The organism is Bacillus cereus group sp. Bc010, assembly GCF_027716745.1.
Classification (GTDB): Bacteria; Bacillota; Bacilli; order Bacillales; family Bacillaceae_G; genus Bacillus_A; species Bacillus_A pacificus.
In genome coordinates this window covers 1-115,343 of record NZ_JAQFUY010000006.1, presented here as the reverse complement: position 1 = coordinate 115,343, position 115,343 = coordinate 1, and the positions used below count along the sequence as shown (strand labels likewise).

Here is a 115,343-nt window from a genome sequence, read left to right as displayed (position 1 = left end):
AGATGGTACTATTCTTCATTTGCAGTGGTTGAAATATATATTCTTCTAGTAAAAGGTTAAATGATTTTCCAGTTATATCTTCAAGTAGTAGTTCGATAATACAAAAGTTTGCATCAGAGTAGTGAAATTCACTTTCCGGTTTATAAGTTATTTCTATCGGTACGGAGCAATAGGATGTTTTACCGGCAAGGAGTTTAGACATGCTTGGTTGCCCTTGAGCTAGTGTATAATGTTCAAAGCTATTAGGAGGATCAATGATTCCAGATTGGTGACTTAATAAATTTCGCAACGTGACTTTTTTCTGTGAGGTAAATAGATTGGTAGGAATATTCCAAGATGTGAGTCTATCATTTACGTCTTCATCTAAATGCACAATTTCTTGTTCTAATAACGTTAGTACGAGCATTGTAGTGATGAATTTACTAATTGAGCAAGAATTGAATATAGAATTCGTAGTGACAGTTTTATTTGTTCCAGTTTCAAGTGTTCCGAATACAGTTGTTTCATCTAGTTTACCATCACGTATAACGGCAAGGCTTAAACCTGCAACGGAATATTGTTTCATTTTCTCGTATATATTGTTACTTTTTAAGTTCATAGTGACTCCTTTCTTAAAAAGACAGAATGTTAGTTCTATTATACAGTAGTAAATGGGGAGAAAAAGAAAAAACTTCATCTGTTATCGATGAAGTTTTTTCGTTAATTCGAAGTGAATGTTTTAAAAAATTTATCGCGGTACATGTACATAAGCCATGAAGTTGTTAGTAAGGAAATAATGATTTGTTTATTTTTAATTGGCGCATTGAAAACAAGCCAGCCAACGATATCAAATAATAAATGTAGTGCAAGTGAAAGAACTACAAATTGTAGTAACGTCTTAAAAAATCTTTTCATAAAGTGTCCCCCTAAAATAAAAGGTTTATCAACGATGTTGTATAATACTATTATACATTAAATTCTTATTGTGGTAAAATTTACATAAGCTAGTGAAATAAAACAAATGAAAGCTAATAAGGAGGGATAGTCATGGAATTTTGGATGATCATACCGATAGCGATCTTTGGGTTTATTTATATCGTTGAAAAATTAAATAAAATCGAAAAGAAAACGGATGCGTGTTTAAAGAGGATGGAAGATAGACTACAGCTAATTTCGAAAGAAATGGGAATTATAGATAGAGAACCTGAAATTAATAAAGAGTTGCGTCAACTTATGGAAGAAGGAAAAACAGTTACAGCAGTTAAGAGAGTAAGAGAGGCTTTTGGGTTTTCTTTACTAGAAGCGAAGCAATATGTTGATAAATTATAAAAAAAATCATCCGTTTGGATGGTCTTTTTTATTGGACCATGCGTGTATTTACATAAGCAGCGATTATAACGTGGCCAATTATAATGATAGGAAATGCGATTTTTACATTAGGGGTAAGGAAGACGCTATCAATTGTGGCGATAACACCAGCAGTTAAATTATAAAGACCAACTATTTTTGATAACTTCACTTTATCAAGCACGCGGCGTTCATTGAATCCTGATAAGAGCCAAGTGTATTGTTTTACTCCGATGAAATAAGCTAGTGCAAATGAAATGATTGCTAGTATGAATAATGATGGGGAAGCGAAGAGAGTCATTGAGAACACCTCCGTTAAAGGGCTATAAATCAATTATAGTATGAATGTTATAATTTAACAAAATATAAGTGTAATAGAAAATGGAGTATGTATCATGAAGGGGGATTAAGTATGAATATTGTGGAATTCCAGAGATATGTATCAAATTTCAGTGAAGAAAAAGGATTTCAAGATACAACAATTGAAAAGCGTACAATGTATGCAATGGCAGAATTAGGGGAATTAGCGGAAGTTATATTGAAGCGCGATAAAATACAAGATGCAAAAAGAGAAATCGGTTTAGAAATGTTTGATGTAATTTGGAATGTATGTGATTTAGCAAACAAGTTAGAAATTGATTTAGAGAAGGCGTTTGAGGAAAAAATGATGATAAATAAAAAACGTGAATGGTAAAAGGGAAGTTAAAAAGCGCACAAAATTTTGTGCGCTTTTTATTAATGGTATGAAAAATATGTAAGAAAAGATGGAACAAACATTTGAGATAAATTGTCTATTATAGGTAATAACTATTTCGTTTGAAAGAAAGGGTGGAGAAAATGAAAAAGAATACATTATTAAAAGTAGGGGTATGTGTTAGTTTACTAGGAACAACTCAATTTGTTAGTACAATTTCTTCTGTGAAAGCGGAACAAAAGCTAGAGCAAAAAGTAATAAAAAATGAGGCAGGAACTATTTCGATTTCTCAGTTAAACAAAAATGTATGGGTTCATACGGAGTTAGGTTATTTTAACGGAGAAGCAGTTCCTTCGAACGGTTTAGTTCTTACTACTTCAAAGGGGTTAGTACTTGTTGATTCTTCTTGGGATGACAAATTAACGAAGGAACTAATAGAAATGGTAGAAAAGAAATTTCAGAAGCGCGTAACAGATGTCATTATTACACATGCACACGCTGATCGAATTGGTGGAATGAAAACATTGAAAGAAAGAGGCATTAAAGCGCATAGTACAGTACTAACTGCGGAACTAGCAAAGAAAGGTGGATATGAAGAACCGCTTGGAGACTTACAAACCATTACGAATTTAAAGTTTGGAAATATGAAAGTAGAAACATTTTATCCAGGGAAAGGACATACAGAAGATAATATCGTCGTGTGGTTACCGCAATATAACATTTTAGCTGGAGGCTGTTTAGTTAAATCTGCGTCCTCGAAAGATTTAGGAAACGTTGCAGATGCCTATGTAAATGAATGGCCTATATCGATTGAGAATGTGCTGAAGCGATATGGAAACATCAATTCAGTAGTGCCTGGTCATGGGGGAGTAGGGGATAGAGATTTACTTCTACATACATTGGATTTGTTGAAATAAAAAAAGCGAGGAGAAACAATTTTCTCCTCGCTTTCTTCTAACTATATTTAAATGCGAAGTCCGCATACGTTACTGAGATTTTAATTCCAAGTATACAAATACCAGTACCGTCATAATTGCGATAACAACGTAAGTAGCATCAAGCATTATAAGCGTTTTTAAAGTTTCAGTCATCCTCATTCACCCCTGGTATAAAAATATAACATAATCTCTTATCAATTAAATCAGAGATTATAAAGATAACAATGTACATGAAATTTATTAAGTAGATTCTATATAAATATATCATATAAATAATGTAAACAATGTTAAGATAATGTAAATGTATTGTAAAGAAAGGGGCGGTTCACCATGTCTGTAAATCTATTCATTTATAAATGCTATGTATCTCTCGTGTGCCGGATAGAACACAGTTATAACATGTGAAAAATAAATTCATTTTGACAAATCAATCACGATGGTAGCTGTTACTACATTTTCCTCTATTACTTCTACTTGTACTTGTTCATCGTTTCTCCAATTGATATTGAAGTTGTCTGTCGTATACATTTCCTTAAGAGTGACCTCTTTATATTTTTCTAAAATGCTACCTCTTTTCCCATAATAGATTCTTACAGTTGAACTAGGACTTGGTCCTTTTGATTTTATTGTTTCTCTAAGCTCGATAATATTTATTAAATTTGGAGATTCACTTTTTTGAAAGGTAAAGGAACTGACCACTTTTTGTACCTTCTTAAAAACAGGACCATTGGATTTATTTGATACATTAAATTCCACAACTTCAGGTACGGATTCTTTTCCTCGTAGTGTTATCGTTGCTTCATAATCGTTTTTCCAATCTACGAAAACGTTTGAGGAATCGAGACGTTCTCCCTCATTTGCAATACTTATGTCAAAATGTTCCCATAAGCCGTATTTAATTCTGACGGGAGAGGAACCATGAGAAGAGTCTGAATCTATTTTCACTACTTTAATCGTATTTTTATTATTTGGAGAATGACTTTTTTTAAGTGTAATGTCTTGTAAATACAAAATGTAAGACAAACAGCCTACTACTAAAATAATTGGAATTACAATACGTAAGGCAGTAATTGGACGACCTCGTGTTCTTTTTTTCTTAGTACTTTTACTATTTTGTTCAAGGTCTTTTTCAATACTCGTTTGAACTATTACTTTTGGCGGGCGAATAAGCCAACAAACGAAAGCTATAAGTAGTAAGAAAAGAGGTATTCCTTGAATAAAGAAAAATCCTTTCCAAAAATCAAGTGCAGTACTATATGGAGAATCTGTTGCCATCCCCCCTATTAAAAGTGCCATTGGGCTTACAAGTATATTTATCCCTAAAGCGATCAATACGAATGAAAGATTTTTATTTCTAATTTTTCGTGACCCAGCCATAATAAACAGAAATACTGCAATACCGAGTATAAGAAACAGTATCCCATAATAAAACATCATATATACCATCATATTGTCCCTCCATAACTATAATTGTACCATCAGTAAGGAAAAAATTGTGAAATGTTAGATGGATACGATATTTGTATTCCTTAAAAGTGCACCTACATATGATGCAAATAAATTATGTGCGAGTATGAATATTAGGGTACAGTAAGAATATTATGTTAACAATGGGAACTGTCACAAATTCTTATATATTATTGTGATTGATATCACATCCTTTTTTCTCAATGGGTATTATCCTTAGTTTGTAAGTAATCATTGGGAGAGGGTGGGATGATAATGTTTTGTTATCAATGTGAACAAACGCCAACAGGCGGATGTAAAGTAATAGGTGTTTGCGGTAAAAATGAAACAATTGCAAGTTTGCAAGATACGATTTTGTTTGGATTAAAAGGAATTGCTGCTTATCGTACGCATGCTGCTCAGCTAGGATATACGGATGCATTTGTAGATGCTACGACGCAAGAAGCACTGTATATGACATTAACCAATTCTAACTTTAACAAACAAGAACATATTGATATGGCTATGAAAGTTGGGAAATCGGCTTTACGAGTAATGGAGTTGCTAGATGAGGCACATACGAATCATTTTGGTGTGCCAGAGCCTGTTCAAATTACACAAAACCATGTAGAAGGTAAAGCTATTGTAGTTACAGGCCATAATTTATTTGCGTTAGAAGAACTATTAAAGCAAACGGAAGGAAAAGGAATTAATATTTATACGCATTCTGAAATAGTTGATTTTAGAAAAAATATAAAAATCGAGTTGACATTCATCGCTACCTAGTCATACAATATACTTGTAATAAGCAATACTGAGTAGTGTTGTTTCTCAAAATATTTTCAGTAGACAATAGGTAATTGCGGATTTCAGAAAAAATTTGAAAATTAGTTGACATCTATTGCTACTTAGTCATACAATGTAGACGTAATAAGTGATACTGAATAGTATGAATTCAAAAAAGCTACTCAGTAAAAAATTCGCCTTAGTACTCTGTAATACTGAATATAAGTCAGACAGAATAGGGGGTAAAGGAGGATCAGAACATGGAAAATTTAACTGAAATGTTGAAAGGTTCACTGGAAGGGTGTGTGCTGGAAATCATTAGTCGCCGTGAAACGTATGGTTATGAGATTACTCGCCACCTGAATGATCTTGGGTTTACAGAAGTCGTGGAAGGAACAGTCTATACTATCCTCGTACGATTAGAGAAGAAAAAGCTTGTGAATATTGAAAAGAAACCATCAGATATGGGACCGCCTCGTAAGTTTTATTCATTAAATGAAGCTGGACGTCAGGAACTTGAATTGTTTTGGAAAAAATGGGATTTTGTATCGTCAAAAATTAACGTCTTGAAGTCAAACTAGCCTCATAATATAAAATGTTTCGGCTCATATTTGGAGAGTTTCTGGTTCTGCTTTATAAAAAAAGGAGGAAAATAAGATGTTGGAAATATTCAAAAAATTAATTGGTGATAAAAAAGAGTACAGAATGATGATGGCACGTGTTGCAGCACTGCCAGAGGACTATCAGTTTGTGTTTAAGAAAATTCAAAACTACATGTGGAATTTTTCGACCGGAAACGGGATGGATATGCTGCACATTCAGTACGAATTAATCGATTTGTTTGAAGCTGGTGCAGCGGAAGGCAGACAAGTGTTAGATATTACTGGGGAAGATGTGGCATCTTTTGCTGACGAACTAGTGGCAAACGCTAAAACGTATGTTTCTAAGTATCGTGAAGATTTGAATGAAAGTATTATGAAGAAATTGAGAAAAAAATAAATGCAACAAGTAATACCGACTGATTAGCTGGTCATAAATGTGAACTAACGCCATCGCTATTCAGTTATATTTTTAAACCGCTACTAAGTAATACAGATTATAAGTGATACTAAATAGAGGGTGCAGGTAATTTAATTTTATAAGGGGGAAAAAGTATGAGTAATGCAGCGATTTCTGTAAAAGGGTTAAAAAAAGCTTTTAGAGATAAAGAAGTCTTAAAGGGAGTGGATTTTGAGGTGCAGCGTGGAGAAATTTTTGCGCTGCTAGGCTCAAATGGAGCGGGAAAGACGACAATAGTCAACATCCTTTCGACGCTACTGAAACAAGATGGCGGTGAAGGAAGTATTTGCGGATTTGATATTAAGCGCCAACCAGATCATGTTCGTCAAAGTATTAGTTTGACAGGGCAGTTCGCAGCTTTAGACGGCATGTTAACTGGGAGAGAAAACTTGATAATGGTTGCTAAGTTACGCGGAGTTTCCAATCCTGCACAAGTCGCTGACAATTTGCTTGAGAGATTTAGCTTGACTGGTGCAGCTAATCAGAGGGCAGATCAGTATTCAGGTGGGATGAAGCGCCGGCTTGATATCGCAATGAGTTTGATCGGGGCGCCAGCAGTTATTTTTCTTGACGAACCGACGACAGGGCTTGATCCGGAAGCACGGATTGAAGTGTGGGATACTGTCAAAGAGCTTGCTGGTGGAGGAACAACCATCTTACTAACAACCCAGTATTTAGAGGAAGCAGAACAATTAGCTGACCGTATCGCTATTTTACATGGCGGAAAAATTATTACGACAGGTACTCTTACTGAACTGAAAGAGATGTTCCCGCCAGCAAAAGTGGAGTATATCGAGAAGCAGCCGACATTGGAAGAAATTTTCCTTGCGATTATCGGTAAAAAGGGGGAGATGTAAATGAAAAGCAAAACAGGGGTATTACTAGGGCGCTTAATGCGTAATATTATGCGTAGTCCGGATACAATTATTACAGTAGCGATTACACCGATTATGATGATGCTATTATTTGTCTACGTGTTTGGTGGCGCAATACAAACAGGAACGGAAAACTACGTAAATTATTTATTGCCGGGAATTTTGCTAATGGCTATCGCATCCGGTGTAGCTTACACTTCCGTGCGACTATTTACGGATGTAAAGAGTGGGCTAATGGCACGTTTCATTACGATGCCTATTAAGCGCTCATCGATATTGTGGGCTCACGTATTAACCTCTCTTGTTGCTAATGTACTTACTATCGTGGTGGTTATTCTTGTTGCACTCTTAATGGGCTTTCGTTCCAGTGCGAATATGCTAGATTGGCTTGCAGTAGCTGGGATACTAGGAATGTTTACGTTATCGCTCACATGGCTAGCTATCATTCCAGGGCTGAAAGCGAAGTCTATGGAAGGGGCGACAGCATATTCGTACCCACTCGTTTTTCTTCCATTTATTAGTTCGGCCTTCGTACCTACCGAAACGATGCCAAAAATTGTTCGTGCATTTGCTGAAAACCAGCCTGTCACTTCAATTGTGAATGCGATTCGTGCTCTATTATATGAAGGAACTGTTGGTAACGATATTTGGATTGCGCTCACTTGGTGCATAGGTATAATGATTATCTCTTACTTTTTCGCTAGTAAAGCATTTAAACGTCAGTTAGGGTAAGTATCGAGGTGACTTAATTTATCGGAATGATATATATGTTTAGAAAAGTACGGGGGGGTTCCGTGCTTTTCTTTTTATATGGTCCATTTCATTCAGCGAGAAGGCAAATTTTTTAGATATAGAGAAACACTAGTTGATTGGCAATTGGGTAAGTTAAGGAGAGCATATTTATAATGAATACTACAAAAACCACAGGGTGCTTTACTATTGTTGATAATAATGAAGGGAAAATATTACTAGTTAAACGAAATGATTATCCTATCTGGGATTTGCCTGGGGGAAGACTAGAAGAAAATGAACAGTTAGAGAAGTGTGCTATAAGAGAAACTAAAGAAGAAACAGGCTATATAATTGTTATTGAGCGTAAAATAGGAGAATATCACCAGCCTCAATACGATGATATGCAACATTTATTTTCAGGGAGATTACTAGGAGGAGAGCCAATAAATAATGGACCTGAAACTGCAAAAATTGGGTGGTTTAATCCTAGTAGATTACCTTTGTTAATGGTTCCAAATAGGCGAAAACAGATCAGTAATTTTATGAAACACAAAAATTCATTAATAAAGGAGACATTAAAGACACCAATTATAGTAAGGTTATTAAGAAAAATTATATGAGGTGGTTAGTGGATTAGCCGTTGTTTTAGTTGAGCAGTTCGATGACATAAGAGCATGTTTTGATTAAATTTTTTTCAAAATATGCTCTTTCTATTTGTCTTTTACCAGTATTATACTCATTGTATTTGAAAATATGGGCAACTGGTAACGAACTAAACTCAATATTTTGAGGTTTAACTAGTCACTGCTTATGGAGTGTATAAGCATAACCGCTCTTGTAAATCTTTTAATACTTCTTCAGGCATTTCCCTAATTGTAATATCTTTACCTAGGAAAAGCAGCCAATTTGTCATCTCTGTCACTTCATCGGAATTGTGAACATCGATAAATGTTTTTAAAATAGCTGTAGATTGGTAAGGGTTTGTATAAGATATTGAAACTTTGAAAGGGTGGTACTTTTTGAACTGTGCAATTGCTTTCGGACCAAGTTCAAATACAAGGTTAATTGCTTCGTCCTTCTTACTCAGTCTTTCTAAAATCTGTTTCTTATGTAACCTCTTTTTGGGCGTGTACGGTTCGATATTGATGAGGTCATCGACAGGAAACATCAGCTTCTTTTCTTCTTTTAAGTCAAATCCTTCAATCATCCAATAGCTTTTTTCTTTATAAAGGTGTAATAGGTAAATTGGATAAGACTTGATTTCTTCTTTGACAGTAATCAATAAATATCTATCCAAAAGAAGGATTTGAATGAGTTTTTCTAACATAGGGTGAGGAAGGTCAGAAAGCTCAAGTAGATCAGGGTTATGAGGATTAGTCCCTTCAAAAAGCAAAAGTTGATTTAAAAGAACAAGGTCATCTTGCTGGGTTTCTGAAATGAGTCCTAGTAGCTTTTCCGCTAAAGATTGCCGACTCTTTAGATAAGGGAGTTGTTGATTTCTTTTAGCCATAAAGGCAATAAAAAGAGCTTTCACTTCGTTATCAGTAAAGCGAACAACGGGTAGGATAGAATTATGCATGACAAAATATCCACCAGATCTCCCAACTTCAGCGACAAGTGGCATCCCCATAGCTTCTATTTCTCTAATGTCTCTAATAGCTGTTGATCGTGATATATTAAATTCTCGTATGATTTCTGAAATTGTAAAGTGGGAGCGGTTGTTGATATACTGCATAATTGTATTAATCCGTTCAACTTTTTTCATTTTGGTCTCCTAAACAGTATCATTTTTTGACATGGTTTAAAGGTATTATAAACGTATCAGATGAAAAGATAAATCGTTTGATTAATAAAAAAAGAGGAAGGTTTTGAATATGAAAAATTATACGATTGAAGAAAAAGATAGCTTTATTGTGCTAGGTATTGGAACTGAAATTAAAAGTGACTATACAGACTTTGTGGGAATAAATAAAGAAAAGGAAGACTTTTGGTCGGCCGTTAAAGAAGATGGAAGACTGGATACTTTAAAAGCTTTAGCTACAAATGAATACATTTTTTCTGTGAGCGAAGCAGTGAATAATAAGATGATGTATTATGCTGGCGTTATGACAGAAGCACAAATAGAAGAAGAGTCTAGAGTGATCCAGTTTCCTAAGGGAGAATACTTAGTGGTGAAAGGTGAAGACAAAACGGCTGAAGAGCTAAGCAATAAGCTGACTGGCATCGCTTTTGGTCAAGCTTTACCAGATGCAAAAGATTTTGCCTATGTTGGTGGGCCAAATACAACGGTTGAGATGGGAAGAAGAAATGGTTTAGTGTTTGGTGAAATGTGGATTCCAGTTGTTAGGAAGTAAAGGGTACGAATATGAAAAGTAGAGGCTAACAATTTTGCATTGTTGGCCTTTTTGATGTCCATATTGTTTTAATTACTTTTTTAATAATATAACTTAATAAATTTTAATATACGTTATGTATAACAGATATTTATCTTATGAAATAAGGGGGATATTATGACTGAGACAAACGAACCTTCAGGAGGCAATTTGAAAAAAGATGTGAAATTTTCTATTATAATTCCTGCACATAATGAAGAAAAGTACATTGGAAAATGTTTAGATTCCATTGTAAATGCATCAGAGGCATATAAAGAGCAAACGGAAGTTATAGTTGTTTTAAATCGTTGCACCGATAAAACAGAGGAAATAGCAAAATCTTATCATTGTATTACATTAAAAAATAATGATAAAAACTTATCTAAAATTCGAAATGCAGGGGCGAAAATAGCTAGTGGAGAAATAATCGTTACTATAGACGCTGATACCATAATGACAGAATCTATGTTGTCTAATGTAGATACATATTTAGCTTCAGGTAAATACATTGGTGGTGGGGTAAATGGGAAGTTCGAAAGAATATCTTTAGGAATATTTCTGTCCGCAATGTTAATAATAATCCCCTTACTTTTTAAATACGGAGCTATATCTGTAGGGATTTTTTGGTGCTATAAAAAAGATTTCATGGCAATTAACGGATTTAATGAAAACATGCTGATGGCAGAAGATGCAGATTTCGCGAAACGGTTAAAAGAATGGGGAAAGCGAAATAATAAGAAATTCGGTACCATTAAAAATGGAATGATAACTTCATGCAGGAGATTTGATACATATGGAGACTGGGCTTTACTTAAAAATCCAAAAGTAATCTTAGCTTATCTAAAAGGAAATGATAGAAAATATGCAGATAAGACATATTATGATAATCAAGAAAGGTAACGCTTGAGAAAAGCGATAGGAAATAGTGAGAACAGCTGATTGTCTAATATATAATGAGAGCACAACTTAATTTAATAGATATGATAATAAAACCATTGATTGGTCCTTTTTCAAATCAATGGTTTTTATTTTTGAAATAAATATGTATTTTTTATAAAAATATTTTTTGACCCCCATAAAACGATGTATTCCTCCGAATATATATAGTGGAAAAATAAGATAGAAGAAAAATGATTATGAAAGAATATTGAAGTATTAATAAAAATTACTAGATTAAGTTGAGCATCCAAAATAAAAGGATGAAATTACCAATGATATAGAGAAGAGTTATTTAAGGATTGCCGATAAAATAGAAAAAGAATAAGCAAAACGAACGGTAGAAAATAAGAAAGTACCTTAAAATATAGGATTAACTTTAGTACCGAGAGAAAACGTTGGGAAAAGTTAGACTTGAAAAATAAAACTAACAGCAAGAAGAAAAGACCAAAGAAAAGTACTACCAAAATGTGGTTAAATGGTCGCTTGTTTAGTGACCATTTTTCTATTTAAAGCAGAGGGAGGCTGAGAGATCACCAGTGTTAAGTTTAGTAATGAAGATCTTAAGAAAACCGAAAATAGAAGATATCGTATGTAACATCCAAAACAACGGAGAAGATAAGGAAGCCTTTATCGTTCAGTATCAGCCGTTTATTAGAAAATCAATTTCGTCTGTTTGCCGCCGATATATTACAGAACAGGATGATGAATATAGTATTGGATTGTTTGCGTTTAACGAAGCAATTGAACAGTATTCATATAAAAAAGGGAAATCTTTTCTAGCGTTTGCTGATCTTCTTATAAAAAGAGATGTAATTGACTATATACGCAAGGAGTCTAAGCATAACCGTGTCTTTTTAAAAGAAGATGAGCAAGAGGAAATGTTAGAAATGCAAGTATCGCTTACGGAGTATATGAAAGAGATGGACAATAGTAACCGTAAGGAGGAAATTCTTCATTTTCAAAGTGTGTTAGCTGAGTTTAAAATCACATTTTCAGAGCTTGCGAAAGAATCTCCTAAGCATCGTGACACCCGAGAGCACTTAATAGAAATTGTAAAGATGATTATAAAGGAAGAGGAAATGATGGAGGAGCTGTTCCGAAAGAAAAAGTTACCGCTTAAACGTATTGAACCGCGTGTGAGGGTAAGTCGTAAAACGTTGGAAAGACATAGAAAATACATTATTGCAATGTGTATTATTTTTGCAAACAACTATACATATATTCTTGATTACATAAGAGGAGAAAAGCATGATGAATAAAGGAATTGTGATGGATATAAAAAAGCATAGCGTAGTTGTTTTAACACCAAATGGAGAGTTTATTACGTGTAAAAGAAAAGGGGATTCTTGCATGATTGGAGAGGAAATCTCGTTTGAAGAACAAGAACAAAGAGCATCTCGTTTTTCAATCCCTTATTTCTTAAAGCCGGCATCATTACTTGCTGCTTGTTTTCTATGTGGGCTGTTATTTTTCTACAATCAACCAGAAGAAAAGGTGTTTGCTTACGTCTCAGTTGATATAAATCCAAGTTTAGAGGCGAGCGTTACGAAGGATCTTCGTGTTATAGATTTGCGGGCTTGTAATGATGACGGAAGGCGTATTTTAAAAGAAATGAAACGGTGGGAAAATAAGCATCTGCAAGATGTGATACGCACTATTATAAAGCAAAGTCAAGAGGATAAATATTTAACGAATGATAAGCAAGTTATGCTAACAGCTATTGCAAAGGACAAGTCGTTAGAACCACAGTTGGAAAAGGCTATGCTGGAATTAAAGAAAGAATATGAGTTCAAACATATTACAGTCGAATATCAAAGCAGTACGATGCAAATACGGGAGGATGCCAAGAAAGCAGGAGTTGGAACGGGTGTTTATATAAAACAAGAAAATGAGAAGAAAAAGTTGCTTACCCCACCTGCACCGCCGTCTTATCAAGAACAGCAAAAGTCATCTTCTGATGTATCATCGGACGCATCTCCTGTAAAAGAAGAAAGCAACGAGAGGGGAGAGTATATAGAACAACAGCAATCTAAGGCACAACAACCGAAGCAAATAAAAGAAAATAATAGAAATCAACAGGAGAACAACGGAAGAGAATTGCAGCAAGGAAACAACGGAAGAGGGTCCCAAGGAAATAATGGGCACCAGCAAGAGAACAACGGAAGAGGATCGCAAGGGAATAATGGGCACCAGCAAGAGAACAACGGAAGAGGGTCCCAAGGAAATAATGGGAATCAGGAAGGAAACAATGGAAGAGGGTCCCAAGGAAATAATGGGCACCAGCAAGAGAACAACGGAAGAGGATCGCAAGGGAATAATGGGAATCAGCAAGAGAACAACGGAAGAGGATCGCAAGGGAATACTGGGCACCAGCAAGAGAACAACGGAAGAGGATCGCAAGGGAATAATGGGAATCAGAAAGGAAACAATGGAAGAGGTTCCCAAGGAAATAATGGGAATCAGGAAGGAAACAATGGAAGAGGTTCCCAAGGAAATAATGGGAATCAGCAAGGAAACAACGGAAGAGGTTCCCAAGGAAATAATGGGAATCAGGAAGGAAACAATGGAAGAGGCTCGCAAGGGAATAATGGGCACCAGCAAGAGAATAATGGAAGAGATTCTCAAGGGAATAGTGGACATAAGCAAGAAAACAATGGAAGAGGATCGCAATAAGGAAAATTCCTACCACATAATATCGAGTGAAAGAAAAATGTATCCCGCTTTAATGGGCAGTAAGACCCCTACCTCAAAATTCAGCGAAAGTAAAGAAGTAAGATGGGGATCAACTGCCCATAAAAGCCCGATTGGTTCAACTAATAATCAGTGGGGGATTCTTTCCATCTGAAAAGATTTTTTATTTTTTTTAAAATGACGGACATAAAATCGTATATCCTTTCGAATTATATATATGGATATCATTAATATTTATATAAAAGGGGAGAAAAAATATGAAAGAAATGTATGAAGAAATCACTGAAGTATTGAAGGTATTAGCACATCCTGTCCGTTTATCATTAGTAAAAATAATGGTTGCAAAAGGTCCTATTAACGTAACGACAATGTATGAAATGTTACAAATGCCTCAAAGTACAATTAGTCAACATTTATCTAAACTAAAAGCTACTAAAGTCGTTACAGGTACTCGAAAAGGGTTAGAAATTTATTATGAAGTAACGGATAATCGTACAAAATCGATTTTATTAAGCTTGGCTTAAAGGGTGACTGTTTAGACTTCAAAAGAAAGAAGAAGGTACGTAAGCAATTCTGGGCTATAATTTTGAAGGCTTTGCACAAGAAAAACATTTGTAATAATATGTAATTTTATTTTGTTATAGTTAATTCTTTTTGGACGTCAACATTTTTTATAGAGATATTTTTACTAGATGAATAGTGTTATGACGATACCCTATAATAGAATCATTTAATAAAATTTGACATAGCAGATGTAATGAAGCAGTTAGTTTATTTATCATTTAACCTATTTATTTGATAATCTTTTCTCCAGTCAAGTAGTTCATTCGTATTTGTATTAATGTGATTTGACTCGTGGTACTTCCTGAATTTTTGCAATATTTATCAATATTATCTGGATATGGAATCATTTCTAAAAAAAATGAGATTAACTTTTGAGTTAATCCTCATCTTTTTTAGTTCTACAATGTTTACTGAAAGGTTGTTAGTTCATGGGAAATATTAACATGGCGTAATACTACTATTTTTTTCTAGTATTTAATTGGGTAATAAAGTTTTAAGAATATTTTCTTCCATCTTGTCGAGTTTAAGGTCTTGGATGCTGTATTCTAATGATTTGACAATAGTTTGGCGTACGATTCCATCTAATTCTTCTAATTTTTTTTGTAGTTTTTCTCGGGAAAGATCTGAGTTACCGTGAACTAGGTTGGATCGTATACCATATAAATTTTTAACCTTTTTAAATGTATCTTGACTGCCATCTAATAATTTAGCAGTATATAATGATATTTTGAATGACACTTCCCCTTTGACAGATGGATACATTGATTCTAGGGCGATAGCTAAATCAATAAATTTATCTTCTAAATTCACTTTGTTATGGGCAGATGTTAACCTCTCAAGAGCGATAGATTTTTTAGGTAATTGAATGATTTTATTGAAATAATCAGTAAATAATTGGGTATCTTTGATAACTACATGTTTACTTCTTGATTTATTATGTACCTCATTAATGTATTCAATCATTCGGATCATACCATTATCAGCAAAATAACTGAACGTAATAACAGGTGAAAAATAAATGTGATCAAGAGTACCATTATATAAAAGAATACTTTGGGATAACTTTTCAATATGTTCTCTACGTGATTCAAATTCTTCAAATTCACTTAGGATTTGTTTTTTCTCCAACAAAACCCTTGCGTTAGATTCATGAAATTCCAGTTTGTGTCTAAAGTTAAATTTAAACTGATTGTTATAAAATTCTAATGTATTGTAAAAATATTCTATATTCTCAGTATCTACAGGTTTGAGAATGAAATCTGGAAATTTAATTTCTTTATTCTGAGTATCTAGACGATGGATTAATGTAACGGTTCTGTAGATGTATTTACCTTCTAAATATAATTGGAATTCTTCAAATAATTCTTCAAATATATGGTCTATAAAACTAAGTGATTTTGCTTTTACTAAATAACCTATTATAAATTTGATAAATGGTACTTCATATTTATTTTTAAAAATGTTTTCGATAATACTAAGGTTATATATAGTTAAAGGATATATATAGTTAAAGGAACTGTTTTTTCATGATTAATGGTAATTATATTTCCATCACTATCAAGTGTCATTTTTTGTGTGCTCTCTGGGAAATCAATTTCTTTAAGGGTGTCTAATGCTTGAATAAGAATATCTTTAACTAGTTCATTCGAATACATAATGTTCCTCCAATTAATATAATTGATTAAGGCGAATTATATATTAAATGGATGGTTTTTACAATAAGTGTTATTAATTTGAAATAAGGTTGGGCTGTTTGTAAAAAAATTAATCGTTTTAAGTATGTTAAAACAAACAAGGTACCTCCCTATCAATAGTCATGTTGAATTTTGATTAAACTTTCTTTCAAACCAACAATTGTACTCGGGATATAACTTCATCCCTATCAAGTTAAGGTTTTGCAGTACCTCCTAAAAGAAATTTTTATTTTTCTACATTTAGTTATTTTTTCATAGATGTTGATAATACGAGATTCATATTCGGGTGTTTAGCATCCTACAGCGAAATGCATGAAAATCTCATCGAAACTATAAGAAAACGGCCTTTGATATATTAAATGGCGTTTATAATTATACTATGTTGGATAATTAGGTAGTTTAAAAAATTGAAACCCAATAGAATTTATTTGATATGCAAAATTTTCAGTAATCTACACTAGTTTTTAGAAAAAATTCTTCTGAAATTGCCTTTTCCTAATCTTGGTTTGATAGTGATATGGAGACTCTTTTTAATAGAACATGCTAGTAAGAGGAGTGAGGGAATATTTTATTTTTAAAAGCATATAATCCTAATATAATAACTATTAAATGATGAGGTTTTAATATGAGTATTAAAGAGAAAATTTTTAATTGGGCATTTAAAAACAAATTAGCTCGTTATAATTACAAGAATCAAAAATTAGTGGAGGATTTGAATGAAATTCGAATACAATATGAGGAATTGCAGGAACAGCATTCAGTAATTAAGCGAATGTTTAAGATTCTACAATGCGAAATAATTGGTGTAGAAACTAATAAGGATGGGGAAGAATTGTATATTTTTAAAAGAGTCACTGAGTCAAATTTTGATATATACTTAGTGGGGAATTCTTATCAATCGATCAATACTCTGCCGAGAATATTATCCACAATAAACATTGACTACGAAACAAGATCAAAAGAACTCAAAATTGATGAAATTCAAATGATACATAATAGTATTGGAAATGGCGAAATTGCAATGAACTATTTTTTAAAAGAATCAAAAAAACTTGAAATCAAATTAATAAACGGTGATTTAAGTAAACAGGACGATAAAAATTTTGCTAGATTAATACCTTATTATGAAAAATTTAAATTTAAGGTATCACTTAATTCTTCAAGAGATGAAGGGAAGATTCGAAAAGAATTGTAGAATTTAAAAGATTGTGGAGATATCAGCAGATTTTACTATATAATTCCTAACGAAGGTGTATGCTCGATATAATATCCTTTCTTTAAAAAAGCCATATGGAAAGAATTTTTTAATAGTATTTAGATGATAAAAGGATTTCGCCATATGCCCATCAACTTAAGAAATTGATTTTTCTACAAAACCAAATAATGAGATTAATTCTCATAAATGATTATAAAATAATAGAACTTTTGTTTTGATTGCCCTTTAAAATACTAGCATGATAATGATTTGTTCGTGATGAATGTTGTATATTATAAAAAGATTGCCAATTTAAAACAAAATTCGATTAAAAAGCCCGGTTTCAGGATTTTCTTTTTTATTTAACGAAACAGATTAGTTAAAGAAGGCACTTTATATGATTTGTGAAATATTTTAAAGAGGTAAATTAAATCTATGAAATAATTGTTTAAAATGGTAGTGAAAATTGAATCTGTCTAATTTATTAGAAACGCAGGTATTTCCTTTTCTTTAGAATTAATAGCCTAAAAAATGAATCAACCGTATTATGATACAATAATGAATATACATTTAATTGTTAATATAAATGGAGGAAGAGGAATTGTTAAATATAGACTTTTCTAAAATAAGAAATCATGATGGTAGTCAAGATAACGGTTTTGAAGAGCTAATATGTCAACTTGCTCATTTGTCTCCACCAGACAATGCTGATTATTTTGTAAGAAAAGATGGCGCAGGAGGAGATGCTGGTGTTGAATGCTACTGGAAATTGACCGATGGTTCTGAACACGCTTGGCAAGCAAAATATTTTTTAAGTAATCTTGAAGCAAGTCAGTGGAAACAAATTTCGGAATCAGTAGAAAGTGCATTAGTAAAACATCCAGATTTAACAAAATATTATGTATGTTTACCTCGTGATTGGAATGATAGCCGAAAAAAAGGGCGCGGTGAAAAACTCATTAATTCTAACTGGGATAAATGGGTTGAGCATGTAGAGAAATGGAGCAAGTTGGCTAAGGAAAAAGGCATGAATGTCCAATTTACTTATTGGTGTAAGCATGAAATTAGTCTAATGTTACAAACAGTTGATAATCCCCGATATGCAGGGAAAGCATTATATTGGTTTAATGAACCGGTAATAGAGCATAAACTACTTGAAAAAATCGCACAAAAATCTAGAAATTCTTTAGGTGAACGATTTACACCTCAATATCATATAGATTTACCTATAGCACAACATTTTGACGGTTTAGGACTAACCCCTGAATGGGAAAATACCTTAAAAAAACATCAAAGAGTTTCAAATGAATTAGTAACTGACTTAATTACAAACTTTTTCAAGCAGACTAATACATTTAACTCCCAAGTTTGTTGGGTTAAATTAAAAGATAAAATAATTAATTTAAATGAAAGATTCGATGTTTCATTAAGGAAAAACACTTTTTTACAAAGTCACTTGGACCTCCTTAATATAACGTACGAAGCAGAGGAATTAGCAGCTGAATGTAGCACATCACTTTATAACCAAATGGCTGGAATACAAGAAAAGCAACAAAAAGAGCAATATGAGAAACTGTATAGAATATTAGTACAACGTATTACAACACATCTTTTTACACTAAAAGAATTTTACAGAGGAATCAACGTAGAAATAGCTTCGGCTAAAGCTATTATTCTACTAGGAGAGGCTGGAATAGGAAAGTCTCATCTTTTATGTGACATTACACTTAAACGCCTTAATAAAGGTTTACCAACTTTATTCCTTCTTGGGCAACATTATCCTGGCGGAGATCCAATGGAGTTTATCAAAGAAGCTTTAGAATTAAAAGGATTCTCAAAACAGCAAGTACTTGGTGCATTAAATGCTGCTGCTGAAGCAAAAAAATCTAGAACAATTATAATTATTGATGCTATTAACGAAGGGAAAAATAGAGATGATTGGTATGATAATATTTCTTCTTTTTTAACAGAGTTATCTTACTACCCTAATATTTCAATTGCATTTAGTTGTAGATCTACATATAAGGATTACATTCTACCTGATTTAAGTGAACACAAATTAGTTAATTTATATCATTCTGGTTTTAAAGGATATGAACATCGTGCAGCTTCAAAATATCTTTCTAAACAAGGGATCTCAAAACCTAGTGCACCAATAACATCACCGGAATTTAGTAATCCATTATTTCTAAAAACTAGCTGTAAAGCATTAAAAGCGAATAATTTGACCTCTTTTCCAAAGGGGATGCATGGTCAAAGTGCTATTTTTCACTTTTATACAGATAGTATAGAAAAAATAATTATGAGAACAAAAAGGTATCTCCCAGCAGAAAATGTAGTTACCAAAGTAATTGATATATTTGTTGAATCACTCTTCCCAAAATATTTAGATGGCATGCCAATAAATTTGGCAAGACAAATAATTGATTCTCAAGATCCTAAACCACAGATTGGTGAAAGCTTAACGAACTTGCTAGTGGATGAGGGGATTTTTTCATTTGATATAATCCCTGATTTTGAAGGGACAACAAGAGGAACAGAAGTATTACGGTTTACCTATGAAAGATTCTGTGATTATTTTATCGCCGAAAATATAGTTAAAAACTTTAGAAATTCCGATGATATTATTGAAAGTTTTGCAAAAGATGGTTTTATTGGACAAATAATATACGGAGCGAACCGATATCGATTTGGTGGCATAATAGAAGCTCTAGGTATTTGTATACCTGAAAAATTCAATCGTGAATTTATTGACTTTATCCCAAAGGATTCTTCTAATTATGATTGGTTATTTGCCAAATCATTTTCTGATATACTCCTACTAAGGTCTCCTAACTCAATTACTAAAAAATCACTTGAATTACTTAAGCAACTTCCTACTTACGGTTTTAATGATGAAAGACTAGATGTACTTTTATCATTATCTACCGAACCGAACCATCCGTGGAATGCTGATTTTTTAGATGAAAAACTTATAAATATGCCATTAGCAAATAGAGATGCTTTCTGGTCAACTCATCTTGCTATAAGTGATTGGGAGGAAGGTGAAGAGCAAGGTGAATCTATTGTTAGGACATTAATTGAATGGTCACTTTCAGTAAATCTAGACAATGTTGAAAATGAAAGACTTCGCTTAACCGCGATTATATTAACATGGATGACTACTACTTCAAACCGAAAAGTACGTGATCAATCAACAAAATCATTAGCGCGGATTTTATCGCATGTACCAAATTTTACCTTGATGCTAATTAAAAAATATAATAATGTTAATGATCCATATTTAGTAGAAAGACTTTATGCAGCCATATACGGAGCTGTTTGTAATATTGAAAGCAATGAAGCAATCCAAGAAATCGCCGAATTTATTTTTCATTATATGTTTAAAGAAGGGCATCCTTATCCACATATATTAATTCGAGATTATGCTAGAGGGGTTTTAGAATTAGCTTATCATAGAGGGCTACTGAAAGATAAAATTACCCCTAACGCTTTTAGGCCTCCATATAACAGTAATTGGCCTATTGTAAATCCATCTGATAAAGAAATTGATGAATTAATTGAAGGGGATTTCTGCTCAATTAAAAGTTCCGTAGTAGGTTATTTTGGTGATTTTGGAAACTACACTATGAGCTGTGTACATAATTGGTCTCCCACTGTTTTAAGTGAAGCGGAACCAGAGACCTCATATGAAGCACATCTCAAGTTTGCTAATACTCTACCGGATTATTTAAAGGAAAAGTATATTTCACTTTTAGATAAAAAAATGGAAGATGTTCAAAAGAATAGTTTTGACCTTCATGAATTTTTAGAACAGATTAAACTTAAAAGGGAAAGCGCCAATGAAATTCTTGAAGATATGGATGATGATACTGACGATTTAGTTGAATTAGATAATTATATAGAGAAACAGCCAGAAAATGTCGATGAATGGGAAGAACTTAAAGAAGAAATAAAATCTATATTAAGTGATGAACAATGTGAACATTTTAGATGGCTGACTGAACTTGGGATTAGTGATAGACCAGCCACTTTCAGTAAGAGATGGGTCTGTAACAGAGCTTATGAATTAGGATGGAACAAAAATCTCTTTGAAACTTTCGAAAAAATGCATGCAGGTCATACTAGTAGAATGGCCCCTCGTATCGAAAGAATAGGAAAAAAATATCAATGGATTGCTTTTTATGAACTATTAGCTAAAATGTCGGATAATTTACACTGGATTGATCGTAATTATAGTGATGTCGATGATTCTCAATTCTTTGGTCCTTGGCAAATTTATAAACGAGACATTGATCCTACTGTTTGGAGACGTTCAACTGGAGATTCTGGTTGGGATAATTCTGAAATTTCTTGGTGGCAGCCTTATACTTTCCCTCTTGTGAATGATGATTTTAATGAACAGAAATCTTGGCTATGGAACAGGGAGATTATCACTACATTCACAGAACTATTAGAGAGAGCAAATCCGTTCAATAAAATAAAATGGACAGTTCTTAAGGGCTTCGCTAAATGGAGTAAAAGCCCCGAAAAAAATGAGGATATTATACCAAGACAAGATGCTTGGTTTCGAATTAATTCCTGCATTGTACACAAAAAAGATGTAGAGAATTTAAAAAAACAACTTGCAGGAAAAAATTTATGTAATCCTTATATTTTAAATCTAAATTCATCTGGGCATCAAAGTTTTCTAAGAGAATACCCATGGCATCCCTCTTATACAACATTACATGACTGGATAGATCCTAACTCTGAAGAATATTGGGATAAATTAATCAATGTTAAGCATTTGGTTCCTATAAGTCAATATGATTGGGAATCTGGGAGCGCAGATTACTCTATAGATGAGTCAATTTCATTATATCTCCCTAATAAACATATTGTAAATGAACTAGATCTTAGTTTAAAACCTTATGAACCAGGAATTTGGATAGATTCAAACGGAGACCTAGCATTCATTGATCCTAGTACTAATACCACCGGTCCTTCTTATGCCCTTATAAGAACCGACTTACTTGAGCAATGGTTAGCAAAGTCTGATCTCCAATTAGTTTGGATCATTGGAGGGGAGAAAAATCTCTTTACAAGTATGGCCAGGAGGTTTTATGGCCGACTTATTTATAGTGGCGTATATACTACTGTAAATAATAACCTTGAGGGTGAAATGTGGTTTATTGAAGAACACGGTGATGGAACAGATTAAATCCTACACTTAAAGTATACTTCCTCAATTACACACTCTATTATCTATTTTATATATTAAATTTATAAAAAACAGTCTAGATAAACCAAATAATAAAATAGGGCAGATTTATCATATTGAACCTACTCTATTCCGAAATATGTAAAAATTAATCATGAAAAATAGTAAAGTGTAATCAATTTACTATTTTTTCATGATGTGGAGAAAGTCTTTTCCACATCTAAAGAAGTATCCCAAATGAAGTGCACCCCAATTGTTAGACACAGTCTAACAATTGGAGGTGCATTTTTTATGGCTAAATTTTCTTCAAAAGAAAAAATTCAAGCGGTGAAACGATATTTAAATGGTTCAGAAAGCGGAAAAACAATTGCTAAATCTATAGGAGTTACTCCTAGCTTACTTCGTGGGTGGATTAGAAGATATGAATTTTCAGGTAAAAATGCTTTTGAAAAACGCTATACATCCTATTCTACCCAGTATAAACTAGATGTACTTAATTATATGAATGAACACGGGACATCTATCGGAGTAACAACGGGTCTTTTCAATATTCCGTCTTATGAAACACTTCGGAAATGGAAAATTGCCTATGAAACAGGAAGATTGGATGCCCTAAAATCAAAGAAAAAGGGGCGTCCAACCATGAAAGATAAAAAAATAAAGCCAGTAGTAGAAGGCTCAATAGAAGCACTACAAGCGGAAAATGAGCGTTTACGTATGGAGAATGCATATTTAAAAAAGTTGAATGCCTTAGTTCAAAACAAGGAAAAATCACGAAACAAGACAAAGCACAAGTAATCTATGAGTTAAGGCATGAATTTCCTATCAAGGAGTTACTTCAACTCGCAAACATTCCACGTAGTACATATCATTACTGGATGAAACAGTTCAATCGTCCTGATCCAAATATGGAGGTAAAAGAACTGATTCAAGCTATTTATCATGAACATGATGGGTGTTATGGGTATCGTCGTATTCGTGATGAACTGATGAATCGTGGACACAAAATAAATCACAAAAAAGTGTATCACCTTATGAAAGAATTAGGGTTAAAACGCCTTGTTCGTATGAAAAAATATCGTTCTTACAAAGGGACAGTTGGGCAAATTGCGCCCAATATTTTAAATCGCAATTTCCAAGCGAAAAAACCAAATGAGAAGTGGGTTACAGATATTACGGAGTTTAAGTTATTTGGGGAGAAGTTATACCTATCACCGATGTTGGATTTATTTAATGGTGAAATTATCACGTATACAATTGGTTCAAGACCGACCTATTCCCTTGTTTCAACAATGTTAGACCAAGCCTTTGAACACGTAACAGATCAAGACAAACTCCTCATTCATTCTGATCAAGGGTGGCACTATCAAATGAAACAATACCGTCATTCTCTTAAGCAATATGGCATAACACAAAGTATGTCTCGTAAAGGAAACTGTTATGACAATGCCGTTATTGAAAATTTTTTCGGTATCATGAAATCGGAATTTCTGTATCGAAAAGAATTTGAAAGTATAACACATTTCAAACAAGAATCAGCAAAGTATATAGACTACTATAATCATAAAAGAATTAAGGCAAAGTTAAAGGGTATGAGCCCGGTACAATACCGGGCTCATACCCTAGAGGCTGCCTAATGAACCGACCTGTCTAACTTTCGGGGGTCACTTCATATTTTTGATGACCACATTTAGTTTTTTCGAATAATATTCATTTCTTCGTCAAGAATACCGCTTTTTTACACCTTTCAATTTCATTAAGTTTTTCTTCAGTAGGATTCGTATTGTTCATGTAAAATCATTTACTATATATTTTATATTGTGTAAGATAATAAAGAATATTCAATTATTAATCAGAGGAAGAGATATAAATGAAGCTGCCGCTATTACAAATAGAGACAGAGAGACTTATGATCCGTCCGTTCAAAAATGATGATTATGAAAGTTGGTTCGATGGATTTCATAAGAGGCTACCATCGCAGTATAAATATGACGATGGCTATCAAGTTATGGCATCATCAACAAAAGAATGGTTCACGGAATGGATTAGAGGTTTTGATGAAGCAGCGCATCGAGATGAGATGTATGTATTAGGTATTTTTCGTAAAGAAGACGGAGCTAATATTGGAAAGCTAGAGCTTATAAAAATTTTACGTATGGACTATCAATGGGCGATGATGGGGTATTTCATACATAATCAATATTGGAAAAATGGATATGGCATGGAAAGTGTGAAAGCTGCGTTATCGTTATTTTTTAATTCGCCTCTGATATAATCAGTCTTATAAGAGAGGAATTTTGGTATAACAATGAAAGTAGATAATAATCTTGTAGTGTTCAGGTTGTGTGATCACCGTCATAGCTTATGGAAAATGAAGCGGAAAATGAGGTGAATGGATATGCCAAAGCAGAATAAGGCGTATAAATTTCGTCTGTATCCAACAGAAGCACAAGCACATCTCATACGAAAAACATTTGGGTGTGTACGTTTTGTGTATAACAAAATGCTGGCTGAACGAATAGAAGTATATGAAAAATATAAAGAGGACAAGGAAGAACTAAAGAAAGAAAAATTCCCTACTCCTGCAAAATATAAGATAGAGTATGAATGGTTGAAAGAAGTTGATTCATTGGCATTGGCCAACGCGCAATTAAACTTGCAAACTGCGTATAAGAATTTTTTTAGTGGTCAAAGTGATTTTCCTACATTCAAAAGTAAAAAGAGTAGAAAATCCTATACAACGAATCGAGTAAACGGAAATATTATGTTATTTCATGGTTATATCAAATTACCAAAGTTGAAAATGGTGAAACTGAAGCAACATAGAGAAATCCCGCCAAAACATATCATCAAATCGTGTACGATTTCGATGACACCTACTGGTAAATACTATGTGTCCATCTTGACTGAATATGAAAAAGAGATTGTACAAAAAGAAGTACAAACTGTAGTTGGATTAGACTTCGCAATGGCTGAATTATACGTGAGTAGCGAAGATGAGAAAGCCAATTATCCTCGCTTTTATCGTCAGATGTTAGAGAAATTAGCAAAGGCACAACGAGTATTAGCAAGACGTGTGAAAGGTTCAGAGCGCTGGAATAAACAACGCATTCGTGTAGCGAAGTTGCATGAAAAAGTCGCCAATCAACGTAAAAATTTCCTTCATCTCAAGTCTAAAGAATTAGCTACGAGTTTTGACGTTGTAGCAATCGAAGACTTACATATGAAAGGAATGTCACGAGCACTTAGATTTGGTAAGAGTGTAGCGGACAACGGTTGGAGGATGTTCACGGCATTTTTAGCATATAAGCTACAAGAACAAGGAAAACAGCTTGTAAAAATAGATAAATGGTTTCCTTCTACAAAGATGTGTAGTAATTGTGGAAATAAAAAAGAAATGCCATTATGTGAACGCACGTATGCGTGTTCGTGTGGGCTCACAATTGGCCGTGATTATAATGCAGCGATCAATATCAAAAAGGAAGCCATCCGATTATTAGTGTTGGCATAAATAGTAAGAAAATAACCTTTGGAACAAGGGAGTTAGCTCGGCTGTCCTAGGACAAATTCGTTAGCTATCAAAAGTAACGATGAACCGAGAAGCCTCCACTTCGGGGTAAGCTCGTAAGAGATACTAAGTGGTAGGTAGTTCACGGTTCCTATAGCACTTTAAAGTACGTACTTTTCAATTATATGTGACTCATTCATACTAATACGTAAAGGGTTGAATAATTTATAAAGGGGATGGAAGATGATGAAAACACTTGTAATTGTAGCACATCCTGATATTGAAAAATCAAAAATTAATAAAAGATGGATTGAAGAACTTGAGAAATATTCGGATGAAATTACGGTGCATGAATTATATAAAGCGGCACCGAATTGGGAGTTTAATGTGGAAGAGGAACAAAAGCTGTTAGTAGAACACGACCGATATATATTTCAATTTCCGCTATACTGGTACAGCTCACCACCATTATTAAAAAAATGGTTTGACGATGTATTAACATATGGATTTGCTTACGGATCAAAAGGAGATAAAGTGAAGGGGAAAGAATTTGGTGTAGCTATTTCGATAGGTGGATTAGAAAAAGACTATGAAAATAGTGGGATCACGATGGATGAGTTAACAAAACCATTTCAAGCTACATGCTTATATACAGATATGAAATTTATACCTTCGTTTTATTTATACGGTGCTGAATATAAATTAAGTGATGAAGAGATTGATAAAAGCGCACCGGAGTATGTACGATATGTGATGAATAAGGAGTATTCTAATATATAAGAGGGAATAGCCATTTACTTGTTAAGTAGATGGCTATTTTTATAAAATTTATATTCACTAAGTGTAATCTTTAGTAAATTAATAATTAATCTGGTAAAATAAAAAACCTAACATATATAAAGGGGAGTTTTACTTGAGAACGATGCAAAAATTATTACACAAAAGAGCAATGCAATCACCAAATTTGGAAGCGCTTGTAGGGGGAGGGAAAAGGTATTCGTTTCAGCAGTATAATGAACGAGTAAATCAGCTTGCACATTATTTGTTACAGAGCGGTGTACAAAGAGGAGATCGTATTGGAATACTATGCAAAAATAATCATCCATTTCCAAGCGTTATGATGGCAAGTTTAAAAATTGGGGCTGTATGTATTCCGCTAAACCATCAGCTTACTGCGTATGAATTAGAAACGATTGTAAAAGAAGCAAAATTAAAAGTGTTAGTTATTGATGAAGAGTTCCATGAAGCTTTAAAGATTGATGCTGTTAAAGAAATTCCTTATGTAATTCAAACGACAAAAGAAGGCTTTGGTTCATTTGAATTAACATTACAAGAACAGCCAAGTACAGAGCCGAACGTAGAAGTTCATGAAGATGATGATGCCATTTACTTATTTACTTCAGGAACGACTGGACAAGCAAAAGCATGTGTAATTGGACATAAAAACTTACATCATTATTTTGCAGAGATTGCAGGACAAAGAGAAATTCCGGCAGGAGAACGCTTTTTATCCGTGCATCCATTGTTCCATATGAGTGGCGTGCTTTCTATTTTAAATTGCATTTATCACGGTGTTACGATGATTTTCTTAGCTGATTCGAATCCTACTCTTATTTGGGATAAGATTGAAGAAGAGAAAATTACGACGATGCTTGCATTCCCAGCTGTTTATAGCTATATGCTTGATGAACTAAATAAAAAGGAACGTAACATTTCAACTTTTAAAGTAGCACAAAGCGGTGGAACAAAAGTGCCAGAAACACTCATCCAAAAATATATGGAAAAAGGAATATATATGGTGCAAGGCTATGGTAGTACAGAAGGTTGGGTTGTAACTTCATGGCATCCAATGATGGGAAAAGAAAAGATGTCTTCTGTAGGGAAAACCTTGAAACATGTAGAGGTGAAAATTGTTCATCCAGAAACAGGACATGAACTAACAACAAATGAAGTTGGGGAGATTCATGTAAGGAGTCCATATATGTTTAAAGGGTATTGGAATAATGAAAAGGCGACAAAGAAAGTAGTAAAAGATAATTGGTTTAACATGGGCGATGCTGGCATGATAGATGACGATGGATTCCTGCATATTATGGGAAGATATAAAGACGTTATCATACGCGGTGGTGATAACGTATATCCAGATCAAGTAGAAGATGTTATTCATGAAATACATGGTGTTTTAGAAGTTGCAGTAGTTGGGGTTCCAGATGATTTTTGGGGAGAGGTTCCAACGGCGTATATTGTAAAAGATATGCAAACATCTTTAACGGAAGAAGAAATTATACAGCATTGTAAAGAAAAACTGGCAAGTTATAAAATACCAGAAGTTGTATTTATGGACAAATTACCGAAAAATGCTTTAGGGAAAGTGTTGAAGAGGGAATTAAGAGAAGGTGTACTTGTAAAATAAAAAATGATTAGGTGATGAGGAATCCAGTTATGTATAAAGCATAACTGGATTTTTTGTTTATCAAGAACATAATAATTTACTAGATTTTGTATTTTGTGTAAGATAATAAAGAAAATTCAAATATTAATTAAGGGAAGAGATGTAAATGAAGCTTCCGCTATTACAGGTAGAGACAGAGAGACTTATGATTCGTCCGTTCCAAAATGATGATTATGAAAATTGGTTCGATGGATTTCATAAGAGGTTACCATCGCAGTATACATATGACGATGGTTATCAAGTTATGGCATCATCAACGAAAGAATGGTTCACGGAATGGATAAGAGGTTTTGATGAAGCAGCACATCGAGATGAAATGTATGTATTAGGCATTTTTCGTAAAGAAGACGGGGCTAATATTGGAAAGCTAGAACTTATAAAGATTTTACGTATGGATTATCAGTGGGCAATGATGGGCTACTCTATTCATAATCAATATTGGAAAAATGGATATGGGGCAGAAAGTGTAAAAGCTGCGTTACCGTTATTTTTTAATCGTCTTCATTTTCATAGAATTGAATTACATATACGTGTTGATAATGAGCCATCCGTTCGTCTTGCGGAAAGAGCGGGTTTTTCATTTGAATGTAAGAGAGAGGCGTTTTCATTAGAGAATGGTAAGTGGGTGGATTTTCTTATTTATTTTAAAAATAAGGAGATGAATATATGAGAGTTTTAATTACAGGTGGAAATCGTGGATTAGGGTTACAGTTAGTAAAAGTGTTTCATGAAAATGGACATATCGTTTATCCGTTAGTTAGAACTGAGGCTGCGTTAATACAATTGAAGAAAATGTTTAGTTGCAGATGTTTTCCTATATTGGCAGACTTATCACTTGATGAGAGTACGGAGCAAATTAAGAACCAGCTTGCGGAATATACAGGGTATTTGGATCTAGTTATAAATAACGCTGGCATTACTGGAAAGGAGACTGAAGTTTTACATACGAATTCAGAAGAGTTAACGGATGTATTTAATATTCATTGTTTAGGTGTAATTCGAGCTGTAAAAGGTACATATGTAGCTTTAGAGAAATCGGATCATCCGAGAATAATAAATGTGTCCTCTCGATTAGGTTCATTACATAAAATGGCGAACAAAGAGTTTTCGCAAGGTCAGTTTTCCTATTCCTATCGAATTGCTAAAGCTGCACAAAATATGTTAACGCTCTGCTTACAACAAGAGTTTGAGGATAAAGGAATTCGTGTAACTGCTATTCACCCAGGAAAATTAAAAACTGATATTGGTGCTTTTGATGCGAATATGACTCCGGCTGAAGGAGCAAAAAATATATATGATTGGGTAATCGATTCAAATGTGGATGCTTCAGGTAAGTTTATTGAGCCGGGTGTGGGGGAATTGAAGTGGTGAAGTACGACCTTACAGTTGTTCAAAGTTTATTTGGTCCTTCAAAAAAAGTATTAAATGGCTTGCCAAATGCATTAACGATTGAAGAGATAGAAGAAGATATTTTTTATAACGTACAAACTTATAAAGAGAAGATAAGTAGGTTTGAAGAAATTTGTTTTAACTGGGAGTTAAAAAGAGCGAGTATTGTATTAAACAAAAGGTTTAGTAGTTATAACTCAAGTGTGAGAATGTTACTTGATGCCGGTTTTTCTTTGTATGCCGCAAAGATAGAAGTATGTAGAGAATTGAACAATGTAGAAGAGCCTGAAAGACAATATACATATCGATCAATAGCAGAAGGAACGTTATCGGAAAAAGATTTTAAATATATTTGGGAACAATGTATGTCGGGTTCAGGGAATCAAACTTCAATTTTAACTATCGATGAGCATTTTTATTCAGTGCAAACAGAGTTAGGTAAGGGCTGGGAAAGGTCATGTATTGTTTTTTATGATAAAAATGAGCCGATTGGTATGTCTATACCCCATATAGAAACTGGAACAGAAAGTGAAGGACGATTATTTTACTTTGGGGTAATGCCTTATTATCGCGGGAAAGGAATTGCTTCTCGGTTGCACCTTCAATCGTTGCATATGTTAAAGGAAATGGGGGCTACTTATTACATCGGAAGCACGCATACATCGAATGAAAAGATGCAGAGGATATTTTGGAGAAATCATTGTTCGTTGAAAACGGAGATAGAGCTTTATTATAAAATTTTTAATGAGGGTTAGGAGAAAAGAAAATGAAGACTATAAATGTATTTCATTATGACGCATTTACGAATAAACCGAATATGGGGAATCCAGCAGGTATTGTATTAGAGGCAGATGGATTAACGGAAGGGGAGATGCAGCTTATTGCTGAAAAAGTTGGATATAATGAAACAACTTTTGTTCTTTCCTCAGAAGTAGGAGATATAAGAATGCGCTACTTTACACCTGGTTTTGAAATGGATTTATGTGGTCATGGGACAGTAGGGACGCTATATGCCTTGCGCGAAAAAGGTTTATTAGAAGAGAAAAGTAACCTTACGATTGAAACGAAGGCTGGGATTTTACCGATACAAATAGGTGTAAATGAAAATGGAGAAACCTTTATTAAAATGAGGCAGGCAGCACCTCAGTTTAAAGAATTTACAGGTTCAAAAGAAGAATTAGCTCATAGTATCGGTTTAGAAGTAAATGATTTAGATGTAAGTTTACCGATTGTATATGGAAGTACTGGTAATTGGACTGTAATTGTACCGATTAAAAATCTAGATGCGTGTGAGAGAATGAACCCTAATAATGCTGCATTTCCATCAGTATTAAAAGAAATACCTAATGCTTCTATTCACCCAATTTGTCTAGAAACTTATGATGAACAGGCACAAATGCATGGACGTCATTTCTCATCGGCTTATGCTGGAACGATAGAAGATCCAGTGACAGGAACAGCTTCAGGTGTAATGGGGGCGTATTATGCGATGTATTTGGAAAAAGATTTTGACCATGAAATGGAGTTAATTGTTGAACAAGGACAGGAAATAAATAAAGATGGTCGTGTAACGGTATATGTAACGAAAGATGTAGAAAATGAGAAGTTACAAATAGATATTGCTGGAATAGCGGTGTATGTGAAAGAATTTGAAGTTTCAATATAAAAAAGAAAGCCCGGCATACATCCGGACTTTCATTATCTGTTCAATACTTCAATATACGAAGCATCGCCAGTTGTTCTTAAAGCAGAGCGGAAATTGTTGTTTTCTAACGTTTTAGCGACTTGTTGTAACTGCTGTGCATCATCATGATGGATAAGTAAGCTGTCAGCACCGCTTTCTTCTATATGAATGTGTTCGACATTTCCAATGGCATCATGTACAGCTTTTAAAAATTCAGGTTTCATATTGTCCTCCTATAGGTATGTAACGTTTTTGTTAGTATTTCCTTATTTTTGAAATATAAAAGTAAATGTTTTTTGTTATATTAAGATTTTTAGAAGGAATTCCTTTGTGTTTGTCAAATAATAGTAAAGTTGTCTTTTAAATTGATGGAATCTTCGGTATTAAAGGGTGAGGGAATGGACATTTCAGTAATCGCTGCACAACTAGTTAAGGAGAAAGTGATTTCACATGATCTAAATAGCATAAAAGTGTTGAACGGAGGAACGACAAGTACAGTGTGTTTCAGAAAAGAAAAAGGATTTACTGTAATTCCATTATCATTTTATTAATTGAAAATAAAAAATCAGCTTAATAAAAATATAGGGATAGGGGAAATGATCATGAAAAATTATGTTTGTACAACGTGTGGTGTGCAGTATGCAGCGAGTGTAGAAGAACCGGTGAGTTGTCATATTTGTGATGAAGAAAGGCAATATGTGAATCCGAAAGGACAGTCTTGGACGACGCTAGAAAGCTTACAAACAAGTGATACATATAAAAATGAAATAATCGAAGAGGAAAACGAGCTTTATAGTATTACGACAAAACCAGGGTTTGCGATCGGTCAAACGGCATATGTAGTGAAAACAGAGTCATATCGTTTGCTGTGGGACTGCATTACTTATTTAGATGAAATGACAATTACGAAAATAAAAGAGCTTGGCGGATTAGATGCGATTGCATTGTCTCATCCTCATTATTATTCAACGCAAGTAGAATGGGCAGAGACATTTGATGTACCAATTTACATACATGAAGATGATAAAGAGTGGGTGATACGCCCGAGTAGTCGTATTATTTATTGGTCTGGTGAGTCTTTACAATTAGCGGATGGATTGGTCATTCATCGTTTAGGTGGTCATTTTAAAGGAGGATCTGTCTTACATTGGGAAGAAGGTAATGACGGAAAAGGAATTTTGTTAACAGGCGATATTATTCAAGTTGTAGCAGATGAGCGATGGGTAAGCTTTATGTACAGCTATCCAAACTTAATTCCATTACCAGCGAGAAAAGTGGAAGAAATGGTGAATCGAGTAAAGCCGTTACAATTTAATCGTTTATACAACGCTTTTCATCGTGTAGTAAAAGAAAATGCAAATGAGGCAGTGGAACGTTCTGCTGAAAGATATATGAAGGCGGTAGAAGGAAAATTATTTCATACATAAAAGGAGAGTTAGACTTTATGAATACGTTAGTATGCTTCGGTGATAGTATTACAGCTGATGAAACGTTTTTTGATGGAACGCCGAGGTTAACACCGCGTTTGCAAGAGATGTTTCCGAATTGGAAGGTGGTAAATGCGGGGGTTCCGGGTGATAATACGTTCGATGCGTTACATAGAATTGAAGAAGATGTATTATCACATAAACCAGATTTCGTAACAGTTTTTCTTGGCACGAATGATGCAGTTTCTTTTTCACAAGGATCATTACAAGTATATAAAGAAAACTTAGAGAAGATTGTGAAGCGGATTTCGTCAGATAAAGTACTGCTTATCAGTCCCGCGCCAGTTGATGAGGAAAGACAGCACAATAGAACAAATAAAGTGCTCGGTCAGTATGCAGATGTGGTAGAGAAAGTGGCGAAAGAAACGGGAAGTCACTTTCTAAATTTGTATGCTGAAATGATTCAAGAACGTGATTATAAAAGGTTTGTAGAAAATGATGAAAAAGATGGTTTGCACTTTGGGATAGAAGGCTATGAGTATGTAGCGAAGTTAATTGGTGAAAAGTTAAAAGGGATTTTATAAAAAAGCAAAGCGATATCGCTTTGCTTTTCGTTGTTTTTTAGTAGTTCAATCTAAAAATGCTTGCTGCAATGCTTTCAGTCCATCACTGTAAATACCATGAAACAGATTTATTGCCTCTTCATCACTAACCTCAACAGGAGTGAACGTACCAAACCACTCTACTAATGATGTTTTACTTTCAGCACCTTCTTTAACCCGGATTGTGGACTCATAATTAGTGACTGGGAATGGTGAATTCATGATTGAATACGTGTAGTACCGTTCCTTATCATTGAATACTTCTAAACGTTCTATAATCGTATCACCATCTGGATTAGCTAGGTGACGTACACGACCGCCTTCAGTTAATTTACTGCTAGGTATATAAGGTAACCAGTCTGGAAGGGAGTTGAATCCTCCAATTAATTGCCATACTTGTTCAGGTGAACCGAAAATTTCCATAGATGTAGTAGTGTGTGCCATATTTGTTATGCTCCTTTTTAACCTGAATTTTTTATTTAATATATAATTTATAAATCAAAACTATATACTTTTTATAACTAAACTATATAATAAATATAGAAACGAAAATTTATGAGCAAGGAAGTTGAAGAACATGACATTAACAATGGGCTTTATTGGATTTGGAAAGTCAGCTAACCGCTATCACTTACCTTATGTAAACACACGTAATAATATAAAAATAAAAACGATTTTTGTACGTCAAATAAATGAAGAATTAGTAGCTCCATATGAGGAAAAAGGTGCTAGCTTTACTACTGATTTGGATGAATTGTTGAATGATAAAGAAATCCAAGTAGTGACAGTCTGTACGCCAGCACATACGCATTATGAATTGGCGAAAAAAGTTATACTTGCGGGAAAGTCAGTTATCGTTGAAAAACCATTTTGCGATACAGTAGAACATGCGAAAGAATTGTTAGCTTTAGGACGAGAGAAAGGTGTAGTAGTTATGCCTTACCAAAACCGTCGTTTTGATGGTGATTTTTTAGCAGTGAAGCAAGTTGTGGAACAAGGATTCCTTGGTGATATTGTCGAGATTGAATCACATATTGATTATTTCCGTCCTGGTTCAATCATTCATGAAGCTCCAAAAGAAGAAGGCGCATTTTATAGTTTAGGTATTCATACGATGGACCGTATGATTGCACTGTTTGGCCGTCCAGATACGGTGACATACGATATTCGTAATAATGAAGTGGAAGGTGCGGTTGATAACTATTTTGATGTTAGTCTACATTATGGAAATAAGCTGAAAATTAAACTAAAAACGAACCATGTTGTAGCGAAGGATTATCCGCGTTTTATCGTTCATGGGACAAATGGATCGTTTATTAAATATGGTGAAGACCAGCAGGAAAATGATCTGAAAGCGGGTATTATGCCTGAGAGTGCAGGATTTGGTGAAGATTCGCCGATGTACTATGGGGTTGCTAAATATCGCAATGCAAACGGTGATTGGATTGAAAAACAAATTAAAACGCCGCTTGGTGATTACGGTCGTTTCTATGATGCAGCGTATGAAACAATTGTAAATGGTGCACCAAAGCTTGTGAAAGACGAAGAAGCAATAACGAATATTGAAATTTTAGAAAATGGATTCGCTGCGCCATCACCTTCAGTTTACAAACTGGAGGCTTTACATTTGAATGAATAGAAGAGGGAATACAGCATAAAGGAGGTATGGAAATGGCAAGCGGATCAACACAAGTAAAATACCTCGGCATTTATCAAAAAATGAAACAGAAAATTTTAGATGGCGAATATAAAATCAACGAAAAAATTCCAAGTAGTCCTATACTTGCTGAAGAATTTGGCGTTTCAGTCCTGACAATAAAAAAAGCGCTGGATCTGTTAGTGAGAGACGGATACATCATCCGTCGGCGCGGAAGTGGAACAGTCGTTCAAGATTGGCGTCAACAGGAAAAGGCACGAATGATTCAAACTTTAACAGGTACGAAAGCTGTTTATGGCAGCGAGGTAGAAAGTAAAATTATCGAGTTTACGATTGTCGGAGCTGAGGAAATCATTGCTGAAAAATTGGGCATTTCAGTAGGGGATTTCGTATATAAAATCATTCGCCTTCGTATCATTCACAGTATCCCAACGATTATGGAGCATACATGGATGCCTATTTCGGTCATTCCAGGTGTTGAAGCTTCGGTTTTAGAGGAGTCGATCTACTCATACATTCAAAATAAACTAGGTCTTAAAGTGGGAACATCCGTTGTTAGGGTCAAAGGAATTCGCCCAGATGATAGGGAAAAGCAGTTTATGAACTTAACAAATCAAGATTTTCTAATGAGAGTGGAGCAGGTGGCCTATTTAACGGATGGACGAACTTTTGAATACTCTTATGCTGATCACCTGCCAGAAACCTTTGAATTTGAAACAGTTATTACTGCAAAAAGTTATAAAGAGGTATAAAAAATAGGTTGGGGCACGTATTGCCTCAACCTATTTTTGTGTCTTCAATAACGCTATGGGGGAAATTCACATAAAAAAATGATTAATTACTCCAAGACTTAACATTTGATTAATTGAACTGTAAGGTTTAAAATTACAGTAAGCTTTTTAGAAGTGAGTTGTCATCGTCTGTAAAATGTAGTTTCAACAAATGTATAGAAGAAGCATTTTAAAAGAAATGAATAATAGAGATAAATGAAACATTGCTGAATAACTAACATTACGTGAATTTGATTCTAAACTGTAATTTTTTTTAATACATTTCAGTAACCGATATTTAAAATGTGCATTTCATAAAAAAATTAAAGGAGTGAGTGAAATATGGTGGTTTTATATACAACAGCAAGCTGTAGTTCATGCCGAAAAGCAAAAGCATGGCTGGAGGAGAATCAAATTGATTATACTGAAAAAAATATCGTATCCAACTCTATGACAGTGGATGAACTTAAATCCATTCTTCGTTTAACGGAAGAGGGAGCTACTGAAATTATTTCAACTAGATCCAAAACTTTTCAAGACTTAAATATAAATATAGATGAGCTCTCGCTAAATGAATTTTATACATTAATCATTGAGCATCCGCTAATGTTGCGTCGTCCAATTATGCTGGATGAGAAAAGATTACAGATTGGTTTTAACGAAGAAGAAATTCGCAAATTTTTACCACGTAGCGTCCGAACATTTTTAAATATTGAACTGCAAAAGTTGGCTAATTAACAAGTAATATTTTTTAAGAAAAGTTTTTTGAAAGGAGGAAGCAGAAGATGATTGAAGTATGTGTTACAGTTAATTATAACGATAGAAATTATCAAACAAATGTTATTGTAAGCAAAGATACAGTGTGGAAAAAAATTAAACAGTTGGCAGAAGAACAAGTGAAGAAACAATGGAGTCTTTAAATGTATTGTAACTTAAAAAGCTAAATGAAGTTATGGAATCTATTTCTTTATGCTAAGAGTGGGTCTTATATGTTTTAATGTTTGGCTAATCTATCTGTAATGTTTATAGCTACAGTATGTGAATATAGGAGAAATAATTTTTTTGGATCGTAGGAGGAAAATAATGAGCAGCGACTTTACCTTGGCCATACACAGTTTAACTTATTTAGCTTTACAGCCAGACCGGATGTCAACAAGTAACGCTATTTCAGAAAGTGCAGGTGTTCACCCAGTACGCATTCGCAAAGTGCTAAGTTTGTTAAAAAAACATAAGTTTATACAATCGAAAGAGGGGACTGGTGGCGGTTTTATTTTTGCTCGAGATTTAAGTGAAGTTAACCTTTGGCATATATATCAGATAACCTCTGAAGGTGCGTTGCAGCCTAAGTGTCCTGAGTCAAATAATCAGTGTATTGTAGGTTCAAACATGCGAAAAGTTCTTTTCGCTATTTTCTTAGGTGCGGAAGAACATCTAGGTGAATACTTAAAGAACTATACAATGAAAGAAGTTGTTGATCTTATCAATCAAGAACGTTAAGCGGCTTACTTGTTATATAGAGCCGTAAGTTCTTACTATTTAAATGTAATGGAAAATATTACAGTTTGATTTCGTTTTTATTCCTTGTTTATCGTTACAAAAAATATTGACAAGAAGGTGAAAAAGTATGTTGTCAAATAATAATCATGTTTTAAAAGTAGGAGATTGGGTTCGTGGAATATCAAATGAGGGCGAATTTATAGTTGGTTACATTGTATCACTTGATGAAGTGGAAGATGTAGTTACAGTTAGCATTGTGAAACGCGACGACAAGTACACAAAAAACGAAGCGATTTTACTCTTTAGTAAACATGTTAACAAACTCCCTGAATCAAAGGTAATCAATAAGGAGCAAATCCTTTATCTTATAGACCTTGCATTATTAACAGGAGACGAAGAATGGTTTATCGAGCTTTCTTCAAAATTAAACTCGATAAAAGAGCTAGTTAACGAGAGGTTTTAGAGATTATATGATTTGCTTTTAATAGGTTGAATCGTGCAATAATCAATAATATCATCTCTTTTGTTGCATTTTAATAAAAGAGGTGATTGGTTGTATGAAAATAAAAATAATTAGCATCATATGTTTTCTGAGTTTTTTATTACCCTGTATTCCCACTCAAGCAATTGTAAAAAATAAAGGCTTTGACATAGATTTAACCGGTTATGAAATTTATTCGTTTGGTGATTTTAATCAATTAGGTTATAAGATAACACCACTTACTCAACTGTTTCTAGGGATAGTCCAAACAGAAGGTGAGTGGATTGATGAACCAAGATTATATATTAAGGGAAATAAAGGTTATTTTCATCTTTGGAAAGCAGACGGTACGAATGTTCTTTATACTGTTGAAAAGAGTGGCGGTTTTTGGAAAATTATAGATGTGAAAAGGAAGGAAATTAACAGAATACCCGTACCAAAACAGTTTTTAAAAGAAGTGGTCATTAATCTCTTATTAGAGCCGATAAGTAAAGAAGTTGAAAACTATTATAAGGAACCAAAACTTTGGTATCGAGGTTCTGAAAAAATACTTGAAATAAAAACAGATAAAACAAACAATATTTTTTATGTAACTGTTCAAATTCAAACTTTTGAGGGTGCGCATAATCCGCCTTATGGAGAGGACACAATTACTTTTCGTATAAAAGGAAACGATGTAAAAACGATTCGGTATAAACATAGAGATATTCCTGAAGAAGAGTTGAAAAAAATCGAATTAAGGTGACTTTGAAATGATTTGTTTGCCCACTCCTGATAATGATAATTATGTCAATGAGCTGCCTGATATGGGCAGCTCATTTTATTTTTTCGTGTAGCGTAGGTTTTTGTAAAATGTTAGCGGTCCTCTTATTGCTATGAATTAAAAAAGTATTTTTCCTAAAAATGTATATGAATGCAATAGTGATAATATATATCCTTAAAATTTGTTTGTACATTCAAAAAGATATTTCTTTTTAACTACGTTAATCATTTATCGGAATATCTTTTTTTGATTAAAATAATTTTTTGACAGAAAAAAATATAAGTATCTTTAAAATGAGTAACTTTGATAAGTATTGTATGACTGTATTTTATTTTAATTCATTCAGTTTTAAGCGCTAGGAACAAGGGTTGTGTACGAACTGTAAAATATTATCCATATAAAATTTTGTTCACTAAATATTTCTGAAAATATAAAAATATTAATTTTATAAATATACACGTTATAATGAGGGCGTCGAGAGAAATTTTATTATCTCTGGAGAAAATATAAAAAATGCGATTATAAGTAAGAAAGGTGTGTGGTTAGAGGCGAAATGTATGTAAAGTGCTTCAGTGGCTTGTGTAATCAATACCATAAATGCTGCCGAAGCTATGAAAGTGATGTATAGAATTGAGAAAGAAATGCCTCATAAATGAAGAGAGGCCGGTTTAACTAAAATTACTTGTTACAAGTAATTTAGAGAAACCATTAAAGTAATACATTGTTATTAAAAATGTTGCAACGTATTTATGAAATCTATTCTATATTGTTCTCTTAAGCGGTCTTTATATAAGGAGCGGATAGTACGAGTAAACTTTTTTGTTAACGCTAACAATTATATTAGGACGCTATCTAGCGAATGTTTTAATTTGGATTCATTTTGATGAAGGACATACAATGTGGGGCAACTTGTAAGGAATTCATTTTCCGAAAAAGAAAAATATTCGTTAGCTATAAAGAGAGCTGCAGGAATAGATAAAAGGGGGAGTTATTATATGAACGGGAATACTGCAAAGAAAATAGAAGTTCAAGCTGAAAATACCGCACGAAAAAACGAGCAATATGCAGATCCGAAAAAGTGGCATAAGCAGGATACTACATGGGCACTCAGTCTATTTGGAACTGCAATTGGAGCAGGGGTGCTCTTTTTACCGATTAATGCAGGTTCAGGTGGATTATTATCGTTACTACTAATTACATTGCTTGCATATCCAGTTATGTATTACTCACATAGGGCACTTGCTAAAATGATATACGCTTCTAATTCTGCTGATGAGGGGATCACAGGTACAATTAGAGAGTATTTCGGAAATAAAGCGAGTATCATTTTTAACATCGTATATTTCGGTTCAATTTATACAATCGTACTAATGTATTCGGTTGCGCTTACAAACACTACAAGTAGTTTTATCGTACATCAATTGCACATGCCAGAACCTCCAAGGGCTATTTTATCACTTGTATTAGTTCTTGGTCTTATCGCTATACTGAATTTTGGTCAAGATATTACTGTAAAAGTCATGAGTATGCTAGTGTATCCTTTCATAGCTTCTCTACTATTTATCGCAATATCTTTAATTCCACAGTGGAATACGTCAATGCTTAGCTTTTCAGCTGTTTCTACTGCTTCAACAGGAACAGGATATTTTGGAACGATATTAATGATTTTACCAATCATTGTATTCTCATTTAATCATTCACCTATGATTTCATCATTTGTTGTGAAACAGAGAGCTACGTATGGAATCGAAGCTACTGATGCGAAATGTGCGCAAATACAAAAAGTTTGTTACATCATGACATTCGTTGTAGTTATGTTCTTCGTTTGGAGTAGTGCACTGAGCTTAACTCCAGAGGATTTAAAAATGGCAAAAGAGCAAAACTTATCAATCCTTTCATATCTAGCGAATGAACTTAATTCACCTGTAATTACGATTGCCGCTCCAATCATTGCTTTTGTGGCTATTACAAAATCTTTCCTTGGCCATTATATCGGAGCATTTGAAGTAATGCGTGACATGATTATTAAGTTCGGTCAATCACGTGGAAAAGTAATTGAAGAAAAAACAATTAAGACAATCGTTCTTACTTTTGTTGTATTATCATGCTGGTTTGTTGCTTACACAAATCCAAGTATTCTTGGACTTATTGATTCTTTAAGTGGTCCATTAGTTGCTGCTATCTTATGTCTATTACCGATGTATGCGATTCAAAAAGTACCAGTACTAGCTAAATACAAAGGGAAAATGAGTAACGTATTTGTTATTATTGTAGGTGTACTTACTGTTTTAGCAAGTATTAAATCATTATTCTAATTCACGATTATTAGTTCGAATGAAAAATAGAACGATTTTGGGACAGGCTTCTCCGTTTGGAGGGTCTGTCCTTTTTAATGCGTTACAGTTTTATTTTGTTGCTTTTAGGAGATAATTCCGCATAATTGTAGCTAAGGGAGATGATTTCAGGTTGAGTAAACTGAATGTTAGCACAACGGTTTCGGGAGATATAATTGTTACTCGTCTTATCGGCAAGATTAAAACAGATGATGTGTATGAATGGTTTAATGGTTTCGAGCAAGTTTGTCAGCAATTCATTTCCGAGGGACGGAAATACAAATTGTTGGTAGATAGAAAAGGCTACATACCAGATCATTTTTCTGTTCAAAAAGTATGGAAAGAGAAGTTTTTTAATGAAACGATTTTGAATCACAGTAAGGCAATTGCTTTTCTCCTTGAAGAAGGCGAGATCATGAATTATTTACAACAATCCAATACGAAAGAATCCGTAAAGTTTTTTGATGATTATAGACAAGCATTCCTTTGGTTGAATGAATATCCCATATGAAGTTTTAGCGAACCAGCTGCGTAAGCAATTGGTTTTTTTAGCTTGTAATGTTGTTGATGTCTCTATACGAAATGTTTAGTGCGTATAGCAGCATTTTAAGGGACATACATTTTGAATGCGTTAAATATAATTCTTATTAGCACCAAGAGGAAGAGAGTACTAGTAATATTGAAAGGTCATACGATAGAGTCACATAAATTGAAAAATATCCATGTGGCATAAAGTGAGTAAGGGGGATAAAGATATGAGCAATTCAAATTTGAGTGAAATAAGTAAACAAATTTTAAAAGAGGAGGAAACACTTCAATTTTCCTCTTTTACAAATGAAGATGCCTTACAACTAGGTTTATTTATCGTTGAAACAGCGAAGCAAGAGGGAAAATTGATTGCTGTTGATATAACGAAAAATGGTGTGCAATTATTTCATTTTAAGATGACGGGGACAAATGAGGAAAATACGAAATGGATTGAGCGTAAAAAACGAGTCGTTTCCCTGCATGATCGTAGCTCGTATTATATGCAGGTACAAAGTGAAATAACTGGAGTCTCCTATAATGAAAAATATCTTTTAGATACTTCGGAATACGCTGCATTTGGTGGATGCTTTCCTATCAGAATAAAAAACGTAGGGGTTATTGGAATGATAACCGTTTCAGGATTACCACCAGAAGAAGATCATGAATTGGTTATAAGAGCGGTTAAAAATCAATTGAAGCAATAATAAAAAGGCAAACACGAACATATTCTTGTTCGTGTTTGCCTTTTTATTATTCATTTTATGTGATGAAGATAATTCTAATAAATAAACAAGTACGAAAAGATAGTACGGAATGGGAAATCTTTAATTCGAGACACTTTACTTGACGATGATAATCTATGTGGTTAATATGATAGATATAAAATAACCTAATTACTTTTGATAATTAAGTTATTTTATTTAAGTGACAGTAGGTAAGTAAGATGTGATGGAAATGCTTTGAATTGCCACTATTAATATTGGGGACAATTAGAAAGCGAAAGGTATAAAAAGAATTGGAATTTGCGAATTCTTTGTTTTTTATAAAAACAGGGGCTTCTGTACAATTCATTTTTAAAATATTGACAAGGATTATACAACAAGAGGGGGACTGAAATTGGAATCAATGACCTTTGTTTTATTTGGAGCGACAGGGGACTTAGCGAAACGAAAAATTTACCCCGCACTATATAACTTATATAGAGATCAAAAGCTTCCAAAGCAAATATCCGTTATCGGGCTTGGAAGACGCCAAGTATCTCATGTAGACTTTCAAGGAAGAATAAAAGAATCAATAGAGACATTTTCCCGTCATAGAGAAGAAGGTACTCTAGAACTTGAAGGTTTTTTAGATAATTTTCGCTATTGTCCATTAGATGTGAGTAAGCCGGAAGACTATGAGAGATTATTGCAAGTCGTTCGTGAAAGGGAAGAAGAACTACATATAAAAGGGAATAGAATGTTCTATCTTTCCGTTGCTCCTGAATTTTTCGAGACCATTGCTTTAAATATTAAGGAAAGCGGACTTGATAAAACGGATGGATGGAAACGCCTAATGATTGAGAAACCGTTTGGGCACGATCTCAAATCTGCTCGTGAGCTTAATGATAAGCTTAGTCGCACGTTTGAAGAAGATGAGATATACCGTATTGATCATTATTTAGGTAAGCCGATGATTCAAAACCTTGAAGCACTAGAATTTGCAAATCCTGTTCTCCAATCAATTTGGAACAAAGAGCATATAGCGAATGTACAAATTACAGCGAGTGAAACAGTTGGGGTTGAAGAAAGAGCAGGATATTATGATCAGGCAGGAGCCATTCGAGATATGGTTCAAAATCATATGTTACAAATATTAATGATGACTGCTATGAATCTGCCGGAAAAGGTTAATGCATGTGAAATTCGAGAGGAAAAGCGAAAGGTAATGGAGACGCTTCGTAAAGTGAAAAAAGAAGACGTTCAAAACCATATCATTCGCGGACAATACGCTTCAGGAGAAATAAAAGGTGAACAAGTTGTAGCATATAAAGAGGAGCCAGGAGTAAATCCTTCTTCTAATATAGACACATTTGTTGCTGCTCGTTTATGGATCGATAATCCATTTTGGACTGACGTTCCCTTCTATATACGAACAGGCAAACGAATGAAAGAAAAGTCTACTCGTATTGTAATCGAATTTAAAAATACGCTAAAACAGCAATACCAAGATAATAATCCAAACGCAGAACCTAACTTATTAATAATTGAAATTAGCCCAGGTGAGAATGTTTCGTTACAGTTAAATAGTAAAAATCCATTGAAAAATGGAGAAATTGAACCGATGCGTATTAACTTTACTTGCGAGCAAGCAGATGTAGGAGTGCCTGAAGCGTATGAAAGACTTATTCATGATGCTGTGAGTGGAGACGCTACATTCTTTGCACATTGGAGAGAAGTTGAATTGTCATGGGAATGGGTACAACCAATTCTTGAAGCATTCGAGGAAAACTTATTACCACTTCATGAATATGAGTCTGGTTCATATGGTCCAGATGCGTCTCATGAATTATTGCAAGAAAGTGGATTTAAATGGTGGTTAGATCAAGAAACGGAAAAATAAGTACTTTCTTTCATGAAAGCATTTAGGGGGACGATTATTATGACACAAAACATAAATCAATTAGCAGTGAATACACTTCGTACGTTATCAATTGATGCTATTAATGCGGCAAATTCAGGTCATCCAGGTCTTCCGATGGGCGCAGCACCGATGGCTTATGCATTATGGGCGAATCATTTAAATCATAATCCGAATCATCCAAAATGGTTTAACCGTGATCGATTCGTTTTATCGGCTGGACATGGATCTAGCTTATTATATAGCCTACTTCATTTAGCTGGATATGACGTTTCAATTGATGACTTGAAAAGTTTTAGAAAGTTAAATAGTAAAACACCAGGACATCCTGAGTTTGGTCACACTTCTGGAGTTGAAGCGACTACAGGCCCGTTAGGACAAGGCATTGCAAATGCTGTTGGGATGGCAATGGCGGAAGCTCATTTAGCAGCGAAGTTCAATAAGGATGGTCACTCTATTATAGATCACAATACGTACGCTTTAGTGGGGGACGGTGACTTAATGGAGGGTGTCGCTTATGAAGCGATGTCAATGGCAGGGCATATGAAACTTGGTAAGTTAATTGTACTGTATGATTCAAATGAAATTTCACTTGACGGAGAATTAAACATTGCTTTCTCTGAAGATATGCAGAAAAGGGTAGAATCTGCACATTGGCAATATGTAAGAGTTGAGGATGGAAACGATGTTGATGCGATTACAAAAGCGATTCAATTAGCGAAAGACAATAAGGATCAACCTACTCTTATAGAAATTAGAACGATTATAGGTTACGGAAGTCCAAAAGTTGCTGGAACAAACAAAGCACACGGTAACCCGCTTGGAGTAGAAGAAGCGACAGCGACAAAACAAGCGTATGGTTGGCATTATGAGGAAGATTTCTTTGTACCTGAAGAAGTAACAGCTCATTTTAATGAACTGAAGCAAAAAGGTATTGAAAAAGAGAACAAGTGGAATGAGCAGTTCAACGTATATAGAGAGTCGAATCCAGCACTAGCAGATGAATTAGAAAAAGCGATTACAGGTGAGGTTTTAATCGAAGCGAAAGACATTCTATCCTTTGATACTGAAAAAACGATTTCCACTCGTGTTGCAAGTGGGGAAGCTATTAATCATTATGTGAAATCGATTCCTTCTATTTTCGGTGGAAGTGCGGATCTTTCTCATTCTACGATGACAGATATAAAAGGTGAAGCAGTGTATGCAGTAGAATCGTATGCTGGCCGAAATATATACTTCGGTGTACGTGAACATGCAATGGGCGCGGCAGCGAATGGACTGGCACTTCATGGAGGAGTAAAGCCGTTCGTAAGTACATTCTTTGTATTTAACGATTACCTTCGTCCATCGATTCGACTGGCTGCATTGCAAAAGTTACCTGTTACGTACGTATTTACACATGATTCGATTGCTGTAGGAGAAGATGGTCCAACGCATGAACCAATCGAACATTTGGCAGCTCTTCGGGCAATTCCTGGTTTAACAGTTATCCGTCCGTCAGATGCAAATGAAACAGCAAGTGCGTGGGCGTATGCTTTACAGCAAACGGAAGGTCTAGTCGTTTTAGTACTGAGCCGTCAAAATTTACCGGTGTTTCATGAAACGAAAGCGAACATAGAGAATCTTTCTAAAGGAGCTTACGTATTAACACAAACGAATGAAAATCCAGATGTAATTTTAATTGCGACAGGTTCTGAAGTATCCTTAGCTGCTAGTGCGAAAGCAAAATTAGAAGAAGATCAAGTTTCTGTTCGCATCGTTGCAATGCCGAGCTGGGAATTATTCGATCGCCAATCGAACGAATATAAAGAATCCGTTCTTCCGTCTTCTGTAACGAAACGAGTATCTCTTGAGATGGGTGTATCTCTCGGTTGGGAACGTTATGTAGGACAAGAAGGAAAAGTACTATCAATTGAAACATTTGGAGCTTCAGGAACTGGAGCTGAAGTCATGAATCTATTTGGATTTACGACAGAAAATGTTGTTCAAATTACAAAAAATGTGTTGAATTCTTAAGCTATGACTGTGAATACCTTTCTGTACGTACTAACATTTCAGTGCTGAAAGGTATTCCAGATTGTAGTGATGTGGATTTTTAATAAAAGATGATTTGAGGAGGAATTATATTATGCAAGTAGGATTAATTGGGTTAGGTAAAATGGGATTAAATTTAGGGAAAAATTTAATGGATCATAAACATGAAGTAGTAGCATTTGATTTAAATGCAAGTGCAGTGGAAGAAATGAAAGAGTACGGGGCTACAGGTACATCTAGCTTAAATGAACTTGTTCAGTCATTACAATCACCAAGAGTTCTTTGGGTTATGGTACCACACGCTGTTGTTGATTCTGTTATCGATGAGGTTACACCACTTTTATCAAAAGGAGATATTTTAATTGAAGCGGGTAATTCACATTATAAAGAGTCCATTCGCCGATATGAGCAACTAAAGAAAGATGGCATTCACTTTATGGATGCAGGAACTTCTGGCGGAATGGAAGGCGCTCGTAATGGTGCTTGTTATATGATCGGAGGAGATCAAGAAGCTTGGGATATCGTTGAACCTATCTTCCGTGATACTGCTGTAGAAAATGGATACTTATATGCTGGAAAAGCTGGTAGTGGTCACTTCTTAAAAATGGTTCACAACGGAATTGAATACGGTATGATGGCTGCTATTGGTGAAGGATTTGAGATTTTAGAGAAAAGTGAATTTGACTACGATTATGAAAAAGTATCAAGAGTGTGGAACAACGGTTCAGTCATTCGTTCTTGGTTAATGGAACTAACAGAAAATGCATTTTCTAAAGATGCAAAACTAGATGAAATTAAGGGTGTTATGCATTCTTCTGGTGAAGGAAAATGGACAGTAGAAACAGCATTAGACCTTCAAACAGCAACTCCTGTTATCGCAATGTCTCTATTAATGCGCTACCGCTCATTAGACAATGATACATTTACGGGAAAAGTAGTAGCAGCTCTGCGCAATGAATTTGGCGGACATGCAGTAGAAAAGAAATAAACATCTTAAAATTATAACTCGTTAACGTTTAAAAAATGGAGGGAACGAATCATGAAGTTTTTTATTGATACTGCAAATCTTGAGGACATAAAAAAAGCATATAAACTTGGAGTTTTAGCTGGTGTTACAACGAATCCTTCTTTAGTAGCAAAAGAGGGCATTAAGTTTGAAGACCGTATTGCAGAAATTTGTCAGGCAGTGCCTAAAGTTGAATCTGTTTCGGCAGAAGTAACGCCAGATGCTGTGACAGCTGAAGAAATGATTGCTCAAGCAGAAGAGTTGATTAAGATTAACGGTGGCGATGAAAAAGTTACAATCAAACTTCCAATGACGCTAGCAGGATTAGAAGCTTGTCGCTACCTTACTGAAAAAGGTGTGAAAACGAATGTTACCCTTATTTTCACGGTGAACCAAGCACTTTTAGCTGCTCGAGCAGGTGCAACGTACGTTTCTCCATTTTTAGGACGCTTAGATGATATTTCTGAAGATGGCGTATTATTAGTTGCTAAAATTGCTGAATTATTCGATGTTCATCAATTAGATACACAAATTATTGCCGCTTCTGTTAGACATCCAGACCATGTAACTCGTGTAGCGATGGCAGGTGCTCACATTGCAACAATTCCTTATAAAGTCATTGAACAACTTGCTATGCACCCACTAACAGATCAAGGTATTGAAAAGTTTGCTGCGGATTGGGCGAAAGCACCTAAATTATAATATATGAAGTGAGGAGACTTTCCGAAAATTTCTTTTCATGAGAGGGTAGATTCCTAGGTAACTCCATCGTTTAACTTGGATCTCGAGTTTGGAGTCTTACTATGTGAAAATAGCAAGAGAAGAAAGTGTCATTCACTTTTGAAGAAGGAAAATTTGCTTACGCGTAGCGTTTATCACAATAACATTACAATTATGAAAGAGAAATCCCCTTATCAGAGAGAGTAGGTAACATGTATCTCTGGTAAGGGAAATTCTTTTTATATAAATTATTATATTGTGAAGATGAGTTATAAATTTTTACTCAAGAAAGAACTATATAGGTTCTTTTCATTGTATAGCATTTTTGAAAGGGTTTACATAAAGGGGTGGAATTGCGTATGAATATGTACCTTTTAATGATTACATTATTATCAATTGTAATTGTTATTTTAGGGGTATCGTGGTGGAGATGGCATGCGTTTATTAGTTTGACGGTTGCAAGTTTGTTTTTAGCAATTATGTCTGGAATGCCAATGGATAAAATAGTGAGTGCTTATGAAACGGGAGTCGGAAGTGTTCTTGGGCATTTAGTAGGTATTTTAGTATTAGGTACAATATTAGGGAAAATGATGGCAGAGTCAGGTGCTGGAATGCAAGTGGCAGAGTTTTTTATTAAATCCTTTGGGATAAAAAACTTACCATGGGCGATGTTAATTGCAGGTTTTATTATTGGAATTCCGGTGTTTTTTGAAGTAGGCATTTTAATATTACTACCATTAGTAATTTCAATTCATAAAACAACGAAACAAAATATTTTATTGATAGCATTACCAGCAATTGCTGGGTTATCTGTCGTACACGGCCTTGTTCCTCCGCATCCAGGGGCAATCGTTGCAATTGGTATTTATAAAGCGAACCTTGGGAAGGTACTATTGTATTCACTCATTATTACATTTTTTGCAGCGATTATTGCAGGTCCTATATTCGCTCAATGGATTCACAAACGTGTAATTCCTGAAAATGAGCCAGAATTGATACGTGTAAATACAAAATCAACGAAATTACCAGGAATAGGAGTTTCATTTTTAGTTATATTGTTACCTGTTCTGTTAATGGTTTTAGCTGCAGCAGCTCCTTATGTTCCACTTTCTACTACTTTGATGAAGATTGTCACATTAATTGGTAGTCCTATCATTGCATTATTGATTGCATGTTTTGCAGCGTTTTATTTTCTTGGATTTCGTCAAGGTATCGATAAAAAGGCGATTAAGAAGGTAACAGAAGATAGCTTATTACCAATTGGTTCAATTGTTGCGATTATTGGTGCTGGCGGCGGATTTAAGCAAATTCTTATCGATAGTGGTGTAGGGAATGCTATTGCTCAAATGTCTGAGCATTTAGCTCTATCTCCAATTGTATTAGCATTTATGGTAGCTGGATTAATTCGAATTGCGACGGGATCAGCGACAGTCGCTTTAACAACAGCAGCGGGTATCGTTTCACCAATCGTCGAAAATGCGACAGGTGTGAATTTAGAATTGCTCGTCATTGCAACAGGTGCAGGAGCATTAATGTTTTCACACGTAAACGATGCTGGGTTCTGGATGGTAAAAGAATACTTAGGTTTAACAGTAAAAGAAACATTTAAAACATGGACGGTATTAGAAACATTACTTTCATTTATCGCTTTTGGAGGCGTTTTACTACTCGATATGTTTATTTAAAATAGGGATGTTTCTATTTAGATAAATGCAACATACAACGTTATCAATAGATAAAAGGAATGTATTTTTATGGTAGGATACGGTAGTAATTTTTTGTTAGGAGGAAGAAATGGTGAGCACAAAATATATGATTGGTGTAGACATTGGGACAACTAGTACAAAATCAGTTCTATTTTCTACTGCTGGGTCTGTTATTGCAAGTCATGGAATTGAATATCCTTTATATTCTCCTACACCTGAAATAGCAGAACAAGATCCAGAAGAAATTTTTCATGCAGTAATAAATACAATTAAAGAAACTGTACAATCGAGTAATGTACAGCCAAATGATATTCTTTGTGTTTCTTTTAGTTCGGCAATGCATAGTATCATTGCTGTAGATGAGAAGGGAAAACCGTTAACGAGATGTATCACTTGGGCAGATAATAGAAGTGCAAGCTGGGCAGAGAAAATAAAGAATGATATGAATGGTCATGAAATTTATTTACGGACTGGGACACCAATTCATCCGATGTCACCACTTTCGAAATTAGTTTGGCTACAGAATGAGCAGGCAGAGTTATTCGCAAAAAGTTATAAATTCATTTCTATTAAAGAATATGTTTTTTACAAGTTATATAAAGAATATGTAATTGATTATTCTATAGCATCAGCGACAGGAATGTTCAATTTAAAATCTTTAAAATGGGATGAAGAGGCTTTACATGTAGCGGGAATTACAGATAAAAAGCTTTCAAAGCTTGTTCCAACAACGCACAGTTTAACAGGATTAGATGAAGAGCTTGCCAAAGAGATGAATGTACTTGTTTCTACGCCTTTTGTAGTAGGAGCGAGTGATGGAGTCCTATCCAATTTAGGTGTAAATGCAATAGATCCTGGTGTTGTGGCTGTTACAATTGGTACAAGCGGTGCGATACGTGCTGTAACAAATCGTCCTGTAACAGATCCAAAAGGTAGAATTTTTTGTTATGCGTTAACTGAAGACCATTGGGTAATCGGTGGTCCAGTTAATAACGGTGGTATGATTTTCAGATGGGCTCGTGACCAATTGGGCACTTCAGAGATTGAACTTGCAAAGCGCTTAGGAAAAGATCCATATGAAGTGCTTACTGAAATAGCAGCAAAAGTGAGTCCGGGGTCCGACGGTTTATTATTTCACCCGTATTTAGCAGGAGAAAGAGCTCCTTTATGGAATGCAAATGCGCGAGGATCTTTCTTTGGACTTGGATTGCATCATAAGAAAGAACATCTTATCCGTGCCGTGTTAGAAGGAGTAATTTATAATTTATACACCGTTCTTCTTGCTTTAAAAGAGCTAATTGGTGAACCGAAAAAAATTCAAGCGACAGGTGGTTTTGCAAGATCGGAACTTTGGAGACAGATGATGGCGGATATTTTTCATCAAGACGTATATGTTCCGGAAAGTTTCGAAAGCTCTTGCTTAGGAGCTGCAATCCTTGGTTTATATAGTCTAGGTGAAATAGATACATTATGCGTAGTATCTGAAATGGTAGGTGCGAATTTCCACCATGAACCAAACATGGAAAGTGTGGAAAAGTATAAAGATTTAACACCAATTTATATTCGTCTGTCTCGTCAATTGGAAGAAGAATATGAAAGTATAGCAGCGTACCAAAAAAAGTGGGTTTAAAAGCTATTTAACAAGAAAATATGATAACGTATAAAGAGGTACTCCAATTTTTTAGGATACTCTTTCAACATAAAATATTGTAAGAAGTATGATGAACAAAAAATTTAGGGAGAGAGGGTTATGGAAATGAAGGATAACAAAGAGTTTATTGGGTATGTTGGAACTTACACGAAAGAAAAAAGTGAAGGAATATATAAGTTTGTTTTAGACACGGAAGCAAAGAAAATTAGTCATGTAACACTTGCGGCTAAGCTGGATAACCCTACATATGTAACGATTAACCGAAATAATGAATATCTCTATTCCGTTGTTAAGGAAGGAGAATCTGGTGGTGTAGCTGCTCATTCGATTGATAGTAAAACTGGAGAGCTAAAGGAGAAAAATAGACAAGTAGTAGAAGGGGCTTCTCCTTGTCATGTGAGTGTTGATAGTGGAACTCACACGGTAGTTACAGCAAATTATCATAAAGGAACGATTGAGTCTTTCGCAGTAAATGAAGAAGATGGATCTGTAAATCCTGCGGCCTCTATTATAGTGCATAAAGGTTCAGGTCTGAATAAAGAAAACCAAGAGAAACCACATGCGCATTACGCAGGATATACGCCTGATGAAAAATATGTGGTGGGTGTTGATTTAGGGATTGATAAAATACTTACGTATGAAATAAAAGATAGTGTATTAAAAGAAGTGAATAGCTTGTCTGTAAATCCAGGAAGTGGCCCGAGACATATTACATTTCATCCGAATGGAAAATATGCATATGTGATGACAGAGCTTAGTTCAGAGGTTATTGTGTTAACATATAATCCGGCAGAAGGATCCTTTACAGAAGTACAGTATATTTCTACTCTTCCTGCCGCATTTGATGAAAATAATCAAGGAAGTGCGATTCATATTTCTTCTGACGGTAGTTTTGTATATGCAGGTAATCGTGGTCATAATAGTATTGCTGTTTTCAGTGTGGATGAAAATTCAGGCAAGCTTACATTTGTTGCACATACATCTACAGAAGGAAATTGGCCAAGAGACTTTGTATTAGATCCTACTGAAAAGTTTCTTGTTGCTTCAAATGAAAAGTCGCATAATCTTGTGCTATTTTCAAGAGATGAAACGACAGGGAAGCTAACTCTTTTACAATCTGATGTTGTTGTGCCGGAGCCTGTTTGTGTGAAGTTTTTGAATGTTTAAGTTGTGTTGAAGCTAAATGCATGCTGGGATGTCGTTATTTGTCGGTAAATCGATATTCTTTGTCGAAACGTCGATATATTGAAAAAATCGTTGATATAATTTCATATACCCAGAAGACAGTAAAAAGCAAAGCGATATCGCTTTGCTTTTATTGTTTCTTTTTCGGCCTGCGTACTAACTCGCCGCCGCAGTTTGGGCAAACGTTATGTCTTTCTTCTGTACATGGTGCGCAAAATGTACATTCATATACGCAAATGTATGCTTCAGAATCTTGTTCCAATGATTGATCGCAAATTTGACAGTTTGTTTTCATTTGTAGTGCCATAGTAGGTCTCCCTTTAGTTAGAATATTTATAATTTAATTATAATTCATCGGATAGAAGTTGTCTTTTTCAATTGAAAGGAAATCGAATGATAAAGTTATGATTTGAAATGAAAGAAGCTTGTTTATTTTTAAATTGATTATTTAATAAGGTTGGAATATTATGAAATAGTCAAAAGACAACAGGGGGTATACATTTTGACTAATCATAACGATCATTTAAAAGCAAACTGCGAAAAATGCTTCGGTCTATGTTGCGTTGCATTACCGTTCGCAGCGTCAGTAGATTTTGCAGTGAATAAAGATGGCGGGAAACCATGTTCCAATTTACAATCAGATTTTAAATGTAGTATACATAAAAATCTTCGTGGAAAAGGTTATAAAGGTTGTACAGTATTTGAATGTTTTGGCGCTGGGCAGAAAATTTCTCAAGTTACATTTAACGGGGTAGATTGGCGGAAAGGTGCGAAGCATGCGAGAAAAATGTATGATGCTTTTCCAGTTATGCATCAGCTACATGAAATGCTTTGGTATTTGAATGAGGCTATTTTATTGAAGGCGACACAATCGATCCATAAAGAATTAAGTAAAGCAATTGAAGAGACGGAGCGACTTTCGAATTTACATGCGGACGAGTTAATGAAAGTAAATATCCCATTACATCGTGCAGAAGTGAATATTTTACTTTTAGAAACGAGCGAACTAGTTTGGAAGGAAATGAATACTGCGCGTAAGAAAAGAATCATTCACCGAGGCGCAGACCTTATGGGAGCAAATTTGAAAAAGAAAGATTTGCAAGGAGCGAATTTAAGAGGAGCTTACTTAATTGCGGCTAACTTAAATGGAGCAAATTTAAGAGGAGCAGATCTCATCGGGGCAGATTTGCGAGATGCAGATATTCGCGGGGCTGATTTTACTAATAGTATTTTTCTAACGCAAGTTCAAGTTAATGCGGCGAGAGGGGATAAACATACGAAATTACCGAAAATGTTGTCCCGTCCATCGCATTGGGGTGCGTAAAGAATGAGGAGTAATTAGTGTGGATATATTTCAGTATTTAGAAGAGATGCAAGAAGATGTTTTTTCGTTAGCAGTAGAGCAAATAGAAGGGAAGTATTATGATATTTGCTGCATGTTAGCGTCTAAGGGTTATGCAGAGAGAATTAAAGCAATCCATTTAGGAGCATATGAGGAAAGTATTCGACTAGCATTGTATGAAGCTATACAAATCGCTACTAGTGAAGAGGCAAAAGCAATTTATTTTGAATATGATCTTGATAATGAATGGGATAGTCAGTTTTATATTTGTGAAGAGTATTTTTCGCTGGAAGAAGAGGATGATGATTGGGCTTCTGAATGGACATATGATGTTGAAGGACCGAAGTCTATAGAATTAGCAGATGTGTATGCTGAGAATGGCTTTGATATAAATGAAAAGGCAATTGGTATAAATTTGTATTTAATTGCTAGAACGGTATGTAGTTTTATGAGTGCGTGTAGTGAAGTGCAAAGGAATATACCGATTTGTATTGGTTTTCACGACCAAGATCCAATTATACGAACAGGCAGAGATTAAGTATCTCTGCCTGTTTTTCATTTCTTTTCAAAAGTAGTAATAAAAACACTACATACAATAAGAATACCACCAATAAAAAAGTTACTATTTAATGTCTCATTTAATAAGAGCCAACCAAGCAATGATCCAACAATAGGCTGGAAGAAGAAAAATAACGAGCCGATGCTTGCATCCATTAATTCTAATCCTTTATTCCAAAGGAAAAAGGCACCTGCAGTTGAGACGATTCCTAAATAAAGTACGCCTAATACTACATATAGGTTCATATGTTCAATTGGGTTTGATTGAAATTCCCATACCATAAAAGGTGTAATAAAAAAGAGTGAAAAGAATATAGCGTACGTTGTAATCACTAAAGATGAAAATCGAGCTGAAGCAATTTTTACATAAATAGATAGTAGAGCCCACGTAATAGCTGCCCCAACTAATATGATTGTACCGATAAAATAGGAGCCAATTTCAATATCCCATCCGATTACGATAATGACACCGATTGTCGCTATGATGGTAGATAGTAATCTACGAGCGGTTAGTTTTTCTTTTAAAATGATCGCTGCAAATATAACCATAAATGCAGGTGTAGCTGATGTTACTAAAGATCCTGTATGAGCGTCGGATAGTTTTGTTCCGATAAATTGACAAGTGATCGAAATGAAATATCCGATAAATCCAATCCAAGCGAATAGGAGCCAATCTTTTTTGTGAATGGTTACTGTTTTCTTTTGTTTTTTCTCAGCTATTTTTAAAATCATATACAAAACAACAAAAGCAATGATAAAGCGTAGCCAAACGAGTGTTAGTGGAGGGATAAAGTCGAGTACATATTTGCTAACAACGTACATACCGCCCCATATACTAGCTGCTAGTGATAAACATATAGCTCCTAAAATTGTTTGTTTCATATAAAGTACCTCCGTCTATTTTTAGGGTATGATGAGTTCCCTAAGACGAGGCATAGTGCATGTGTTATATGAATGCCCGTCTTAGTTTATAGACGGCCTACTGATTGATCGTTTTCGAATGAAGTGTTGTAGTACATGTGTATTCCTCCTTCTTAAGTTATAATGACATTATAACTTAATTTTCTGATTATTGGAGGTTGTTATGAAATATATCGTTATAAAATCATATGTTAGCAATTATCCTGATCCAATTCGCTTAGAAGAGGGGGATGTAGTGAAAATGATAGAGAGTTACGATGGTCCTGAAAATTGGGAAAACTGGATGTTTTGTCACGAAGAGAAATATGACCGGAAAGGGTGGGTTCCGGAGCAAATTATAATGAAAAATACAACTGATGTAGGAATCATTACGAAACAATATACTGCCAAAGAATTAAATGTAAGTATTGGAGAAAGATTGATTGGATTAGAAGAATTGAATGGATGGGTTTGGTGTGAAAAAACAGGTGGTGAGGATGGCTGGGTACCGAAGGAAAACTTACAAAAATATTAGTAATACTATTTGGTCATTAATATAGGAAACATATTTTTAGTTTATGAGTATATTGGTTGTAGGGTGAAAAATAGATTAATAGAGAAAGAGGAGATTATTATAACTACAACCGTTATTTCTCATTTTTATAACGAAGAGTATTTATTACCGTGGTGGCTTGCTCATCATACGAAGTTATTTGATCATGGCATTTTAATTAATAAAGGTTCAACAGATCGTTCCGTTGAAATTTGTAAAAAGTTCGCGCCGCACTGGGAAGTACGAGATTCTGCAAATCCAGAATTTGATGCATTAGCGACAGATCATGAAGTAATGAGGGTGGAACAAGAAGTAAAGGGATGGAAAATGATTTTAAATACGACTGAGTTTCTTTGTGTGCAAGATAAAAATCAGTTTTGGAAATCACTAAATGAATTGGGAGGAAGGATGTATTGGCTGGAAGGGCTTATTATGGTTGATGATCCTAACTACAATTATCCGGACCTTAACTTTGGTATACCTTTAATGAAGCAGCGATTTCACGGTTATTTACCAGAAGAATGGCCGTTATGGAGAAGAGGTAGATTTATTCATAATCATGAACACGGAAGTTATACGGTTGGAAGACATTTATCTGCACATGAATCTATGATTTATCCGCCTCTTGCTTGTATATTATGGTTTGGGTTTAGCCCGTGGAACGATGAGATGAGAAAGAGGAAATTACAAATTGGTCCGACCCTTTCTGAAGCTAGTAAGGATCGGGGGATGGGTACACACCATATTATTACGCCGGAAAGATTAGAAGAATGGTATAAGGAATTAGCAAGAGGGACGAAGGATTTACGTTTTAGTGATGCGTACCGTTATGCTTTTGTATAAATGATTCCCACCATGAAATTGTTTCTTCGATTCCTGTATTTAGATCGTATGTCGGTTTCCAGTTTACTTCAGTTTTTAAACGCTCTACATGAACGCCGACAAATAAAGGTTCATCTTTAGAGAAAGGGATTGCACCCAGTTTAATTAAATGCTCTTTTCCTATCTTTGTCCCAATGATAGATGCTAATTCTTTAATTTGTACAGATTGACCAGAAGCGATATTGATTGTGCCTGTAACGTCGTGTTCTAATATCGTTACGAGAGCATGAGCGACGTCGCTCACATGGAGGAAATCTCTTGATTGTTTTCCATGTGTACATAGTGCTTCCTCATTTTTTAATAAAGAAGTGATAATGTTAGAAACGAGCCGATTCCCCTGTTCGTGAGGGCCATACATATGAAAAATACGGCCCCAACACATGCTGAGGCCTGATTGCTCAGCGTACGTTTGTAGCCAGGAGTGTAGTGCGTTTTTACATAATGAATACGGTGTTTTATAGGAAAGAAGCGGTGAATCTTCAAATAGTACGCCGTTAAACCATTCATACTCTGCGCCGGTGCCGGCAACAACGACTCGCTTTCCGCCGCATGTTGTGAAGTGTTGAATCAATGAGATGCTGGATGTAAGCCAATAGTAATTATTGATAGATACATAACACGCTGGCGGCACTGCTTCCCAAGCTAAATGAATGAGATGACTAGGCTTCATGTCGTAAATGAGTTTTTTACTTCTTCATCGCAAAGTAAGTTGACTTTATGCCAATGGCAAGAAAGATGGGAAGGCTTATTTGTATTGTAAGTGGCGTGCACTTCATAGCCCTTTTGAATAAGAGAATGTACAACATATTTACCAATCCATCCGCTACCGCCTGTTACAAGGATTTTTTTCATGGCTCAATTACCTCAACTTCTGGTATTGTTACTAAAAATTTGCCGCCCCACTCACGAATGAAAGAGCATTCTTTCATAATCTCGTCTTTTAAATTCCAAGGAAGTATAAGAATGTAATCAGGTTTTGTACGTTTTATTTCTTCTGGAGATTTTATTGGAATGCGGGTTCCTGGTAGAAGGAGATTTTGTTTATGAGGGTTTTTATCTACTGTATAAGCTAGAAATTCTTTTCCTATCCCGCAATAATTTAAAAGGGTGTTTCCTTTAGCTGGCGCACCGTAACCGATAATTTGTTTGTTTAAAGCTTTCGCTTCTATAAAAAACTGTAAAATATTTATTTTCAATTGTTCGATGCGTTTAGAAAAAAGGAGATAACAATCTAATGTATTTAGCCCGTGATCTACTTCTTTTTGGATTAATTTTGTAACACTAGAATGGATAGTTGATTCGTCACTATGATGTTTTACAAAAATACGTAAGGAACCACCGTGCGTTGCAAGTTCTTCTACATCGACAATTTGTAAATGATGGTGAGCTAAAACTTTTTGCAGGCTTATAAGTGAGAAATAGGAGAAGTGCTCATGGTATATCGTATCAAACTGTTTAAAGGATATGAGATTTAATAAGTGCGGGAATTCAATTGTTATTGTTCCGTCTTGTTTTAATAACGTTTTTAAACCTGCCACAAAATCATGTAAGTTCGGAACGTGTGCTAATACGTTATTAGCGATGATTAAATCTGCTTGCGGTAATTTTTTTGCTAAGTCGTTGCTGAAAAAATTCACTTCAGTAGGGATTCCTTTTTGGATAGCGATTTCTGCTACATTTTTTGCTGGTTCAATTCCTAACGTTTCGATATGTTCTTTTTGAAAGTATTGTAATAAGTACCCGTCGTTACTCGCGATTTCAACAACCTTTGAATGTTTCTTTAAGCGGAAGCGCTTAATCGCCATTTCTACATATTGTTTAGCATGCAGTAGCCAGCTTGATGAGTAAGAGCTAAAGTATAAATAGTCATGAAAAATATTGTGCGGAGATTCAAATTCATCTAATTGTACGAGTAAACAAGAGTGACAAACAAATGTGTGCAATGGATAAAATGGTTCCATTTTATATGAGTTTTCTGGAGAAACAAATGAGTTAGCGAGAGGAGAAACACCTAAATCTAAAAAAGTGTTGCTGAGTAATGAGTGGCAAAAACGGCATTTTTTCTGTTCCATTTTATAGCCCCCTTATAAATTTTTGAATGCATCGATTTGTTGTCGCGTGAAAGATTCGATATTTTCACCAGATGCATATTTTTTGTACCAATCAACAGTCCAAGTGATAGCCTTATCTGTTGATAACTTAGGAGTCCAGCCGAGTTTAGTTACTGCTTTTGTACTATCGAGTGTTAAAACAGGCGATTCATAAGGAGTGTTTGTAGAGGGGGAAGTGATTGTTAGTTGTTTATTCCATAATTTTATTACAGATTGAATGACATCGTGAACGGTTCTGTTAGGTTCGTTCAACGGGCCGAAATTCCATGCTTCTGCATATTCAGCGTCTGTCCAAAGTTTTTCAGCTAAAAGGATATAGCCGTGTAAAGGATCTAATACGTGTTGCCACGGGCGAATAGCATTTTTGTTTCTAATCGTTAATGTACCATCTTGTAAATATGCACGAATGACATCTGGGAATAATCGGTCTTCTGCCCAATCCCCACCGCCGATGACGTTACCTGCTCTTACTGAGGCAAGGTTCTGAGTGTTAGTGTGGAAGAATGATTTTTGATAGGATGTTGCCACTAGTTCAGCGCAAGCTTTACTAGCACTATAAGGGTCGAAACCTCCTAGTCGGTCACTTTCCACGAATGCCCGGTTACCGCTCCCGTCATTTTCATAACATTTATCACTTGTAACATTAATGATGCCACGTATACTTTCTATATGTTTTGCAGCTTCTAATACGTGAACAGTGCCTAAAACATTCGTTTTAAATGTTTCGATAGGATTTTTGTATGAAGTGGTGACGATTGGCTGGGCAGCTAAATGAAATAGTATGTTAGGGTTATGATGTTTTAGGGCGTGGAATAAAGAATCGTAATCTGTAATGTCGCCATGAATTGTTATGCACTCTTTTGCTACGTTACATTGTTCAAAAAGATTAGGAATCGATGGGGGGTGAGAAGAAAAGCCAACTACTTCTGCACCTAAAGAAGTTAAGAAAAGGGTGAGCCAAGAGCCTTTAAATCCAGTATGTCCCGTAATAAATACTTTTTTCTTATTCCAAAAAGATGAAGAAGCCATATTACCAAACCTTACACGGAGCGTTATTACTTTCCCATAGCTCGACTAATTTATTTTTATCGCGCAATGTATCCATCGGATGCCAAAAACCAGTATGTTGATATGCTGATAGTTCGTTTTTGTTTACTAACTGAACTAAAGTGTCTGTTTCAAAAACAGACTTATCTCCACTAATGTAATTGAAAACTTCAGGGTTTAAAACGAAAAATCCACCGTTAACCCATCCGCCATCCCCGAGTGGCTTCTCTTGAAAAGATGTTACAGACTGTTTATCTAATATGAGAGAACCGAATCTACCAGGAGGTTGTACGGCGGTAACAGTTGCCATTTTTCCATGTTTTTTATGAAATGCAATAAGTTCTTTTATATTTACGTTACTTAATCCATCACCATAAGTGAGGCAGAAAGGTTCGTCTCCAACAAAATTTTGAATTCTTTTCACTCGTCCTCCCGTTTCGGTATTTACACCAGTATCGATTAGTGTAACTTTCCACGGTTCTACACGATGAGAATGGCTAGTAATTGTATTATCTCTTAAATGTATCGTGAAATCTGACATGTGTAAGTTGTAGTTTAGAAAGAATTCTTTAATCGCATATCCTTTATAGCCTAAGCAAATAATAAATTCAGTAATACCGTAATGGCTATACAAACTCATAATGTGCCATAGAATAGGTTTTGTTCCAATTTCAATCATAGGTTTCGGCTTTAAATGTGTTTCCTCCCCAATCCTTGTCCCGTATCCACCAGCAAGAATAACAGCTTTCATTTTTTCCTCCTAAAATAAAAATTTATAATATATACAGTATTCATATGAAATACAAATGGTATGGTTTTTAGCTAAGTGTGTAAAAATGTGTGGAATATGATAGGGTGAGAAATATTAAGGTTTGAATTTAGGGAATAATTGTTGGTATTCAGGGTGGTTACGAAGATCTTGGGTTGTGCTACTAAGCTCTAAAAATCGAGTTTCGAGTTGCTCAGGGGACTGACCATAATGTGTTTGAAGTCCCATTCGAACGCCCTTTTTTGAAAGGGTAGGTGTAATTTGTAATTTTCTTGCCTTTGTATGTTCGTTCCAAGGGCTAAAATAAAATTTGAAAATGAATGAAGGAGAGTTATAAACGATAGGTTGGTGCCGAGAAAAATGTCTGCCTGGTAAATATGCACCATCAAGATGGTTGTGTATAAATCTCCAGGCACAGCCGGTTTCTGGTTTATAAGGAAAGAGCCCGTGATATCGTTGTTCTACTAAAGGAATGGAGTATCTTAGTTTTGAATAATTGTAATCATGCTTGTCAATCATGACAATCATTCTAATCGCATACATATTTTGGCCTAACGTATGAAGTGATGAGAAAAATTCTTCTACATTATTACAACAAAGAAATTCTGTAGTATTTAATACCATCTTCCAACCTGAAACTTCTCTTTCAATTTCCATTACTTCAATGTCAGTATTAGTGGGATCGAATTCAAGAAATCTTGAATCTCGTACTTCCCAGTGGGGAGCAAATAATTTGCAAATCTCTACGGAACGATCTGTAGAACCTCTATTAATTAAAATACCGTGATCGAATATTTTTGTGTGATGCATAAGCCATCATGGTAATAAATACTCCTCGTTATAAAAGTGAGAGATAACTGTCCTAGTGATTTTAATCTCCTCCAATTGCATAAATAATGATTGTATTTCACTATTATTATCATATGTTTTACAGTAAGAAAGGTTGAAAGGAACGGGGAATTCCATTTTCCTATTTTAGTATCAGTATATCGAAAAAACAGCAATCTAACTATATAGATAGAGTTATAGCTTGTGAATATACTACATACTTAGATGTGTGTGAAATTGTGTATAAATTATGAATAGTAAACCGTCACGTTTGACTGTACAGTTTATGTATTGTATGATGTTAGTAATATAAACAAGGGGGGAAGATCGTTGGGAAGGTGTATCGAATCGGACAGTTGGCTCTCATGGCTCACGTGTCGAAACGAACGATTGATTATTATACGAATCTAGGTATCTTAAAAGCGGAGCGATCTCAATCTAATTATCGCTATTACGACGAAACAGCAGTTGAGACATTACAATTTATTGAGAAGTGCAAAGAAATGCATATGCCGCTTTGTGAGATTAAAGAGAAAATCGAGGAGAAGAAGAAGCTGCTCGGTATCAATGAACACGTTTCGAAACAAGTGAATGAAGTGACAGACCATATTCATCGATTAGAAGCAGAGTTAACAGAGTTAAAGCCGCTTTTAGATGGATTGACTGATTCACAACGTGAAAAAATATCGAAATCTTTATCTGGTCAAACGACAGCTTTAATACAGACACTTGCTCTATTATTATAGAAAAAGTGAAATCCGACCTCTTTAATTTTTGTATCGGGCTATGTTTTCTAAGAAAGAAATAAGAAAACATTATAGTATACAGGAGGTGGACACCTTAGTTTTTTAACTAAGGGGATTCATTGGAAATATTTAATTTAGTCATGGTTGCGATTTTAATCGCATTTACTGGATTTTTCGTAGCAGCTGAGTTTGCGATTGTAAAAGTACGTTCAAGTCGTATTGATCAGCTTGTTGCAGAAGGAAAACGCGGTGCTTTAGCAGCGAAAAAAGTAACAACAAATTTAGATGAATATTTATCTGCTTGTCAATTAGGTATTACAGTTACAGCTATGGGATTAGGTTGGTTAGGTGAACCGACAATTGAAAAGTTATTACACCCGTTATTTGAGAAATGGAACTTAAATCCTTCTATTTCATCAGTATTAACATTTGGTCTTGCTTTTATGATTATGACGTATTTACACGTTGTAGTAGGAGAATTAGCTCCAAAAACGATGGCAATTCAAAAGGCTGAAAGGGTAACGTTATTATTGGCGGGTCCATTAATGATGTTCTATAAAGTGATGTATCCATTTATTTGGGTATTGAACGGTTCAGCGCGTGTTGTAACTGGCTTATTCGGTTTAAAACCAGCTTCAGAACACGAAGTAGCTCATACAGAGGAAGAATTACGCCTTATCCTTTCAGATAGCTATGAAAGTGGCGAAATTAATCAGGCTGAATACAAGTATGTAAATAACATTTTTGAATTTGATAATCGTATTGCAAAAGAGATTATGGTACCGCGAACAGAAATCATTGGTTTCTATCTGGAAGATTCAGTAGAAGAACACATGAAAGTAATCCAAAATGAGCGATACACACGTTATCCGATTTTTGGAGAAGATAAAGATGATATTATCGGTATGGTCAACGTAAAAGATTTCTTTATTCGATATATGACCGAGGATCAAAAAGATTTATCATCAATTCGCTCGTATATGCGTCCGATTATTGAAGTGATGGAAACGACTCCAATTCACGATTTATTACTTCAAATGCAGAAGAAGCGAATTCCGATGGCTGTTTTATATGATGAGTACGGAGGGACAGCTGGAATTGTAACGCTTGAAGATATCTTGGAGGAAATCGTCGGCGAAATTCGTGATGAATATGATGAGGATGAAGCACCACCAATTCAACATGTGAACGAGCAACATATCATTGTTGATGGAAAAGTGCTTATCTCAGAAGTGAAAGATTTATTTGGATTACACATTGAAGAAGATGATGTGGATACAATCGGTGGATGGATTATGATGCAAAATCATGAAATCGAAGAAGGACAACACGTTGAGGCGGAAGGTTATGAATTTAAAGTGTTAGAAAAAGACGCTTACCAAATTAAACGTGTTGAAATTCGTAAGATGGAAGAGGAACAAGAAGAAGAGAAAGCAGCAACTGTGTAGGTTGCTGCTTTTCTTCTAAAGTACAAAAAAATGAGAACTTAGGAGCGGATATTTTGATTCAAGAAGCCTTACGTGTATATCGATTACAATTGTATGTGATCTTTAGTGGTTTACTACTTATGTGGACGATTACTCCGTTTGGAAAACAAGTAACAGGGTTTGGTATCGGATTAGCTGTAAGTGCATATTGCCTTTGGTTATTAGCTCGCAGAGTAGAGAAACTCGGGAAAAGTATCGTAATGAAGGAAAAGGCTCCAGGATTAGGAGTTTTAAACCGATTTGCAGCTGCCATTTTAGGAGCTATCATCATGTATGAAATTGAACATGAAATGGAAATGTGGGCATTCGGTACAGGTATTTTAGGTGGTCACTTTTTAATGATTGCGAATTTAGCTTATGCAAATATGCAGGTAGTGAAAGAAGAAGAGAAGAAAAGGGAACATGCTTCGAAAAACATAGAGCTATGATGAGAGGGACCTAATGGGTTCCTTTTTATTTTATTGATATGATACAAATAACCAAATTAACGACAAATATAATACGCTTCTTTTTTACGTTTTTCAATAGTATGAAAAATAATAAAAAAAAATTTAAAAACCCATCGATTTCTAAAGGTTATGTATGTTATCATGACAAAAGACTTTTTGAAAGAGGTGGATACCAATGTTACAAGCGCTACTTATTTTTGTGCTTCAAATTATTTACGTTCCCATTTTAACAATCCGTACGATTTTGCTTGTAAAGAATCAAACAAGATCCGCTGCTGGCGTAGGATTGTTAGAAGGAGCTATTTACATTGTCAGTTTAGGTATTGTGTTTCAAGATTTATCAAATTGGATGAACATCGTTGCCTATGTCATTGGCTTTAGTGCGGGACTGTTATTAGGCGGTTATATAGAGAATAAATTAGCAATTGGTTATATTACGTATCAAGTTAGTTTACTAGACCGTTGTAATGAATTAGTAGATGAGTTACGCCACTCTGGATTTGGCGTTACAGTATTTGAAGGCGAAGGTATTAATTCAATACGTTATCGCTTAGATATCGTCGCAAAGCGTTCTAGAGAAAAAGAACTGTTAGAAATTATTAATGAAATTGCACCGAAAGCGTTTATGTCTTCTTATGAAATTCGTTCATTTAAAGGCGGATATTTAACGAAGGCGATGAAGAAAAGAGCGTTAATGAAGAAGAAAGATGAACATGCATCTTAAAAAAAGAGGAGTAGTGCTGCATGAAAAGCGCAGTATAAGTCCAAATGTAAAAGGGAGGAATCTATTTTGATGTAGATTCCTCTCTTTTCTATTGTTAATTGAAAAACTAAATCGTATAATTATTTTTTCTGCTCATCCTCAAATTAATAATTAGCCATATAACTTGAAAAAATACCGGTATGATAAACGCGATTAATAAAACGATAAGTGATATGGATTTAATTTCGGGTGTTTGAATAACACCAGCACCATCAACATCTCGTAGCCAAATAATAGCGGCCCATATTCCAAAAACGATAATCCAAAATATGTTACCGATCCACCAAGAAATCCATCGTTTTTTCATGTTAGTACCCCTTACATTTATCCACTGTTATTTATAATGAAACAACTTTAAAATTAGTTTTTAACCGTATATCTAACTTGTTTAAAGGTAACTATTTCTCCATCATTATGATCATCTTTCGTTTGCAAAAGTTGAACTTTAGGTTTGTAGTCTGTCCTATGAGCGTGTTCGATATCTTTAATGTTAAGCTTGTAGGATTCACCATTTTTTAGCTTTTGCTCCAACACTTTTTTATTAGCGACATAAATAAAAGTTACTTTATTTTCATCAATACCTTCAGTCTTAATTTCTAATTCATTATCTTTTGTTGTAATCGTTGGTGTTAATAATGCCATACTGCCGTTTCCGGTTTCTAAAGAATTTTCTGCAATAGCTGAACATCCGGATAATATGATTCCGGTGAATAGAAGAACAATTAATTTCTTTTTCATAACATCCCCCCGATTCTATGTAATTTTTGATTTTGGCATTGTTAGACTGCTAGTGTGGAGCGTAAATGTTTAGCTAGTACTCTTTTGATTGTACCATAATATGTAAATCAAATTTAAGGGAGATTGAAAAGTTTACTTATTGTTGAGTATCAATATTTTTCTAGTAGGTATATATCTTCTTTAGAGCGCTCTTTTTTTATATTTAAAATATGAAGTGAAATAAAACCAATAAGTCCTATTCCCCCGAAAATAAGCCATGGTGTATACATTCCGTTTAATTTGGATTTAAACCATGTACCGGTATAATTACCGATGATAAAACCAAATGCGAGTGATAATTGATAAAATCCGAAGAAAGTAGCTGTATATGATTCATTACTGTAATTTGCAATAGCGATATCAGCGTTAGGTAATACGAGTGTTTCACCAATTGTAAAGAAAATTACACAAATAAATAGCCAATATGGGTGTTGAAATAAAGGGATGAGTAAAAAGGAAATACTCATTAATAAAATACCGTATTTAATAAATGAAAGCGTGTTGTATTTGTGAAAGAGTTTTCGAAATAACACCATAAATATGACGCCTGTTATTGCATTTATCGTAATGACTAATGTAGCAAGCTGATTGCTATTACTAATGTTTTTCATATGAAGTGGAAGTGCGACAGTAAGCTGAGTAAACATAATATAGAAGAAGATCATGATAAATGAAAACAGAAGGAAAGACTTGTTTTGTAAGATAGTCTGTATTCCTAATGCAATAGACGTACTTTCAGTAGTGACTTGGAAGTGGTTTTTAAGTAAGTAAAAGATTAAAGCAAATAACAGCATAAGAGATCCTGTTAGAGAGAAAGCATAGATTGGATCGAGTAAGAGTAAGAACCCTCCTGCAATTGGTCCGATTATTGCACCGCAATTAAAGCTGAGGTTTAAATATGTAAATAAATTTTTTCGCAAATGAGCTGGCTGTGAGCCAAATATAGCGCGCACAGCAGGTTCGTAAAATGCAGTTCCGAAGCCAATAAGTGCAGAAGAAATAGAAACTGTATAGAAATCAGAGCATATTCCTAAAGCGATAAATCCGATTCCTCTTAAAAATAATCCGGCTATCATCATAATGATATAGCCTATTTTTTCAGCAATTAAACCTGAGAATAAAGGGATAACCCGTGATGTAATTATTATAACTGTCAACACTGTTCCGACTTGAAAAGTTGAAAAATGAAGAAAGCTTAATAGATAAATAGCTAAAAATGCGTATACTGCAAAATACCCAAAAGACATAAAAAATGAAGAAATAAGCATGAAACGTATCGGTATTGAGAAACTTTTCATAAAACCCCTCCTAATTATGCAACCAGTAAAATCATTTGATGGTTAACTATTTTATACTATAATTATACACAAAGTCAGAAAAAAGTAAATTTTAAGAAGAAGGTGAATGGAATTGAGCCAAAACGCACCAAACGAATTAGAGTATATTCGAGAATTTTTAAATACATGGAGAATACCAAACGATACGAGAGAAGCAATTGATTTGCTGCAAACAGAAGAGGATATAAAGCTCTTTATGAAAGAATATTTTCATGAAGAGTTTCCATTTCATACGATAGAGGAATTAAAAAGTTTTCGAGAAGATATTCGGATGACAATTGAAGGAGAAGGATCGTTGCAAAAGTGGTTAGAGAAATATCCATTTCATGTATATATAAAGGAAGATATGAAAGGTATTACGTATGAACCGATACATGAAGAAACTGTATATACAAAAGTATTAAGCATTGTTTTAATAGCAGTTCAAGAAAATTTATGGGGGAGGTTAAAAGCATGTCCAGATTGCCGCTGGGTATTTTATGACAATTCACGAAATGGAAGTAAAAGATGGTGCGGTATGTATGCTGGAGAAGAAGGAGGAAGAGCATGTGGAACAATCGCGAAAGTAAAAAATTACAGGGCGAAGAGAAAAGGGAGATCGGGTTATAATGTCTAATTTATATTATGGGGAAGAAAATTGGATGGGGGAATGTAGCATATGAAAGGTACGCAAATGTTAGCTTTAAATAAAAAGTGTTGGGATACAGTTGCACCATATTTCTTTCAAGTGGATTGTTTACCGAAATATGGTCCTTATACGGCGTCTGAAGATGAAATTCATTTGTTCGATTCAATTAAAGGTAAAAAGGTACTTGATATTGGATGTGGGAGTGGGCATTCGTTGCAATATATGGCTGAACATGGCGCTGAGGAAGTATGGGGGCTTGATCTTTCAAGTGAGCAAATTAAAACAGCGAATGAAACGTTAAAGAGTTGGGATTCAAAGTTAATATGTGGAGCAATGGAAGAAGAAGGGGATATACCGAAAGATTATTTTGATATTGTATACTCCATTTATGCATTAGGATGGACTTCGGATTTAAGAAAAACGTTGGAACTGATATATTCATATGTAAAGCCAGGAGGAAGCTTTGTTTTTAGCTGGGAGCATCCCGTATATTCAAATTTACAGTATGGTACAGAAGAAATTGTTTTCAAGTCTTCTTACCATGAGGAAACTCCTATTACGTTTGAAACATTTAAAGGAGAGGATGTACAAGCGACATTATATAAGAGAAAAATAAGTACATACATAAATGAGTTACATAGAGCCGGATTTACAATTGAGAGAATAGAAGAGCCTGAACCATCGAGCTCGTTTGATGAAGAACTAGCTGAGCCGTCTACGAAATATTATTCTTTGCATAAGGCTAGAATGGTGCCAACTACTTTTATTATTAAGGCGAGAAAGTAAAGTGTTTAATAAAAAGAAGCCTATCATTTCAAATGAATGAAATGATAGGCTTCTTTATTTTTTAAAAAATGAGGTCAGCTGTATACTTTTCTTATAAAAATGCATTTCATATAAAAGGTGTAATTATTTTGGGGAAGGGGGATTGTTGTGCGTCATCATAGAAAGTGCAAAAAATTTGGAGTGGCACTGCCTCTTCCGCTTATAGGAGCAACTGGTCCAACAGGTAATAGTGGTCCAATCGGTCCAACTGGAGGGCATGAAGGTCCTGTTGGTCCTACAGGGGTGACTGGACCGACGGGAGCAACTGGGTCCCAAGGTCCTCAAGGTATTAGGGGAATACAAGGTCCGCGAGGTACAACAGGGGCTCAAGGAATACAAGGTGCCGTTGGTGATACTGGAGAGCAAGGTGTAACTGGTCCAACTGGCCTCCAAGGTCCTCAAGGATTAATTGGAAATCAAGGTCCAACGGGTGATATTGGAGTACAAGGATTAGAAGGGATACAAGGAATTACAGGCCCAACTGGTAGTCAAGGTATACAAGGTCCTCAAGGAATACAAGGAGAAATAGGCGAGCGGGGACAAACGGGAGCACAAGGAATGCAAGGGGTAATAGGTGAAGCTGGTATTACAGGTGTAACAGGTCCACAAGGTCCTCAAGGGGCGCAAGGAATACAAGGGGAGGATGGAACTACAGGTATACAAGGAGAAGAAGGTCCACCAGGGATACAAGGAATTACCGGAGAGCAAGGACACCAAGGTGATCAAGGGATACAAGGTGTAGTAGGCCCAACTGGTTCTACTGGAATACAAGGTCCTCAAGGTATAAGTGGAATAAAGGGGATAACCGGTGTAACAGGCCCTCAAGGTCCGCAAGGTGTTCAGGGAATACAAGGAGTAAGTGGATCTACAGGTTTTCAAGGAGCAAAAGGAGTACGAGGGATAACTGGAGCAACCGGTCCAACTGGTACACAAGGTGTAGAAGGTCCTCCTGGGGGACCAACAGGAGCAACAGGTCCCATTGGTCCATCTAGTGGAGTGACTGGTCCATCAGGCCCGCCTGGTCCACCTGGGGGGCCAACTGGTCCAACGGGTGAAACTGGTGCGCGGGGTGTAACAGGGGGAACTGGTGCGATAGGAGCACAAGGAATACAAGGAATAACAGGTCCAACTGGTCCTCAAGGTGTAAGAGGCGCGCAAGGAGCTCAAGGTGTAGTTGGAGCAGTTGGATTTCAAGGAGCACAGGGGCCCCAAGGGTTACAAGGAATAACAGGAGCAACCGGTGTAGAAGGTCCACAAGGCATACAAGGTCCGCAGGGAGAAATCGGTCCAACGGGTGCAGAAGGTCCTAAAGGTGTGCAAGGAATACAAGGAATAATAGGTCAGGCAGGCATAACAGGAGCGGCAGGAGCTCAAGGTACACAAGGAATCCAAGGGGTAACCGGTCCAGCAGGAGCACAGGGCATACAAGGTGCACAAGGAATACGAGGAGAAACAGGGGCAGCTGGAGTACAAGGGACCCAAGGAGTTCAAGGGATACAAGGGACAACGGGATTGACAGGTCCGCAAGGTGCACAAGGTCCTCAAGGCGTACAAGGAATAATAGGACCGACTGGAGCTATTGGTATGCAAGGACCTCAAGGACCTCAAGGAATACAAGGTATAGTAGGCCCAACAGGTGCACAAGGCTCTCAAGGAATGCAAGGCATACAAGGAATAACCGGTCCGACAGGTGCGCAAGGAATTAGAGGTCCCCAAGGGAATCTAGGAGAAAACGGGATAACAGGTCCTCAAGGGGTGCAAGGTACACAAGGTATTGAGGGACCCGAGGGACCACAAGGAAATATTGGGGCTACGGGCGTAACTGGAGAAACAGGAGCGACAGGAGAAGTAGGGACGACAGGAGCACAAGGAATACAAGGCGTTCAAGGGATTATGGGGATACAAGGAAGTACAGGAATGACAGGACCTACCGGAGCAACAGGAGTAACTGGAATACAAGGTGTGCAAGGAATACAAGGAATACAAGGAATACAAGGCCCAACTGGAGCAAGTGGAATAACAGGGGCTAGCGGTAGTCAAGGGCCAGCCGGAGCGCAAGGTAGTCAAGGATCGATTGGGGCTGTAGGACCTACCGGAGCAACTGGTAGTCAAGGGTCTATAGGTTTTTTAGGAATTGTAGGTGCAACAGGAGCAACTGGTTTACCAAGCGGGGGCGGTTATTTCTTTTCTACTGCAACGAGTACAATTGCAGCGAATGCGTTAATACCAATTAATTCCGGATCTACAGTTTTTGGTTCTGGTGTAAGTTTAACAAATGCAACAACTGTAACGTTAAGTACGCCGGGAATCTATTTAGTAAGTTATTATTTTCAAGGTGATCCAAATGGGGGGAATGAAACGATTTCCGTGAGGCTTACTTTAAATGGAACACAAGTAGCAGGGAGTTTTATTTTTTATGTTACAGGAGGTGTTTTTATATTAGAACCAGCAGTTTCGAATACGATGGTCATTGAAGTTACTTCTTCAAATGCAACTTTGTCTTTACAAAATGGTCCATTAGCTATCGGCCATGTAACGACATTATCTGGTGTGATAACAGCTAGTTTAAATGTATTAAAAATAGTTTGATACGCTAGTTATAACGGGGGAGATGCTTGTGAAGGATCAAGATAAGTGTAGTAAGTTTCAAGCACCTATTCCTTTTCCAGCGTCAGGTATTACGGGACCGACTGGTCCAACGGGGCCGACAGGTTCTTTAGGTGGACCGACTGGCCCGCAAGGAATACAAGGCGTACAAGGACCAATTGGTCCAACAGGTCCGACAGGAATACAAGGAGTGCAAGGGGTGCAGGGAGAAATCGGTCCAACGGGGCCAACTGGTTTAACAGGACCACGGGGTGCTCAAGGGAGTCAAGGACCTATGGGGGAACAAGGTCCACAGGGAATTCAAGGTGTTCAAGGTATGCAAGGGGGAAGAGGACCGACTGGTCCAACAGGAATACAAGGGATACAGGGAATACCAGGGCCAATGGGAGAAACAGGTCCAACTGGAATACAAGGTATACAGGGCATGCAAGGTGAAGTGGGGCAGGTAGGCCCAACCGGAATACAAGGGATACAAGGAGTGCAAGGTGAAATTGGTCCGACTGGCCCAACAGGAAATACGGGTATACAAGGTGTTCAAGGGAATTTAGGGAATAGTGGTTTACAAGGTGTAACAGGTATACAAGGTATTCAGGGACCAATTGGTCCGACTGGTCCAACAGGATCTCAAGGAATTCAAGGAGAACAAGGGCCAATGGGACCAACCGGGGCAACTGGCGTCCAAGGTTTACAAGGTCCACAAGGTGAGATGGGGCTAACCGGTCCAACAGGATCTCAAGGAATTCAAGGAGTGCAAGGTGTAATAGGTCCAACAGGCCCAACAGGCTTGCAAGGGGATCCAGGTCCAACAGGCCCGACTGGTCCAACAGGAGTAACCGGTCCAACAGGATCTGCAACAGGTCCAACGGGAGCAACCGGCCCAACCGGACCGCCAGGAGGTCCGACCGGTCCAACGGGTGATCAAGGTATTCAAGGACCTCAAGGTGTAATGGGAGAAACAGGTCCAACCGGTCTACAAGGTTTACAAGGGATACAGGGACCGGTAGGAGCGACCGGCTCAACCGGCCCACAAGGCGAGCAAGGGGCGCAAGGTCCAATCGGTCCAACCGGTCCACAAGGAATTCAAGGCATACAAGGTGAGCAAGGGGTAAGGGGAGAAACAGGTCCAACTGGTTTACAGGGGCTACAAGGGATTCAAGGCATACAGGGACCAACTGGACCTCAAGGAATCCAAGGAGTACAAGGACCGAGTGGCATAACAGGCCCAACCGGTCCACAAGGAATTCAAGGCATACAGGGACCTCAAGGAAATATAGGGCCAACCGGAGCGACTGGAATCCAAGGAGTGCAAGGTGCAGAGGGTCCAACTGGTCCAACCGGGGCAACAGGCCCACAAGGAATTCAAGGCATACAAGGTCTACAAGGCCCAACCGGTCTACAGGGCATTCAAGGAATCCAAGGAATCCAAGGTCCACAAGGGATAACAGGTCAGGCGGGGGCGACAGGTCAAACGGGGGTAACGGGTCCACAAGGGATACAAGGAATTCAAGGGCCGCAAGGAGTAACCGGCCCAACGGGAGCAATGGGAGCAACAGGACCGACAGGAACCCAAGGGCTACAAGGCATAACAGGAGCGACAGGGGGAACAGGAGTAACAGGCCCAACAGGTGCCACGGGTCCAACAGGCTTAACTGGAGCAACAGGATCATCTGCTATATCGACAGGTGGTGGATATTTCTTTTCGACCTCAACAAGCACAATTGCTGCAAATGCCAACATTCCAATTAATTCAGGATCTACTGTATATGGAACAGGTGTATCATTAACGAGTGCTACGACAGTCACAGTAGCGACGCCAGGAATATATTTAGTAAGCTACTATTTTCAAGGGGATGCTAATGGGGGGAATGAGACTGTATCTGTTAGGTTGCTATTAAATGGAACACAACTAACAGGGAGTTTTATACAAAACGTAACGACATCAACGGTCGTTCTAGAACCAGCTATTTCAAATACGCTCCTCGTGAATGTAACGAGTGCTAATTCAACGTTAGTATTGCAGAATGGTCCATTAGGTGTAGGGCATGTAACGACCATAGCAGGTGCGATTACAGCAAGTTTAAATGTAGTGAGAATATTATAAGGAATATAAAAAACACAAGGGGTGTCTACAAAGACACTCCTTGTGTTTTTCTCTTTATCTTTTCGGCTGAAAAATATGTTGAAAGAAGTATTTGTGATGTAAATTATCGACAACTTTATTTGCTTGATATGTGCGTTGTTTTTCTATTCGAAGTCTTTGCTCCATCATTTTTATTGCGTGATCAGATAAACGTAACATTATACATTTCTCCTTTTCTATAAATATAGGTGACTATTTGGTATCGATCCCATATTTATTATTAAGGAGGCAAAATGTGTAACATAGGCAAAAAGCACCTTCCTCTCCCATTACGCTTACGAGGTTAGCTGTCGGACTCGGGAAGTGAGAGTTTCCCTACTTAAATAAGATTCGCCCCAAGTAGCAAAGCTACAAAAATGGTTCCCCCGCTCCAAATTTTGGACTCAGCAAAAGGTTTTATAAAGTAAAAGATAACATAAATAAAATGATGAGTCAAACTATTTGTTGTTTTCTGATTTTTTAAGTGAGGTTAACACCACTCCATCGGGTAATATGATCTCCTTTACTTCAATAAAGCCATGTTTTTTATATAAAGAAAGAGCAGGTGTATTTTCTTTCCCTGTTTGTACAATATATGTTTTGGAGGGGGAGAACATGTCAAATACATAAAGTAGTAGTTTTGTTGCAATCCCTTTATGAAAATGATCGGGAGATACTACTAAACGATGAATATCTACTGCCTCTTCATCCATTTTAAAAGAAATAAACCCAGCAAGTGTATCTTCATAAAAATAGCCGTAAAAAATTTCATCACACGATTGAATATCGGCTACAGTATCATAAAGGCGAGGGATAGCTGTACTATTTATATATTTTGCCTCAATTTCATAAGCGGGTATTTGAATGCTTAAAATAGAAGTTGCAGTTTTGTGAGAAGTTGTGATTAATTTTTGAATCATATGGTAAAACCTCCTTATATACGTTATTTTCATAGATTTGACAAGATTTTTCTTTTTTGGATATAATAATTACATAGTTACACAATAAGTTAGTAGCTAAATTGAATTACACTATAATAGAAATGGAGGACTAAAGATGGGGTGGATTATCACATTAATAGTTGGTGCTATTATAGGTGCAATTGCAGGTTCTATTACAGGTAAAGACTTTCCTGCTGGCATGTTTGGAAATATAATTGCTGGTTTATTAGGAGCCTGGTTAGGCGGTAAATTATTTGGAGATTGGGGTCCATCACTAGGTGGTATTCATATTATACCAGCTTTATTAGGATCAATTGTGCTCGTTCTTATTGTATCATTTGTAGTGAAAGCTGCAAGGAAATAAAGAGTTATATTATGATGAAAAGCCCTATATAAGGGCTTTTCATCATTCGAAGAGGTGGTTTTATTGGAGAAAGTAAGTTTAAGAAAACGAGATAAGTTGAAAAAGTTTTTTAGAGAACACAATTATTTAGCAGTATTACTTGGGTTTGCATTATTGTTCATTAACATATTATTACTAACAAAAATATCATTTGTTTTTACACCGTTTATCGTCTTTTTAAAAACAATTTTCTTCCCAGTATTATTAGCGGGCGTACTATTTTACATTTTGCATCCATTCGTTTCGCTTTTAGAAAAGAAAGGTGTTTCAAGAATTGTATCGATAGCCTCGATATACTTAATAGTAATTGGATTATTTGTGTTTTTAGTTTTAACCGTTATTCCTATTATTAAAGATCAAATTGACGCATTAATAGATAACTTACCGTATTTCGGTCATGAAATTGAACGAGCAGCACGTAGATTTGGGGAAAGTAATTTACTCGGTAAAATTCAGGAGAATTTAAATATTAATGTTGCGAATATGGTAAAAGACTATACAGTTGATTTTACGAAATCTTTATCATCAGTAACAGGAAATGTAACTGGATTTTTAAGTACTATTACAGAGGTCGTTTTAACGTTTGTAATGGTTCCGTTTATATTGTTCTATCTTTTAAAAGATGGTGAGCAATTACCGAATCACTTTTTAAAGTTTATTTCAGAACAAAGACGACCAGCAGCGATGAGAATACTAGACGATATGCATTATGCGATTAGCTCGTATATTAGAGGACAAATTATCGTTAGCTTATTTATCGGTATTATGCTATTAATTGGTTACCTTATTATCGGTATTAAATATGCGGTACTACTCGCTATTTTAGCGATGATTGTAAATATCGTTCCGTACGTAGGCCCGATCATTGCAATTACACCAGCGTTAATTATCGCATTTATTGACTCGCCAGCAATGGTTTTAAAGGTAATTATCGTAATGATGGTCGTACAATTAGCAGAAGGCAAATTTATTTCTCCGCAAGTCATGGGGAAAAAGTTAGATATTCATCCGATTACTATCATCTTTATTATTTTAACTGCAGGAAATTTATTTGGAATTATGGGGATTATTTTAGCAATTCCAGGGTATGCGATATTAAAGGTGTTAGTGACGCATGGTTATCGATTTGTTAAGTTGAATACGTGAAAAAAAGAGCTGAAACAGAGAAGATAGATTAATCTTCTCTGTTTTTTTGTATTTGTTGCATTAATAATAATAATGGTGCTAAACATCTGTCTAATACTCTGTAAGTGATCTGTCGGGCTGTTGCTTCTTCAAAGTTAAGGGAATAACAATGCTTAGAGAAGTGTGTGTGCTATTTCCAATGATCTATTTCAAGGAAGGCTTTCCATGTTTTAAAAACTAATTTGATTGGACAACTTAAAGAATAGTGTTTTTTCGGCTTGATTATGATGTAATGCTACACATATAAGGAAAACTTATCGATTATTATAATTAATAAATATTCCATTTATTATATTTAATGGTGTAAGATAATAGTGTATTCTAAAAATAAAGAGTATTGAAAATTTATAATAGGAGAGGATTTTATGATTCTTGGTTTACATCATGTTCAGATAACTATTCCAAAAGGCGCCGAACTAGAGGGGAAAAAATTTTATTGTGAAATTCTTGGTCTCACTGAGAAAGAAAAGCCCGAATCATTAAAGGGGCGTGGAGGGTTTTGGTTAAAAGTGGCAGATAGAGAAGTACATATAGGTACAGAAGATGATTTTGATCGGCTAAAAACAAAAGCCCATATTGCTTATCAAGTAGAGGATATATCGTATTGGAGAAATGTGTTGGAACAAAATGAAATTCAGATAATTGAAGGGGTACCTATACCTGGTTTTGAACGTTTTGAGTTTAGAGATCCATTTGGAAACAGAGTAGAAATGATTCAAGAAATGTAGTCGCTCCATTAGCTGATTGATATAAAGGAAAGAAATAGTACTTTAATATAAAACTGAAAATTCTATTTTTTTATTAAGGTAAAATGTGATAAACTGTAAAAAATAACGAAAAGCGATGAAAGAGAATAGTACATATTCGAAACTTTTCAGAGAGCTGATGTGTGGTGGGAATCAGCAAGGAATGAATATGGAATGGGCTCTGGAGCTTCTAACTGAAATGAGTAGGTAAAGACGGTTACTTCCCGTTATTGAAGTGTGAAGTGAGCTATAAAGATAGCTAATTAAGGTGGTACCGCGGGAGTCTCTCGTCCTTTTTTAAGGATGAGGGGCTCTTTTGTTTTGAGAAAGGAGGAGTTAGGATGAGTGACAAAATAATGTTAACAGGAATTAAGCCGACGGGTTATCCGCATTTAGGAAATTATATTGGTGCAATTAAACCTGCGTTGCAAATGTCAAAGAAGAATGAAGGAAAAGCATTGTATTTTATAGCGGATTATCATGCGTTAAATGCTGTGCATGATCCGAGTCAGTTCAGTAGTTATACGAAAGAGGTAGCAGCTACTTGGTTATCACTTGGACTTGGGGAAGATGTTATTTTTTATCGGCAAACAGAAGTACCAGAGATTCTAGAATTAGCTTGGATATTAGCTTGTCTAACTCCGAAAGGGCTTATGAACCGTGCTCATGCGTATAAAGCGAAGGTAGAGCAAAATAAAGAAGCGGGTTTGGAGGTCGATGCCGGAGTGAATATGGGGTTATATACGTATCCGATATTAATGGCAGCTGACATATTACTATTTCAAGCTACGCATGTACCTGTTGGAAAAGATCAAATTCAGCATATTGAAATCGCGCGCGATATTGCGACGTATTTTAATCATACATTCGGCACGACATTTAAACTCCCAGAGTATGTCATACAAGAAGAAGGTGCAATCTTACCTGGTCTTGATGGAAGAAAGATGAGTAAAAGTTATGGGAATGTTATCCCGTTATTTGCGGAGCAAGAAAAACTACGAAAGTTAATATTTAAAATCAAAACAGATTCTTCACTTCCAAATGAACCGAAAGAACTAGAAACGTTATTTACAATTTATAAAGAATTTGCGACAGAGGGTGAAATGCAGTCGTTACGTGAAAAATATGAGACTGGAATCGGATGGGGCGATGTGAAAAAAGAGTTATTCCGCGTTGTAGACCGTGAATTAGCTAGGCCACGTGAGAAATATACTATGTATATGAATGAACCGAATTTATTATATGAAGCGTTGGAAAAAGGTGCTGAGAAGGCACGGGCTATTGCGAAGGTAAATTTAACAGAAATTAAGAAACGGATTGGATTTGAGAGGGAGCGCTGAGCGTTCCCTCTTTTTTCTCTATAACTTATTCGTCATATCGATGAGTAAAGCAAAGAGTTCGCATATTCTTTTGAAACTTTTTAGTTGCATATGTTAAAAAGTATGCTACTATAGGGTTACTTATTAAACTTGTTTAATAAGTATAATTAAAGTCACTTATTAAAGATGTTTAATAAGCAGGGTTCATTTGATTACGAAGGAGATGATTGTATGAAAACAGAAAAAGAAAAGATGTTAGCGGGAGAAATGTATATTGCGGATGACGAAGAATTAGTAACTGATAGGGTGGAGGCAAAACGTTTAACACGCCTTTATAACGAGGCGATGGAGACAGGAGATGAGAGGCGTTTTACATTATTAAATCAGCTTTTAGGTTCTTCAGCTGATGGGAAAGCCCAAATTAATCCTGATTTTCGCTGTGATTACGGCTATAATATCCATGTTGGAAAGAGCTTTTTTGCAAATTTCAATTGTGTGATTTTGGATGTTTGTGAAGTTCGAATCGGTGATCATTGTATGTTTGCACCTGGGGTTCACATTTACACTGCTACGCATTCTTTACACCCGATAGAGCGGAACTCTGGCAAAGAATATGGGAAGCCTGTAAAGATTGGTAACAATGTTTGGGTTGGCGGGGGCGCTATTATTAACCCTGGTATTTCAATTGGAGACAACGCTGTAATTGCTTCAGGGGCAGTTGTGACAAAAGATGTACCTAATAATGTAGTAGTTGGTGGTAATCCAGCTAAAGTGATTAAAACGATAGACTTATAGAAATCGTTTTTTATGAGTGCATGAATAAACTGATGTCGTATCGTATAGACAATGTGAAAGGTGTTTCATATAAAGAAAAATAGTGCGGAAAATCGTACGAAGACATTACTTACTTCTTGAAACGCTCTTTTTCGTATTTATTTTGCCGGTTTTCTCGTTTGCTGTAAGTTGCTATCATCGGTTATACAACAGCCTTTTTAGTCGGCTAGGTATACTAGGGGAATCATTCGGAATACGTAATACCTTGTTAGCTGTTTTATTATTTGTTCTCTTATCTGGAATTGTATGAATGCATCAAGCAAAACAGAGAGTGCGTGCATCGGAAATATATCATCTTTATTGCTTTAGAAAATGATGTATGATATATTGTCAACGCAACTTATTAAAAGGGTTTAATAAGTATGTTGATTAAGGTGGTGAGCGATTTGAGTGAACAGTTTGTTACTCAAAAATCGATTAAAGAGACAATCCTTCGTGGCATTCGTAAAGTTCTTTTAGAGCGAGGTAGTGCAACGAAAGTTGAGCTTAGTAATACATTAGAAATCAGTTTTCCAACGATAAGTAAATTTATAGAAAAAATGAAACAAGACGGTGAAGTCACTTTAGCTGGTTTAGATGATTCAAGTGGTGGAAGAAGAGCGAAACGATATGAATATAATCCAGAATATATGTTAGGTTTAGCGATATTTTTAGAAAAAAATGAAACAAACTATACAATTTTCAACTGTTTAGGGGAAGTAAAAGAACAAGGAAGTACTTCAAGTATGTTAATTGATACGGGCGTAAATATATTATCTAAACATATTGAAGGTCTTATCACTACATTCCCGAAAATAAGCTCTATATCAATAGGTGTGCCTGGTTCGGTTGATAATGGTCGTATTTTTTATATTCCTGGATATGAAAAGTTCCAAAATTTTAATTTGAAAAGTCATTTGGAGGAACAGTTTTCTATACCAGTAGTAATCGAAAACGATATGAATGCCGCAGTACTCGGTTATCATAAAAATACTGGAAATAATGAAAACTCCTCTCTTGTATATTTGTATTCAGGTCAAAATGGACCAGGTGCGGGGATTATGGTAAATGGAGACGTCGTACGAGGGAGTACGTTTTTCTCAGGAGAGATATCTTTCGTACCGCAGTATGATAATAAAAATTTCTTACAAGCTTTGAGAAGTGAAGATTCGAATAATCCAGAGGAATATAATATAGATGCTATTACTCGTTTAATAGCTACATGTATAGCTATTATTAACCCTCATGCCTTTATCTTCTGTGATGATGAAGTGAATCAATTTGTTATAGATCAAATTGTAAAAAGTTGTCCGCAGTACATTCCGGCAGAACATATCCCGAAAATAACAGTGAGCAATTGGAAAGAAGATTATTTATATGGATTAAAAAGCCTTGGACTTGATCTTATGATTACGAGAACAAATAAAGAAAATTAAATGTCCTGGCAACGAAGCATCCAATTGTCAGTTGAATAACATAAAAGAAAAGGTGCCAATTATGAAAATTGAACATGTAGCAATTTGGGTGAATGATTTAGTAGGAATGCGTGATTTTTATAAACAATATTTTAATGGTGAAGAAAATAGCTTATATCATAATTCGAAAAAGCAATTTAAATCTTATTTTATAACTTTTGAAGGTGGTGCGCGTCTAGAACTTATGAAGCGGGTAGGGATAGAGGATGCATTACAAACAGAAACAATAGGATATGCGCATATTGCTTTTTCTGTAGGTAGTAAAGAAAAGGTGAACGAATTAACGAATACATTAAGAGAAGCAGGATACGCTGTGTTAAATGGCCCGCGTACTACAGGGGATGGTTACTACGAAAGTGTAGTAAGTGATCCTGAAGGAAATCAGATTGAGATAACGATCTAACATGAACAACCTCATTTCGCATTATCATGACGGGGAATGAGGCTGTTTTATTTTTATCTTTAATTGGAGTGATGAAAATCGCGAAGAATCCCCTCAATAACTGGATGAAGAGTACTAGGTAATTCATCAAGCGGAAAGAAACGTAATTCTTTTGATTCTGTTTGATCACATACAAGCTCACCGTGAAATTCTCGGCAAATATAAACAACGAGTACACCGTGTACTTGATCGCCGTTTGGGTAGATTTGAAAGAAATCTGGTCCTGAATATGTACGGAATAGTTCTGGATTTTTAATAATAAGTCCAGTTTCTTCATATACTTCTCGTTTTAAAGCGTCTTCTAACGTTTCGTTATATTCTAAGGCGCCGCCAATGATGCCCCAGCGGTTGAAGTCTGTACGGAGCTGCAATAATATTTCATTTTTCTCATTTACTATAATAGCGTGTGAACCTATTAAAATTAGTGGATGATTTCCTACTAAATTTCTCATGTCTTCGATATACCCCATAGTTGTTCTCCTTATAGCTAATAATAATTAGGAAGTTCTTTTAACATTCTTTCTGTTTTACGTGCTGTAAAGGCTAAGTTATGGTCATCTTTCGTTCTGAAAAATAATGTGCGTAAAAAGGTTTTAATGTTGGCGCATAAAATACAATATTCATTTAACGAAAGGCGTTTTCTAATTTGGGGAAGCCTTTTTATTTTTTTTTGAATAATAGAAATTAACTCATCTTGCGGGAAGTCATGATACAGCATTGCTAGTAATGGCGTAACAATTCGTTCATCTTCGTTATTATGAAAAAGGTCAGATGGAATGAAGATTTTATTTAATAAGCAATGAATTAATTCTTCATACCATTCAAAGGTCGTATAAGAATTGTGGACAATTTCAGTAAAGGCATCAGATACGTGAGCAAGACAATGAGCCCATCCTTTATTTTCAATATAGCCTCGGAAATCTGTTTCTAAGTTTGTGTATGTAATGAGTTTGGTTTTTATTTCTTCAATATCCTCCTCTGTACAAAAGTAGTGCGAATTAGCGAATTGGAGTATTAACGCAATTAACGAAACAGTGTAAGAACGTGTGAAAACCCCATCTGAATGCGGGGAGTAAATGTCACAATATAAATATTCATCACTTAAACAAGTTTGCAACAGTAATTTCAGTTGATCATCCATAAGGAATTCATGATGAATAAAATGCACAAAACATTTATATATAAGCTGGTAACGAACGTAACTATCAGTCGTTCCAATATACTGAAGCATATGGAGCGTTAATTCATTTATATCTATATGTCGCAGTTGCGTATAGTCATTTTGTTGTATAAGCTCTAACTGTTGTTGCAGCGCTGTAATATCCAATGGAGAACCTCCTCCGCACTTTAAAGATGCGATGTTTTCTAGTATTCTATATATTCAAGGACAATCCTGCTCATGCAAGGAGAACAAGTAGAAATTCAAGTATGACATAGATGAGGGAAGTATATGACGACTATAGAACAGTTAGAAAAACATTTTAAAATAAGAAGAAATGCTTCTTCTATCATGATAAAAGAAAATAATGCAGAGATTTTTACAGAAGAGCAATTAAAGGAAATCATGCAATATTGCGTTGCTGAGGCTGAAGAAGAGGGAATAGAAAACTTACATTTTGAGATTTCTTCGAAAAGCCCCAATTATAATATGTATAAAAAATGTTTTGAAACGTACTCTTTTGAATATGTTACTGAAAACATCATTGTGTTTAAGGATCTATATAAAGTAGAAGATGTAGAAAGTGAAATTGATTTTAAGTTGATTGAAGAAGTAGGAGAAGATGCTTTTTATTCTCTTTGGAGTGAGATGACGGAAGAACAAGTCACTTATGATCAATTTGGAAATATGATGCTACAAGAAATTGGTGAGCAATGGAAAGAACATTGTTTAACAGCGAGTGTAGGTGAAGAGCTGATAGGAATTGTAATCCCGCATATTGAAAAGGGGACGTTAGAAGAAGGAAAACTTATGTATTTCGCAGTCGCTCCAAATATGAGAAATAAAGGGTATGAAGCAGCATTCTTTACAGGGGCAATGTTTGTTTTAAAAGAAATAGGTGCATCTTATTATATCGGTGAGGCAAATGTACAAAATGAGTGGATGAAGGATGTTTTTGAAGAGAATGGATGTCAGCTGCTTAGTTCAACTGAGAGATATGTGAGAAAGTTTTAGGAGGATGAATGATGTATACTCTCGAACTCGTATAGCGGGAGGGGACTATATATGTTAAAGAAATCCATGTATTCATTCGTGTTATTGTATCCAAATGTATTGTTAGAAGGCTGGAATATTGAAAAAGTTTCAGAACGTTATGAAGGTGAAAAGTGGGGAACTTTTTGGTTTCAGGTTGTTACTCCAACTGGGATGTTTCGAGTAAAGGAATTTTTTCTCGATATAATGGAACCAGTATTTCCGGATAGCTGTATTTCTCAAGCAAAAGGAGATTGTTTTCAATATAAAGGGCTTGTGTATTGGAAAGGTATAAATTATAAAGGAAAAGAAAGTTACGTTACATCTATATGGAAAACACAAGTTGAAATTTCTGTTGATCATGGATATGTAAACCAAGACGAAATGGAACGATTTCTATTTGAATTACAACCAGTAAATATGGAGCTTGGGAAAACGATATTACATACACTATTTCACTTATTAAGCTTTCAAGCGAAGAGAAGTGAAATGGGTGAGATAGGAAGATGTAGAGAGTGGAATGCTCCAGATGACGTATCCTATGTAAAATTGTCAATTCATGAAAAGCTAAGTTGGAAACTCGAATCGGTCGGTTTCGGAAATGACGAAACGCAGTATGTATACTGGGACGAAGTTAATAAACTATATGCACTTTGGGTTTGTAGACATAAAAACAAAGCGTATTATCCTATTTCTTCATGGACAATGAATTATGGCCCAAAACAAATTATAAATGGATTAGAGTTTTATTCGCACCCTGATCGCGGGACAGTTGTATATGAAGATTCAGGTGATGAACAAATCGCATATGTATTTCGAGGGAATCCGTGCACAACTTATGAACAAGTAAAAGAACTTTTTGCCTCTTTGTAAGATAAAAAGAAAAATGAGAACGACAAAGTAGATATTCGTATAATACAATAGGATAAGATTCGATTATAAGAGAAAGCGTTGGTGAAAGAATGGGGCAGCAAAGACATTGGTTACAAGCAACTGTAGAAAGAAATGAAGATAATACGTTACAAATAAAGTGGGAAAATCATATAGAAGAAGTTTGCATTTATTGGAGTACTTCGCCAGATCATATTGAAGAAAATGGAGAATTACTTGCAACGGTAAATGGAGAATCATCATATACAATTGAAAACCCGAGCGAAAATGAGCGTCCATATTTTAGACTAGTAGGTAGTAATGGACAAGCAGTAACAGTAGCTGAGCGTAGATTGCCATTACAAGGCGCGTTTAACTTCCGTGATATGGGAGGATATGAAACGCTTGAAGGCCGTAAAGTAAAATGGGGCAAATTGTACCGCTCTGAAGAATTAGCAGGATTAACAGAGTGGGATATCGACTATTTACAAAAGTCTGGCTTAAAGTTAATTTGCGATTACCGTACAGACTTTGAAGTGAAGCATAAGCCAAACCCTGAGATTACAGGAGCTCGTCAAGTGTGCTTACCAGTTATGCAAGATTTAGCAAAAGACTTAAATATAAATGAGTTTTTCCAAGTTGGTGACCTTTCTATGTTAGGGAAACCAGGTGAATACCTTGTGAAAATGAATCAAGATTTCGTAAGTGGTAATGAAGCATTTGTGAGCTTCTTAAACTTAGCGCAAAACCCGGAAAACTTACCGTTAGTAAACCATTGTACAGCTGGAAAAGACCGTACTGGATTTGGATCAGCATTATTATTACTTTTACTAGGTGTACCAAAGAAAACAGTAATGGAAGATTATTTACTAAGTAACGGTTTCCGTGAAAAGTTAAACGAGAAAATGATGGCCTTTTTAGGCGCAAAACTACAAAATGATGAGAGTAGAGCGATATTGGGTGCGATGTTTGAAGCACGCACTGAGTATTTACAAGCTGCGATTGATGAATTAAAAAAGCAATACGGTTCAGTTGAAGCGTATGCTGAAAAAGCACTTGGCTTTACGAAAGAGTCGTTAGAAGAAATGAAAGAGTTATTGTTAGAGGATAAATAAGAATTTGGGAGGCTGATTGGATTAGCCTCCTTTTCTTATTGTTGTTATAATTTTGCTAATGAGGATGTTGTGCAACGAAGAGAGAATGGATGAAAAGAACTTACGAATCGGGGGATAAAATGATTCATACACGTGGAAAAGCAGAGGGGTTAAGAGAAAAGCTAGCAACAATACTAAGGCAAGATTATAAGGAATTAGCTGTTCAGGATTTAAAGGTGATTGGAACGGGAGTGCAAAATATTGTTTTTCGAGGAGATTCAGAAAAGGGATCTTTAGCTTTTCGAGTGCCATGGGAAAAAGAAGTAGAAAATATAAATGAAGATTTATTTAATAGTCGGATTTCATTGCAAAAGGAAGCAGAGCTTTCTAAGTATTGTCATTCAAAAGGTATTTCAGTGCCAAAGATACACGGATTGCATCTTTCTGCCGAACTTGATTTTTTAATTTCGGATTGTGTGTATACTGATCATATGCCAATTTCTGCGCACAAAATAGGAGAGTTAGTGAGCAAGCTTCATAGCATGCCAATTGATGATTTGCATTACGAACAAAATATTAGAGAGCCCATTAGTAAGTATATAGCAGAACGAATTGTGAAACGGATAGAAGGGTTTAATACAATTACGAACTGTGGAATGAAACTTCCAGATATAAAAACAATTGAACATATTCTTAGTACAGCGGATCATGAAAAGAGTTTACTACATATGGACATTCGACCAGCCAATTTAATCGGGTATAATGGAGAAGTTAAAGCAATAGTTGATTGGGATAACGCTTTAATTGGTCATCCATTACTGGAGCTTATGAGAATAGCTGAAACAAATGAGGTTAGTTGGGATGAATTTAAAGATGGATATAAGAATGATAGTATCTTTAACGCTACTTCTCATATCGTTAGTTTATTTTATAGGTTAGATACAGCGGTCATGCTTGCAAACTTATTTATAGCACATTTGAAAATAGAAGATAAAGGTGTATTCTATAAAGAGCGGGTTAAAGCAATCCATCACGAAATATATAAAAGTTTATAAGCTATGAGAATAAATTTTTGAAATAGAATTGAGGAGAAAGAACATCATGAAATACAAAGTTATATTATTCGACGTAGACGATACATTATTAGATTTCCCTGAAACGGAAAAACACGCATTACACAATGCGTTTGAAAAGTTTGGTATGCCTACAGGGTATAGTGATTATCTTGCAAGTTATAAAGAGATTAGTAATGGGTTATGGAGAGATTTAGAAAATAAAATGATTACGTTAAGTGAATTAGCGGTAGATCGATTTAGACAATTATTTGCCCTTCATAATATAGAAGTAGATGCGCAGCAATTTAGTGATGTATATCTTGAAAACTTAGGGAAAGAAGTACATCTTATAGAAGGTGCAGTGCAATTATGTGAGAATCTACAAGATTGCAAGCTAGGCATCATTACGAATGGATATACGAAGGTGCAACAATCTAGAATCGGAAATTCGCCTTTATGTAATTTCTTTGATCATATTATTATTTCAGAAGAGGTTGGTCATCAAAAACCAGCACGTGAGATTTTTGATTATGCATTTGAAAAGTTTGGGATTACGGATAAATCAAGTGTACTAATGGTTGGAGATTCGCTCACTTCTGATATGAAAGGCGGAGAAGATTACGGCATTGATACGTGTTGGTATAATCCGAGTTTGAAAGAGAATAAGGCAAGTGTTAAGCCAACTTATGAAGTGGAGAGCCTGCTGCAAATTTTAGAACTTGTAGAAGTGGCGGAAGAAAAGGTAGCTTCATTTTAATCGTGTCGATATTTGTTGATAAGTCGATATTCTTTGTCGAATCGTCGATATATCGAAAAAATCGTTGATATATTTTGAATTGCTCCGGTCAATTTAGGAAAGAGCTGTGTAACAACTAGAGGTGAATAAAGAATGTTAACGTTTTTATTTGAGTTAGACAAGAATATCCCGCAAAAGGATGAACCATGGTATGATGCCTATTCAAAGGGCTTTATCGAAGGGGATGTAACGATTCACGCGAGTAACAGCGTATTTTTTCAAAAGTCATGTGTGAAGGTCGCAGAGCTCGGCATTTATTTAGGACAGTGGATGGAGCAAGTGCAACATGGGCAGAATGTACATATGAATTATGAAACGCCTGACCGTGAAGAGATCATTCTTAGTTTCTCTTATGAAGAGGACAATCAGTGGAGAGTTTCTTCCAGTTGGCAACAATTTGAGCTTCAGGAGAGTATCTCTACTACAACAGTAGTGGAGAGTGTTCAACGCTATTTATATGAGTTAAATAAAGAACTGCGCGCAATAGAATATCCTGTGACGTTTGATCAGTACTTAAGAGGAGAGCAAATGATGCAGCTTTCTTACAAACGACTGTGTGATAGTAAAGCGGATACGACGTCAATAGAGGTTTATAATGAAAGCGAAAGAGTAGGAGCAGTACGGGGCTATTATAAAAATACGTTGATGAAAGTGCTAGACTTTATTCCGAAAGTCGGTAGTAATATCATTTATGAAATAAAGGATAGTAAGGACAATATTCGCGTTATTGCAAAGGATGTAAGTAGGCAGCGCCAAAGAAGGATTTTAGTAACGTACAAAGATAATCATGATGTAGAGCATGAAATACTTGTATGTGACGGAAAGTTATTAGATGCAAATTTTTTATTTACCTTTACATATAAGGCGGAAGAATTTGTTATTCATAAAACTACTTTTGGGATGGGAAAGTTATTACGAAAGGGCTATGTAATTGCAGATTGGAATATTCGTCTTGAGGAAGATATGTATCACATCGAGATGAATGTATACGATGAAGATTATATAGAAGACCAATATTTACTGTTGGGCGTATTTCATACGGTTTTGTATGGGTGATAGTTGTATAAATGAAAAATACCGGCATTCTTTGTGAAAAGAATGCCGGTATTTCTTATTCATCCTCAAAAATAAAAACTTCATCAATCGTACTTTGAAGTGCCTTCGCTATATCGTGAGCAAGCTGCAAGGAAGGGTTGTATTTTCCTTTTTCAAGGTGGCTAATTGTTTCACGACGTACACCAACGCTCTTTGCTAACTCTTCTTGTGTCATGTTCAATTTAGCGCGATATTCTTTTATTTTCGTTACGAACGCCATGGTGCATCTTCCATTTCGTCAACAGGTTTATCGTAAAAGAACATAGAGAACCCGAACGTAAGAATGAGTGTGCTGAAAATAAGGGCGATATCAATCTCTTGTAGTACTGGGTTTGGAAATAACATTTCAATAAACAGAATGATAGCAGTAGTTAGTAATGTAACGATAAAAGCATTACGGCACGATTTATTGACGATTTGTTCAAATAGTTCATCGTGTTGAACCGTTCTATACGTTGTGAAAAAGGAGAAGAAACAAAACATAGTAAACAATCCTTTTTCATAAAAAAAGCCGAGGAAACCGAAGAAACCGAGAAACCCTAAATATTTTATCCAAGTTGTTTTCATGATAGATTCTCCTTTCAATGTTAGAAATAAATCACGTTACGTTATAAATATATCACATATGGATAGAAATGGTAATAATAGTTTTCCAGTTTACTTCATAATAATAGTAAAAAGAGGAAATATACTGCGAAATAAAGAGGATAATATTGTAAAATGGTTGTAAGGAGGGGGAGGAAGGTATGCTAACTTGGATCATGGTCGTTGTATTACTTGTAGTGATTACTGTAGTCGCGACGGTGTTAATTGGGCGAAATGGTGATGCAAATTATAGTAAAGCGACAAAGGGGAATATTAGAAGGCTTACGATGATTTATATTATACTAGCTGTCGTTTTAATCGTTGGATTAGGTTTGTATATTTATTTTAAAGGTTAAAAAACTGAAAAATACAAAAATCTGAAAATAGAAGTATGCTATAATGTTGATATAGTTATTTGGTAATTAAGGAAAGGATTGGATGGAATGATTGAGATTACGAATGTGTCAAAAAGTTATAATGGTTCTACCTATGCAGTAAAAGATTTAAGTTTATCTGTGCCTAGCGGAGAAATCTTTGGATTTTTAGGACCGAATGGTGCCGGTAAATCAACGACAATTAAGATGATTACTGGTATCCATGGGGTGGACAAAGGGACGATTACGATTAATGGTATAGATATTATGAAAAATCCGATGGAAGCGAAAAGGACGTTTGGTTATGTCCCAGATAGTCCAGATATGTTTTTACGATTAAAGGGAATTGAATATTTAAACTTTATGGCAGATATGTATGAAGTGCCGAAAGAAGTACGCCAAGAACGAATCGAGTCTTTAGCGAAGAAATTTGATCTTTACAATGCGTTATCGGATCAAATACAAAGTTACTCGCACGGTATGAGACAAAAGATTGTTATTATTGGTGTGCTCGTGCATGAGCCAGATGTATGGATTTTAGATGAACCGTTAACGGGGCTGGATCCGAAATCTGCATATATTTTAAAAGAAATGATGAGAGAACATGCGGATAAAGGAAAGATTGTATTCTTCTCTACACACGTATTAGAAGTGGCAGAAAAATTATGTGACCGCGTCGCAATTATTAATAAGGGGAATTTGCAGTTCAAAGGGAATTTAGATGAAATGAGAGATCATTTTAAATCCAATGAATCACTTGAAAAAATGTTCTTGGAGATGACGGGCAATGAGTAAAATTTGGACGTTAACGAAAGTATTATTGAAATTAAATTATGCAGATTTTATAACAGATAAGAAGAAGCGATGGGCGTATGTATTTTCATTTGCGGCTATTTTATTTGTCGGATTTTTACTGTTTGGTTCTATCACGCATGCAATGTATGAGGGAATGATACATTTAGGGCAAGATCCAGGAATGATTATCGCAATGGGACTTGCGATTGCGAGTATATGGGTATTTTTAATGAGTATTACGAACATTTTAACTGTATTTTACTACAGCAATGACATTGAAATGTTATTACCATTACCGTTAAAACCAGCGCAAATTATTTCAGCCAAATTTTTAACCGTATTAATTACACAATATGTAATGAGTTCATTTATTTTATTACCAATCTTCATTACATACGGTTTAAAAAGTGGCGCATTTATTACATATTACATATATATGATTTTCATTTACTTACTCTTCCCAATTGTGCCGTTAGTATTAGCTTCATTACTCATGACAGTTATTATGAGGTATACAAATATAGGGAAAAATAAAGACCGAGGAAATATATTTATTGGAATCGTAAGTATACTATTTATTGTAGGAATTAACGTATTTTTGCAGTGGAAAAATAAAAGTTCGTTTTCTGAAGATGCAATTGCGGATTACCTTGCAAACAACCAATCTTCTCTTTTAGTACAAATGACAAACTATTTTCCAACTACATATTTTGGAGCAGTAGCATTAGTAGAAAATGCAAATTGGAAGGGTCCTTTATACGTAATAATCTTTGCAGTTATTTCATTTGTATTTTTTGTGTTGTTTTATTACATTGCAGAGCGTACATATTTAAAAGGGGTTATTGGACTTTCAACGAGTACAGCAAAAAAAGAAGTCATTTCAGCAGAAGGCTTACAGAAATCTACGGTACAAAGTTCACATTTGAAAGCATATGTGAAAAAAGAATTTAAAACGTTATTCCGTACACCACAATTTTTCTTAAATTGTATCGTACAAACTTTCGTTATGCCGATTATGTTGTTCTTCATTTTATTCGTGCAAGATGGGAATTTAAAATGGATCATGGGATATATTGATAATCCAAAATCAGCAGGACTTGCAATTGGTGTTGGCCTTTGTGCCTCTCTATTTTTAATGGGAAGTAATGTCATCGCAACAACTTCATTCTCACGTGATGGAAGCTCTTGGTTTGTAAATCGATATTTACCTGTAAAAGCTTCGGATATCTTTTTTGCAAAAGCAATCACGGCTTGGTTAATTAATGTAATTATTTTAGCAGTGTTCGGTATTACGATGGCAGTTGTAGCGGGAATTTCTCCAGTATTTATGGTTCTTTGGTTCTTATTAAGTGCGAACGGTTTATTACTAATTAATTTAATCGGCACACGCTGGGATGCACAAACTGCAGATATACATTGGGATACAGAGCAGAAATTATTTAAGAGCCGCTATACAACTTTGTGGAATTTTTTAGCTAATATTTTAATAGCTTTAGTTATTGTAGCGGGAGTAAGTCTATTATACTTCTTCCTTCATGTCGGACTGTGGGTTATGTTTATCGTTTTATTTGTAATGTTTACGATTGTAAATTATATCTTTATTAAAATTTTAAAATTAGGTGCAGAACGTATATTGTCAAATATTGAATAAAAAGATAGATCCTCTGTATTCGTGCAGAGGATTTATCCATAGGTGGAGGAGAAAAGGTGAAGAAAATAGCAATTGTAACAGGGGCAACTCGTCTGAATGGAATTGGTGCAGCTGTATGCAAGGTGCTTGCTCAAAAAGGAATAGACATTTTTTTCACGTACTGGTCTCAGTAGGATAAAGCGATGCCGTGGGGAATGCATGACAAAGAGCCCTTTTTGTTGAAAGAGGAGATTGAAAGTTTAGGTGTGCGCTGTGAAATGGCAGAAATCAATTTATCGCAGTCATATTCGCCAAACCGTTTGTTTTATATGGTATCAGAACGGTTAGGTGATCCATCTATTTTAATTAATAATGCAGCGTATGCTACTCATACGAGAATCGAAGAATTAAATGTAGAGCAGTTAGATAAACATTATACAGTAAATGTTCGCGCTACTATGTTATTAAGTTCATTATTTATAAAACATTATGCAAGCAAGGCGAGTGGCCGTATTATTAATCTTACTTCAGGGCAGTCACTCGGGCCAATGCCTGAGGAACTAGCATACGTAGCGACGAAAGGAGCAATTGAAGCATTTACAAAATCAGTAGCACCAGTTGCGATGGAGAAGGGGATTACAGTGAATGCTGTTGATCCAGGACCAACGAATACAGGATGGATTACAGAGGAGCTGAATCATCATTTAGTATGGAAGTTTCCACAAGGTAAAGTAGGAGAACCGGTGGATGCAGCACGCTTAATTTCTTTTTTAGTCAGTGAAGAAGCAAAATGGATTACAGGGCAAATTATTCATTCGAATGGTGGTTACTCATAAATATATTATGTTGACAATTGTTGAGAAACAAAAAAACGAAAGAAAATTTTATTTTTTTGTATAAATAAAATGTCAAGAAAGAGAAAAATTTGATAGAAGAGTATATCGTCATATGAGGATCGTAATTCTTTATATGACAATATACTCTTTTTCTTTTAGTAAAGAGAAGAAAAATGAAGTAGAAGAAACTCGAATATTTAAATTGTTTTATCGGTTTTTGTACGTATTATTATGAAGATTACTGTCGGGAAAATGATAATTCGTATGAAAAGGGATTTTTTAAGGGGAAATCGAATCGTAAAGGGGAGGATAAATTACGTAAACATAGGGGGATTTATATGAAAATGAAAAAGGTCGCTATCGCATCGATAACAATTGGTACAATGCTTACTATGGCAGCTTGTAGTCCTTCAGCAGATAAAGAGGCAGAAAAGAAAGAGCAAGTAACAGCGCAAAATGAAGGAGAGGCAAAAACGACAAGCGCAGACGAAGCATCAAAAACAACGAAAGATACTGAAAAAGAAACAAATACTTCTTCAAATGAAAAAACAGATAAAGATGCAAAAAATACGAAAGAATCATCAGGAACAGAAAGTAACGGTAAAACATCAACTCAAAATGAGAATGTAAAAACAAAAGAAAAAGAGACGACAGGAAAGACGAATGATCAAACGACTAGCGGGAAAACAACAGATCAAAGTACAAGTACAAACTCAGACGGAAAAACAACGAAAGATCCGAAGAAAAACGTAGCGGTGAAAACAAATGTAAAAGAAGTTGCGGCATTAATTGATAGTTTAGACAAGCAATTAGCTGCGAATCCGAAATTAGAAACAGTAAATAAACTTGGAAAACAAATTAATGCAAAGTGGGATGTAATTGAGAAAGAGTTAGAAACATCACACCCAGCTGAATCTAAAACAATTGGACAAAGTATGTATCCGTTAATTGTAGGAGCGGAGAAAGAAAAGATAGATATTACTAAAATGAAGTCATTGACGACGAAAACGAAAAAAGATTTAAATCAGTTATTAACGAAACTTTCGTAGTTTCAAAAGCCTACTTGTGGGAGTAGGCTTTTTTTATGTTGAGAGTGTAATGAAAGTTTATGGGAATCATAATGAAAAAGGATGGTGATAAGAGTGACAATCGATCGAATTTGTACAATTGGGCCAGCAAGTAATAATAAAGAAACGTTAGCGCAGTTAATAAGCAATGGTATGAAAATTGTTCGGCTAAATTTATCACATGGCACGCATGAAAGTCATAAAGATATTATTCGTTTAGTGAAATCGTTAGACGATTCTATTAAAATTTTAGGCGATGTACAAGGTCCTAAAATAAGGTTAGGTGAAATAAAAGGAGAACAAATTACGCTTCAGGCGGGAGATTCTTTTATTTTACATACGCAACCAGTTACAGGGAGTAGTACGGAAGCAAGTGTTGATTATGAAGGGATCGCGAATGATGTGAAAGTCGGAAGTAGAGTTTTAATGAATGATGGTGAAGTTGAGTTAATCGTAGAGAAGGTAAGTACGGATAAAATAGAAACAAAGGTCAAAGCAGGTGGTAATATCTCATCTCATAAAGGGGTGAACTTACCAGGCGCAATCGTTCGTTTACCGGCTATTACAGAGAAAGATAAACAAGATATTCAGTTTCTTTTAGAAGAGGGTGTTGATTTTATCGCATGTTCTTTCGTAAGAAAACCTAGCCATATAAAAGAAATACGAGATTTTATACAACAGTATAAAGAAACCTCACCTAATTTAATTGCAAAAATAGAAACGATGGAAGCGATCGAGAATTTTCAAGATATATGTAAAGAAGCAGATGGAATTATGATTGCAAGGGGCGATTTAGGAGTAGAGTTGCCGTATCAATTTGTTCCGCTCTTGCAGAAAATGATGATTCGGGAATGTAATCGAACGAATACATATGTTATTACAGCGACACAAATGCTTCAATCTATGGTAGATCATTCTATTCCAACAAGAGCTGAAGTAACTGATGTGTTTCAAGCTGTACTGGACGGAACGAATGCCGTTATGCTTTCTGCTGAAAGTGCATCAGGCGAGCATCCAATTGAAAGTGTAAAAACATTACGTCTCGTTTCAGAATTTGCTGAGCATGTGAAAAAAGAAGGTCCTTTTGTGATGAAAGATGTACTGGAATTGCTGCATAAGTCTTTGGATACGTGATGAATAAAAAAGAGGGCGGATATGCATCCGCCCTCGTCTGTTTCATTCCTATTCTTCTTGCTCTTGCTCATCCAAAATCTTTTCAAATGCAGCAGATACTTTATCAAACTCTTCATCATTTTCAATGTATGAGAATTCATTATCTTCTTCTACTTTTAAAAAGAAAATATCAATGTCTTCCTCAGTTTCTGTTTGGATATCCTCCACAAAGGCAACGGCAATATATTCTGCGCCTTCGACATCCATCGCTCCAAGTACTTCTACTTCTTGCTCTTCGTTATTTTCATCACTAAGAGTAAACACTTCGCCAACTTCAATATCAGACATATTCATTCTCCTCCTGTCCAACTCTAATCAATAGAGCGTTTAAACTGCATACATACTAATATAGTTTTCCATGAAAAATGAATTTCATACGTACGAAAAATCAAGTTCTACGTCTTTAGTATGCGTACCAGCTTATAAGGAGGATTATTTTTTACGTGTTATATCTCATAGTAACTACCTGATTAATCAAATGAGGGTATGTATTCATGCCCTCTTTTTTAAATAATAAAATAGTAGTGATATGTAAAGCAATCAATAGTAGTAAAGGTATCCCATAAAGGTTAACACGACTTAGAAATAAAAAACAAAAAGGAATCAATAAAAGATGATAGATCCCTGTAGTCCACTTTAGTGCTTGGATGTAGGTTTTCAAAGTGAATCCTCCTAAAATAAGTAATATCTATATATTACTTATTTTAGGAGGTAATTGGATATTAATTATTTGTAGATTTTAGTAGAATATAATTTTTTTATGTTAACTAATTATTGGTTATTTATAAAATAGAAAAACCAACTCAATAAGGGGAAGGGACGTTATCCACATTGATCAGAAAGTAAGTGAAAAATATTTGACTAGATTATTAAGTTAATCTCAGTTGTTTAAAAACTTGTATACGAGATTCTATAAAGGGATGAAGGTGCTTTTTATTTAAGGGATAATATATCCATTGCTTTTAGGGAACAGTAATTCAAAACTTAAAACAATGGAGGTTATCATAATGCAAAAAATGCTTTTTTCGTTCTTATGCATATTTTGTTTCGTAATTGGAAGTACTTTCACTGTTCATGCCTTTTCTCCAAAGCATTTACCGATTTCTCAAACGTCAGATCGATGGAAAATAGAAATTAAGCAACCTGAGAAAAAAACTGGTTTAGTTACATCTAAAAAGGATGTTTTTGATACGTATGGTTTCGAGGTTCAAGATATCGGGAAGGACGCTTATCATGTAACCGTTGAAGTATTTCGAAATGAACCAGATTCCCAGACGAAGTATGAACTTTTCACTTCTAAAAAAGATCATGTGTTAAGTAAAGAAGTTGCTTTTAATCATGCGAATTTTCCTATATCCGTTCAGTCTAATGAACTTGAAGTTATTATAACTTGGCAAGAAAAGCCTTCTAGGTTGCTAAAAGATGGACAAAAAGATTGTGAGTCGGAAAGAAAATATAAACAGACATTTACATTTAAAGATTAATAAATAACAGTAAAAACTCCATTATTAAATGGAGTTTTTAGCTTACATAGATTATGCTTTAGGAAGGATTCACAGCTATAACTTAATGGGTATATTACAATAATTATTAAATGTATTATCTTTCAAAGAAGAAAGCGGAACCTTCACCTCACTACCTTCCTTCATATTCCGGAGCACAACAGTTTCTGTACTAAGTTCGTCTTCCCCAATAATAAGCACATAAGGGATATTCTCTTTATTGGCATAATTAAGGGCACGTTTTAATTTGCGTCCTGCTAGTTCGAGTTCGATTTTTAAGGAAGTGGTAGAACGTAATTGCTGGACGATTTGTAAGCATTGCAATTCTGTCCCGAGCGGGATGATAAATACATCCGCTGTAGATGATATCGTTTCTTTCTGTGATAGTGCTGTATAAATAACGTCTAAACCGAATGAAATACCGACTGTTGGATAGCTCATATCATCACCGCGAAATGCGCCAATAATATTATCGTAACGACCACCGCTACCGATGCTAGATGTAATCGATCCATCTTTTAAAAAGATTTCATACACGGTACCTGTATACATTGTCAGTCCTCGCGCTAAAAACGGATTAAATATAGCATTTTCATTTATTCCAAGAGCGATTAAATATTGTTGTAATTGTTGTAATTCGTTTACTCCATCGGCAACGAGGGGATTATTGAAAGCTTCTTTAAAGTCAGCAATTGTAAGCTTTAGACAAGATAAAACAGTATTACATATCGTATCAGCCATTTCTTCAGAAATTCCGCGCTCTAATACATCTTTTCGTACACCATCTATCCCAATCTTTTCGATTTTGTCTAATGATAAAATGACGTCACTCGTTCGTTCAGTAAGGATGTTAATAGATTCGAGAATACCGTTTAACAATTTTCGGTTATTATATTGGATCGTTACTTCTAAGTTTAACGTTCGGAACAGTTCAAATGCCATGCTCATAAGTTCCGCTTCTGCCATGACAGACTCTACACCGACTATATCAACGTCACATTGTATAAACTCACGAAATCTTCCTTGTTTAATTGGCCCATCTCGAAATACTTTTCCAATTTCATACCGTTTAAAAGGGAGGCGGATGTTCGGATTCATTGCAACGACTTTTGCGAATGGAATTGTTAAATCATAGCGTAAGGCAAGGTTACGTTTTCCTTGATCCTGAAGCGTATATATTTCTTTTAAAATTTCATCACCACCGCCGTACTTGTATGACATAAGCTCATACATATTTAACGTTGGTGTCTCTAACGGTTTACAGCCATATCGTTCAAACGTATCTTCACAAGCTCTTTTAATTTTATTTCGCAACACTTGTTCCTCTGGTAAATAGTCTTTCGTTCCTTTTACATTTTTTATTTCCATTGTAATCACTCCTTTTTTTAATTAAAAAAAGCTATGCAGGTATAAAAATACCCACATAGCTTTATGAACGCTTCGTGGGTCAACAGGAAAAGCCCTGTACCCACGAAGAAAAATTTTTCTTCGGATACACGGCGTTACGTATGATGATGAAGTTGGAAAGAAGTATTAACATTTCGCATTACAAATCTCTCCTTAACATAAGTTTTTTTCAAAGTATATCAGATGATTTTTGAATTATCAATATTTTTAGTTTTGAAATATACGTGAAGTTATGTAGGAGAAGTGGAAAAGGGTGTATAATAAAACTTAATAATATGAAATAACCTTTTAAGGAGAACGTTATGAAAAAAGATAAAACAAATGCGATGCGAATATTAGATAAAGAAAAAATTGAATATTCGATGATGTCATATGATCCAGATGATGGGAAAATTGACGGCGTATCAGTAGCCGGGAAAATTGGACGAGAAGTGAAAGAAGTATATAAAACGTTAATCGCTCAAGGAAATAGTAAAAATTATCATGTGTTTATTATTCCGGTAGATGAGGAACTAAATTTAAAAGCTGCCGCAAAAGCAGTAAGTGAAAAGAAAATTGAAATGATTCCTGTAAAAGATATTACGAAAGTGTCAGGATACATTCGCGGCGGTTGTTCACCAGTCGGAATGAAGAAGTTATTTTCTACATGTATTGATGCGAGTGCTCAATCACTTGAAACAATCATTGTAAGCGGCGGGAAAATTGGTGTACAAATTGAGCTGAAAGTGGATGACTTGGTGAAAGTTACGAGAGCTCAGTTTGGTGAAATAACGAAATAATGATACATAGGAAAAGAAGTTCTAGTTTTATTAAGTTTAGATAAGAAGTTATAGGATAGTTAGTCCATTATGGGGCTGATTATCCTTTTTATTTACATACTGGATAAACTGAACCATTTGTTTGGCTTTGAGGGGGAGGACTTTAAATAAACAAGAAGAGTTACTCACAAAGATAGACAAAGGAAGGAAGAGTGTTTTAATGAAAGTTTAAGAAATGCCAGTATGTTTGAAAAAAACTATGCTAAGAGCATGCAAGATTTTATACAGTTTTTTTGCTAATCCAGTAACAAACAAGAACACTAAAACGATACCAGGATAGGAATGTATAAAACATGTATAGATTCATAGAAATAAAAAAGAAGGTTCCCTTGTGAGAGCAGGGTTCTCCTTTTTCCTTGCTACTGATAATGAGATGTTATATGAACTACATATGTATATAATATTCACCCGAAAATGAGATAGTTCTTGTTCGGCTAACTGACAAGATAGTTCAATAAGAAAAGGACTTTATAAATCAAAAAGAGAATGATGCTATATGGGTTTCTTTTTCCTTTCCCTCGAAAAAAAGGGAGTAAATTATAGAAAGTATTGAGCTTAATTTAGAATATTGTAGGGTGGTAAGTCGATGATAGGAATAAGTATAGCAACTAAGTGGGAATATGAAGCGACATTGGAATACTTTAGCATAAAAGATAACGAGCGTTTCGGTTATCCTTATGGCGAGTATTTCATGAGAACAATTAATGATACTGAACTTGTTTTTTATAGTACCGGTGTAAGAAAAGCAAATGGTGTTGGTGGTAATCAGTATATGATTTCTAAATTTAATTTAACTAAAGTAATCGTTGCTGGAACATGTGCAGGAATAGATGATAGGTTCAGTAATTTGGATATTTTTGTACCAGATAAAGCCGTTCAATATGATTGCACAGTAAAAGAAATTGAGCCTTTTATTAAACAATCCTTCATAGTCGATATCGATCTATCAAGATATGGAAATGATTTTTACACCGGAACAATTGGCACCGCTGATAAAGCAGTAGTTATGTGGAAGGACTATTTAGAACTTAAAGAAAACGAAATAATAATAGCTGATACAGAAGCGGGTGCAATTGCTTATATCTGTAAGAAGAATGATGTTGAGTGCATTATTATAAAAGGAATATCTGATTTTCAAACAGATGAAAGTAACTCTGATAAATTTGAATCGAACATTGAACAAATTAATGTTTATTTAGAAAACACCCCCAAAGTTATGAATAAAATATTTGGCGAATATTTAAAAAGATTTATTTAAATAAATTTAAAGTTAATAAAAAAGATAAAAATAGTCGATTTCCATTGTATTAGGAAATCAGCAAAGTTATCCAACTTCCAATAACGATAATTATGTAAATAAGCTGTTCACTGGATTCCCATAGAAAACTGTGATGAGATGAGATTTTTGATTTTGAAGTACTTCAAAATCTTAGCTAGGTGGCTATGTATCGGTACCCCACAATAAAAAGAGGCTGTCTCATAAGTCTCTTTCGAAGTAAGATCACATGAAATTGAAAAGGCAGAAACGTTATAAAATCAGCGTTTCTGCCTTTCGCTTTTTATTAGATTTTGGCTAAAAAGCACCTTTTGGGACAGACTCTTTGATTTTAGAGACATGTTTCCTAACAGTTGATTTTGTTAACGAAAGTCGACTTTAAATCTATATTTTGTGTGAAAAAAGAACATATAATAAAAGTATGAGGTGATGGTGTGAAGGAGATAAACATTCATAAAATAATTGCGGATAAGAGAAAAGAAAAGGGAATTACACAGGAAGAGTTAGCGGCGTATATCGGTATTACGAAGGCATCTGTTTCTAAGTGGGAGACAGGGCAGAGTTATCCGGATATTACATTTTTACCACTGTTAGCATCGTACTTTAATATAAGTATAGATGAACTAATCTGTTATACACCGCAAATGGAACCAGAAGATATTAGGGATTTATATCATAGACTAGCGGAAGCTTTTAGTGAAAAACCGTTTGATGAAGTAATGATGGAGTGCAGAGAAATAATTAAAAAATATTATTCTTGTTTTCCGTTATTACTTCAAATGGGACTACTTTTTATTAATCACCATATGTTAACAGAGGATACGGATAAAAGAATTGAAATGTTAGAAGAGGCAATGCATCTCTTTAGCAGAGTGCAGGAAGAAAGTGATGATGTTTCTCTTGTGAAAGAGGCGGTATCGTTTCAAGCAACTTGCTATCTTATACTCAATAAACCGAATGAAGTATTGCAATTGCTTGGCGAAACGATACGTCCTAACGTTCCAGAGGAAGATCTAATCGCACAGGCGCATCAAATGCTTGGAAATACTGAAAAGGCAAATGAAATAATGCAAATTAGTATGTATCAACATTTAATACAACTTGTTGCGACAATACCGAATTATGTAGTAATAAATGCCTCAAGCGCTGAAAAGGTAGAAGTAATTTTAAATAGAGCTTTTATGTTAATAGATATATATGAAATAGAAACATTGCATCCCAATATGACTTTAAAAGTATACTATGCTGCTGCGCAAGTATATTGTATGCAAGGCAATTTTGAAAGAGCATTAGAAATGTTACGGAAATATGCAGCGGTTTGTGCGGCGAGCTTTACAGTAAATAGTCTACATTTACATGGAGATTCTTATTTTGATGCGATTGATGGATGGTTTGCAGAATTTCCACTCGGCGCTAAAACAGTTAGAAATGAAGAGATTATAAAGCGAAGCATGTTACAAAGTATTGCAGAGAATCCAGTTTTCACTCCGATGAAAGATGAAAGAGAGTTCAAAAATATAATAGTGAGTTTGAAATTCAAATTAGATATAACTGAATAGAAGGAGGACTAATATAATGACCTTCGATGAATATGAAGTAGCGATAAATAGTGAATTTACGTTGCAAGGTACGATTACTAAACCGAAAGCTGGCGGGAAGTATGCGGCGGTTATCATTATTGCTGGATCTGGGGAAATTGATCGTGATGGAACGATATTACCGCTAAAGCTTGAGTCGAACATATATAAAGATTTAGCACATGTAATGGCGAAGCTTGGAGTAGTGACGCTCCGTTTTGATAAGCGCGGGGTAGGAAAGAGTGAAGGGGAATTTCTGAAGACTGGAATGAGGGATTTAGTTAATGATATAGAGGCTACGATTACGTATTTAAAAGAACAACCATTTGTTGATCCGGAAAATATCATTTTAGCTGGTCATAGTGAGGGGTGTATGTTAGCAACTGTAGTAAACGCAAGAACACCAGTTAATGGGCTTATCCTTCTTACAGGAGCTGCGGAATCATTAGAAGAGGCTACGAAAAGACAAAGAGAAATTGCATATAAAGAACTAAAAGAACAGAAAGGAATAAAAGGAAAACTAATGCGTCTTCTCAATGTGGAGAAACGTGGAGAGAAGCAGATGGAAAAAATAAAAGAGAAAATGACGAACACAGAAAAAGATACGATTAAAGTTGGTTTTAAACCGATGAACGCAAAGTGGTTTAGAGAGCATTTTCAGCATGACATTTATAAAGATTTACAACAAGTAACATGTCCAGTGCTAGCGATTGCTGGTGATAAAGATATTCAGGCTGATCCTGAAAAAGCGAAGCGAATTGGTGATTATGTGAAGGGGGATTCTGAGGTACATGTAATAAAAGATATGGATCATAGTTTGAAAAGTTTTGAGGGGGATTTTAAAGCTTTAGAGTTTAAAAAGAATTACGAAGAAGGGGCGAGAAAGCCACTTCATCCAGAGGTGGAAGAAATAATTGCGAATTGGATGGATACGTATTTTATCTCGCAGTATGCTGGCAGTAAGACATCCACCTTAAAAATCTGCGAAAGCGAGGAAGTTAGAAGGGAGAGTAACTGCTTGTAAAAGCCTGATTGGTGTGGGTACCTATGAATCCTACACCAATCGGGCTTTTTTGTAATTGTCGTTTCAATCCCACGAAGGAAACAGCATTCTTCAACTAACTCTATTACAGAAGCCGCTACACCCTCATCACAATGATTCTTGAAAGAACCTATCATAAGAAATTTTTCTTTTTAATTTATAATAAAGATTAAAAAAATGTGAATTTCATAGAAAAAGAACGACATATGAAGTAAAATGTCATGTATAGTTTCTATCATTCTCTTTTATAATTGTTTGAAATGTTCTTACATATTGATTTATCTGGGAGAATGTATAGATTTCGATTGATTATATGTAATGAAAAATGAAGGTGTTATGTAACTATTAGGATGTACATTAGAAGAAGTGTGAGGAGGAAGGTATATCTATTAAAATAGCAAGATATACTAAATTAAATATGAGTATTAAATTGAATAAAAAAGTAGTAGCATTAACAGCAGGACTAACAGTATTATCTTCATCGATGGTATCGTTCGCAGAAGAACAGCCATCTGTAAATAACCATCAATCTATAAGTATTCAGGAACAAAGCGGGACAGATCAACTTCAAGTATCAGAAGAACAAGTTTTAAAAAGTATTGAAGAAAGTTTTGAAGGGGTAGATGGACGCGGTGGAGGTACTATCAATAATAAGAAAGTGGACAGTCTTCAAAGTTCAGAAGGTATTTATGAAGAAACGGGTACATTAACGGTTCCTCACAATTCAAATAGAACAAAGCGTAGTCTTGCTTTCTCAGCACCTACAGTTTCTAGTACGATAAACGGGGTTCCATTCACGGAATGGATTGTTCCAACAGGTAACGATAATATTCGCCCTCAAAATCATATGATTCCAAAGTATATTACAATTCATGAGACTGATAATAAAAGCGTAGGAGCAGGAGCTAAAAGCCACGCTCAATACTTATATAACCAAGCAGTAGGAGAAACAGACCGAGCTGCATCATGGCACTTTACAGTAGATGATAAAGAAATTTATCAACACTTACCATTGAACGAGAATGGATGGCACGCAGGAGATGGTGATGGGCCGGGTAATAGAGAATCTATTGCAATTGAAATTGCAGTTAATAGTGATGGTGACTACAATAAGGCAGTCGATAACGCTAAGAAACTTGCAGCTTATTTAATGAAAGAAACGGGTGTACCATTAAACAACATCGTAAAACATCAAAAATGGAGTGGTAAAAACTGTCCCGATATGTTGATTAATAGTGGACAATGGGTACCATTCGTAAATGGCATTGAAGGATATTATAATAAATTTTATCAACCGACAGACGATATAACAGGAGGTTGGTATGAATCGGCTATTCGTGATTTGAACAGAAGAGGTATTATGGTAGGAGAAGGAAACGGCATTTTTGCGCCTAATAGATCTGTAACAAGAGCTGAGTTTGCGCAATTAATCTCGAATTCTTTAAGTCTTCCAGCTGGAGATGCAACGTTTAAAGATTTAAATGATGTAAATTCAACTTTACGAGATGGTATTAAACGTACTGCAAGTGCAGGCATCATTTCTGGTAGAGGAGACGGTAATTTTGACCCTAACACACCTATTACAAGAGAAGAAGCAGCGGTTATTGTAAATAAAGCTTTACAGTACAAAGGAATAAATGGACCATTGGTAAACTTACCATTTACAGATAAAGGTCAAATTATCTATAAAGAAGCTGTACAAAGATTATACGGCTTAGGTATTGTAACAGGTATGGGAGATAACCTATATGTCCCTAAAGGAACAACAACTCGTGGTGAAACTGCAGCATTCATTTTAAACATGCTTCAAGTTATTGAAACTGGGAATGTTCAAAAAGGAATTGGTACGGTTGAAATAAATGGTATTGGAGTAAATGTTCGCAGCGGAGCAGGATCTAGCTACTCTGTTGTTAGAAAAGCAAGCAAAGGTGAACAAGCTACAGTATACGAAGAAAAGAATGGTTGGCTAAGAATTGGTACAGGTGAGTGGGTTTATAATGAGCCTAGCTACATCGTCTATACGAAAGATAAAAATTAAATAGTTACGAGTAAGTCATACATCACATATCTCATGTATTCCCAGGCAATGGACAGCATTTTCTCCATTGCCTGTTTTTGTGTTTCAGTTTTTTAATAGTTAAATAAAAATTTAAAATGGGGTTAGAAGGAAGAGTAATTGCCTGTAAAACATTGACCGTTTTAGGTTAGTTTAGTATATAGGTTTTTCAGTTTTTTCGTAATTTTGTATTTGTGAACGAGAGCTTTTGTTATTACACTATCTTCATTTTTTATCGGCAGAGTGGGGTGAAATATAGGATATTGCAATCCAATTAAAGTTTTACTTTTTCCATAATGCAGTTTTTATATAATATGAAAGTGAACGGTTATAACTACTTAAAATATAGCCGTTTCTTTTTTGCGAATAGAAAGGAAATGAAATCATGGAAAAATCAATAAAAAGTGAATTAATTGGAATGTTTATCTTTAATGAAACTTTTCAGACATATGAACAAAACGAAGGAAAAGTACATTGGGAATTGGATGTTAGAAATGAGCATGTACACGTATATGAAATGATAAAAAGAGCAGAAAAGCTTTATATATGCTTAGAGGAATTTGATAAAAATGCTAAGGTCGCTATAGCGAAAGAATTAATAGAGTATAAAAATGATTTTTGGCCTGAATATGATGAGAATGATGAACATTTAGATTGGGATGCTGTAGATGCAGGAGAATATGATATGACGAAAGAAACATTTGAGCAGTCTATTACTCTTATGGATATTGTAATGAGAGAAAATGATATATATTGCGAGTATAATGATGGAGATTTATTTGGAGGACATAGAATCCATGCTTCTTTTGACTACGAGTATAATTTGTTAGATGCAGAGATTTAGTTTTGAAAGATGAAAGTAAAAAGGATTGATTACTATAATCAATCCTTTTTGTCATTATTATAAGATAACGGTGAGATAAATAGATAGAGAGTTGCATAGTTTTAATACGGCCCCCACTCAATATTAACCCCAACAATAAGAAAAATAAGTCCAATAATAAACCAAATGAATGCAAGTGGAGCCATAAATCGAATCCATTTGCCATAAGAAATGCCGCTCGCTGCGAGAACGCCCATTAAAACACCGGAAGTTGGATTGAGGCAGTTCACTACACCTTCGCCGAGCATAACAGCTTGTACTGTAACTTGGCGTGTAATGTGCATGAAATCAGCTAATGGAGCTAATATCGGAATGAAAATCACAGATTCACCTGTCCCGGATGAAATGAGGAAATGTAATGCGGCACTACTTACATACATACCGATAACGCCAAATACAGGGCTTTGTCCTTCGAGAGACTGTGCGATTTGGTTAACAATTGTATCAAGTAATTTGCCTTGTTCTAAAATGACTGAAATACAACGAGCCATTCCGACGATCAAAGCACCGTATATGAGATTTTGGCAGCCTGCTAGAAAAGTAGAAGCGATATCGTTTGCTTTCATACCACCTATTATTCCCGCTGTAATGGCGATGAAAATAAAGGTAGCGGTCATTTCTGCGTCTGTCCAATGTAGGCGGAAAGCGCCTATTAAAAATACAATTAAGGATAAAGCTGAAACGAGTAAAATTAATTTGTGACGTATTGTCCAAGGAACTTCAGTTTTCTTTATTTCTTTCTCACTTGAAAGAGCATTACTTGGAAACCAGTTATCTCCGAGTATGCTTCCTTTATTCGATTTTTTTAAGCGTTTTACGTACCAATTAATATATATAATCGTAGCAAGTAAAAAAGAGATATAAATCGCCGTACGTAAACCAATTCCCGAAAACATCGGAAGTTCTGCGATTTTTTGTGAAATACCTAAAGGTGAGGGAGATAAAATAGTAGCATTAAAACCAGCATAAGTGCCTAAATAAATAATTGCTACGCCAACGATAGCGTCCCATTTCAATGTGCGTGCAACGATGATGCCGATGGGGATAAAGCCGATAACTGAGTTAACGATAATACCAGTCGTTCCGAGAATAGAAAAGAGTGCGGCGACTATACAAATGAAAAGGAATTGCTGATTACGAAATTTGTTAATTACATGATAGATTAAACCGTCTAGAGCACCTGTTTTTTCAAGAATGGCAATAGCTCCGCCCGTAAATAAAATTAAAAAGATGATAGGAGCAGCAAGTGTCATTCCTTTTTCAATAGCGGTAAAAAAAGAAACAAACCCTACCGGTGATTGCGGAACAGAATGGTAACTTCCTGGTATTGTCGTTGTAACAGTACCATTTGTAACTCTTTTAAATTCTCCAGCAGGAACGAAATAAGTAGCTATTGCACAAAGCAGAGCAATAAAAAATAGTAGTACGTACGCGTCAGGCATTTTAAACTTTCGTTTACTAGGTTGTTTTTTTACTTCAGTTTGTAGTTGCATAAAATCCCTCCTTTTTCACTTAGTTAATTTTTAATATTCTGAAATTTATCTGTGAAATAGATTATAATAAAGGTGGCTTCTTAAGGCAATAGTTTTTCTGTCCTTTTCCCGCACATACAAATTATTGCAACATTAGACAGGGAAACGAAAATAATCCAAGAATATGTTAAATAGAAAGTAAAAGGAAAAGAGGGAAAAAGATGTGGAAAACTACGGATCTATGTGATGAGTTTGAAAAGGAATTGCAAATATGCCGCCAATCTTTTCGGTCTTTTGGGAAGAAAGAACAATTTCACGGGAAAATTGCAACGGTAAAAGTGAAGGATGATAATGTACTAGTGAAGGAAGGATTGCAAACATTACCAGAAGGAATGGTATTAGTTGTTGATGGCGGCGCGTCTACGAATTGTGCGTTACTCGGTGATAATTTGGCAGCTATTGCAGAAGAAAGAAAGCTAGCAGGAATTATTGTGAATGGATATGTTCGTGATTCTAGTGAACTAAAGAATGTTAATATAGGTATTTTAGCGTTAGGAACAATGCCGAATAGAAGTGTAAAAGAAGGGAAAGGAGAACGAAATATTTCATTGCAATTTGGAGGAGTAGAATGGAAGCCAAATGATTATTTGTATGCGGATGAAGATGGCGTCATTATTAGTGAAAAAAGTTTGCATCGTTAAAGGTTAGTAAGTTACTATTCTTAGAAAATAAATCCGATAAAGCATGGACAAAATTCTATGTCAATAGTAAAATAATACAGAAATTTATAATTTACAGAATGTATAGGTTTATCGTTTTGCGATAACTTAAATGGAAGTCAGTTTTGCCTAGAAAAGTGAATGTTATCACAATGATACGTTCATGAACAAAATTATTTTTCCTATACAAATATAGCCGCGAATGATGCGGGTAGGAGGTGTTGCACAGTTTGTTCGACACTTACAAAAAAAGAGTGTCAATTGCACGCCCTTGAAGGGCCTTTTTTTGTGTGAATAGTAGTAAGGGAGGAAATTTTGGGATGGCAATGTTAAAAAAATGGCTGCTTACGTCGTTAATGGCAGTTACACTTGTATTTGTTTCTTTTGCAAATACAGTACATATTACGTTTGCTGAAGGAAATACAGCAAAACTTGCAATTGTTGGTGAATCACAAAAGGGCATTATGTTATGTCCGAAAGAAGAGCAAATTAAAGATGGGGAAACAGCGTTAAGCTTGCTGCAAAAAGTCATGGGGGACAAAGTAGAAGCTGAAACGATGTCGTTTGGAACGTATGTAAAAGGCATTGATGGATTAATGGCCGGGGCTACAAGTGGCTGGCTGTATGATGTAAATGATAAATCTGCGGAAGTTGGAGCGGATAGTTATAAATTAAAATCTGGAGATGTTGTTGTTTTCCGCTTTGTTTCAGACTGGAGCAATATGAGTCAAGAAACATTACAACAAACATTAGATAAATTTGGTACTTGTAAAACGGTAGAAGAACCAAAGACAGATGATCCAAAACAAGAAAAACCAGAAGAACCAAAAACAGATGATCCAAAACAAGAAAAACCAAAAGAACCAAAGACGGATGATCCAAAACAAGAAAAGCCAGAAGAACCGAAGACGGATGATCCAAAACAAGAAAAACCAAAGCAAGAAAACATTCAAGTTCCAGCAGCACAAGTAAATGACGCAATCTCTAAAACATCTGAAAAGATGTTACAAGATGGAATTGAAAGCGATTGGGTAGCATTAGGCCTTTCTCGTTCTGGAAAGAATGTTCCAATCGAGGCGAAATTAAATTATGTTAAGGCTGTAACTGAAAAAGTAGAAAAGCGCATTAACCGTTTTTCAGCGACAGATTTAGCTAGAACGATTATTATGATGAATGCAATGAATGCAGACCCAAAAATGGTAGGCGAACATAATTTAGTTCAAAAATTGTATGAATCAGATAAAGTGAATTCTGTTACAGGTTATACATTTGCTTTACTTGCATTTGATACGAAAAAATATGAAATTCCAGTAGATTCAAAATGGAATCGAGTTGCTTTAGTAGATGCACTTTTAAACGCGCAACATACAGATGGCGGCTGGACTTACGATAGCGCAAGCAGTAAAGATAGTGCTAGTAGCGTTGATGTAACAGGTATGGTTTTATCAGCATTAGCTCCTTATCAAGACCGAGCAGATGTGAAACCAGCAGTGCAAAAGGCTGTCGCATACTTATATAATGAACAACTAGAAAATGGCGGTTTCTCTGCTGATGGACAAGAGAATTCTAATAGTGCTGCGCAAGCTATTATTGGATTATCCCTTGTGAAAGATGTAGATCAAAACCGTCTTCATAAGGCAGTGCAAAATCTATTGTCATATCAACTTCCAAATGGTGAATTTAAATGGTTACCAGGCGATCAAACCGGTAGCGGAATGGCAACAGAGCAAGCATTATTAGCTTTACTTCAGTTTAAAGATCTTGGAAAATCGATTTATGACTGGTCAACTGAATCTGTTACTGAAATTAATCCAAAACCAAATGTAGATTCAGAAAATGTTGTGGTGGAAAAAGAAGTTACTGAACAACCAGAAGAACAAAAACAAGTGCAACAAGAAACAAAAGATGACACTTTAAAAGTTGTTGTGGATAACGAACCGGTTAAAAATAAAAAATCCGGAAACGGTAGCACATTACCAAAAACAGGAGCATCTTCTCATAGTGCAGCGACAGAAGTAGGTATGGGTGTATTATGTATTGCTTCTGCATATGTATTATGGAGACGTAAAGCAGCTTAACAAAAATTAGGAGCAATCATTTGCTCCTAATTTTTAATATGAAAGGTGAGAGGCAACATGAGTAAGATGAAATGGTTTATTTCTTTACTGCTTTCACTTGGGCTACTTGCCGGATGTGAAGAGGCAGCGGTAAAGCCTGAGAAGAAAGTAGAACCGAAGCAAGAAGAAGTAGCAAAACAAGAAGAGAAAAAAGATGAAGCGAAGCCGGAAGAAAAACCGGAGGAAAAACAAGCTGAACAAGAGCAAAATAAGCAAGACGAACAGAAAGAAAAGCAAGAGCAAAAAGTAGAAGAGAAGCCGAAAGAAGAAAAGCCACAAGCACAACCGGAAGTAAAGAAAGAAGAAAAAACGCAGGAACAGCCTGTCGCTACTAAGCAACCAGAACAACAAAAAGCACAAGAAGAGAAACAACAAGAGAAACAACCGAAAGCGCAAGAAGTAAAAGAAGAAGCAAAGGTTGTGAATCAGCCGAAGGAAACACCGAAGCAGGAGCAAAAAGTTGATCCGAATAAAGAGGAGAAAACGATACCGACTCCGCACGTCCCAAATTCTGAACAACGAAAACCAGACCCGGTTCCACCACCAAAACCACAAGCAAAACAAGTTACGATCTCAGTAAAAGGTAATGAAGGATATTTATTAGGTGCAAAAAAGGTGGATGTACAAGACGGCGATACTGTTTATAAAGTATTGCAGCGTACAGGTTTAGATGTGGATGCAAGTGGATCTAAAGGCGATGTTTACGTAAAAGGTATTAATGATTTATATGAAAAAGATATTACCGCTACTAGTGGATGGAAATATCGTGTGAACGGGGCATTTCCAAATCATAGTGCAGGTGTAGTAACAGTTAAACCAGGAGATACAATCGAGTGGGTGTATGTATTAAAATAAGAAAGGCATTTGGTAAAGGACTATGAAAATAAGTTTTTCTTCTTTACATCCTTTTGTGAATTTTTCCTATTATATCGGGGTGATGATACTATGTATGATGTGTCTTCATCCTCTTTTTTTAATTGGAGCAATACTATTAATTGTTATTTTAAATGTGATGCAAGGGAATAGCGAAAAGGTAAGAAAGATGTTACCGAGCACAATCGTTTTCTTTTTTATGGTCATTTTATTTAATTCGCTATTAACACATAGAGGCCGAACTACGTTATTTTGGTTAGGTGATAGCCGTATTAAACTTGAGGCAATTATGTTTGGAGTAGTAATGGGGTTATTACTAGTTGCGATTATGTTTACGTTTGCTTCGTATAATGATATTATTTCAAGTCATAAATTTTTATATTTGTTTTCTAGAATTTCACCGAAAGTAGCATTGTTAACGATGATTACAGTGAGATTTGTTCCTTTGTTTATGAGAAGATTACAGAAAATAACACTCGTCCAAAAGACGAAAGGTGTACAGGTAGATGCAGGTTCCATTGTGGAACGTGTGAAAAATGGTATGCAACTATTGCAAGTATTATTAATTTGTTCATTAGAAGATGCACTGCAAACGGCAGATTCTATGCAAGCTCGTGGATTTGGTGTAACGAAACGTACGACATATATTCGCTATAGAATGGAAAAACGAGATTGGTATACGCTCAGTTATTTAAGTATTCTATTTATAGTTGCTATTATATGTAGTACGTATGGCGGGGGAAAGTTAATCATTTATCCGAAAGTCGAATCTATTTTATTTCAGCAATATGATGGGATGATGTTTGTTGTATTTACGATGTTTATTAGTTTACCAATCATAATGGAAGGACGGGAATGGATATGGTGGCGCATGCAGAAATAAACAATTTATCATTTGTATATGCTGATGAAAACGAAAAAGCGTTACAGCATATTTCTCTTTCTGTTCAAAAAGGAGAGTTTATTGTACTTGCTGGAGGATCAGGATCCGGGAAGACGACTTTATTAAAACATTTAAAAAAAGAATTACTTCCAATTGGTAAGCGTACTGGGGATACATATTATGATGGTACTTTATTAGAAAATGTACCGGACTTGTTATCTGCCCAACAAATTGGCATGGTATTTCAAAATCCAGAAAATCAGCTCGTAATGGATACGGTCATTCAAGAATTAGCATTTTCCTTAGAAAATATCGGATTACCATCACATATTATTCAAAAACGAATAGCCGAGCTTATTAGTTTCTTAGGATTTCAAGATTTATTGCATCAATCTGTTCATACGTTATCTGGCGGGCAGAAGCAACTTGTCAATTTAGCTGCCGTATTAGTTATGCAGCCGAAGTTACTATTATTAGATGAACCAACTGCGCAGTTAGATCCAATTGCTGCGAAAGAGTTTTTAGGGTTGTTAAAGCGTATTAATGAAGAACTTGGCATTACGATCGTTTTAAGTGAACATCGTTTAGATGAGGTAATACCACTTGCTACGTGCGTTATTTGTATGAGTAACGGCCAAATCGTGTATGACGGTAGTCCGAAAACAGTTGTAGCAAATATGTGGGAAGTAGAAGGATTTCGTCCATTTATTCCACAAATCCCAAGATTGTTTTTAGAGTGGAATGCGAAAGATATACCATTTACAGTGCGAGAAGCACAAATGAAAATGAATGATTTTTCAGCGATATCATATGTAAATGAGCCAATAGTACAAAGGGAAAAGCAAGAAGTCATTTTAAGTGCAGAGCATATTTCGTTTCAATATGAAAAGAATAGTCCGCTCATTTTACGAGATTTAACAGTATCGATTGAAAAAGGAAAATGGGTAGCTCTCGTTGGAAAAAATGGCACAGGGAAGTCTACACTGCTAACGATTTTAGCGGGATTACAAAAAGCGAGAAGAGGGAAAGTAAAGTGGAATGGGAAAGTGATACATAAAATTGATTCGAAAGAACGATTTAAAAGTATCGGGTATGTATCGCAGCATCCATATTATCATTTTACATTTGATACAGTGTGGGACGAGGTGTATGAACGAGCGCGTGAATTATACGGAGAACAAGGAAAAGAAATAGCAGAACAGCAGCTTAAAAAGTTTTGGCTATATGCACTTAAAGAACGCCATCCGCATGATTGTAGCGGGGGAGAGCAACAATTACTTGCATTATGTACGACGTTATTGTCAAAGCCGACTTTATTATTACTGGATGAACCGACAAAAGGACTAGATCCGTGGAAGAAAGAAAGGGTAGGAGAGTTATTTAGGAAACTGCAAAAAGAAGGGACAACAATTGTAATGGCAACGCATGATATTGAGTTTGCAGCGAAATACGTGGATCAATGTATGATGTTATTTGATGGAGCAGTCATTATGAATGATGCACCGAAAGAATTTTTTAGTGGCAACTTCTTTTATACAACCTCTATCAATCGATTTATTCGAAAAGAATTGCCATATGCATTAACGTGGGAGGATGTGTACGAAGCGTGTCCAAACGATATGTTGCATTCATAATATGTATTTTTGCAGTGATGATAGGTACATTACTTTTTACTACACTTATCATGGACGGTTATTACATGTTAAGTAGTTTGTTTTTATTAGTTGTTATTATGTTACCTTTCTATATCCGTTTTGAAAAGAAGGCGTTTGTTTCACGTGAAATTGTTCTCGTTGCTGTGTTAGCAGCAATTGCAGCAGTGAGTCGTGTACCATTTTCTCTTTTACCAAGTGTACAGCCGACTTCTTTTGTCATTATTGTTTCTGCAATTGTGTTTGGAAGTGAAACTGGTTTTATGATTGGTGCAACAGCGGCTATCGTATCTAACATTTTTTTAGGACAAGGTCCGTGGACGCCGTGGCAAATGTTTTCATGGGGTATGATTGGCTTTATAGCTGGATTATTGCGGAATACGTTTTTAATGAAAAAGCTATGGGGAAGACTTCTATACGGATTGTTTGTTGGATTTTTATTTGGCTGGATTATGAATTTCTGGGGGCTTCTCGGTTTTATACGAGAGGCGACATGGGAAACAGTCATTTCGTATTATATCGCAAGTTTTTATTTCGATTTGAGCCATGCGATTTCAAATGTTGTGTTCTTACTACTATTTAGTACGTCTTGGATTACGATTCTTACAAGATTTAAAAAGAAATATGGCATATTGGATAAGCATAACATGGTATAGAAAAGCATACTCATATAAGGTAGGGTCGCGACTTACATATTCGTTTGCCTCTTTCATGCTTCTTACATATTGTAAGGAGCATTTTTCTGTATATTTTTTAATTATAACGGCAATAATTATGAAGTATGCCATTTGAAAAAATGTGAACGGTGTAATCGCAGCGTTGAATAGCTTGTTCGATCGCATAAAGAGATTGCTCAATACGAGCGCGATTAAAATCTTTTTCAACAGTCTGTAGTGCTTCTTCTAAACAATGTTTTGCTTCTTGTAACGATTGAAAAGAATCTTGTACATATCCACGAGCATTTTGATGCATTTCATAATCCTCCTTGCATACTCATATATGTATAATATGAACAGTAAAGAAGAAAATATAATTCGTTATATTTGTTTGACAATTAAAATGAAATTACGTATAGTAAGAATTAAGCGAATATTTTCTTATCCAGAGAGGTGGAGGGACTGGCCCGATGAAACCCAGCAACCGCGATGCAGGTGCTAATTCCAGCAGAACAAATTTGTTCTGGGAGATAAGATGAAGATATATACGTAACTTCTTCTTATCGGAGAGGTTTTTTTATTGCAAAAAAACCGATTACGAAAATTTATATTAAGAAGAAAGGGGTTGCGCATTGCTGTGACACTCGAAAAATACGTAAAACTGCGTAGTACAGTTTATGAATATATGATAGAGCAAGATAAGCCAATATCATTGTTAGATATTCAAGAACATATCGTTTCGCATCATGAAGGAAAATTCACGAAAAAGATGTTACATCAATTTTATTTATCAAGATTATTAGATGAACTGAAACTGGATGGGAAAATTACATTAGCTGATGAATATCTCTATGCTGAAAAAGGGGTATTTTATAAGGCGAGAAAAGGGAGCTAAGCTCTCTTTTTTTGAAGTATGTAGAGTAAAAGACTGCTTAAGCAGCCTGATACAGGGAATGGTGTTGAGTGTGTAGTGTCAAAAATTGAATGTGCCTGAAAGAGGCAATTCATATCGGCTGCAAATGAAAAGAGACACCTTCGCCGAATAGGTGTCAGTCGTTTTGTCATATAGACTTGCTATTTGACAGTTATTAGAATAACATGCAGTGGCTCTAGAAGTCAAAAGGGAATTAAAGGAAGAGGTGTTGTTATGTACGCTTATTTAATAAAAGAACTATATAGGTATATCCCGAAACACATTATTGATAGAGGGTATGAATATTATGAAGATGGACATGTAGAAGATGTAGAAATACATAATAATAAAGTATTTGCATTTGTGACTGGTAATGCAGGGAATTATGAAGTAGTGATTGAACTCGATGATTTTTCAGAAAGTAGTTGTGAGTGTCCATATGAAAATTATTGTAAACATATGGCGGCGGTTGTTTATGATATTCAAAGTGCTGGCGAGAGTACGGTTAAATCGGAATTGCAAGGTTTAGAAAAAGAAGAGTTACTTATAGTATTAAACCGGTTGTTACAAAGTTCAAAAAACGTGCAAATTGTAGAGAAGATGTTAAAGAAGGGGAAACTTTAACTTATGAGGGAGTTGTTTTGTAGTGAATGTACTAATTGTATACGCTCATCCTAGTCCTTCAAGCTTTAACGCGGCGATTTTAGAGCATGTGCAAAAAGGATTGCAAGAAACTAATCATTCGGTTACAGTACTTGATTTATATAAAGAACAATTTGATCCCGTCCTTGTCTTTAATGAAGAGAAGAAAAGACGTGATTTAGTAAATGAAGAGGAAACAGCCCGGTATAGAACATTAGTAGAAGAAGCAGATATGCTTCTATTCATCTATCCGATATGGTGGTGGGGGATGCCAGCTATTTTAAAAGGATTTATTGATCGCATTTTCGTAGCTGGATTTGCTTATAAATATGAAGGGGCCCTGCCGAAAGGCTTATTGAAAGGTAAGAAGGCTTGGGTAATTAATACGTTAGACTCACCGTTATGGTACGTCGCATTACTATATCGATCAGCGGAGTGGATTATAATGAAGAGAGGTGTTTTACGTTTTTGCGGCATTCGCGATATAAAACGGTCAGTATTTCAATCTGTGAAAACGAGTAAACGAGAGAAGCGGGAAAAGTGGTTATTACAAATAGAAGAAAAGGCTCGTACACTATGAATGAAATGGAACGTATTATAAAGTGTTGCGGGGATGACAACGAACTTTTGCGAACGTATATTACAGCCCTTTCCGAACGGGAAAGCCCATCGCCTTTAGGCATGGGATGAAAGTGAGGTTGGATACGGAGTACCAC

At 35.4% G+C, this 115,343-nt stretch carries 116 protein-coding genes, 7 pseudogenes, 2 riboswitches and 1 other annotated feature (1 of these 126 running past the window's edge); of the genes and pseudogenes, 93 read left to right on the top strand and 30 right to left on the bottom strand.

Going from position 1 to position 115,343, the window contains the following annotated elements:
* Both PDQ68_RS10130 and PDQ68_RS10125 read right to left on the bottom strand, forming a co-directional pair.
* Positions 1 to 598: the 5' portion of a serine hydrolase domain-containing protein gene (locus PDQ68_RS10130; protein ID WP_061182848.1), read on the bottom strand. The gene continues 440 nt to the left of window position 1, outside the view; 598 of the gene's 1,038 nt are visible here — the first part of the coding sequence; its start codon is at positions 596 to 598; the stop codon falls past the left edge of the window.
* 101 nt (positions 599 to 699) lie between these two features.
* Positions 700 to 894 (bottom strand): hypothetical protein, encoded by a 195-nt coding sequence (locus tag PDQ68_RS10125; protein ID WP_016718126.1) that lies wholly within the window; start codon positions 892 to 894, stop codon positions 700 to 702.
* A 132-nt stretch (positions 895 to 1,026) separates the two neighbouring features.
* Between PDQ68_RS10125 and PDQ68_RS10120 the strand changes: the two genes are divergently transcribed.
* The gene (locus PDQ68_RS10120) at positions 1,027 to 1,308 is read left to right on the top strand and encodes a hypothetical protein (protein WP_016718125.1); all 282 of its coding nucleotides are present in this window, start codon (positions 1,027 to 1,029) and stop codon (positions 1,306 to 1,308) included.
* Between the two features lie 28 nt (positions 1,309 to 1,336).
* Here PDQ68_RS10120 and PDQ68_RS10115 read toward each other — a convergent pair whose 3' ends face one another.
* Positions 1,337 to 1,627: a DUF3784 domain-containing protein gene (locus PDQ68_RS10115; protein WP_061182849.1), complete on the bottom strand. Its 291-nt coding sequence runs from the start codon at positions 1,625 to 1,627 to the stop codon at positions 1,337 to 1,339.
* 111 nt (positions 1,628 to 1,738) lie between these two features.
* On the opposite strand from PDQ68_RS10115, the gene PDQ68_RS10110 reads away from it, so the two are divergent.
* Both PDQ68_RS10110 and bla2 read left to right on the top strand, forming a co-directional pair.
* Positions 1,739 to 2,020, top strand: a complete 282-nt coding sequence (locus PDQ68_RS10110; RefSeq protein ID WP_061182850.1) for a MazG nucleotide pyrophosphohydrolase domain-containing protein — start codon at positions 1,739 to 1,741, stop codon at positions 2,018 to 2,020.
* 143 nt (positions 2,021 to 2,163) lie between these two features.
* Positions 2,164 to 2,937 (top strand): BcII family subclass B1 metallo-beta-lactamase, encoded by a 774-nt coding sequence (bla2, locus tag PDQ68_RS10105; protein ID WP_016718123.1) that lies wholly within the window; start codon positions 2,164 to 2,166, stop codon positions 2,935 to 2,937.
* A gap of 435 nt (positions 2,938 to 3,372) precedes the next feature.
* Here the strand turns inward: bla2 and PDQ68_RS10100 are convergent, their stop codons facing one another.
* Positions 3,373 to 4,404, bottom strand: coding sequence for a hypothetical protein (locus PDQ68_RS10100; RefSeq protein ID WP_270786679.1), 1,032 nt, complete (start codon positions 4,402 to 4,404; stop codon positions 3,373 to 3,375).
* A 276-nt stretch (positions 4,405 to 4,680) separates the two neighbouring features.
* Here PDQ68_RS10100 and PDQ68_RS10095 point away from each other — a divergent pair.
* The 6 genes and pseudogenes from PDQ68_RS10095 to PDQ68_RS10070 form a co-directional block, all read left to right on the top strand.
* Positions 4,681 to 5,142 (top strand): annotated as a pseudogene (locus tag PDQ68_RS10095) (anaerobic carbon-monoxide dehydrogenase catalytic subunit); the annotation flags it as partial.
* 308 nt (positions 5,143 to 5,450) lie between these two features.
* Entirely contained in the window at positions 5,451 to 5,771 is a 321-nt protein-coding gene (locus PDQ68_RS10090; RefSeq protein WP_000429483.1) for a PadR family transcriptional regulator, read from the top strand.
* A gap of 76 nt (positions 5,772 to 5,847) precedes the next feature.
* Positions 5,848 to 6,189, top strand: coding sequence for a DUF1048 domain-containing protein (locus tag PDQ68_RS10085; RefSeq protein ID WP_000889650.1), 342 nt, complete (start codon positions 5,848 to 5,850; stop codon positions 6,187 to 6,189).
* Between the two features lie 155 nt (positions 6,190 to 6,344).
* Complete coding sequence (locus PDQ68_RS10080) at positions 6,345 to 7,106, top strand: ABC transporter ATP-binding protein (protein ID WP_000063317.1); 762 nt, start codon at positions 6,345 to 6,347, stop codon at positions 7,104 to 7,106.
* Complete coding sequence (locus tag PDQ68_RS10075) at positions 7,107 to 7,856, top strand: ABC transporter permease (RefSeq protein ID WP_000837838.1); 750 nt, start codon at positions 7,107 to 7,109, stop codon at positions 7,854 to 7,856.
* Between the two features lie 173 nt (positions 7,857 to 8,029).
* The gene (locus PDQ68_RS10070) at positions 8,030 to 8,476 is read left to right on the top strand and encodes an NUDIX hydrolase (protein WP_061182851.1); all 447 of its coding nucleotides are present in this window, start codon (positions 8,030 to 8,032) and stop codon (positions 8,474 to 8,476) included.
* 188 nt (positions 8,477 to 8,664) lie between these two features.
* Here the strand turns inward: PDQ68_RS10070 and PDQ68_RS10065 are convergent, their stop codons facing one another.
* The gene (locus PDQ68_RS10065) at positions 8,665 to 9,621 is read right to left on the bottom strand and encodes a helix-turn-helix transcriptional regulator (protein ID WP_270786674.1); all 957 of its coding nucleotides are present in this window, start codon (positions 9,619 to 9,621) and stop codon (positions 8,665 to 8,667) included.
* 109 nt (positions 9,622 to 9,730) lie between these two features.
* Between PDQ68_RS10065 and PDQ68_RS10060 the strand changes: the two genes are divergently transcribed.
* The 5 genes from PDQ68_RS10060 (at position 9,731) to PDQ68_RS10040 (ending at position 14,382) form a co-directional block, all read left to right on the top strand.
* Positions 9,731 to 10,210, top strand: a complete 480-nt coding sequence (locus PDQ68_RS10060; RefSeq protein WP_061182853.1) for a GyrI-like domain-containing protein — start codon at positions 9,731 to 9,733, stop codon at positions 10,208 to 10,210.
* Positions 10,211 to 10,366: 156 nt separating this feature from the next.
* Entirely contained in the window at positions 10,367 to 11,128 is a 762-nt protein-coding gene (locus PDQ68_RS10055; RefSeq protein WP_061182854.1) for a glycosyltransferase family 2 protein, read from the top strand.
* 575 nt (positions 11,129 to 11,703) lie between these two features.
* A complete protein-coding gene (gene sigI, locus PDQ68_RS10050) occupies positions 11,704 to 12,426 on the top strand; it encodes an RNA polymerase sigma factor SigI (RefSeq protein ID WP_000950303.1) in 723 nt (240 codons plus the stop codon).
* The gene (locus tag PDQ68_RS10045) at positions 12,419 to 13,840 is read left to right on the top strand and encodes an anti-sigma factor domain-containing protein (protein WP_270786678.1); all 1,422 of its coding nucleotides are present in this window, start codon (positions 12,419 to 12,421) and stop codon (positions 13,838 to 13,840) included. The genes sigI and PDQ68_RS10045 overlap by 8 nt, the downstream gene beginning before the upstream one ends.
* Positions 13,841 to 14,115: 275 nt before the next feature.
* Positions 14,116 to 14,382 (top strand): ArsR/SmtB family transcription factor, encoded by a 267-nt coding sequence (locus tag PDQ68_RS10040; RefSeq protein ID WP_061182856.1) that lies wholly within the window; start codon positions 14,116 to 14,118, stop codon positions 14,380 to 14,382.
* A gap of 514 nt (positions 14,383 to 14,896) precedes the next feature.
* Here the strand turns inward: PDQ68_RS10040 and PDQ68_RS10035 are convergent.
* Entirely contained in the window at positions 14,897 to 15,550 is a 654-nt protein-coding gene (locus PDQ68_RS10035) for a HEPN domain-containing protein (RefSeq protein WP_270786673.1), read from the bottom strand.
* A 362-nt stretch (positions 15,551 to 15,912) separates the two neighbouring features.
* Entirely contained in the window at positions 15,913 to 16,077 is a 165-nt protein-coding gene (locus tag PDQ68_RS10030; RefSeq protein ID WP_270786672.1) for a hypothetical protein, read from the bottom strand.
* A gap of 664 nt (positions 16,078 to 16,741) precedes the next feature.
* Here PDQ68_RS10030 and PDQ68_RS10025 point away from each other — a divergent pair.
* From PDQ68_RS10025 to PDQ68_RS09975, 11 genes and pseudogenes are all read left to right on the top strand, one after another.
* Positions 16,742 to 17,311, top strand: a complete 570-nt coding sequence (locus PDQ68_RS10025; protein WP_061184267.1) for a hypothetical protein — start codon at positions 16,742 to 16,744, stop codon at positions 17,309 to 17,311.
* A gap of 601 nt (positions 17,312 to 17,912) precedes the next feature.
* Complete coding sequence (locus PDQ68_RS10020) at positions 17,913 to 22,514, top strand: NACHT domain-containing protein (protein WP_270786671.1); 4,602 nt, start codon at positions 17,913 to 17,915, stop codon at positions 22,512 to 22,514.
* Between the two features lie 291 nt (positions 22,515 to 22,805).
* Positions 22,806 to 24,151 (top strand): IS3 family transposase gene (locus PDQ68_RS10015; protein ID WP_153016948.1). Its coding sequence is split into 2 segments (ribosomal slippage): positions 22,806 to 23,247 and positions 23,247 to 24,151, totalling 1,347 coding nucleotides; the frame shifts between segments, so codons are not numbered across the junction.
* A gap of 233 nt (positions 24,152 to 24,384) precedes the next feature.
* Positions 24,385 to 24,777: pseudogene (locus PDQ68_RS10010) on the top strand (GNAT family N-acetyltransferase); the annotation flags it as partial.
* Positions 24,778 to 24,912: 135 nt separating this feature from the next.
* The gene (locus PDQ68_RS10005) at positions 24,913 to 26,025 is read left to right on the top strand and encodes an RNA-guided endonuclease TnpB family protein (RefSeq protein ID WP_061183609.1); all 1,113 of its coding nucleotides are present in this window, start codon (positions 24,913 to 24,915) and stop codon (positions 26,023 to 26,025) included.
* Between the two features lie 243 nt (positions 26,026 to 26,268).
* Positions 26,269 to 26,802 (top strand): NAD(P)H-dependent oxidoreductase, encoded by a 534-nt coding sequence (locus tag PDQ68_RS10000; protein ID WP_029141166.1) that lies wholly within the window; start codon positions 26,269 to 26,271, stop codon positions 26,800 to 26,802.
* Positions 26,803 to 26,935: 133 nt separating this feature from the next.
* Positions 26,936 to 28,435, top strand: coding sequence for a class I adenylate-forming enzyme family protein (locus PDQ68_RS09995; RefSeq protein WP_061183608.1), 1,500 nt, complete (start codon positions 26,936 to 26,938; stop codon positions 28,433 to 28,435).
* A gap of 145 nt (positions 28,436 to 28,580) precedes the next feature.
* Positions 28,581 to 29,144 (top strand): GNAT family N-acetyltransferase, encoded by a 564-nt coding sequence (locus PDQ68_RS09990; protein WP_061183607.1) that lies wholly within the window; start codon positions 28,581 to 28,583, stop codon positions 29,142 to 29,144.
* Positions 29,141 to 29,845, top strand: a complete 705-nt coding sequence (locus PDQ68_RS09985) for an SDR family NAD(P)-dependent oxidoreductase (RefSeq protein ID WP_061183606.1) — start codon at positions 29,141 to 29,143, stop codon at positions 29,843 to 29,845. Before PDQ68_RS09990 ends, PDQ68_RS09985 begins: the two co-directional genes overlap by 4 nt.
* Complete coding sequence (locus PDQ68_RS09980; RefSeq protein ID WP_061183614.1) at positions 29,842 to 30,618, top strand: GNAT family N-acetyltransferase; 777 nt, start codon at positions 29,842 to 29,844, stop codon at positions 30,616 to 30,618. The genes PDQ68_RS09985 and PDQ68_RS09980 overlap by 4 nt, the downstream gene beginning before the upstream one ends.
* An 11-nt stretch (positions 30,619 to 30,629) precedes the next feature.
* The gene (locus tag PDQ68_RS09975; RefSeq protein WP_061183605.1) at positions 30,630 to 31,529 is read left to right on the top strand and encodes a PhzF family phenazine biosynthesis isomerase; all 900 of its coding nucleotides are present in this window, start codon (positions 30,630 to 30,632) and stop codon (positions 31,527 to 31,529) included.
* Positions 31,530 to 31,561: 32 nt separating this feature from the next.
* Here the strand turns inward: PDQ68_RS09975 and PDQ68_RS09970 are convergent, their stop codons facing one another.
* Entirely contained in the window at positions 31,562 to 31,771 is a 210-nt protein-coding gene (locus PDQ68_RS09970) for a hypothetical protein (protein WP_000801653.1), read from the bottom strand.
* Positions 31,772 to 31,900: 129 nt separating this feature from the next.
* Here PDQ68_RS09970 and PDQ68_RS09965 point away from each other — a divergent pair.
* The 3 genes and pseudogenes from PDQ68_RS09965 to PDQ68_RS09955 form a co-directional block, all read left to right on the top strand.
* Positions 31,901 to 32,065 (top strand): annotated as a pseudogene (locus PDQ68_RS09965) (aminoglycoside phosphotransferase family protein); the annotation flags it as partial.
* An 84-nt stretch (positions 32,066 to 32,149) separates the two neighbouring features.
* A complete protein-coding gene (locus PDQ68_RS09960) occupies positions 32,150 to 32,974 on the top strand; it encodes an MBL fold metallo-hydrolase (RefSeq protein WP_061183604.1) in 825 nt (274 codons plus the stop codon).
* Positions 32,975 to 32,991: 17 nt separating this feature from the next.
* A complete protein-coding gene (locus PDQ68_RS09955) occupies positions 32,992 to 33,558 on the top strand; it encodes an SGNH/GDSL hydrolase family protein (RefSeq protein ID WP_016718112.1) in 567 nt (188 codons plus the stop codon).
* A gap of 45 nt (positions 33,559 to 33,603) precedes the next feature.
* Here the strand turns inward: PDQ68_RS09955 and PDQ68_RS09950 are convergent, their stop codons facing one another.
* Positions 33,604 to 34,020: an SRPBCC family protein gene (locus PDQ68_RS09950; RefSeq protein ID WP_000951525.1), complete on the bottom strand. Its 417-nt coding sequence runs from the start codon at positions 34,018 to 34,020 to the stop codon at positions 33,604 to 33,606.
* A 133-nt stretch (positions 34,021 to 34,153) separates the two neighbouring features.
* Between PDQ68_RS09950 and PDQ68_RS09945 the strand changes: the two genes are divergently transcribed.
* The 17 genes from PDQ68_RS09945 to PDQ68_RS09865 all read left to right on the top strand — a co-directional run bounded on the left by PDQ68_RS09945 (position 34,154) and on the right by PDQ68_RS09865 (position 52,508).
* Positions 34,154 to 35,215, top strand: coding sequence for an oxidoreductase (locus PDQ68_RS09945; RefSeq protein ID WP_016718110.1), 1,062 nt, complete (start codon positions 34,154 to 34,156; stop codon positions 35,213 to 35,215).
* A 32-nt stretch (positions 35,216 to 35,247) separates the two neighbouring features.
* Positions 35,248 to 35,985, top strand: a complete 738-nt coding sequence (locus PDQ68_RS09940) for a GntR family transcriptional regulator (protein ID WP_016718109.1) — start codon at positions 35,248 to 35,250, stop codon at positions 35,983 to 35,985.
* 360 nt (positions 35,986 to 36,345) lie between these two features.
* Positions 36,346 to 36,741, top strand: coding sequence for a transcriptional regulator SpxA (gene spxA, locus PDQ68_RS09935; protein ID WP_000261188.1), 396 nt, complete (start codon positions 36,346 to 36,348; stop codon positions 36,739 to 36,741).
* Between the two features lie 47 nt (positions 36,742 to 36,788).
* Positions 36,789 to 36,923: a BA3454 family stress response protein gene (locus PDQ68_RS09930; RefSeq protein WP_000573534.1), complete on the top strand. Its 135-nt coding sequence runs from the start codon at positions 36,789 to 36,791 to the stop codon at positions 36,921 to 36,923.
* Between the two features lie 163 nt (positions 36,924 to 37,086).
* Positions 37,087 to 37,500, top strand: a complete 414-nt coding sequence (gene saiR, locus PDQ68_RS09925; protein WP_000093222.1) for an Rrf2-family transcriptional regulator SaiR — start codon at positions 37,087 to 37,089, stop codon at positions 37,498 to 37,500.
* Between the two features lie 127 nt (positions 37,501 to 37,627).
* Positions 37,628 to 37,963 (top strand): IDEAL domain-containing protein, encoded by a 336-nt coding sequence (locus tag PDQ68_RS09920; RefSeq protein ID WP_000950600.1) that lies wholly within the window; start codon positions 37,628 to 37,630, stop codon positions 37,961 to 37,963.
* 94 nt (positions 37,964 to 38,057) lie between these two features.
* Positions 38,058 to 38,726 carry a DUF3888 domain-containing protein gene (locus tag PDQ68_RS09915; protein WP_061183603.1) on the top strand — a complete coding sequence of 223 codons (669 nt, stop codon included), beginning with the start codon at positions 38,058 to 38,060 and terminating at the stop codon, positions 38,724 to 38,726.
* Positions 38,727 to 39,739: 1,013 nt separating this feature from the next.
* A complete protein-coding gene (locus tag PDQ68_RS09910; RefSeq protein ID WP_061183602.1) occupies positions 39,740 to 41,059 on the top strand; it encodes an aromatic amino acid transport family protein in 1,320 nt (439 codons plus the stop codon).
* 121 nt (positions 41,060 to 41,180) lie between these two features.
* Positions 41,181 to 41,588 carry an STAS/SEC14 domain-containing protein gene (locus tag PDQ68_RS09905; protein WP_116733382.1) on the top strand — a complete coding sequence of 136 codons (408 nt, stop codon included), beginning with the start codon at positions 41,181 to 41,183 and terminating at the stop codon, positions 41,586 to 41,588.
* Positions 41,589 to 41,799: 211 nt separating this feature from the next.
* Positions 41,800 to 42,309 (top strand): heme-degrading domain-containing protein, encoded by a 510-nt coding sequence (locus PDQ68_RS09900; protein ID WP_124878316.1) that lies wholly within the window; start codon positions 41,800 to 41,802, stop codon positions 42,307 to 42,309.
* A gap of 412 nt (positions 42,310 to 42,721) precedes the next feature.
* Complete coding sequence (gene zwf, locus PDQ68_RS09895; RefSeq protein ID WP_000445366.1) at positions 42,722 to 44,206, top strand: glucose-6-phosphate dehydrogenase; 1,485 nt, start codon at positions 42,722 to 42,724, stop codon at positions 44,204 to 44,206.
* A gap of 39 nt (positions 44,207 to 44,245) precedes the next feature.
* Positions 44,246 to 46,240 carry a transketolase gene (tkt, locus tag PDQ68_RS09890; RefSeq protein ID WP_061183600.1) on the top strand — a complete coding sequence of 665 codons (1,995 nt, stop codon included), beginning with the start codon at positions 44,246 to 44,248 and terminating at the stop codon, positions 46,238 to 46,240.
* A 112-nt stretch (positions 46,241 to 46,352) separates the two neighbouring features.
* Complete coding sequence (gene gnd / locus PDQ68_RS09885; protein ID WP_001195921.1) at positions 46,353 to 47,246, top strand: phosphogluconate dehydrogenase (NAD(+)-dependent, decarboxylating); 894 nt, start codon at positions 46,353 to 46,355, stop codon at positions 47,244 to 47,246.
* A 51-nt stretch (positions 47,247 to 47,297) separates the two neighbouring features.
* Complete coding sequence (gene fsa / locus PDQ68_RS09880; RefSeq protein WP_000667676.1) at positions 47,298 to 47,966, top strand: fructose-6-phosphate aldolase; 669 nt, start codon at positions 47,298 to 47,300, stop codon at positions 47,964 to 47,966.
* Between the two features lie 377 nt (positions 47,967 to 48,343).
* On the top strand, positions 48,344 to 49,669 hold the full coding sequence (gntP, locus tag PDQ68_RS09875) for a gluconate permease GntP (protein WP_016718103.1): 1,326 nt from the start codon (positions 48,344 to 48,346) through the stop codon (positions 49,667 to 49,669).
* Between the two features lie 109 nt (positions 49,670 to 49,778).
* Complete coding sequence (gene gntK / locus PDQ68_RS09870) at positions 49,779 to 51,320, top strand: gluconokinase (RefSeq protein WP_016718102.1); 1,542 nt, start codon at positions 49,779 to 49,781, stop codon at positions 51,318 to 51,320.
* Between the two features lie 126 nt (positions 51,321 to 51,446).
* On the top strand, positions 51,447 to 52,508 hold the full coding sequence (locus PDQ68_RS09865) for a lactonase family protein (RefSeq protein ID WP_472926913.1): 1,062 nt from the start codon (positions 51,447 to 51,449) through the stop codon (positions 52,506 to 52,508).
* Between the two features lie 148 nt (positions 52,509 to 52,656).
* Here PDQ68_RS09865 and PDQ68_RS09860 read toward each other — a convergent pair whose 3' ends face one another.
* Complete coding sequence (locus PDQ68_RS09860; protein ID WP_001207874.1) at positions 52,657 to 52,833, bottom strand: DUF1272 domain-containing protein; 177 nt, start codon at positions 52,831 to 52,833, stop codon at positions 52,657 to 52,659.
* Positions 52,834 to 53,028: 195 nt separating this feature from the next.
* On the opposite strand from PDQ68_RS09860, the gene PDQ68_RS09855 reads away from it, so the two are divergent.
* Both PDQ68_RS09855 and PDQ68_RS09850 read left to right on the top strand, forming a co-directional pair.
* Positions 53,029 to 53,850, top strand: a complete 822-nt coding sequence (locus PDQ68_RS09855) for a pentapeptide repeat-containing protein (protein ID WP_061183598.1) — start codon at positions 53,029 to 53,031, stop codon at positions 53,848 to 53,850.
* 19 nt (positions 53,851 to 53,869) lie between these two features.
* Positions 53,870 to 54,406: a hypothetical protein gene (locus PDQ68_RS09850; protein ID WP_061183597.1), complete on the top strand. Its 537-nt coding sequence runs from the start codon at positions 53,870 to 53,872 to the stop codon at positions 54,404 to 54,406.
* A gap of 17 nt (positions 54,407 to 54,423) precedes the next feature.
* Here PDQ68_RS09850 and PDQ68_RS09845 read toward each other — a convergent pair whose 3' ends face one another.
* A complete protein-coding gene (locus tag PDQ68_RS09845) occupies positions 54,424 to 55,308 on the bottom strand; it encodes a DMT family transporter (protein WP_000814740.1) in 885 nt (294 codons plus the stop codon).
* A 202-nt stretch (positions 55,309 to 55,510) separates the two neighbouring features.
* On the opposite strand from PDQ68_RS09845, the gene PDQ68_RS09840 reads away from it, so the two are divergent.
* Together PDQ68_RS09840 and PDQ68_RS09835 are read left to right on the top strand one after the other, a co-directional pair.
* Complete coding sequence (locus PDQ68_RS09840) at positions 55,511 to 55,861, top strand: SH3 domain-containing protein (RefSeq protein ID WP_061183596.1); 351 nt, start codon at positions 55,511 to 55,513, stop codon at positions 55,859 to 55,861.
* Between the two features lie 63 nt (positions 55,862 to 55,924).
* Positions 55,925 to 56,722, top strand: coding sequence for a glycosyltransferase family 2 protein (locus tag PDQ68_RS09835; RefSeq protein ID WP_061183595.1), 798 nt, complete (start codon positions 55,925 to 55,927; stop codon positions 56,720 to 56,722).
* On the opposite strand, the pseudogene PDQ68_RS09830 reads toward PDQ68_RS09835, so the two are convergent.
* The 5 genes and pseudogenes from PDQ68_RS09830 to PDQ68_RS09810 form a co-directional block, all read right to left on the bottom strand.
* Positions 56,691 to 57,613, bottom strand: a pseudogene (locus PDQ68_RS09830) (NAD-dependent epimerase/dehydratase family protein). The gene PDQ68_RS09835 and the pseudogene PDQ68_RS09830 overlap by 32 nt on opposite strands.
* Positions 57,610 to 58,833, bottom strand: coding sequence for a class I SAM-dependent methyltransferase (locus tag PDQ68_RS09825; protein ID WP_000435751.1), 1,224 nt, complete (start codon positions 58,831 to 58,833; stop codon positions 57,610 to 57,612). Before PDQ68_RS09825 ends, PDQ68_RS09830 begins: the two are co-directional and overlap by 4 nt.
* Before the next feature lie 12 nt (positions 58,834 to 58,845).
* Positions 58,846 to 59,901, bottom strand: coding sequence for a CDP-glucose 4,6-dehydratase (gene rfbG, locus PDQ68_RS09820; RefSeq protein ID WP_061183594.1), 1,056 nt, complete (start codon positions 59,899 to 59,901; stop codon positions 58,846 to 58,848).
* Position 59,902: 1 nt separating this feature from the next.
* The gene (rfbF, locus tag PDQ68_RS09815) at positions 59,903 to 60,670 is read right to left on the bottom strand and encodes a glucose-1-phosphate cytidylyltransferase (protein WP_270786669.1); all 768 of its coding nucleotides are present in this window, start codon (positions 60,668 to 60,670) and stop codon (positions 59,903 to 59,905) included.
* Positions 60,671 to 60,784: 114 nt separating this feature from the next.
* Positions 60,785 to 61,498 carry a glycosyltransferase family 2 protein gene (locus PDQ68_RS09810; protein ID WP_270786668.1) on the bottom strand — a complete coding sequence of 238 codons (714 nt, stop codon included), beginning with the start codon at positions 61,496 to 61,498 and terminating at the stop codon, positions 60,785 to 60,787.
* A gap of 356 nt (positions 61,499 to 61,854) precedes the next feature.
* Here PDQ68_RS09810 and PDQ68_RS09805 point away from each other — a divergent pair, with 356 nt between their 5' ends.
* The 4 genes from PDQ68_RS09805 (at position 61,855) to PDQ68_RS09790 (ending at position 64,922) form a co-directional block, all read left to right on the top strand.
* Positions 61,855 to 62,262, top strand: coding sequence for a MerR family transcriptional regulator (locus PDQ68_RS09805; RefSeq protein ID WP_000285644.1), 408 nt, complete (start codon positions 61,855 to 61,857; stop codon positions 62,260 to 62,262).
* A gap of 119 nt (positions 62,263 to 62,381) precedes the next feature.
* Entirely contained in the window at positions 62,382 to 63,710 is a 1,329-nt protein-coding gene (locus tag PDQ68_RS09800) for a hemolysin family protein (RefSeq protein WP_000402269.1), read from the top strand.
* A 53-nt stretch (positions 63,711 to 63,763) separates the two neighbouring features.
* Positions 63,764 to 64,177, top strand: a complete 414-nt coding sequence (locus PDQ68_RS09795; RefSeq protein ID WP_000613878.1) for an ATP synthase subunit I — start codon at positions 63,764 to 63,766, stop codon at positions 64,175 to 64,177.
* Between the two features lie 196 nt (positions 64,178 to 64,373).
* Positions 64,374 to 64,922 carry a DUF2179 domain-containing protein gene (locus tag PDQ68_RS09790; RefSeq protein ID WP_000938438.1) on the top strand — a complete coding sequence of 183 codons (549 nt, stop codon included), beginning with the start codon at positions 64,374 to 64,376 and terminating at the stop codon, positions 64,920 to 64,922.
* Positions 64,923 to 65,028: 106 nt separating this feature from the next.
* On the opposite strand, the gene PDQ68_RS09785 is transcribed toward PDQ68_RS09790, so the two are convergent.
* The 3 genes from PDQ68_RS09785 to PDQ68_RS09775 all read right to left on the bottom strand — a co-directional run bounded on the left by PDQ68_RS09785 (position 65,029) and on the right by PDQ68_RS09775 (position 67,036).
* Positions 65,029 to 65,268, bottom strand: coding sequence for a DUF3923 family protein (locus tag PDQ68_RS09785; RefSeq protein ID WP_000747680.1), 240 nt, complete (start codon positions 65,266 to 65,268; stop codon positions 65,029 to 65,031).
* 53 nt (positions 65,269 to 65,321) lie between these two features.
* On the bottom strand, positions 65,322 to 65,699 hold the full coding sequence (locus tag PDQ68_RS09780; protein WP_016718092.1) for a hypothetical protein: 378 nt from the start codon (positions 65,697 to 65,699) through the stop codon (positions 65,322 to 65,324).
* Between the two features lie 149 nt (positions 65,700 to 65,848).
* Positions 65,849 to 67,036: an MDR family MFS transporter gene (locus PDQ68_RS09775; protein WP_061183592.1), complete on the bottom strand. Its 1,188-nt coding sequence runs from the start codon at positions 67,034 to 67,036 to the stop codon at positions 65,849 to 65,851.
* 112 nt (positions 67,037 to 67,148) lie between these two features.
* On the opposite strand from PDQ68_RS09775, the gene PDQ68_RS09770 reads away from it, so the two are divergent.
* The 4 genes from PDQ68_RS09770 (at position 67,149) to PDQ68_RS09755 (ending at position 73,236) form a co-directional block, all read left to right on the top strand.
* Positions 67,149 to 67,691, top strand: coding sequence for a CGNR zinc finger domain-containing protein (locus PDQ68_RS09770; RefSeq protein WP_061183613.1), 543 nt, complete (start codon positions 67,149 to 67,151; stop codon positions 67,689 to 67,691).
* Positions 67,692 to 67,733: 42 nt separating this feature from the next.
* Positions 67,734 to 68,489 carry a class I SAM-dependent methyltransferase gene (locus tag PDQ68_RS09765; protein ID WP_016718090.1) on the top strand — a complete coding sequence of 252 codons (756 nt, stop codon included), beginning with the start codon at positions 67,734 to 67,736 and terminating at the stop codon, positions 68,487 to 68,489.
* A gap of 147 nt (positions 68,490 to 68,636) precedes the next feature.
* A complete protein-coding gene (locus PDQ68_RS09760) occupies positions 68,637 to 71,117 on the top strand; it encodes a collagen-like protein (RefSeq protein ID WP_270786667.1) in 2,481 nt (826 codons plus the stop codon).
* 22 nt (positions 71,118 to 71,139) lie between these two features.
* Positions 71,140 to 73,236 carry a collagen-like protein gene (locus PDQ68_RS09755; protein WP_270786666.1) on the top strand — a complete coding sequence of 699 codons (2,097 nt, stop codon included), beginning with the start codon at positions 71,140 to 71,142 and terminating at the stop codon, positions 73,234 to 73,236.
* A gap of 54 nt (positions 73,237 to 73,290) precedes the next feature.
* On the opposite strand, the gene PDQ68_RS09750 is transcribed toward PDQ68_RS09755, so the two are convergent.
* Positions 73,291 to 73,434 (bottom strand): hypothetical protein, encoded by a 144-nt coding sequence (locus PDQ68_RS09750; RefSeq protein WP_000945243.1) that lies wholly within the window; start codon positions 73,432 to 73,434, stop codon positions 73,291 to 73,293.
* Positions 73,435 to 73,531: 97 nt separating this feature from the next.
* A riboswitch (cyclic di-AMP (ydaO/yuaA leader) is annotated at positions 73,532 to 73,674 on the bottom strand.
* Positions 73,675 to 73,712: 38 nt separating this feature from the next.
* On the bottom strand, positions 73,713 to 74,174 hold the full coding sequence (locus PDQ68_RS09745; protein WP_061183589.1) for a GNAT family N-acetyltransferase: 462 nt from the start codon (positions 74,172 to 74,174) through the stop codon (positions 73,713 to 73,715).
* 136 nt (positions 74,175 to 74,310) lie between these two features.
* Here PDQ68_RS09745 and PDQ68_RS09740 point away from each other — a divergent pair, with 136 nt between their 5' ends.
* The 8 genes and pseudogenes from PDQ68_RS09740 (at position 74,311) to PDQ68_RS09705 (ending at position 80,539) form a co-directional block, all read left to right on the top strand.
* Entirely contained in the window at positions 74,311 to 74,559 is a 249-nt protein-coding gene (locus PDQ68_RS09740) for a GlsB/YeaQ/YmgE family stress response membrane protein (protein ID WP_000539716.1), read from the top strand.
* Between the two features lie 63 nt (positions 74,560 to 74,622).
* Positions 74,623 to 75,744, top strand: a complete 1,122-nt coding sequence (locus PDQ68_RS09735; RefSeq protein ID WP_061183588.1) for an AI-2E family transporter — start codon at positions 74,623 to 74,625, stop codon at positions 75,742 to 75,744.
* 404 nt (positions 75,745 to 76,148) lie between these two features.
* Complete coding sequence (locus PDQ68_RS09730; RefSeq protein ID WP_016718086.1) at positions 76,149 to 76,511, top strand: VOC family protein; 363 nt, start codon at positions 76,149 to 76,151, stop codon at positions 76,509 to 76,511.
* Positions 76,512 to 76,617: 106 nt separating this feature from the next.
* Positions 76,618 to 76,827 (top strand) — a binding site (T-box leader).
* 43 nt (positions 76,828 to 76,870) lie between these two features.
* Complete coding sequence (locus PDQ68_RS09725) at positions 76,871 to 77,869, top strand: tryptophan--tRNA ligase (RefSeq protein WP_061183587.1); 999 nt, start codon at positions 76,871 to 76,873, stop codon at positions 77,867 to 77,869.
* A gap of 210 nt (positions 77,870 to 78,079) precedes the next feature.
* Positions 78,080 to 78,643, top strand: a complete 564-nt coding sequence (locus tag PDQ68_RS09720) for a maltose O-acetyltransferase (protein ID WP_061183586.1) — start codon at positions 78,080 to 78,082, stop codon at positions 78,641 to 78,643.
* Between the two features lie 167 nt (positions 78,644 to 78,810).
* Positions 78,811 to 78,932, top strand: a pseudogene (locus tag PDQ68_RS09715) (MFS transporter); the annotation flags it as partial.
* Positions 78,933 to 79,068: 136 nt separating this feature from the next.
* Positions 79,069 to 80,097, top strand: a complete 1,029-nt coding sequence (locus PDQ68_RS09710; RefSeq protein ID WP_061183585.1) for an ROK family transcriptional regulator — start codon at positions 79,069 to 79,071, stop codon at positions 80,095 to 80,097.
* A 61-nt stretch (positions 80,098 to 80,158) separates the two neighbouring features.
* A complete protein-coding gene (locus tag PDQ68_RS09705) occupies positions 80,159 to 80,539 on the top strand; it encodes a VOC family protein (protein ID WP_061183584.1) in 381 nt (126 codons plus the stop codon).
* Between the two features lie 59 nt (positions 80,540 to 80,598).
* Here the strand turns inward: PDQ68_RS09705 and PDQ68_RS09700 are convergent, their stop codons facing one another.
* Positions 80,599 to 81,048 carry an NUDIX hydrolase gene (locus tag PDQ68_RS09700; RefSeq protein ID WP_000540479.1) on the bottom strand — a complete coding sequence of 150 codons (450 nt, stop codon included), beginning with the start codon at positions 81,046 to 81,048 and terminating at the stop codon, positions 80,599 to 80,601.
* 17 nt (positions 81,049 to 81,065) lie between these two features.
* The gene (locus tag PDQ68_RS09695) at positions 81,066 to 81,905 is read right to left on the bottom strand and encodes a DUF2785 domain-containing protein (protein WP_061183583.1); all 840 of its coding nucleotides are present in this window, start codon (positions 81,903 to 81,905) and stop codon (positions 81,066 to 81,068) included.
* A 123-nt stretch (positions 81,906 to 82,028) separates the two neighbouring features.
* On the opposite strand from PDQ68_RS09695, the gene PDQ68_RS09690 reads away from it, so the two are divergent.
* The 6 genes from PDQ68_RS09690 (at position 82,029) to PDQ68_RS09665 (ending at position 87,640) form a co-directional block, all read left to right on the top strand.
* A complete protein-coding gene (locus tag PDQ68_RS09690; protein WP_061183582.1) occupies positions 82,029 to 82,751 on the top strand; it encodes a hypothetical protein in 723 nt (240 codons plus the stop codon).
* A gap of 51 nt (positions 82,752 to 82,802) precedes the next feature.
* On the top strand, positions 82,803 to 83,642 hold the full coding sequence (locus tag PDQ68_RS09685; RefSeq protein ID WP_061183581.1) for a hypothetical protein: 840 nt from the start codon (positions 82,803 to 82,805) through the stop codon (positions 83,640 to 83,642).
* An 89-nt stretch (positions 83,643 to 83,731) separates the two neighbouring features.
* Positions 83,732 to 84,754, top strand: a complete 1,023-nt coding sequence (locus PDQ68_RS09680; protein WP_061183580.1) for a tyrosine-protein phosphatase — start codon at positions 83,732 to 83,734, stop codon at positions 84,752 to 84,754.
* 89 nt (positions 84,755 to 84,843) lie between these two features.
* Positions 84,844 to 85,788, top strand: coding sequence for a phosphotransferase family protein (locus PDQ68_RS09675; RefSeq protein ID WP_080444159.1), 945 nt, complete (start codon positions 84,844 to 84,846; stop codon positions 85,786 to 85,788).
* A 46-nt stretch (positions 85,789 to 85,834) separates the two neighbouring features.
* Positions 85,835 to 86,545, top strand: coding sequence for a YjjG family noncanonical pyrimidine nucleotidase (locus PDQ68_RS09670; protein ID WP_061183578.1), 711 nt, complete (start codon positions 85,835 to 85,837; stop codon positions 86,543 to 86,545).
* A gap of 132 nt (positions 86,546 to 86,677) precedes the next feature.
* Positions 86,678 to 87,640 carry a tubby C-terminal domain-like protein gene (locus PDQ68_RS09665; protein WP_062822393.1) on the top strand — a complete coding sequence of 321 codons (963 nt, stop codon included), beginning with the start codon at positions 86,678 to 86,680 and terminating at the stop codon, positions 87,638 to 87,640.
* 55 nt (positions 87,641 to 87,695) lie between these two features.
* On the opposite strand, the gene PDQ68_RS09660 is transcribed toward PDQ68_RS09665, so the two are convergent.
* On the bottom strand, positions 87,696 to 87,899 hold the full coding sequence (locus PDQ68_RS09660) for a helix-turn-helix transcriptional regulator (RefSeq protein ID WP_061183576.1): 204 nt from the start codon (positions 87,897 to 87,899) through the stop codon (positions 87,696 to 87,698).
* Positions 87,887 to 88,246 (bottom strand): DUF3796 domain-containing protein, encoded by a 360-nt coding sequence (locus tag PDQ68_RS09655; protein WP_016718075.1) that lies wholly within the window; start codon positions 88,244 to 88,246, stop codon positions 87,887 to 87,889. The genes PDQ68_RS09660 and PDQ68_RS09655 overlap by 13 nt, the downstream gene beginning before the upstream one ends.
* Before the next feature lie 179 nt (positions 88,247 to 88,425).
* On the opposite strand from PDQ68_RS09655, the gene PDQ68_RS09650 reads away from it, so the two are divergent.
* The 6 genes and pseudogenes from PDQ68_RS09650 (at position 88,426) to PDQ68_RS09625 (ending at position 94,100) form a co-directional block, all read left to right on the top strand.
* Positions 88,426 to 88,620, top strand: a complete 195-nt coding sequence (locus PDQ68_RS09650) for a hypothetical protein (RefSeq protein WP_000958870.1) — start codon at positions 88,426 to 88,428, stop codon at positions 88,618 to 88,620.
* 87 nt (positions 88,621 to 88,707) lie between these two features.
* Positions 88,708 to 89,433 carry an ABC transporter ATP-binding protein gene (locus PDQ68_RS09645; protein ID WP_000570195.1) on the top strand — a complete coding sequence of 242 codons (726 nt, stop codon included), beginning with the start codon at positions 88,708 to 88,710 and terminating at the stop codon, positions 89,431 to 89,433.
* Complete coding sequence (locus tag PDQ68_RS09640) at positions 89,426 to 91,084, top strand: putative ABC transporter permease subunit (RefSeq protein ID WP_061183575.1); 1,659 nt, start codon at positions 89,426 to 89,428, stop codon at positions 91,082 to 91,084. Before PDQ68_RS09645 ends, PDQ68_RS09640 begins: the two co-directional genes overlap by 8 nt.
* A 56-nt stretch (positions 91,085 to 91,140) precedes the next feature.
* Positions 91,141 to 91,899: pseudogene (locus tag PDQ68_RS09635) on the top strand (SDR family oxidoreductase).
* A gap of 338 nt (positions 91,900 to 92,237) precedes the next feature.
* Positions 92,238 to 92,948 carry a hypothetical protein gene (locus PDQ68_RS09630; RefSeq protein WP_000782528.1) on the top strand — a complete coding sequence of 237 codons (711 nt, stop codon included), beginning with the start codon at positions 92,238 to 92,240 and terminating at the stop codon, positions 92,946 to 92,948.
* A gap of 81 nt (positions 92,949 to 93,029) precedes the next feature.
* Positions 93,030 to 94,100 (top strand): pyruvate kinase, encoded by a 1,071-nt coding sequence (locus tag PDQ68_RS09625; RefSeq protein WP_080444158.1) that lies wholly within the window; start codon positions 93,030 to 93,032, stop codon positions 94,098 to 94,100.
* 48 nt (positions 94,101 to 94,148) lie between these two features.
* Here the strand turns inward: PDQ68_RS09625 and PDQ68_RS09620 are convergent, their stop codons facing one another.
* Together PDQ68_RS09620 and PDQ68_RS09615 are read right to left on the bottom strand one after the other, a co-directional pair.
* Complete coding sequence (locus PDQ68_RS09620; protein WP_142337657.1) at positions 94,149 to 94,433, bottom strand: DUF1292 domain-containing protein; 285 nt, start codon at positions 94,431 to 94,433, stop codon at positions 94,149 to 94,151.
* A gap of 160 nt (positions 94,434 to 94,593) precedes the next feature.
* A pseudogene (locus PDQ68_RS09615) lies at positions 94,594 to 94,800 on the bottom strand (hypothetical protein); the annotation flags it as partial.
* 346 nt (positions 94,801 to 95,146) lie between these two features.
* Here PDQ68_RS09615 and PDQ68_RS09610 point away from each other — a divergent pair.
* The gene (locus tag PDQ68_RS09610; RefSeq protein ID WP_061183572.1) at positions 95,147 to 95,623 is read left to right on the top strand and encodes a hypothetical protein; all 477 of its coding nucleotides are present in this window, start codon (positions 95,147 to 95,149) and stop codon (positions 95,621 to 95,623) included.
* 75 nt (positions 95,624 to 95,698) lie between these two features.
* Here the strand turns inward: PDQ68_RS09610 and PDQ68_RS09605 are convergent, their stop codons facing one another.
* Positions 95,699 to 97,009 (bottom strand): histidine--tRNA ligase, encoded by a 1,311-nt coding sequence (locus PDQ68_RS09605; protein ID WP_270786665.1) that lies wholly within the window; start codon positions 97,007 to 97,009, stop codon positions 95,699 to 95,701.
* 341 nt (positions 97,010 to 97,350) lie between these two features.
* Between PDQ68_RS09605 and ybaK the strand changes: the two genes are divergently transcribed.
* From ybaK to PDQ68_RS09575, 6 genes are all read left to right on the top strand, one after another.
* Positions 97,351 to 97,827, top strand: coding sequence for a Cys-tRNA(Pro) deacylase (gene ybaK / locus PDQ68_RS09600; RefSeq protein WP_000710870.1), 477 nt, complete (start codon positions 97,351 to 97,353; stop codon positions 97,825 to 97,827).
* Positions 97,828 to 98,452: 625 nt separating this feature from the next.
* A complete protein-coding gene (locus tag PDQ68_RS09595) occupies positions 98,453 to 99,124 on the top strand; it encodes a 5'-methylthioadenosine/S-adenosylhomocysteine nucleosidase family protein (protein WP_061183570.1) in 672 nt (223 codons plus the stop codon).
* Between the two features lie 452 nt (positions 99,125 to 99,576).
* Positions 99,577 to 100,701, top strand: coding sequence for a helix-turn-helix domain-containing protein (locus tag PDQ68_RS09590; protein WP_061182657.1), 1,125 nt, complete (start codon positions 99,577 to 99,579; stop codon positions 100,699 to 100,701).
* Between the two features lie 16 nt (positions 100,702 to 100,717).
* Positions 100,718 to 101,743: an alpha/beta hydrolase family protein gene (locus tag PDQ68_RS09585; protein ID WP_061182658.1), complete on the top strand. Its 1,026-nt coding sequence runs from the start codon at positions 100,718 to 100,720 to the stop codon at positions 101,741 to 101,743.
* A 436-nt stretch (positions 101,744 to 102,179) separates the two neighbouring features.
* Entirely contained in the window at positions 102,180 to 103,799 is a 1,620-nt protein-coding gene (locus PDQ68_RS09580) for an S-layer homology domain-containing protein (protein ID WP_061182659.1), read from the top strand.
* Between the two features lie 403 nt (positions 103,800 to 104,202).
* The gene (locus PDQ68_RS09575) at positions 104,203 to 104,661 is read left to right on the top strand and encodes a DUF2262 domain-containing protein (RefSeq protein ID WP_061182660.1); all 459 of its coding nucleotides are present in this window, start codon (positions 104,203 to 104,205) and stop codon (positions 104,659 to 104,661) included.
* 101 nt (positions 104,662 to 104,762) lie between these two features.
* On the opposite strand, the gene PDQ68_RS09570 is transcribed toward PDQ68_RS09575, so the two are convergent.
* Positions 104,763 to 106,193, bottom strand: coding sequence for a YfcC family protein (locus PDQ68_RS09570; RefSeq protein ID WP_061182661.1), 1,431 nt, complete (start codon positions 106,191 to 106,193; stop codon positions 104,763 to 104,765).
* Positions 106,194 to 106,393: 200 nt separating this feature from the next.
* Between PDQ68_RS09570 and rraA the strand changes: the two genes are divergently transcribed.
* The 6 genes from rraA to PDQ68_RS09540 all read left to right on the top strand — a co-directional run bounded on the left by rraA (position 106,394) and on the right by PDQ68_RS09540 (position 113,072).
* A complete protein-coding gene (gene rraA / locus PDQ68_RS09565) occupies positions 106,394 to 106,873 on the top strand; it encodes a ribonuclease E activity regulator RraA (RefSeq protein ID WP_016718063.1) in 480 nt (159 codons plus the stop codon).
* A gap of 338 nt (positions 106,874 to 107,211) precedes the next feature.
* A complete protein-coding gene (locus PDQ68_RS09560) occupies positions 107,212 to 108,969 on the top strand; it encodes a DUF4430 domain-containing protein (protein ID WP_061182662.1) in 1,758 nt (585 codons plus the stop codon).
* A 57-nt stretch (positions 108,970 to 109,026) separates the two neighbouring features.
* The gene (locus PDQ68_RS09555; RefSeq protein ID WP_270786664.1) at positions 109,027 to 109,863 is read left to right on the top strand and encodes a DUF4430 domain-containing protein; all 837 of its coding nucleotides are present in this window, start codon (positions 109,027 to 109,029) and stop codon (positions 109,861 to 109,863) included.
* A 22-nt stretch (positions 109,864 to 109,885) separates the two neighbouring features.
* Entirely contained in the window at positions 109,886 to 110,764 is an 879-nt protein-coding gene (locus tag PDQ68_RS09550; protein ID WP_061182664.1) for an energy-coupling factor transporter transmembrane component T, read from the top strand.
* The gene (locus PDQ68_RS09545) at positions 110,737 to 112,398 is read left to right on the top strand and encodes an ABC transporter ATP-binding protein (RefSeq protein ID WP_270786663.1); all 1,662 of its coding nucleotides are present in this window, start codon (positions 110,737 to 110,739) and stop codon (positions 112,396 to 112,398) included. The genes PDQ68_RS09550 and PDQ68_RS09545 overlap by 28 nt, the downstream gene beginning before the upstream one ends.
* Complete coding sequence (locus tag PDQ68_RS09540; RefSeq protein ID WP_016718059.1) at positions 112,371 to 113,072, top strand: ECF transporter S component; 702 nt, start codon at positions 112,371 to 112,373, stop codon at positions 113,070 to 113,072. The genes PDQ68_RS09545 and PDQ68_RS09540 overlap by 28 nt, the downstream gene beginning before the upstream one ends.
* Positions 113,073 to 113,169: 97 nt before the next feature.
* Here the strand turns inward: PDQ68_RS09540 and PDQ68_RS09535 are convergent, their stop codons facing one another.
* Positions 113,170 to 113,388, bottom strand: a complete 219-nt coding sequence (locus PDQ68_RS09535) for a hypothetical protein (protein WP_061182666.1) — start codon at positions 113,386 to 113,388, stop codon at positions 113,170 to 113,172.
* Between the two features lie 122 nt (positions 113,389 to 113,510).
* Positions 113,511 to 113,609, top strand: a riboswitch (SAM riboswitch).
* 100 nt (positions 113,610 to 113,709) lie between these two features.
* On the opposite strand from PDQ68_RS09535, the gene PDQ68_RS09530 reads away from it, so the two are divergent.
* The 3 genes from PDQ68_RS09530 to PDQ68_RS09520 all read left to right on the top strand — a co-directional run bounded on the left by PDQ68_RS09530 (position 113,710) and on the right by PDQ68_RS09520 (position 115,207).
* Positions 113,710 to 113,967, top strand: coding sequence for a hypothetical protein (locus PDQ68_RS09530; RefSeq protein WP_000171475.1), 258 nt, complete (start codon positions 113,710 to 113,712; stop codon positions 113,965 to 113,967).
* A gap of 252 nt (positions 113,968 to 114,219) precedes the next feature.
* Positions 114,220 to 114,609: an SWIM zinc finger family protein gene (locus tag PDQ68_RS09525; RefSeq protein WP_061182667.1), complete on the top strand. Its 390-nt coding sequence runs from the start codon at positions 114,220 to 114,222 to the stop codon at positions 114,607 to 114,609.
* A gap of 22 nt (positions 114,610 to 114,631) precedes the next feature.
* Positions 114,632 to 115,207 carry an NAD(P)H-dependent oxidoreductase gene (locus PDQ68_RS09520; protein ID WP_061182668.1) on the top strand — a complete coding sequence of 192 codons (576 nt, stop codon included), beginning with the start codon at positions 114,632 to 114,634 and terminating at the stop codon, positions 115,205 to 115,207.
* The last annotated feature ends 136 nt before the right edge of the window (positions 115,208 to 115,343 follow it).

Excerpts from the sequence above, each read along its gene's own strand:
- PDQ68_RS10125 (WP_016718126.1), bottom strand. The coding sequence starts at position 894 with ATGAAAAGATTTTTTAAGACGTTACTACAATTTGTAGTTCTTTCACTT.
- PDQ68_RS10120 (WP_016718125.1), top strand. The coding sequence starts at position 1,027 with ATGGAATTTTGGATGATCATACCGATAGCGATCTTTGGGTTTATTTAT.
- PDQ68_RS10115 (WP_061182849.1), bottom strand. The coding sequence starts at position 1,627 with ATGACTCTCTTCGCTTCCCCATCATTATTCATACTAGCAATCATTTCA.
- PDQ68_RS10110 (WP_061182850.1), top strand. The coding sequence starts at position 1,739 with ATGAATATTGTGGAATTCCAGAGATATGTATCAAATTTCAGTGAAGAA.
- bla2 (WP_016718123.1), top strand. The coding sequence starts at position 2,164 with ATGAAAAAGAATACATTATTAAAAGTAGGGGTATGTGTTAGTTTACTA.
- PDQ68_RS10100 (WP_270786679.1), bottom strand. The coding sequence starts at position 4,404 with ATGGTATATATGATGTTTTATTATGGGATACTGTTTCTTATACTCGGT.
- PDQ68_RS10090 (WP_000429483.1), top strand. The coding sequence starts at position 5,451 with ATGGAAAATTTAACTGAAATGTTGAAAGGTTCACTGGAAGGGTGTGTG.
- PDQ68_RS10085 (WP_000889650.1), top strand. The coding sequence starts at position 5,848 with ATGTTGGAAATATTCAAAAAATTAATTGGTGATAAAAAAGAGTACAGA.
- PDQ68_RS10080 (WP_000063317.1), top strand. The coding sequence starts at position 6,345 with ATGAGTAATGCAGCGATTTCTGTAAAAGGGTTAAAAAAAGCTTTTAGA.
- PDQ68_RS10075 (WP_000837838.1), top strand. The coding sequence starts at position 7,107 with ATGAAAAGCAAAACAGGGGTATTACTAGGGCGCTTAATGCGTAATATT.
- PDQ68_RS10070 (WP_061182851.1), top strand. The coding sequence starts at position 8,030 with ATGAATACTACAAAAACCACAGGGTGCTTTACTATTGTTGATAATAAT.
- PDQ68_RS10065 (WP_270786674.1), bottom strand. The coding sequence starts at position 9,621 with ATGAAAAAAGTTGAACGGATTAATACAATTATGCAGTATATCAACAAC.
- PDQ68_RS10060 (WP_061182853.1), top strand. The coding sequence starts at position 9,731 with ATGAAAAATTATACGATTGAAGAAAAAGATAGCTTTATTGTGCTAGGT.
- PDQ68_RS10055 (WP_061182854.1), top strand. The coding sequence starts at position 10,367 with ATGACTGAGACAAACGAACCTTCAGGAGGCAATTTGAAAAAAGATGTG.
- PDQ68_RS10045 (WP_270786678.1), top strand. The coding sequence starts at position 12,419 with ATGAATAAAGGAATTGTGATGGATATAAAAAAGCATAGCGTAGTTGTT.
- PDQ68_RS10040 (WP_061182856.1), top strand. The coding sequence starts at position 14,116 with ATGAAAGAAATGTATGAAGAAATCACTGAAGTATTGAAGGTATTAGCA.
- PDQ68_RS10030 (WP_270786672.1), bottom strand. The coding sequence starts at position 16,077 with ATGTATTCGAATGAACTAGTTAAAGATATTCTTATTCAAGCATTAGAC.
- PDQ68_RS10025 (WP_061184267.1), top strand. The coding sequence starts at position 16,742 with ATGAGTATTAAAGAGAAAATTTTTAATTGGGCATTTAAAAACAAATTA.
- PDQ68_RS10005 (WP_061183609.1), top strand. The coding sequence starts at position 24,913 with ATGCCAAAGCAGAATAAGGCGTATAAATTTCGTCTGTATCCAACAGAA.
- PDQ68_RS10000 (WP_029141166.1), top strand. The coding sequence starts at position 26,269 with ATGAAAACACTTGTAATTGTAGCACATCCTGATATTGAAAAATCAAAA.
- PDQ68_RS09990 (WP_061183607.1), top strand. The coding sequence starts at position 28,581 with ATGAAGCTTCCGCTATTACAGGTAGAGACAGAGAGACTTATGATTCGT.
- PDQ68_RS09985 (WP_061183606.1), top strand. The coding sequence starts at position 29,141 with ATGAGAGTTTTAATTACAGGTGGAAATCGTGGATTAGGGTTACAGTTA.
- PDQ68_RS09975 (WP_061183605.1), top strand. The coding sequence starts at position 30,630 with ATGAAGACTATAAATGTATTTCATTATGACGCATTTACGAATAAACCG.
- PDQ68_RS09970 (WP_000801653.1), bottom strand. The coding sequence starts at position 31,771 with ATGAAACCTGAATTTTTAAAAGCTGTACATGATGCCATTGGAAATGTC.
- PDQ68_RS09960 (WP_061183604.1), top strand. The coding sequence starts at position 32,150 with ATGAAAAATTATGTTTGTACAACGTGTGGTGTGCAGTATGCAGCGAGT.
- PDQ68_RS09955 (WP_016718112.1), top strand. The coding sequence starts at position 32,992 with ATGAATACGTTAGTATGCTTCGGTGATAGTATTACAGCTGATGAAACG.
- PDQ68_RS09950 (WP_000951525.1), bottom strand. The coding sequence starts at position 34,020 with ATGGCACACACTACTACATCTATGGAAATTTTCGGTTCACCTGAACAA.
- PDQ68_RS09945 (WP_016718110.1), top strand. The coding sequence starts at position 34,154 with ATGACATTAACAATGGGCTTTATTGGATTTGGAAAGTCAGCTAACCGC.
- PDQ68_RS09940 (WP_016718109.1), top strand. The coding sequence starts at position 35,248 with ATGGCAAGCGGATCAACACAAGTAAAATACCTCGGCATTTATCAAAAA.
- spxA (WP_000261188.1), top strand. The coding sequence starts at position 36,346 with ATGGTGGTTTTATATACAACAGCAAGCTGTAGTTCATGCCGAAAAGCA.
- PDQ68_RS09930 (WP_000573534.1), top strand. The coding sequence starts at position 36,789 with ATGATTGAAGTATGTGTTACAGTTAATTATAACGATAGAAATTATCAA.
- saiR (WP_000093222.1), top strand. The coding sequence starts at position 37,087 with ATGAGCAGCGACTTTACCTTGGCCATACACAGTTTAACTTATTTAGCT.
- PDQ68_RS09920 (WP_000950600.1), top strand. The coding sequence starts at position 37,628 with ATGTTGTCAAATAATAATCATGTTTTAAAAGTAGGAGATTGGGTTCGT.
- PDQ68_RS09915 (WP_061183603.1), top strand. The coding sequence starts at position 38,058 with ATGAAAATAAAAATAATTAGCATCATATGTTTTCTGAGTTTTTTATTA.
- PDQ68_RS09910 (WP_061183602.1), top strand. The coding sequence starts at position 39,740 with ATGAACGGGAATACTGCAAAGAAAATAGAAGTTCAAGCTGAAAATACC.
- PDQ68_RS09900 (WP_124878316.1), top strand. The coding sequence starts at position 41,800 with ATGTGGCATAAAGTGAGTAAGGGGGATAAAGATATGAGCAATTCAAAT.
- tkt (WP_061183600.1), top strand. The coding sequence starts at position 44,246 with ATGACACAAAACATAAATCAATTAGCAGTGAATACACTTCGTACGTTA.
- gnd (WP_001195921.1), top strand. The coding sequence starts at position 46,353 with ATGCAAGTAGGATTAATTGGGTTAGGTAAAATGGGATTAAATTTAGGG.
- fsa (WP_000667676.1), top strand. The coding sequence starts at position 47,298 with ATGAAGTTTTTTATTGATACTGCAAATCTTGAGGACATAAAAAAAGCA.
- gntP (WP_016718103.1), top strand. The coding sequence starts at position 48,344 with ATGAATATGTACCTTTTAATGATTACATTATTATCAATTGTAATTGTT.
- gntK (WP_016718102.1), top strand. The coding sequence starts at position 49,779 with ATGGTGAGCACAAAATATATGATTGGTGTAGACATTGGGACAACTAGT.
- PDQ68_RS09865 (WP_472926913.1), top strand. The coding sequence starts at position 51,447 with ATGAAGGATAACAAAGAGTTTATTGGGTATGTTGGAACTTACACGAAA.
- PDQ68_RS09860 (WP_001207874.1), bottom strand. The coding sequence starts at position 52,833 with ATGGCACTACAAATGAAAACAAACTGTCAAATTTGCGATCAATCATTG.
- PDQ68_RS09845 (WP_000814740.1), bottom strand. The coding sequence starts at position 55,308 with ATGAAACAAACAATTTTAGGAGCTATATGTTTATCACTAGCAGCTAGT.
- PDQ68_RS09840 (WP_061183596.1), top strand. The coding sequence starts at position 55,511 with ATGAAATATATCGTTATAAAATCATATGTTAGCAATTATCCTGATCCA.
- PDQ68_RS09825 (WP_000435751.1), bottom strand. The coding sequence starts at position 58,833 with ATGGAACAGAAAAAATGCCGTTTTTGCCACTCATTACTCAGCAACACT.
- rfbG (WP_061183594.1), bottom strand. The coding sequence starts at position 59,901 with ATGGCTTCTTCATCTTTTTGGAATAAGAAAAAAGTATTTATTACGGGA.
- rfbF (WP_270786669.1), bottom strand. The coding sequence starts at position 60,670 with ATGAAAGCTGTTATTCTTGCTGGTGGATACGGGACAAGGATTGGGGAG.
- PDQ68_RS09810 (WP_270786668.1), bottom strand. The coding sequence starts at position 61,498 with ATGCATCACACAAAAATATTCGATCACGGTATTTTAATTAATAGAGGT.
- PDQ68_RS09790 (WP_000938438.1), top strand. The coding sequence starts at position 64,374 with ATGTTACAAGCGCTACTTATTTTTGTGCTTCAAATTATTTACGTTCCC.
- PDQ68_RS09785 (WP_000747680.1), bottom strand. The coding sequence starts at position 65,268 with ATGAAAAAACGATGGATTTCTTGGTGGATCGGTAACATATTTTGGATT.
- PDQ68_RS09780 (WP_016718092.1), bottom strand. The coding sequence starts at position 65,699 with ATGAAAAAGAAATTAATTGTTCTTCTATTCACCGGAATCATATTATCC.
- PDQ68_RS09775 (WP_061183592.1), bottom strand. The coding sequence starts at position 67,036 with ATGAAAAGTTTCTCAATACCGATACGTTTCATGCTTATTTCTTCATTT.
- PDQ68_RS09765 (WP_016718090.1), top strand. The coding sequence starts at position 67,734 with ATGAAAGGTACGCAAATGTTAGCTTTAAATAAAAAGTGTTGGGATACA.
- PDQ68_RS09755 (WP_270786666.1), top strand. The coding sequence starts at position 71,140 with ATGCTTGTGAAGGATCAAGATAAGTGTAGTAAGTTTCAAGCACCTATT.
- PDQ68_RS09750 (WP_000945243.1), bottom strand. The coding sequence starts at position 73,434 with ATGTTACGTTTATCTGATCACGCAATAAAAATGATGGAGCAAAGACTT.
- PDQ68_RS09745 (WP_061183589.1), bottom strand. The coding sequence starts at position 74,174 with ATGATTCAAAAATTAATCACAACTTCTCACAAAACTGCAACTTCTATT.
- PDQ68_RS09740 (WP_000539716.1), top strand. The coding sequence starts at position 74,311 with ATGGGGTGGATTATCACATTAATAGTTGGTGCTATTATAGGTGCAATT.
- PDQ68_RS09730 (WP_016718086.1), top strand. The coding sequence starts at position 76,149 with ATGATTCTTGGTTTACATCATGTTCAGATAACTATTCCAAAAGGCGCC.
- PDQ68_RS09725 (WP_061183587.1), top strand. The coding sequence starts at position 76,871 with ATGAGTGACAAAATAATGTTAACAGGAATTAAGCCGACGGGTTATCCG.
- PDQ68_RS09720 (WP_061183586.1), top strand. The coding sequence starts at position 78,080 with ATGAAAACAGAAAAAGAAAAGATGTTAGCGGGAGAAATGTATATTGCG.
- PDQ68_RS09705 (WP_061183584.1), top strand. The coding sequence starts at position 80,159 with ATGAAAATTGAACATGTAGCAATTTGGGTGAATGATTTAGTAGGAATG.
- PDQ68_RS09700 (WP_000540479.1), bottom strand. The coding sequence starts at position 81,048 with ATGGGGTATATCGAAGACATGAGAAATTTAGTAGGAAATCATCCACTA.
- PDQ68_RS09690 (WP_061183582.1), top strand. The coding sequence starts at position 82,029 with ATGACGACTATAGAACAGTTAGAAAAACATTTTAAAATAAGAAGAAAT.
- PDQ68_RS09685 (WP_061183581.1), top strand. The coding sequence starts at position 82,803 with ATGTTAAAGAAATCCATGTATTCATTCGTGTTATTGTATCCAAATGTA.
- PDQ68_RS09680 (WP_061183580.1), top strand. The coding sequence starts at position 83,732 with ATGGGGCAGCAAAGACATTGGTTACAAGCAACTGTAGAAAGAAATGAA.
- PDQ68_RS09675 (WP_080444159.1), top strand. The coding sequence starts at position 84,844 with ATGAAAAGAACTTACGAATCGGGGGATAAAATGATTCATACACGTGGA.
- PDQ68_RS09670 (WP_061183578.1), top strand. The coding sequence starts at position 85,835 with ATGAAATACAAAGTTATATTATTCGACGTAGACGATACATTATTAGAT.
- PDQ68_RS09665 (WP_062822393.1), top strand. The coding sequence starts at position 86,678 with ATGTTAACGTTTTTATTTGAGTTAGACAAGAATATCCCGCAAAAGGAT.
- PDQ68_RS09660 (WP_061183576.1), bottom strand. The coding sequence starts at position 87,899 with ATGGCGTTCGTAACGAAAATAAAAGAATATCGCGCTAAATTGAACATG.
- PDQ68_RS09655 (WP_016718075.1), bottom strand. The coding sequence starts at position 88,246 with ATGAAAACAACTTGGATAAAATATTTAGGGTTTCTCGGTTTCTTCGGT.
- PDQ68_RS09650 (WP_000958870.1), top strand. The coding sequence starts at position 88,426 with ATGCTAACTTGGATCATGGTCGTTGTATTACTTGTAGTGATTACTGTA.
- PDQ68_RS09645 (WP_000570195.1), top strand. The coding sequence starts at position 88,708 with ATGATTGAGATTACGAATGTGTCAAAAAGTTATAATGGTTCTACCTAT.
- PDQ68_RS09640 (WP_061183575.1), top strand. The coding sequence starts at position 89,426 with ATGAGTAAAATTTGGACGTTAACGAAAGTATTATTGAAATTAAATTAT.
- PDQ68_RS09630 (WP_000782528.1), top strand. The coding sequence starts at position 92,238 with ATGAAAATGAAAAAGGTCGCTATCGCATCGATAACAATTGGTACAATG.
- PDQ68_RS09625 (WP_080444158.1), top strand. The coding sequence starts at position 93,030 with ATGGTGATAAGAGTGACAATCGATCGAATTTGTACAATTGGGCCAGCA.
- PDQ68_RS09620 (WP_142337657.1), bottom strand. The coding sequence starts at position 94,433 with ATGAATATGTCTGATATTGAAGTTGGCGAAGTGTTTACTCTTAGTGAT.
- PDQ68_RS09610 (WP_061183572.1), top strand. The coding sequence starts at position 95,147 with ATGCAAAAAATGCTTTTTTCGTTCTTATGCATATTTTGTTTCGTAATT.
- PDQ68_RS09605 (WP_270786665.1), bottom strand. The coding sequence starts at position 97,009 with ATGGAAATAAAAAATGTAAAAGGAACGAAAGACTATTTACCAGAGGAA.
- ybaK (WP_000710870.1), top strand. The coding sequence starts at position 97,351 with ATGAAAAAAGATAAAACAAATGCGATGCGAATATTAGATAAAGAAAAA.
- PDQ68_RS09595 (WP_061183570.1), top strand. The coding sequence starts at position 98,453 with ATGATAGGAATAAGTATAGCAACTAAGTGGGAATATGAAGCGACATTG.
- PDQ68_RS09585 (WP_061182658.1), top strand. The coding sequence starts at position 100,718 with ATGACCTTCGATGAATATGAAGTAGCGATAAATAGTGAATTTACGTTG.
- PDQ68_RS09580 (WP_061182659.1), top strand. The coding sequence starts at position 102,180 with ATGAGTATTAAATTGAATAAAAAAGTAGTAGCATTAACAGCAGGACTA.
- PDQ68_RS09575 (WP_061182660.1), top strand. The coding sequence starts at position 104,203 with ATGGAAAAATCAATAAAAAGTGAATTAATTGGAATGTTTATCTTTAAT.
- PDQ68_RS09570 (WP_061182661.1), bottom strand. The coding sequence starts at position 106,193 with ATGCAACTACAAACTGAAGTAAAAAAACAACCTAGTAAACGAAAGTTT.
- rraA (WP_016718063.1), top strand. The coding sequence starts at position 106,394 with ATGTGGAAAACTACGGATCTATGTGATGAGTTTGAAAAGGAATTGCAA.
- PDQ68_RS09560 (WP_061182662.1), top strand. The coding sequence starts at position 107,212 with ATGGCAATGTTAAAAAAATGGCTGCTTACGTCGTTAATGGCAGTTACA.
- PDQ68_RS09555 (WP_270786664.1), top strand. The coding sequence starts at position 109,027 with ATGAGTAAGATGAAATGGTTTATTTCTTTACTGCTTTCACTTGGGCTA.
- PDQ68_RS09550 (WP_061182664.1), top strand. The coding sequence starts at position 109,886 with ATGAAAATAAGTTTTTCTTCTTTACATCCTTTTGTGAATTTTTCCTAT.
- PDQ68_RS09545 (WP_270786663.1), top strand. The coding sequence starts at position 110,737 with ATGGATATGGTGGCGCATGCAGAAATAAACAATTTATCATTTGTATAT.
- PDQ68_RS09535 (WP_061182666.1), bottom strand. The coding sequence starts at position 113,388 with ATGCATCAAAATGCTCGTGGATATGTACAAGATTCTTTTCAATCGTTA.
- PDQ68_RS09525 (WP_061182667.1), top strand. The coding sequence starts at position 114,220 with ATGTACGCTTATTTAATAAAAGAACTATATAGGTATATCCCGAAACAC.